This window comes from Lactococcus taiwanensis, assembly GCF_014905395.1.
GTDB lineage: Bacteria > Bacillota > Bacilli > Lactobacillales > Streptococcaceae > Lactococcus > Lactococcus taiwanensis.
In genome coordinates this window covers 57,672-173,014 of sequence record NZ_BNDT01000001.1, presented here as the reverse complement: position 1 = coordinate 173,014, position 115,343 = coordinate 57,672, and the positions used below count along the sequence as shown (strand labels likewise).

107 protein-coding genes and 1 riboswitch (2 of these 108 cut by a window edge) are annotated in these 115,343 nt (G+C 39.4%); of the genes, 16 read left to right on the top strand and 91 right to left on the bottom strand.

All coding sequences use genetic code 11. The annotated features are described in order from the left end of the window. The 7 genes from acpS to JKP71_RS00755 form a co-directional block, all read right to left on the bottom strand. Positions 1-106, bottom strand: the 5' portion of a protein-coding gene (acpS, locus tag JKP71_RS00785) for a holo-ACP synthase (protein WP_075524973.1). It extends 254 nt beyond the left edge of the window; 106 of the gene's 360 nt are visible here — the first part of the coding sequence; its start codon is at positions 104-106; its stop codon lies off the left edge, out of view. A gap of 98 nt (positions 107-204) precedes the next feature. Further along, positions 205-1,623 (bottom strand): dipeptidase PepV, encoded by a 1,419-nt coding sequence (pepV, locus tag JKP71_RS00780; protein ID WP_200406670.1) that lies wholly within the window; start codon positions 1,621-1,623, stop codon positions 205-207. Positions 1,624-1,703: 80 nt separating this feature from the next. Further along, entirely contained in the window at positions 1,704-2,804 is a 1,101-nt protein-coding gene (gene mutY, locus JKP71_RS00775; RefSeq protein ID WP_200406669.1) for an A/G-specific adenine glycosylase, read from the bottom strand. Positions 2,805-2,928: 124 nt separating this feature from the next. Beyond that, positions 2,929-4,932 (bottom strand): excinuclease ABC subunit UvrC, encoded by a 2,004-nt coding sequence (gene uvrC / locus JKP71_RS00770; RefSeq protein WP_200406668.1) that lies wholly within the window; start codon positions 4,930-4,932, stop codon positions 2,929-2,931. A gap of 111 nt (positions 4,933-5,043) precedes the next feature. Beyond that, entirely contained in the window at positions 5,044-7,176 is a 2,133-nt protein-coding gene (locus JKP71_RS00765) for a lectin-like domain-containing protein (protein WP_200406667.1), read from the bottom strand. 64 nt (positions 7,177-7,240) lie between these two features. Further along, positions 7,241-8,272 carry a WxLIP family cell surface protein gene (locus JKP71_RS00760; RefSeq protein ID WP_200406666.1) on the bottom strand — a complete coding sequence of 344 codons (1,032 nt, stop codon included), beginning with the start codon at positions 8,270-8,272 and terminating at the stop codon, positions 7,241-7,243. Positions 8,273-8,346: 74 nt separating this feature from the next. Next, on the bottom strand, positions 8,347-8,955 hold the full coding sequence (locus JKP71_RS00755) for a WxL domain-containing protein (RefSeq protein WP_200406665.1): 609 nt from the start codon (positions 8,953-8,955) through the stop codon (positions 8,347-8,349). A 279-nt stretch (positions 8,956-9,234) separates the two neighbouring features. On the opposite strand from JKP71_RS00755, the gene JKP71_RS00750 reads away from it, so the two are divergent. Further along, the gene (locus tag JKP71_RS00750; protein WP_200406664.1) at positions 9,235-10,350 is read left to right on the top strand and encodes a helix-turn-helix transcriptional regulator; all 1,116 of its coding nucleotides are present in this window, start codon (positions 9,235-9,237) and stop codon (positions 10,348-10,350) included. 302 nt (positions 10,351-10,652) lie between these two features. Here JKP71_RS00750 and JKP71_RS00745 read toward each other — a convergent pair whose 3' ends face one another. After that, on the bottom strand, positions 10,653-11,339 hold the full coding sequence (locus JKP71_RS00745; RefSeq protein WP_075524981.1) for a GGDEF domain-containing protein: 687 nt from the start codon (positions 11,337-11,339) through the stop codon (positions 10,653-10,655). Between the two features lie 495 nt (positions 11,340-11,834). Further along, the gene (locus JKP71_RS00740; protein ID WP_200406663.1) at positions 11,835-12,527 is read right to left on the bottom strand and encodes an EAL domain-containing protein; all 693 of its coding nucleotides are present in this window, start codon (positions 12,525-12,527) and stop codon (positions 11,835-11,837) included. A 680-nt stretch (positions 12,528-13,207) separates the two neighbouring features. Between JKP71_RS00740 and JKP71_RS00735 the strand changes: the two genes are divergently transcribed. The 3 genes from JKP71_RS00735 (at position 13,208) to JKP71_RS00725 (ending at position 15,089) form a co-directional block, all read left to right on the top strand. Continuing rightward, positions 13,208-13,813, top strand: a complete 606-nt coding sequence (locus JKP71_RS00735; protein WP_200406662.1) for a YitT family protein — start codon at positions 13,208-13,210, stop codon at positions 13,811-13,813. Positions 13,814-13,823: 10 nt separating this feature from the next. Beyond that, positions 13,824-14,153, top strand: coding sequence for a hypothetical protein (locus tag JKP71_RS00730; RefSeq protein ID WP_200406661.1), 330 nt, complete (start codon positions 13,824-13,826; stop codon positions 14,151-14,153). 114 nt (positions 14,154-14,267) lie between these two features. Then, complete coding sequence (locus JKP71_RS00725) at positions 14,268-15,089, top strand: Rgg/GadR/MutR family transcriptional regulator (RefSeq protein ID WP_200406660.1); 822 nt, start codon at positions 14,268-14,270, stop codon at positions 15,087-15,089. A gap of 216 nt (positions 15,090-15,305) precedes the next feature. On the opposite strand, the gene JKP71_RS00720 is transcribed toward JKP71_RS00725, so the two are convergent. Continuing rightward, positions 15,306-16,301 (bottom strand): alpha/beta hydrolase, encoded by a 996-nt coding sequence (locus tag JKP71_RS00720; protein WP_200406659.1) that lies wholly within the window; start codon positions 16,299-16,301, stop codon positions 15,306-15,308. A gap of 206 nt (positions 16,302-16,507) precedes the next feature. On the opposite strand from JKP71_RS00720, the gene JKP71_RS00715 reads away from it, so the two are divergent. Next, on the top strand, positions 16,508-16,750 hold the full coding sequence (locus JKP71_RS00715) for a GlsB/YeaQ/YmgE family stress response membrane protein (RefSeq protein ID WP_075524989.1): 243 nt from the start codon (positions 16,508-16,510) through the stop codon (positions 16,748-16,750). A 269-nt stretch (positions 16,751-17,019) separates the two neighbouring features. Here JKP71_RS00715 and JKP71_RS00710 read toward each other — a convergent pair whose 3' ends face one another. Beyond that, complete coding sequence (locus JKP71_RS00710) at positions 17,020-17,631, bottom strand: hypothetical protein (protein WP_200406658.1); 612 nt, start codon at positions 17,629-17,631, stop codon at positions 17,020-17,022. 593 nt (positions 17,632-18,224) lie between these two features. Between JKP71_RS00710 and gloA2 the strand changes: the two genes are divergently transcribed. Next, complete coding sequence (gene gloA2, locus JKP71_RS00705; protein WP_200406657.1) at positions 18,225-18,617, top strand: SMU1112c/YaeR family gloxylase I-like metalloprotein; 393 nt, start codon at positions 18,225-18,227, stop codon at positions 18,615-18,617. A 136-nt stretch (positions 18,618-18,753) separates the two neighbouring features. On the opposite strand, the gene rpsA is transcribed toward gloA2, so the two are convergent. The 3 genes from rpsA to mnmA all read right to left on the bottom strand — a co-directional run bounded on the left by rpsA (position 18,754) and on the right by mnmA (position 21,942). Then, complete coding sequence (gene rpsA / locus JKP71_RS00700; RefSeq protein ID WP_075524992.1) at positions 18,754-19,980, bottom strand: 30S ribosomal protein S1; 1,227 nt, start codon at positions 19,978-19,980, stop codon at positions 18,754-18,756. Positions 19,981-20,128: 148 nt separating this feature from the next. Further along, positions 20,129-20,668: a DUF6287 domain-containing protein gene (locus tag JKP71_RS00695; RefSeq protein ID WP_200406656.1), complete on the bottom strand. Its 540-nt coding sequence runs from the start codon at positions 20,666-20,668 to the stop codon at positions 20,129-20,131. A 125-nt stretch (positions 20,669-20,793) separates the two neighbouring features. Next, a complete protein-coding gene (gene mnmA / locus JKP71_RS00690; protein WP_200406655.1) occupies positions 20,794-21,942 on the bottom strand; it encodes a tRNA 2-thiouridine(34) synthase MnmA in 1,149 nt (382 codons plus the stop codon). A gap of 302 nt (positions 21,943-22,244) precedes the next feature. On the opposite strand from mnmA, the gene JKP71_RS00685 reads away from it, so the two are divergent. Next, a complete protein-coding gene (locus tag JKP71_RS00685; protein WP_200406654.1) occupies positions 22,245-23,030 on the top strand; it encodes a DUF4931 domain-containing protein in 786 nt (261 codons plus the stop codon). Between the two features lie 66 nt (positions 23,031-23,096). Beyond that, entirely contained in the window at positions 23,097-25,736 is a 2,640-nt protein-coding gene (locus JKP71_RS00680) for a YfhO family protein (protein WP_200406653.1), read from the top strand. Positions 25,737-25,802: 66 nt separating this feature from the next. Here JKP71_RS00680 and JKP71_RS00675 read toward each other — a convergent pair whose 3' ends face one another. From JKP71_RS00675 to sdaAB, 5 genes are all read right to left on the bottom strand, one after another. Further along, complete coding sequence (locus JKP71_RS00675; RefSeq protein WP_200406652.1) at positions 25,803-27,947, bottom strand: heavy metal translocating P-type ATPase; 2,145 nt, start codon at positions 27,945-27,947, stop codon at positions 25,803-25,805. Between the two features lie 195 nt (positions 27,948-28,142). Continuing rightward, positions 28,143-28,343 (bottom strand): heavy-metal-associated domain-containing protein, encoded by a 201-nt coding sequence (locus tag JKP71_RS00670; protein ID WP_075524998.1) that lies wholly within the window; start codon positions 28,341-28,343, stop codon positions 28,143-28,145. Positions 28,344-28,359: 16 nt separating this feature from the next. Next, positions 28,360-28,815, bottom strand: a complete 456-nt coding sequence (locus tag JKP71_RS00665) for a CopY/TcrY family copper transport repressor (RefSeq protein WP_075524999.1) — start codon at positions 28,813-28,815, stop codon at positions 28,360-28,362. Between the two features lie 83 nt (positions 28,816-28,898). Beyond that, positions 28,899-29,765 (bottom strand): L-serine ammonia-lyase, iron-sulfur-dependent, subunit alpha, encoded by an 867-nt coding sequence (gene sdaAA, locus JKP71_RS00660; protein ID WP_075525000.1) that lies wholly within the window; start codon positions 29,763-29,765, stop codon positions 28,899-28,901. A 27-nt stretch (positions 29,766-29,792) separates the two neighbouring features. Further along, positions 29,793-30,464, bottom strand: coding sequence for an L-serine ammonia-lyase, iron-sulfur-dependent subunit beta (gene sdaAB / locus JKP71_RS00655; RefSeq protein ID WP_200406651.1), 672 nt, complete (start codon positions 30,462-30,464; stop codon positions 29,793-29,795). Positions 30,465-30,721: 257 nt separating this feature from the next. Between sdaAB and JKP71_RS00650 the strand changes: the two genes are divergently transcribed. Beyond that, complete coding sequence (locus tag JKP71_RS00650) at positions 30,722-31,276, top strand: biotin transporter BioY (RefSeq protein WP_200406650.1); 555 nt, start codon at positions 30,722-30,724, stop codon at positions 31,274-31,276. Positions 31,277-31,321: 45 nt separating this feature from the next. Here JKP71_RS00650 and JKP71_RS00645 read toward each other — a convergent pair whose 3' ends face one another. Then, positions 31,322-33,247 carry an FAD-dependent oxidoreductase gene (locus JKP71_RS00645; protein WP_200406649.1) on the bottom strand — a complete coding sequence of 642 codons (1,926 nt, stop codon included), beginning with the start codon at positions 33,245-33,247 and terminating at the stop codon, positions 31,322-31,324. Positions 33,248-33,404: 157 nt separating this feature from the next. Continuing rightward, a complete protein-coding gene (locus JKP71_RS00640; protein ID WP_200406648.1) occupies positions 33,405-33,770 on the bottom strand; it encodes a hypothetical protein in 366 nt (121 codons plus the stop codon). Positions 33,771-33,932: 162 nt separating this feature from the next. Here JKP71_RS00640 and JKP71_RS00635 point away from each other — a divergent pair, with 162 nt between their 5' ends. After that, positions 33,933-34,331 (top strand): iron-sulfur cluster biosynthesis family protein, encoded by a 399-nt coding sequence (locus JKP71_RS00635; protein WP_200406647.1) that lies wholly within the window; start codon positions 33,933-33,935, stop codon positions 34,329-34,331. Between the two features lie 62 nt (positions 34,332-34,393). Here the strand turns inward: JKP71_RS00635 and JKP71_RS00630 are convergent, their stop codons facing one another. The 14 genes from JKP71_RS00630 to JKP71_RS00570 form a co-directional block, all read right to left on the bottom strand. Then, positions 34,394-35,197 (bottom strand): alpha/beta fold hydrolase, encoded by an 804-nt coding sequence (locus tag JKP71_RS00630; protein ID WP_200406646.1) that lies wholly within the window; start codon positions 35,195-35,197, stop codon positions 34,394-34,396. Between the two features lie 153 nt (positions 35,198-35,350). Further along, positions 35,351-36,460, bottom strand: coding sequence for a hypothetical protein (locus JKP71_RS00625; RefSeq protein ID WP_200406645.1), 1,110 nt, complete (start codon positions 36,458-36,460; stop codon positions 35,351-35,353). A gap of 220 nt (positions 36,461-36,680) precedes the next feature. Beyond that, positions 36,681-37,055 carry a hypothetical protein gene (locus tag JKP71_RS00620; RefSeq protein WP_200406644.1) on the bottom strand — a complete coding sequence of 125 codons (375 nt, stop codon included), beginning with the start codon at positions 37,053-37,055 and terminating at the stop codon, positions 36,681-36,683. 12 nt (positions 37,056-37,067) lie between these two features. Beyond that, the gene (locus JKP71_RS00615; RefSeq protein ID WP_200406643.1) at positions 37,068-37,691 is read right to left on the bottom strand and encodes a hypothetical protein; all 624 of its coding nucleotides are present in this window, start codon (positions 37,689-37,691) and stop codon (positions 37,068-37,070) included. Next, a complete protein-coding gene (locus JKP71_RS00610) occupies positions 37,691-38,269 on the bottom strand; it encodes a hypothetical protein (RefSeq protein ID WP_200406642.1) in 579 nt (192 codons plus the stop codon). Before JKP71_RS00610 ends, JKP71_RS00615 begins: the two co-directional genes overlap by 1 nt. Before the next feature lie 147 nt (positions 38,270-38,416). Continuing rightward, complete coding sequence (locus JKP71_RS09640) at positions 38,417-38,521, bottom strand: hypothetical protein (protein ID WP_444542732.1); 105 nt, start codon at positions 38,519-38,521, stop codon at positions 38,417-38,419. A gap of 90 nt (positions 38,522-38,611) precedes the next feature. Continuing rightward, a complete protein-coding gene (locus JKP71_RS00605) occupies positions 38,612-39,010 on the bottom strand; it encodes a hypothetical protein (RefSeq protein ID WP_200406641.1) in 399 nt (132 codons plus the stop codon). A 14-nt stretch (positions 39,011-39,024) separates the two neighbouring features. Next, complete coding sequence (locus JKP71_RS00600) at positions 39,025-39,492, bottom strand: hypothetical protein (protein WP_200406640.1); 468 nt, start codon at positions 39,490-39,492, stop codon at positions 39,025-39,027. After that, positions 39,479-42,934, bottom strand: a complete 3,456-nt coding sequence (locus JKP71_RS00595; RefSeq protein WP_200406639.1) for a MucBP domain-containing protein — start codon at positions 42,932-42,934, stop codon at positions 39,479-39,481. Before JKP71_RS00595 ends, JKP71_RS00600 begins: the two co-directional genes overlap by 14 nt. Positions 42,935-43,108: 174 nt before the next feature. Continuing rightward, positions 43,109-45,598, bottom strand: coding sequence for a leucine--tRNA ligase (gene leuS, locus JKP71_RS00590; RefSeq protein WP_200406638.1), 2,490 nt, complete (start codon positions 45,596-45,598; stop codon positions 43,109-43,111). A gap of 83 nt (positions 45,599-45,681) precedes the next feature. Beyond that, positions 45,682-46,353, bottom strand: a complete 672-nt coding sequence (locus tag JKP71_RS00585; RefSeq protein WP_200406637.1) for a helix-turn-helix domain-containing protein — start codon at positions 46,351-46,353, stop codon at positions 45,682-45,684. A 96-nt stretch (positions 46,354-46,449) separates the two neighbouring features. Continuing rightward, complete coding sequence (locus tag JKP71_RS00580) at positions 46,450-47,424, bottom strand: ribose-phosphate diphosphokinase (protein WP_075525008.1); 975 nt, start codon at positions 47,422-47,424, stop codon at positions 46,450-46,452. 142 nt (positions 47,425-47,566) lie between these two features. Beyond that, positions 47,567-48,925 (bottom strand): signal recognition particle-docking protein FtsY, encoded by a 1,359-nt coding sequence (gene ftsY / locus JKP71_RS00575; protein ID WP_200406636.1) that lies wholly within the window; start codon positions 48,923-48,925, stop codon positions 47,567-47,569. Positions 48,926-49,029: 104 nt separating this feature from the next. Continuing rightward, on the bottom strand, positions 49,030-49,839 hold the full coding sequence (locus tag JKP71_RS00570) for a Cof-type HAD-IIB family hydrolase (protein ID WP_200406635.1): 810 nt from the start codon (positions 49,837-49,839) through the stop codon (positions 49,030-49,032). Positions 49,840-50,340: 501 nt separating this feature from the next. Between JKP71_RS00570 and JKP71_RS00565 the strand changes: the two genes are divergently transcribed. Further along, positions 50,341-51,645 (top strand): amino acid permease, encoded by a 1,305-nt coding sequence (locus tag JKP71_RS00565; RefSeq protein ID WP_200406882.1) that lies wholly within the window; start codon positions 50,341-50,343, stop codon positions 51,643-51,645. A gap of 45 nt (positions 51,646-51,690) precedes the next feature. On the opposite strand, the gene JKP71_RS00560 is transcribed toward JKP71_RS00565, so the two are convergent. From JKP71_RS00560 to metG, 11 genes are all read right to left on the bottom strand, one after another. Continuing rightward, entirely contained in the window at positions 51,691-52,443 is a 753-nt protein-coding gene (locus JKP71_RS00560; RefSeq protein ID WP_075525012.1) for a YibE/F family protein, read from the bottom strand. Further along, positions 52,440-53,552: a YibE/F family protein gene (locus tag JKP71_RS00555; RefSeq protein WP_200406634.1), complete on the bottom strand. Its 1,113-nt coding sequence runs from the start codon at positions 53,550-53,552 to the stop codon at positions 52,440-52,442. The genes JKP71_RS00560 and JKP71_RS00555 overlap by 4 nt, the downstream gene beginning before the upstream one ends. Positions 53,553-53,601: 49 nt before the next feature. Continuing rightward, a complete protein-coding gene (locus tag JKP71_RS00550) occupies positions 53,602-54,015 on the bottom strand; it encodes an EbsA family protein (protein ID WP_075525014.1) in 414 nt (137 codons plus the stop codon). 124 nt (positions 54,016-54,139) lie between these two features. Next, the gene (locus tag JKP71_RS00545) at positions 54,140-56,284 is read right to left on the bottom strand and encodes an LTA synthase family protein (protein WP_231097849.1); all 2,145 of its coding nucleotides are present in this window, start codon (positions 56,282-56,284) and stop codon (positions 54,140-54,142) included. 268 nt (positions 56,285-56,552) lie between these two features. Then, complete coding sequence (gene smc, locus JKP71_RS00540) at positions 56,553-60,089, bottom strand: chromosome segregation protein SMC (protein WP_200406633.1); 3,537 nt, start codon at positions 60,087-60,089, stop codon at positions 56,553-56,555. Next, on the bottom strand, positions 60,079-60,774 hold the full coding sequence (gene rnc, locus JKP71_RS00535) for a ribonuclease III (RefSeq protein ID WP_075525017.1): 696 nt from the start codon (positions 60,772-60,774) through the stop codon (positions 60,079-60,081). The genes smc and rnc overlap by 11 nt, the downstream gene beginning before the upstream one ends. A 113-nt stretch (positions 60,775-60,887) precedes the next feature. After that, positions 60,888-61,532, bottom strand: a complete 645-nt coding sequence (locus tag JKP71_RS00530; protein WP_200406632.1) for an NAD(P)-dependent oxidoreductase — start codon at positions 61,530-61,532, stop codon at positions 60,888-60,890. A gap of 105 nt (positions 61,533-61,637) precedes the next feature. Beyond that, positions 61,638-62,147 (bottom strand): QueT transporter family protein, encoded by a 510-nt coding sequence (locus JKP71_RS00525; RefSeq protein WP_075525019.1) that lies wholly within the window; start codon positions 62,145-62,147, stop codon positions 61,638-61,640. Beyond that, positions 62,145-62,249: riboswitch (PreQ1 riboswitch) on the bottom strand. (Overlaps the previous gene by 3 nt.) 143 nt (positions 62,250-62,392) lie before the next feature. Beyond that, positions 62,393-63,124: a 3-oxoacyl-ACP reductase gene (locus JKP71_RS00520; protein ID WP_200406631.1), complete on the bottom strand. Its 732-nt coding sequence runs from the start codon at positions 63,122-63,124 to the stop codon at positions 62,393-62,395. Between the two features lie 16 nt (positions 63,125-63,140). Beyond that, positions 63,141-63,380, bottom strand: coding sequence for a DUF2829 domain-containing protein (locus JKP71_RS00515; RefSeq protein ID WP_011835550.1), 240 nt, complete (start codon positions 63,378-63,380; stop codon positions 63,141-63,143). Positions 63,381-63,536: 156 nt separating this feature from the next. Continuing rightward, positions 63,537-65,537 carry a methionine--tRNA ligase gene (gene metG / locus JKP71_RS00510; RefSeq protein ID WP_200406630.1) on the bottom strand — a complete coding sequence of 667 codons (2,001 nt, stop codon included), beginning with the start codon at positions 65,535-65,537 and terminating at the stop codon, positions 63,537-63,539. Positions 65,538-65,713: 176 nt separating this feature from the next. Here metG and JKP71_RS00505 point away from each other — a divergent pair, with 176 nt between their 5' ends. Next, positions 65,714-66,571 carry an exodeoxyribonuclease III gene (locus JKP71_RS00505; RefSeq protein WP_200406629.1) on the top strand — a complete coding sequence of 286 codons (858 nt, stop codon included), beginning with the start codon at positions 65,714-65,716 and terminating at the stop codon, positions 66,569-66,571. A gap of 20 nt (positions 66,572-66,591) precedes the next feature. Here JKP71_RS00505 and JKP71_RS00500 read toward each other — a convergent pair whose 3' ends face one another. The 8 genes from JKP71_RS00500 to accC all read right to left on the bottom strand — a co-directional run bounded on the left by JKP71_RS00500 (position 66,592) and on the right by accC (position 73,079). Further along, positions 66,592-66,948 carry an arsenate reductase family protein gene (locus JKP71_RS00500; RefSeq protein WP_200406628.1) on the bottom strand — a complete coding sequence of 119 codons (357 nt, stop codon included), beginning with the start codon at positions 66,946-66,948 and terminating at the stop codon, positions 66,592-66,594. Positions 66,949-67,058: 110 nt separating this feature from the next. Further along, the gene (locus tag JKP71_RS00495) at positions 67,059-67,301 is read right to left on the bottom strand and encodes a CsbD family protein (protein WP_075525024.1); all 243 of its coding nucleotides are present in this window, start codon (positions 67,299-67,301) and stop codon (positions 67,059-67,061) included. 63 nt (positions 67,302-67,364) lie between these two features. Then, positions 67,365-67,613, bottom strand: coding sequence for a GlsB/YeaQ/YmgE family stress response membrane protein (locus JKP71_RS00490; protein ID WP_075525025.1), 249 nt, complete (start codon positions 67,611-67,613; stop codon positions 67,365-67,367). A gap of 134 nt (positions 67,614-67,747) precedes the next feature. After that, positions 67,748-68,665, bottom strand: a complete 918-nt coding sequence (gene cysK, locus JKP71_RS00485; protein WP_200406627.1) for a cysteine synthase A — start codon at positions 68,663-68,665, stop codon at positions 67,748-67,750. A gap of 39 nt (positions 68,666-68,704) precedes the next feature. After that, positions 68,705-69,853 (bottom strand): cystathionine gamma-synthase, encoded by a 1,149-nt coding sequence (locus JKP71_RS00480; RefSeq protein WP_075525027.1) that lies wholly within the window; start codon positions 69,851-69,853, stop codon positions 68,705-68,707. 135 nt (positions 69,854-69,988) lie between these two features. Further along, a complete protein-coding gene (gene accA / locus JKP71_RS00475) occupies positions 69,989-70,777 on the bottom strand; it encodes an acetyl-CoA carboxylase carboxyl transferase subunit alpha (protein WP_075525028.1) in 789 nt (262 codons plus the stop codon). Continuing rightward, complete coding sequence (accD, locus tag JKP71_RS00470; protein ID WP_075525029.1) at positions 70,770-71,642, bottom strand: acetyl-CoA carboxylase, carboxyltransferase subunit beta; 873 nt, start codon at positions 71,640-71,642, stop codon at positions 70,770-70,772. Before accD ends, accA begins: the two co-directional genes overlap by 8 nt. A 69-nt stretch (positions 71,643-71,711) precedes the next feature. Then, positions 71,712-73,079 carry an acetyl-CoA carboxylase biotin carboxylase subunit gene (gene accC, locus JKP71_RS00465; RefSeq protein ID WP_200406626.1) on the bottom strand — a complete coding sequence of 456 codons (1,368 nt, stop codon included), beginning with the start codon at positions 73,077-73,079 and terminating at the stop codon, positions 71,712-71,714. Positions 73,080-73,088: 9 nt separating this feature from the next. On the opposite strand from accC, the gene JKP71_RS09610 reads away from it, so the two are divergent. Further along, the gene (locus JKP71_RS09610; protein WP_267905512.1) at positions 73,089-73,223 is read left to right on the top strand and encodes a hypothetical protein; all 135 of its coding nucleotides are present in this window, start codon (positions 73,089-73,091) and stop codon (positions 73,221-73,223) included. Between the two features lie 131 nt (positions 73,224-73,354). On the opposite strand, the gene fabZ is transcribed toward JKP71_RS09610, so the two are convergent. The 15 genes from fabZ to rimP all read right to left on the bottom strand — a co-directional run bounded on the left by fabZ (position 73,355) and on the right by rimP (position 87,191). Beyond that, positions 73,355-73,789: a 3-hydroxyacyl-ACP dehydratase FabZ gene (gene fabZ / locus JKP71_RS00460; protein WP_075525031.1), complete on the bottom strand. Its 435-nt coding sequence runs from the start codon at positions 73,787-73,789 to the stop codon at positions 73,355-73,357. Between the two features lie 87 nt (positions 73,790-73,876). Next, a complete protein-coding gene (accB, locus tag JKP71_RS00455) occupies positions 73,877-74,359 on the bottom strand; it encodes an acetyl-CoA carboxylase biotin carboxyl carrier protein (protein WP_200406625.1) in 483 nt (160 codons plus the stop codon). Positions 74,360-74,364: 5 nt separating this feature from the next. After that, a complete protein-coding gene (gene fabF, locus JKP71_RS00450; RefSeq protein WP_075525033.1) occupies positions 74,365-75,588 on the bottom strand; it encodes a beta-ketoacyl-ACP synthase II in 1,224 nt (407 codons plus the stop codon). A gap of 153 nt (positions 75,589-75,741) precedes the next feature. After that, the gene (gene fabG / locus JKP71_RS00445; RefSeq protein ID WP_075525034.1) at positions 75,742-76,473 is read right to left on the bottom strand and encodes a 3-oxoacyl-[acyl-carrier-protein] reductase; all 732 of its coding nucleotides are present in this window, start codon (positions 76,471-76,473) and stop codon (positions 75,742-75,744) included. 148 nt (positions 76,474-76,621) lie between these two features. Beyond that, complete coding sequence (fabD, locus tag JKP71_RS00440) at positions 76,622-77,542, bottom strand: ACP S-malonyltransferase (RefSeq protein WP_200406624.1); 921 nt, start codon at positions 77,540-77,542, stop codon at positions 76,622-76,624. Between the two features lie 280 nt (positions 77,543-77,822). Beyond that, on the bottom strand, positions 77,823-78,044 hold the full coding sequence (locus JKP71_RS00435) for an acyl carrier protein (protein ID WP_075525036.1): 222 nt from the start codon (positions 78,042-78,044) through the stop codon (positions 77,823-77,825). Positions 78,045-78,205: 161 nt separating this feature from the next. After that, complete coding sequence (locus tag JKP71_RS00430) at positions 78,206-79,183, bottom strand: beta-ketoacyl-ACP synthase III (RefSeq protein ID WP_075525037.1); 978 nt, start codon at positions 79,181-79,183, stop codon at positions 78,206-78,208. Beyond that, positions 79,183-79,623, bottom strand: coding sequence for a MarR family winged helix-turn-helix transcriptional regulator (locus JKP71_RS00425; protein WP_200406623.1), 441 nt, complete (start codon positions 79,621-79,623; stop codon positions 79,183-79,185). The genes JKP71_RS00430 and JKP71_RS00425 overlap by 1 nt, the downstream gene beginning before the upstream one ends. 430 nt (positions 79,624-80,053) lie before the next feature. Continuing rightward, positions 80,054-81,001 (bottom strand): mannose-6-phosphate isomerase, class I, encoded by a 948-nt coding sequence (gene manA / locus JKP71_RS00420; protein WP_200406622.1) that lies wholly within the window; start codon positions 80,999-81,001, stop codon positions 80,054-80,056. A gap of 283 nt (positions 81,002-81,284) precedes the next feature. Next, positions 81,285-81,644 (bottom strand): 30S ribosome-binding factor RbfA, encoded by a 360-nt coding sequence (rbfA, locus tag JKP71_RS00415; protein ID WP_075525040.1) that lies wholly within the window; start codon positions 81,642-81,644, stop codon positions 81,285-81,287. Between the two features lie 152 nt (positions 81,645-81,796). Beyond that, entirely contained in the window at positions 81,797-84,592 is a 2,796-nt protein-coding gene (gene infB, locus JKP71_RS00410) for a translation initiation factor IF-2 (protein WP_200406621.1), read from the bottom strand. A gap of 20 nt (positions 84,593-84,612) precedes the next feature. Further along, positions 84,613-84,918: a YlxQ-related RNA-binding protein gene (locus tag JKP71_RS00405; RefSeq protein WP_075525042.1), complete on the bottom strand. Its 306-nt coding sequence runs from the start codon at positions 84,916-84,918 to the stop codon at positions 84,613-84,615. Between the two features lie 121 nt (positions 84,919-85,039). Continuing rightward, the gene (gene rnpM / locus JKP71_RS00400) at positions 85,040-85,366 is read right to left on the bottom strand and encodes an RNase P modulator RnpM (protein WP_200406620.1); all 327 of its coding nucleotides are present in this window, start codon (positions 85,364-85,366) and stop codon (positions 85,040-85,042) included. A gap of 77 nt (positions 85,367-85,443) precedes the next feature. Next, positions 85,444-86,619, bottom strand: coding sequence for a transcription termination factor NusA (nusA, locus tag JKP71_RS00395; protein ID WP_075525044.1), 1,176 nt, complete (start codon positions 86,617-86,619; stop codon positions 85,444-85,446). 98 nt (positions 86,620-86,717) lie between these two features. Continuing rightward, positions 86,718-87,191: a ribosome maturation factor RimP gene (gene rimP, locus JKP71_RS00390; RefSeq protein ID WP_075525045.1), complete on the bottom strand. Its 474-nt coding sequence runs from the start codon at positions 87,189-87,191 to the stop codon at positions 86,718-86,720. A 309-nt stretch (positions 87,192-87,500) separates the two neighbouring features. On the opposite strand from rimP, the gene JKP71_RS00385 reads away from it, so the two are divergent. Together JKP71_RS00385 and JKP71_RS00380 are read left to right on the top strand one after the other, a co-directional pair. After that, complete coding sequence (locus JKP71_RS00385) at positions 87,501-87,896, top strand: CidA/LrgA family protein (RefSeq protein WP_075525046.1); 396 nt, start codon at positions 87,501-87,503, stop codon at positions 87,894-87,896. Between the two features lie 54 nt (positions 87,897-87,950). Further along, positions 87,951-88,649, top strand: a complete 699-nt coding sequence (locus JKP71_RS00380; RefSeq protein ID WP_075525047.1) for an LrgB family protein — start codon at positions 87,951-87,953, stop codon at positions 88,647-88,649. A gap of 64 nt (positions 88,650-88,713) precedes the next feature. Here the strand turns inward: JKP71_RS00380 and JKP71_RS00375 are convergent, their stop codons facing one another. The 22 genes from JKP71_RS00375 to JKP71_RS00270 all read right to left on the bottom strand — a co-directional run bounded on the left by JKP71_RS00375 (position 88,714) and on the right by JKP71_RS00270 (position 114,065). Then, complete coding sequence (locus tag JKP71_RS00375) at positions 88,714-91,542, bottom strand: lectin-like domain-containing protein (RefSeq protein WP_200406619.1); 2,829 nt, start codon at positions 91,540-91,542, stop codon at positions 88,714-88,716. Between the two features lies 1 nt (position 91,543). Then, entirely contained in the window at positions 91,544-92,236 is a 693-nt protein-coding gene (locus tag JKP71_RS00370; protein ID WP_200406618.1) for a pilin N-terminal domain-containing protein, read from the bottom strand. After that, complete coding sequence (locus JKP71_RS00365) at positions 92,233-93,087, bottom strand: class C sortase (RefSeq protein ID WP_234446095.1); 855 nt, start codon at positions 93,085-93,087, stop codon at positions 92,233-92,235. Before JKP71_RS00365 ends, JKP71_RS00370 begins: the two co-directional genes overlap by 4 nt. Positions 93,088-93,136: 49 nt before the next feature. Then, positions 93,137-94,723 (bottom strand): SpaH/EbpB family LPXTG-anchored major pilin, encoded by a 1,587-nt coding sequence (locus JKP71_RS00360; RefSeq protein ID WP_200406616.1) that lies wholly within the window; start codon positions 94,721-94,723, stop codon positions 93,137-93,139. A gap of 229 nt (positions 94,724-94,952) precedes the next feature. Then, complete coding sequence (locus tag JKP71_RS00355) at positions 94,953-98,381, bottom strand: beta strand repeat-containing protein (protein WP_200406615.1); 3,429 nt, start codon at positions 98,379-98,381, stop codon at positions 94,953-94,955. A 73-nt stretch (positions 98,382-98,454) separates the two neighbouring features. Then, positions 98,455-99,153, bottom strand: coding sequence for a WxL domain-containing protein (locus JKP71_RS00350; RefSeq protein ID WP_200406614.1), 699 nt, complete (start codon positions 99,151-99,153; stop codon positions 98,455-98,457). Positions 99,154-99,183: 30 nt separating this feature from the next. Beyond that, a complete protein-coding gene (locus tag JKP71_RS00345) occupies positions 99,184-99,480 on the bottom strand; it encodes an EF2685/EF0750 family sortase-dependent surface protein (protein WP_200406613.1) in 297 nt (98 codons plus the stop codon). Between the two features lie 135 nt (positions 99,481-99,615). Then, positions 99,616-100,731: a WxLIP family cell surface protein gene (locus JKP71_RS00340; protein WP_200406612.1), complete on the bottom strand. Its 1,116-nt coding sequence runs from the start codon at positions 100,729-100,731 to the stop codon at positions 99,616-99,618. 222 nt (positions 100,732-100,953) lie between these two features. Beyond that, on the bottom strand, positions 100,954-101,802 hold the full coding sequence (locus JKP71_RS00335; RefSeq protein WP_200406611.1) for an Rgg/GadR/MutR family transcriptional regulator: 849 nt from the start codon (positions 101,800-101,802) through the stop codon (positions 100,954-100,956). Positions 101,803-101,913: 111 nt separating this feature from the next. After that, positions 101,914-103,224 (bottom strand): ribosome biogenesis GTPase Der, encoded by a 1,311-nt coding sequence (gene der, locus JKP71_RS00330; protein WP_075525053.1) that lies wholly within the window; start codon positions 103,222-103,224, stop codon positions 101,914-101,916. A 93-nt stretch (positions 103,225-103,317) separates the two neighbouring features. After that, entirely contained in the window at positions 103,318-103,944 is a 627-nt protein-coding gene (locus JKP71_RS00325; protein ID WP_373298577.1) for a pentapeptide repeat-containing protein, read from the bottom strand. After that, positions 103,941-104,663 (bottom strand): NADPH-dependent oxidoreductase, encoded by a 723-nt coding sequence (locus JKP71_RS00320; RefSeq protein ID WP_200406609.1) that lies wholly within the window; start codon positions 104,661-104,663, stop codon positions 103,941-103,943. The genes JKP71_RS00325 and JKP71_RS00320 overlap by 4 nt, the downstream gene beginning before the upstream one ends. Then, on the bottom strand, positions 104,656-105,537 hold the full coding sequence (dnaI, locus tag JKP71_RS00315; RefSeq protein WP_075525055.1) for a primosomal protein DnaI: 882 nt from the start codon (positions 105,535-105,537) through the stop codon (positions 104,656-104,658). The genes JKP71_RS00320 and dnaI overlap by 8 nt, the downstream gene beginning before the upstream one ends. 91 nt (positions 105,538-105,628) lie before the next feature. Then, the gene (locus tag JKP71_RS00310) at positions 105,629-106,822 is read right to left on the bottom strand and encodes a DnaD domain protein (RefSeq protein WP_200406608.1); all 1,194 of its coding nucleotides are present in this window, start codon (positions 106,820-106,822) and stop codon (positions 105,629-105,631) included. 58 nt (positions 106,823-106,880) lie between these two features. Beyond that, entirely contained in the window at positions 106,881-107,327 is a 447-nt protein-coding gene (gene nrdR / locus JKP71_RS00305; RefSeq protein ID WP_075525057.1) for a transcriptional regulator NrdR, read from the bottom strand. Positions 107,328-107,401: 74 nt separating this feature from the next. Beyond that, positions 107,402-108,058 (bottom strand): tRNA (guanosine(46)-N7)-methyltransferase TrmB, encoded by a 657-nt coding sequence (trmB, locus tag JKP71_RS00300; RefSeq protein ID WP_200406607.1) that lies wholly within the window; start codon positions 108,056-108,058, stop codon positions 107,402-107,404. Between the two features lie 185 nt (positions 108,059-108,243). Further along, entirely contained in the window at positions 108,244-109,017 is a 774-nt protein-coding gene (locus JKP71_RS00295) for a phosphotransferase family protein (RefSeq protein ID WP_200406606.1), read from the bottom strand. Positions 109,018-109,064: 47 nt separating this feature from the next. Continuing rightward, complete coding sequence (locus tag JKP71_RS00290) at positions 109,065-109,322, bottom strand: Veg family protein (protein WP_075525060.1); 258 nt, start codon at positions 109,320-109,322, stop codon at positions 109,065-109,067. Positions 109,323-109,528: 206 nt separating this feature from the next. Next, positions 109,529-110,896 (bottom strand): replicative DNA helicase, encoded by a 1,368-nt coding sequence (dnaB, locus tag JKP71_RS00285; RefSeq protein WP_075525061.1) that lies wholly within the window; start codon positions 110,894-110,896, stop codon positions 109,529-109,531. A gap of 1 nt (position 110,897) precedes the next feature. Then, complete coding sequence (gene rplI, locus JKP71_RS00280) at positions 110,898-111,347, bottom strand: 50S ribosomal protein L9 (protein WP_075525062.1); 450 nt, start codon at positions 111,345-111,347, stop codon at positions 110,898-110,900. Continuing rightward, positions 111,344-113,308, bottom strand: coding sequence for a DHH family phosphoesterase (locus JKP71_RS00275; protein ID WP_075525063.1), 1,965 nt, complete (start codon positions 113,306-113,308; stop codon positions 111,344-111,346). The genes rplI and JKP71_RS00275 overlap by 4 nt, the downstream gene beginning before the upstream one ends. 109 nt (positions 113,309-113,417) lie before the next feature. Continuing rightward, on the bottom strand, positions 113,418-114,065 hold the full coding sequence (locus tag JKP71_RS00270; RefSeq protein WP_200406605.1) for an HAD family hydrolase: 648 nt from the start codon (positions 114,063-114,065) through the stop codon (positions 113,418-113,420). A gap of 165 nt (positions 114,066-114,230) precedes the next feature. On the opposite strand from JKP71_RS00270, the gene JKP71_RS00265 reads away from it, so the two are divergent. Continuing rightward, a protein-coding gene (locus JKP71_RS00265) for an aspartate kinase (protein ID WP_200406604.1) crosses the window boundary here: on the top strand, positions 114,231-115,343 show its 5' portion. It continues 240 nt past the right edge of the window; 1,113 of the gene's 1,353 nt are visible here — the first part of the coding sequence; it begins with the start codon at positions 114,231-114,233; its stop codon lies beyond the right edge, outside the window.

Below are 115,343 nucleotides of genomic sequence, written 5' to 3'. Positions count from 1 at the left end.
CTAATTCCTCAGGTGTCAGGACTTGTTCAACAAAGCGTTCAGAACGTGTTAAAGCCTTTTGAATTCTGGCAAGTTCTACGTTGTCCACGCCCGTACCAAATACCATTTTTCTCTCCTATCTCCCAAAGGAATAGAACCTGATAGCTAAGCCATCAGGTCATTCCGTCACTAAAAATTTTATCTAAACTTGTCTATCTGTATCGCTTATTTTGTGAGTTCGTAAATTGCTTCAGCATAAATAACGGCTGCCTTAAAGATGTTTTCGACAGGTTTCATTTCGTTAGCTTGGTGCATTGAGTCTGGTTCGCCCTCAAACATTGCGCCATAAGCCACACCACGTTCCAAAAGACGACCAAATGTTCCGCCACCGATGATTGTTTCGTAGCCTTTAAGACCAGTGTGTTTTTCATAAACATCAATCAATGTTGACACAAGGGGATCTGACATTGGAACATAATGTGGAACATGAAGATGTTTTGAAAGTTCAACTTCAACAACACCATCAAGTTTAGCCAAGATTTCTTGCATACGTTCTGGACTATTTCCTTGTGGGAAACGGAAGTTAAGCGCGATTTTACCTTCAGAATTCTCATCAAATGACCAAACACCAGCGTTCATTGAAGTATTACCCATTAATTCATCAACATAAGCTGTTCCCAATTTTTCACCTTCATGGTCTTCAAGAAGTTTTTCAGCTCCAACTTTAATGAAAGCAGCAGCACCATCAGCAAAATTAAATTGGTTCAAGAATAAAGTAAGGTAAGTTGCTCCATTTACACCTTTTTCTGGCATCGCACCGTGTGCTGATTTACCATAAAGTGTAATTGTTGCTTTTCCTTCTGCTTCTTCGAGGTCAAAACGGAGATTTTTATCTGCATGTTCTGCTACGAATTTTTCCAACGCTGCTTGTAAATCTTTAGCACCAGAAATCACTGCAGTAGCAGATTCTGGGACCATATTTTCAGCAAGACCAGCTTTGAATGAATGAAGCACTACTTCACCAGCATTTTTCCCTGCGAAATGGAGGTATTCAGTAATATTTCCTTTTTCACCATTGATAATAGGGAATTCAGCATCAGGTGAGAAACCAAAATCTGGTTTTGGTAATTCACAATGCTCGAAGTAGTAGTCCATGTCTGCCCAACCCGTTTCTTCGTTAGTTCCCACGATGAAACGAATTTTTTTGCTCAATTTAACGTCAAGCTCTTTCAAAATTTTCAAACCATAATAGCAAGCCATTGTAGGGCCTTTATCATCTGAAGCGCCACGGGCATAAAGATTTCCATCACGGATTTCAGGTTCAAATGGATCAGAATCCCAACCAGAACCTGCAGGTACAACATCCAAGTGTCCAATAATACCAAGGACTTCAGCATCATCAGCTGCACCATTTTCGTATTCAAAATGACCAACATAGTTGTCATAATTTTTTGTTGAATAGCCGTCGCGTTCAGCGATTTTTAAAAAAGCATCCAAAGCTTTTCTTGGGCCAGGCCCGAAAGGATTTTCAGCGTCAGCGTGAGCTTTATCCTCTGCAGAATTGATGCGTAAAAGACTGTAAAGGTCCTCCATGAGCGCATCTTTACGTTTGTCAACTTCAGCTGCAAAATCAATTGTTGTCATTTAAATTCTCCTTGAAATAATATACTTACAATTATATCAAATTTTCAGTCTTTCTTGGTGTTTTCACATGATTAATAAAATTATTTTTCTTTGGTCAACATTTCGAACATTTTAACTTGAGGGCCAGCAAGTGGTATTGCTGACAGATCGGTCAGCCACATTTTTTCTTCTGATAGATGATTTTCGGTAAGTTGGAAATGTTCTTCTGGCTGAGCTTTGACCAGCACAATATGCCATTTTTGATGTGAAAAAATATGTGTGAAATTTCCGACATAAGTCAGCTTGGAAATACTTTCTGGCAACTCAGGCAGGAGGGCGTTGTTGCTGACAGCTCCGTCAGTAACTATTTTCTCAAAATCTTCTCCTGACAACTTGGTCAGCGGAAAAGTCCACATATTGGCCAGAAGTCCAGACTCAGGCCGTTTTTCTAGATAATATTCTCCCGCAGCATTTTGAAGTGCAAAGGCTGTAAAATAGAGATCCTTTTGCTTTATTTTCTTCGTTTTGATGGGAAAATTCAGTTGGGCCCCTTTAGCTCGACTTTGACAAAACTCGGCGAGGGGACAAGCAGCACACAGTGCAATTTTGGGCTTACAGACAGTAGAGCCCAAATCCATAAGCGCTTGGTTGAAATCCCCTGGACGTTCAGATGAAATCAGCTTTCGTAAAACTTCATCGAATGCTTTGCGCGATTTTGCTTGGGAAATATCGTCAGTCATTTCAAAAACACGGCTCGTCACGCGCATAAGGTTTCCATCAATTGCGGGTTCAGGTTGACCATAAGCAATGGAAGCAATGGCTGCAGCTGTGTAAGGGCCAATCCCCCTTAATGACTGAATATCTGACAAATGCTCAGGAAAAATTCCGTCAAAATTGGTCACAATTTCTTGCGCTGCCAGTTTCAGATTGCGGGCTCGTGAGTAATAACCTAAACCTTCCCAAAGTTTCAACAATTCTGCATCATCAGCAGTTGCTAAGTCCATCAGCGTCGGATATTTTGCCATAAAACGCTCAAAATAAGGAATCACGGTCTCCACTTGAGTTTGTTGAGACATAATCTCCGATATCCAAATTTGATATGGCTCTGTTGTTTTACGCCACGGGAGTGGCTTCTTATGCTGATCATACCAGTCTAAAAGTGAATTTTGAAAGGCTGTCACTTGTTTTTTGCTTAGCTTCATCTTTCTATTATAATAAAAAAGTAGAAAAAACATCAGAACTTTTTACTGACAGCTTGGTCAGTAGTAGCTCTGATGTTTTATCCCTTATTTGTCTTAGAAAATAAGTTGACTTGCTACTTAATCGTTACTTTTTTATTTCGGGGACTTGATCTTTTAAGGATTCCCAATTATCGTCAGTAGCTTTAGGTTTTTCCAACGTAGCTTTGACCCGTTCAGCGACCTCATAAGGAACACCCGCATCAGCAACCTCCTGAACGGTAGCTTCCTCAATCGCTTTAAGATTTTTAAAAGTTGTCAACAATTTTTGCTTACGTTTTGGTCCTAAACCAACGATTCCATCCAGTTTACTGGAAAAGGTATTTTTCCCACGAAGTTGGCGATGGAAAGTAATAGCAAAACGGTGGACCTCATCTTGAATGCGAGTGAGTAAGAAAAATTCTTGCGACTGCCTCGATAAGGGGACTACCTCTAAAGGATCGCCAAAAAGCAATTCACTTGTTTGGTGTTTATCATTTTTTTGCATCCCTGCGACTGGAATTTTTGACAGCCCTAACTCACGTAAAACCTGTTTGGCTATGTTGACTTGACCTGCTCCTCCATCCATAGCTATTAAATCTGGCAAAGCTGTCCCTTCTCTTAACGCACGACTGTACCTACGCGTCATAACTTCCCTCATTGAAGCATAGTCGTCGGCGCCCACGACCGTTTTTATTTTGTATTTTCGATAATCCTTCTTGGAAGGTTTTCCATCGATAAAAACAACCATTGCTGATACAGGAGATGTTCCCATAATGTTGGAATTATCGAAGGATTCAATCCGCACTGGTTTTGGAATTCCTAAAATTTTACCCAGATTTTCTACAGCCTTTGTCGTTTTCAACATGTCTCGCTCAGCCACATCAAACTTGAGTTGCAGTTGGGTTTGAGCATTTTTCATCGCCATATTTACCAGCTGCTTTTTCTCCCCCCGACTGGGTTGGATGATTTTAGTTTTTGCGAGTAAACTGGACAAACGTTTTTCTGAAGATAATTCTTTATCTAATTTGACAATCGATTGTTCTACATCCTGTTGGTCGGAAAATTTTACAGTTTTCGCCGTAAATACTTTAGCATCCACGGCACGCGCTTGTGCTTTTGTCAAACTATTTTCTGCTTGGCTCGCAGCCACCACAGCTTCTACAGAGGCCTTGTCCACATTTTGAGGGATAAAAATTTCTCTTGGCATCATGTGATTATTTTCTTGATAAAATTGTCCGATGTACGTTAAAAAGTCTTCTTCAGCTTCATTGTAATAAGGAAACATATTGACATCACGCTGAATCAGTTTTCCTTGGCGTACAAAGAAAACTTGCACACACATCCAACCTTTATCCACATAATAACCAAAGACATCTCGGTCTTGCAAATCTTGATTCATGACTCTCTGCTTAGTTCGTAAAGTCCCAATCGCTTTAATAATATCACGATACTCAGCTGCCTGCTCAAACTCCATTTTATTAGAAGCTACCAGCATTTTAGACTCTAATTCTTTAATAATTTTCTGATCAGAACCCGTTAAAAATTCCTTCACTTCTTGAGTCATCTCTTTAAAAACTTGAGGGTCCACATGATTAACTACTGGACAAAGACACTGGTGAATATGAAAATAAAAACACACCTTTTTTTCATGTAGACCACACTTACGAAAAGGAAAAATCCGATCTAAAAGTCGCTTTACTTCATTAGCCGCCCTCACATCAGGATAAGGACCAAAATAAGTTGCCCCGTCTTTTTGTACCTTACGAACAACCAACAACCGTGGGTACTTTTCATTCGTGATTTTCAAGAATGGATAGTACTTATCATCCTTGAGCATGATATTATACTTAGGCTTATAACGTTGAATCAGGTTGATTTCTAAAACTAAAGACTCAATGTTGGAATCGACAACAATCCATTCCAAATCCTCAATTTCTGAAACCAATAGTTCAGTTTTTGTATTGTGTGAGCCGTGAAAATAAGAACGGACTCGATTTTTAAGATTCTTAGCCTTTCCGACATATATAACTGTGCCATTTTTATCTTTATGTAAATAGCACCCCGGACTATCGGGGAGCAACTCTAACTTCGCTTTAATCGTTTGATTCATATGCCTAGTATAGCATACTATGCCAACAAGGTTCAATAGGATTCCAATCAGCACGATGTTAATCTATAGATCAAACCTCTTTGTCAAGCTTCCTCGCGAATTAGATATATCCTAATACGAAATTGAATTTTCGAGTGTCCACCTAAGTGGTGCTTGAAAAGTTCCAGAAATTAGAGTGTCGGTAACTTTAACTCGTAAGTAAATGTCTGCCGTTTGTAAATCAGCACTCAAATTTGGTATGCCACTGCTATTTTGCTTGGCAATAACCTGACTTTCGCTACTAATCGTCAAACCAGGAATCATCGTCCCTGGAGTCATAAACAAAATTTCTGTCCCTTGTTTTTTTATACCTAGATTTCCTGTACCAACTTCTAAAAAATCTCCTAATACCGCTTCAAGTTGCCATGTTCCTTCACTAGTATTAGTTACTGATATCTTTTGATTATTACTAGCCCCCTCAGTTGTTAGTTCAGATGTATCAAATGAATGCCCATCATACTTGAAATAAATATAACCTGATTCATCCTTCAAACGATAAATCTCATTTAAGGTCAAAGTTTCAAATCCTAAATTTGGGACCTCGTCTAAAGTTGCAATGCCTTTAAAATCCACGCAGACGTAGTAAATATCCGAATTGTTACCTTCTTGATCAACTGCATAAAATACAATCGTATAATTGGCTATAGGCAAATCACTCGTATCATATTCATAAATAAAATTATCAAATGTATGTTCTAAATCTACTCGCTCTTGTGTAGTAAGAACCTCATCTAAAGAAGGATTTATTTGGTAATCTCTAGCTTCTCCTCGTGTCAACAATCCCGAAGTGTAGAGTGCAACTGAAGTAGAATTTTCATCATTTATCTGAATATCTAGATATATATTACGCCTTTGACGATATTCCACTGAATTTATTTCTGAGATCTCTAATGAATTGTATAGACCCTGATTAGAAATTGTAGGGGGCCAACTCTCCACTATTAAATAATAATTGTTAAAATAAGAAGTATTTCCAGCAACTGCCTCGTTAGAATACACATTTCCTCGCCAAACTGCAGCAACTGGAACATTTTTAGACACATTCTGATTTAAACTTATCTCCTCATATTTTGCGGAAAAAGTGATGTTATATGTATTTCCCGCTTCTATAGCTGGAAGAGATATAAGCAGTGAATTTTCTTCTCTATTATACTTTTGCTCCTCTCCCGAAATAAGAACCTGATTATCGACCACTGATAATTCTTTTGGAAGTTCAATACTAACCTCACTCCCTTTTTCCAACTCTGTAATGGAAGAGCTTCCCTTATATTCTATTGTGGTTGAATAATCAATTGTTTGATCTGTTGATACAATTTGAGGGGTAATTGTTTGAGTATGGCTGTCGGTTAGGGTATTGCTTTCTACACTTGTTTTGATTGATAAGTCTAAATCAATTAAGCCTTTTACGTCGATAAATGAGATGGCCTTTTCCTGTGCATATCCACCATTAGAAGCAGTAAAACCAAAATAAACCGGTGCATTATTAAAGATTTCTGGATCAGACATAAAATTTTCATCAAATTTAAGTGTAGTGTCCACCCCAAAATCCGCAACTATATATCTTAATTGTTGGGTGATGGCAGTGTACTGTACAGTAAACTCATGCCATTGCCCATCTGATAGATCATTAACATAGGCTACATCATTATGATTGAGCACTTTGTCTGCCCGCAGTAAACCTCCTGCACTATAATAAGAGGCTGACTTTCCTGAATAGGCCCAAGCAATGTGATGACTATCTGAAAGATCTTTATCCATCTGCTTATCTCCACCTGCCCAACTATTATTATAAAAGGTATCAAATTCAATTGCGAAACCATTCTGAATGGCCCCCTTTTCAAGAGGATTTGTTTCTTCAGTATCCGCCCATACGCCTAAAGTCGGCCCTGTTTGATCCGCTAATGCACTAAGCCCTTGGCTTTGCATAACAAATGCTATCCCATCACTGTCATTTGCAGTATTCTCAATATAAATTGCCATCGTCAATGAAAAATCAGTTTGAAAATTTATGGGCTGTTTAAACCAGACGGCACCACTTGATGATGTTTGGCTGTTATTTATTTGAACATAATTGTAACCCTCCTCTCCTTTTACTTCTCCTGCTTGTCCCACTGTACTAATCATATTATCTGATAAAGGCAAGGTAGAAAAGGTGGGTTGAACAACGCTTGCAAAAATTTTAGTGGGGAGGCCTAGAGTAAACAATATGAAAAAGCAACTAAAAATTAGACGAGCTATAGCATTGCAATATAACGGTCTTAACTTCACTTTACTCCTCCTTTTCATTCTTAGTTTTCTTTCTGAAACATATTAATATCAATATTATCACTAGCAATAATAGGATTATAAACAATAGTATATAGAAATGATTTCTATTGTTTTGATATTTTTTAGAATATATTGTACGTCTATTAATACTATCTACTTCCAGCTTTGTCAAGGTAAATTGTTTTTCAAAAATCCATTCCCCACGCTGAGAAATTATTTTTAAGAATAATGTATAATCTCCACTCTCTACAGTTTTTTCATCGAAATTTATAGGAAGATTAATTCTTGAATTGGGAGCCATCTGATAACCGAAAAGTTTGATGCTTCCGACTTTCTCACTTTTTTTATTCTCTATATAGCCTTGAATATTGATCCCACCAAAAGCTATGGGTTGATTATTTTGAATTTCAACTGAAGTAGCAGCTTCTCCATTAAAAACGATTGGCTTAACACTCTTTAAGTGCAAAACTGGATTAATTGCTGTTAGATTTTGCCTTAATCTTACTCCAATTACCATTTGATATTTATTTTCTAATACTAGAGAAGTTTGTTTTTTCTTAACTTTGTCACTCACTTCACCTAATATTTGTTCGATTTGAAAAGCTCCCATAATCTCTCCCGGAAAACTTTTGTTACTTATATCTATTTCAAAAGTTACAGAAATCGTTTCACCTGAAGGGATTTGAACCGTTTGATTCTTTTCTTTAACCAAATTAGTAAATGAAATACCATTGTTCTCTTCACTTATCTTATCTTCATTATAGGTGATTAAACCATTGTTATTTGTAAAACTATTCAACGGCTTAAGGTTAACATTAATGGCCTTATTTGTAGTATTTTTTACATTCATTTGTAATTTCTGATTTGTATCTGAACGAACTAGCAAATCAAAGTAAGTCACATCAGATAGTTGATTGGCTGGTTGTATCGGAGTCACAATAAAATCTGTGGTGTCAGCGAAGATATGTTTTGTAAAGAAGCCCATACTTAAAAATATCCCCACAACTAAAAGTAATTTTTTGACATTTTTCAAATCTGAATCTCCTATGTTGCTGTAATAATATTAGTGATATAAAAACAGTTGCACTATAAGTGCAGCTGTTCAAATTATTGTTGGGGAGAATATGCATCATAAAGCGACCATGTTAGATCAGCTTGATAGCGACCTGATATGATATCCTGTTGCTTAATAGTTAAATTAGTTGTTGTACCATCAAAGGTAAATTCATTGGTTCTCAGTCCTTTACCTGAATTAGCAGATAAAAGCTCTACCTCACCATTACCCGGAATAATAGAAAGTCCCACGGGAGCATTTCCTGTGAAGTCTTCTGGTACTTCTGGAATAATATTTAATTCCGACTGTGCTAAAATGATTTCTGTATTAGAAGAATTTTTAAGTTCTCCCAAATCTAGTCTCAAAGACCATCCATCGGAGTTGGCCCCTCTATAATCGGAGATTTGTGTATTAAGCTCTATATTGTCAGTTGCGCTTGTATTAGTTACATTACCATTAATAACTGGGAGTACAACATCCCCATTAGCAATCGCCTCGACGCTTGATGTACCAAAATTAAAATTAGCGACCTTATCCAAAGTTAACGTTCCGGGAGAAATTTGCACCTCCACTCCGCTCGTTATCTCTGCACTTGGATTAGCCTCGGCAGCATATACGTCTATCTCAGTTGTTATTGAAAGCAACACTGGAGCTATCCCCATATATTTTATTAGATTTTTCAAGAATTTACCCCTTCTCTCATTTAAATTTTAGTCATAGCAACTTACCAGTGAATCAGCGAGGCAAACCACTCAACCCATTAGTAAGATATATAATATAATATAGCCAATTTTCAGAAATATATATACTACAAAACAATGGTTTATAATATAAAATAGGGTTCCTAAAACAAAATTATGCTTTCCTCTGGGGATATTGATTTTTTATTCACATTTTATATGCTAGAATATTTTATAAATAAAACTTCAGAGGAGAAAATTATGGAGAACAAGATATTACACTACTGCATAAAAAATCTTTATGAAATATTAAATATCCCTATAGCCTTAATTTCTGAAGAGTTTGAGATTTTCTTTCCAGTTCCTCTCTCTAATCAGATAAGAAGCATTTACGATAAAAATAAAGACATTGATAATATACTATTAATAGATGGTTCTGATAAATTGTGGGCTATTTTACCAATTAATTTACTTTCACAGCCAAAAATCATAATAATAGTTGGTCCCTATAATATTTCAATAAAGAATATCAGTAGGGAGAATAAAAGTTATCTTCGTTCAGTTATTCATTTAATTTATACCATTGTTGCACAAAAACTTCCTGATGTGCACCAACAATGGTTAAACTTTGATAACGAGGATATGTTAAAAATAGAGCATGCTTTTAAAAACAATTTGAACGCAAGACGTATTGAAGATAGCCATCTTGACTCGATTGAAATAGAAAAAAGATATATCGAAGCGATTAGAAGAAATGAAAAAGAGAAAGTAGAATGGCTATTTAACAAAGTCAAAGAGGCATATTTTGTAGAACTATCATCGAATAAAATAGAGAGCTTAAAATATAAATTTGTCTCATTAATTGCCCTTGTAACCCGTGTCAGTATAAATTGTGGTGTATCAGAAATAGAGGCTTATAGCCTGTCAGATGCGCTTATACAAAACATGGAAAACGTCCAAAAAATGGTCGAATGTATTAAACTTATTAAAGAAGGGTCTTTCGCATTTATGAATCTCATTCATAACGCACCTTATTCTAAGAAAACTCCTTTAGTTAAAGAGATGATTAACTTTATAAACATACATCTTTATGAGAAAATTACGCTGTCAGAGCTTGCTTTCTACCTAGGAAAACATCCATCTTATATTTCTTCTGAATTTAAAAAAGAAATGGGAGAAACTATACAGCAATTTATAAAAAGAAAAAAAATAATCGAATCAAAACATCTCTTATTATTCACTGATAAAAGCTATAAAGATATAGCGTTAACATTAAGTTTTTCAAATCAAAGCCATTTTATCAAACTATTCAAATCGCACGAAAATATCACTCCTTTAGAGTTTCGCAAGAAATATTTATCAACTAAAATATTTTAAAATAACTTAAGTCAAACGTAATTTAATTTCTAATTAATTTAGAAAATATAATAAAAACCTTATATCTTTTGAGTATAAGGTTTTTATTATATTTCCACATAGAGAGACTTATTTTTATCCAAAGCTTATTACCCTTATTTAAGGAGGAATCTTAAATCGTATGAGTAACAGTTATAACCTGAACTGTATTTCCCTTTTATCTAGATTTTTGAGTCTTCTTCGCCCTTTGAAAGCTTTATTTATATTCTATTAAGACCCCTTTGAAATTTATCACACCACTTTCCCCCTCCATTCCAATAGAATTAATAACAAATTTTGTTTTTTCCATTAACTTTAGCACAATACAGTTTCTCATCTACTTTTGTCAAAATATCGCGGAATTTTATTTTCTCAGATATTTCATAAACTCCAATAGATATTGATACTTTAAACTCAATCTCTTTGTATTTGAAGTTATAATCTACCACCTCAAGTCTAATCTGCTCCAATAGTTCATTAATATTTTTATTAGTTTTTTTTCTAAACAAAATATAGAACTCGTCGCCACCATATCTGAATAGCTGTGCCTGGATATTATCTTCAGATAAGATGTTTTCTATTATTCTACATATTTTATTTAAAACATCATCTCCTATGCTATGACCATAGTTATCATTTATACTTTTAAATGAGTCAATATCGAATAAAGCTAAGGAAAAAGGAATAAACTCCTTACCATCCAAAATCAGCTCCAAATCCTCATAAAATTTCCGAATATTAGAGACCCCTGTTAGCATGTCAATATAACTATGTTTTTTCAATTTAGAAAATTCTTCTGTTACGATTTCAAGGAGCTTGATGACTATTTTACTTAAAACAAGCAAGAATATAGATTTCATAAACACCGCGACTAGGTATATATAGCTAAAAGAAAATTCTGAAAGGCATATTATTTCTACGATTACCGTAACACCAATACTTAAAGAAAAATATAGGTAATATTTTTCCATAATTATAGCCCTCTTCCTAATAATAATGCAAGTCAGATACCAAAATAGCAGCAGACTCAAAATAATTAGGAAACTTGAACGAAAGTTTAGCCCCCATATATGTATATATACAAAGTAATAGATTAACAATAATAATAATACCGAATATTCTTTGTACCTATAGTACTCACTTATCATATAGTAAATAAAAAGTGACGTGAAGTAAAGTGCTCCATCATTTAGGAGATAAGTGTGGGTAGTTGGTGATAAGATATCTAATTTAACGAACAGTATTTTTAAAGTTAACCCACAAGTTGTAAAAAGGATAGTAAAAATAAACCACTCAAGCTTTGTGTCCTTATTTAAGTGGGAACGCTGCCTTTGGATAGTATTTTTCACTAAAAAGTCAAAACCTAAAATTGATGGAATAAGAAGTATTTTGATAAAGAAATTATCTCCTAATATTGAATTAATTAAGCTCATTTTATATATGTCTTTTCCTTCTTTTATAGTGATTCAAAATGGATGAGGTTTACTATAATAAAAAGTTTGCTGATACCATTCTCTAGGAAATAAAGCAAATAGTTTTTCATTTTCTACTGCTTCAATAACGATTTCCTTTCCTAAAAAAGAGAAGCTTTCAACTATCGAAGACAAAAATACTGCTAATTCTTTGTTATCTAAAAACTTCTTAAATTTTAATACCGAAATTTTAACTCTTGTTATAACTTCACGTAACGTGAACAAAAATTCATATGAATTTATACCTGTTAAAAAGTCATCTAATGCAAATTCATAACCTAAATCTTTTAATCTGATTAATTTATCAATAAATTTTTTGTCACTTAGCGCTAATTCAGCACCTTTATAAAAATTTTCTGTTATTTCGATTTTTAAGCGGTCTTTAAATTCAAAATTTTCAAGAAATTCTATCGTATGCGAGTAATTGAGTTCTTGATAATCAAAATTTACTGTGTAAGTATTTGTATCCTTCGTTAATTTTTCTCGAAGTAAGTTTCCGATATGCTTCATATACAATTTGTGATATATTTCATAAGACAATATCTTAGTAAATAATGTTTGTGGAAAATAGTAATTATCACCCTTTTTATACCTCAGCAAGAGCTCATACTCCTCATACCCTTGATTTTCTTTATAAATTCTTTGTCTAAAATAACATAATTTTCCAATTTCTTGTGATACTTCCATTCTTATTTACTCCTATCATGCGGAATTCTTTGCTATTACCTAAATACCACAATTTTACTTTCTAACCTTTGATTACTCATAAGATTTTTCAAGAAGCCTTCTCTTTATGTAAGCTTCTTGCATGTAGACAGTCCTTGAAACCAGTTTATTTCATAAACATAATTTCAAAAATAATAATACAAAGTCCGATGATTGATACACCAGACATTATCCAAATCAGTGTATCTATGACTACCTCTAGCCTATCAACTATTCCTTTTAACATAATTTTCCTTTCTAGAATTATTTTTTTAATTTTTCCACTATTCTTTTTAAAATTTATTTACCTTAATGCTATAAATATTAAATATATTGGTTCAAAACTAATAACATTAATTCGTATCTTTTTTAGTATTACGAGCAAATTGAAATAGCCCTATAAAGATATCATAAATTTTGGAGGGGAGAATAATAGTCTTGTATTTGAGATTAAATTCATTTTTAATTATAAAAAGAGAATTTTTAAATATAGGAGCCAATAAGTAGATAATAATAATAAAAATTCCCTTTTTGAGAGGGATATTTTTTTGACAATTATTAAATATATAATTTAACTTACGTACATAAATGATAGGCACAATCCTACCTATATATACACTAAGAAAGGAGGAAACTAGTAAACTTACTTCTAGTTTTAAAATATGAAAAAAATTATTAAAGAATATCTGATTATAATTCTTGGTGCTGCATCTATTGCATTTTCAATAAATTGTCTCGCCATTCCTAACAATTTGGGAGAGGGAGGAGTCCCAGGTTTATCGGCTATGGGTGTCTACCTATTCAATATCCCGGCAAGTATAAGTAATCTCGTATTAAATACTATAATAATTACCGTCGGGTATCGTTATTTCAGCAAATCACTTATTTTAAAAACTTGTCTAGTCGTCATAATAAGCACCCTTTTTTTAAACTTTATGGCTCCCATACACCTTACCGTCACTTATCCTATCTTAGCATCTATCTTAGCTGGTAGCTTTATGGGAGGAGGAATCGCACTTGTTTATCTAGGTAATGCAACTTCTGCTAGTGGAAGTATGATTGCAAAGATATTGGAAATGAAGTTTAAATTAAAAAAAAGTTATGGGCTACTAATTTCAGATCTTTCGGTAATTATTCCTTCAAGTATTTTTTTAGGAGTTGATCGTACCCTTCTCACAATAATATCAGTATATGTCTCTTCTAAAGTTTTGTATTTTATTATCGAAAGTGACTCACTGGTAGATCTAAGAACTATACTAGAACAGTAAGGAGAGACATATGCTTACGATAAATGTATATATGACTAAGTACGAACTCGAAATGAAAAGGGAACTCGCTCAGACTGTAGCGCAGACTTTTCAACAATTTACAACTTATAAAGTCGTATGTTTCATTCATGAAATCGACAAAGAATGTATCTCTGATGACAGCGGAGAAAGGAATTTTGTAAATATTCAGATTTTTACAGATCCAGGGGAATTTAATATGAGACGATTATTTCCAGCATTGGAAGCTCTACAAAAATTGATAGAATCCCTCACCCCACTACCCTCTGCAAGTTCTCCTAGGGTCTCGATTAGTGTCGTGGAAAATCATTCATTATTATGAACTTAGTAGTAACTCTCTACCCTTTTATAAAATTAGGAAGAGAAATGTATATTGACAAATTTAAGAAATAATATTATTTTATAATTCATAGTTTAAATATTAGGAGGTCCGTAAGTGGCTTATAAAAAATATGGTGATATATTCAGAACTCTAAGGAAGCAAAGAAAATTTCCTATATATCATTTTGAAAAATTAGGAATTTCAAAAGCAACTTTAGCAAAATTTGAGCGTGGAGAATCTATGATGGGTTTTGATCGCGTCGTGATAGCTTTACACGAATTGGGAACTTCTTTAGAAGAATATGAACAGTTTCTAAATAATTTCTTGATAAATGATAAAGAGTCTATTATTGCAGATATAGAACATGCAGAAATAATTGGAGATAAAGAAGAATTAATAAATCTTTCCGATAAAGCTGAACAACTGAACTTTCATCTTCTTGCGCTTTCTGCTAAGTCACTTTATAAATCCCTAAACCATGAAGAGGCTGAACAAATCATAGAATATCTTTTTTCTATAAATATTTGGGGTCTTACTGAACTTAATATTTTTTATTTCACACTAAAAAATTTTAGTGCTCGAGAGTTACAAATTATAATAAATTCTTTTCTTATAGAAAAACACCCACTTTTTGCGTCAGAAAAATATCGAAATTGCTTTCTTAAAGTGGCTTACAGAGCAAGCATACTTTTTAGCTCGCGCGGTTATTTGGATTCAGCAAAGTATATTATCGACTGCATAGACAATTACCATTTAGAGCATACACTTTTCAATCAAAATCTTAGAAATCTGACATTGGGTTATTGGAATTATTGTTTTAAAGATACTAAAAAAGGTTATCAACAAATTCAAGTAGCCCTAGATATCTTTAGTAATCTAGAAAAGCATGAAATAGCAAATTACTATCAGCACATGCTAAATTTGGATATTAGTTAACATTCGTAGGTTTAAATATAAAAAGAGCTACCAGGCTCTTTTTATATTTAAAATTATTTACTTATAGATTAAGTAAAAATCCTCAAACTTATTGAAAAAATCATTGAGAATAGATGTACCATTATTAAGTAAGTTTTATTACTATCTCCCCATGTAAAGCTAATTTGGTAGACATTTTATACTGTCAGAGATTCGGAAAGTATGACAGTGTACTTTCTATTTGTATTGATTTATGAAGTTTAGTGTTTGGACGTAGCAATCCTTTGCTTCTGATTTAGAGTAATCAAATTGGTATTCATGAGTAATTTCTTTCTTAGTTTTATTAAAGAACAAACTTTGGACAGGTACTGAAAGTTGTTTTAACTTATCTTTAAATGTTAATCCCTGCTCTTGGAAGGAATAGGCATTCCCATCCGTAATATAAGTCGGAGGAAATTCACTTGTAAGATGCTTAACTAAACTCGCTTGTTTTAGCTGAGAGCTTGTTTTCCAGTTCTTAATCCCTAATTCAGACCAAGCGACTGTTCTCACAAAAAACTTCATAAAATTACTTGAGGTCTTCGTATTCTTTAATTGTTCTAAGTTTATCGGCCCACAATAGGATATCGTTGCTTTAATTCCCTCTCTTTTAATCAGTTGAGGAACTTTTAAACTGTCTCTATATTGTTCATTAGTTTGAGTCAAAGCAAACTGCAACGCAATCTGAGCACCTGCGCTATCTCCTCCTAAGATAATATTATTGAGCTTTAGCTTAGAAAGTTTTTCATTTTTTAGAGTCTTTACCAATTCGCTAACTTGGCGTAACTGATTAGGATATTTTGATTCAGGAGCTTTTTCATAATTCATAGACACTACTGCTATCTTTGCATCAGAAGCTAGTCTTGTCGCAAATTCTTTCACCCCTTCTTTATCTCCACCTACATAACCACCCCCATGCACCCAAATCAATACTGGTAACCGTTGGTTGTTATTCTTAGGAAGATATAGATCATAGGTATTATCTTTAAAATCCGAATCATAATGCTGGTTATAAGTAACTTCAACATTAGCTTTCGCTCTATTAAAAGATACTTTATCAGTAATTTTTACTTCAGAATTAAACAAATGTCTGATGAGTATTGCTCCAGGCTTAGGTGAAATATAAAAAGCAAACACAATTAGAATTAATATCCCAAATAACCCTAAAACACTTCTAAATAAGATCTTTTTCATTTTTTTATTATACCATATCGTTATATCATTCTAAATAACTTTCAAGTTATCCATTAGAAATGAAAATGTTACATCATGATTAGAAAAAAACGTTATAAAATAAGAATTGTTCTTATTTTCGAGACAGTTTTTTTGAATAGTCGTATTTAATATGCTAAAGTATTACTATAACATGTATGCAAAAGCATACTAGAAAGAGGTATTTTATGATTTGGTCGTTAATAGTAGGAGCTATTATTGGTGTGATTGCAGGAGCACTCACTAACAAGGGAGGCTCAATGGGTTGGATTGCTAATATTTTAGCTGGTCTTGTTGGTTCTTTTGTAGGACAATCTCTCCTCGGAACATGGGGTCCTTCACTTGCTGGTATGGCACTCATTCCTTCAATCATTGGGGCAGTGATCGTCGTGTTAATCGTATCTTTCGTTTTAGCTAAAGTAAAGCATTAAGAGAAAAAATTCAAAAGCGATACTTTATAATTTTTTGTAATAACATCATGTAATAATAGATTTATAAATTTATAAATGAAAATTTCGGTAAAACGAAAACAAAATTCCATTAAAGACCTCCAACGGAGGTCTTTTTTCAGCTCTTTGACTTATTATTGATACAGACATTTAATCGGACACAATAGGACTTGATACAGCGAGTCCTTTCTCTTTACTTTGCGGTACACACATGATGCCATAAAGTATGATTGTCATCAATAGTTATCTACTTATTCTCCTGACAGAACTTTTTTCAAACTTTCATTGATAATTGTACTATCTTCAGGATGGGTGCCCAAGAGGAAAGTAGCTTCGGAAGTCGCTGCAGCTTCTGGTGTTTGGACAGCTTGTTTTAAATGTGGATCTGTGATTGAATTAATATAATTCAATTCATCCTGCCAAACTTTTTTAATTTCTGGATAGTAATCTTGATTTTGCGCTTGGTTTATTGGTTCATTACTAATTGTAGTCGTGGTGCTTTGAATAACTTGCGAGGAACTTTGAGCTGGTTCACTACTGATGACTGAGGAAGAGAGAAGTTCACTTGGCGGTGAAACTACTTCCTGGTTAGTTGTACTTTCTACCACTTGAGACGTGCTTACTTGGCTTGGTTTATTAACGACTGTAGAAGTAACTTTTTCGCTTGATGCTGTGCTAGCTTGTGATTTGCTAATTGCACTCTTACTTATCTGGGACACTTTACTTTTAGTGGAACTCTTTTTGTTTTGCATGCTCCTATTAGAGGCTTCACTATTCTTTTCCTTCTCATTTCCATTAGTGTAGCCTGTAAAAATTAAAAGAGCTAGCACTGATAATACGCCTACGGTAAGTTTCTTCTTCATTTTCTCTCCCTAGAATACAAATACTGATATCCTGTATTATTAACTTTTAGACTAAAGTATCAAAATAATGTTTAAAAAGCAATAAATTAACAAAAATTAATTACTTTACTAGAAATGAGCTTTCACTGGCTGGCCCAATCGAGCCAACCACTTTGGATAGTACGTAAACGGTAGCACAAGCTTCCTTTATCATAGAGGAAGTCGTGTAAAGTATAAGGCAATTATGCTCTGAATCATTGAAGTTTGTGTCTTCTCCAAGCTATCCTCACTCCAATAACTCCTAATCGATATCCAAAGTTTCGAGGAAGCGAAGAAGTTTGAGGAGGATAATCTTCAGCAGCTTTATCTTCGCTTAGCCGAGCAAGGGTGCATATTTTCCTCTAAAATCGCTCAACATGCATAGAACACACTATATATCGTTCTCGACGTGAGCATATTCCTCCACTTTATTACTAACTTTTGCTGTTAGTTAACTCAGATTGACCTGTAAAATTATTAAAGATTCCTTAGTGTTATCTACCCAAAACTAAGAGTCACTATTTCTAAAATCAATATGTTAAAATACTGTTGGGAGCTTATAAAAAGGAGAACGAATGAACAAACATCACTTTAATATGATTCATCACATCGCCATTATTGGTAGTGAATATAAACGGAGTCTCAAATTTTATTCAGAAATTTTAAATTTCAAAATTATTCGTGAAACGAAACGAGGTGAGAAAAATGATATAAAAATAGATTTGATGATGAACGATCAGACTGAAATTGAATTATTTATAAAACCTGATGCACCCGAGCGTGTATCTTTTCCAGAAGCCAAAGGTCTGAGACATCTTGCTTTTAAAACACAAGCTATCGAAGAAGATGTACGATACCTTAAAGAGAATGATGTACGAGTTGAAGAGATTAGATATGATGAAATCACTCATAAAAAAATGGTTTTTTTCTTTGATCCAGATGGTCTACCTCTTGAACTTCATGAATAAAAAACGCCCGATTTCTTAATAATTCGGGCGTTTTTTGCTTATCATACAATCGGTGAGAGATCGTGCTAGTCAAAATTGGTTTTAGTGAACTAAAAAAGACCTATAAGGTCTTTTCGAGGATATTTTTGAATTTTTCTTACAAATCGTTAATATCGAAGTCTTCTCCAAGGAAATCAGCCAATGAGAAGCCTTCTTGTGTTTCAGGCAAATCGTATGAAGGTTTAGCAGCTTTGCGTGGTGCACGTGGTTTGCGATCACGTTTTTCACCGTCGTTGTCGTTGTTACGAGCTGGACGAGCTGGTGCTTCTTCAAGCGCTTTGATAGAAAGAGAAATACGTTCTTCTTCTGGTTTTACGTCAAGAACTTTTACATTCACAACTTGACCAACTTTAAGAACATCTTTTGGATTTTCAACGCGTTCCCAAGAGATTTGTGAAACGTGAACAAGTCCTTCAACACCTGGATAAAGTTCAACAAAGGCTCCAAAGTCAGTCAAACGTTTAACTGTACCTTCAACAGTTGAACCAACTGGTGCTTTTTCTTCAACTTGTTCCCATGGTCCAGGTTGTGTTGCTTTAAGTGAGAGTGAAAGACGTCCAGCTTCTGGATCGAGTTTCAAGATTTTAACGTTAATCACATCACCAGGTTTAACAGCATCTGATGGACGTTTGATACGGCTGTGTGAAAGTTCAGATACGTGAACCAAACCATCAATCCCACCAAGGTCAACGAAAGCACCGAAGTTAGTAACGCGTGAAACAGTACCTTCAACGATATCACCTTCTTGAAGTTGTGCGAAAGCTTCTTTACGAAGTTCAAGAGCTTCAGCTTCAACAACTGCACGACGGCTAAGGATGAAGCGGTTTTCAGATGCATTAACTTCAATGATTTTAGCTTCAATTTCTTCGCCGACAAATTTCTTAGTATCTTTTACGAAGTAAGTGTCGATCATAGAGGCAGGGATAAATCCACGTACACCGTTGTAGTCTACTGAAAGTCCGCCTTTAACGTCTTTAGTAACTTTAACTGTTACGATTTCGCCTTCTTTGCCTTCCAATTGAGTCCAAGCTTTACGAGCTTCAAGACGTTTCAATGAAAGGAGGTATACGTTTGCACCTTCAGCTTCTTTACCGACAATTTGTTTAATTACGAGTAAGTCAAGAACATCACCAGGTTTAACGAATGTATTGATATCAGCATCTTTATCGTTAGTGATTTCGCGAAGTGTAAGGACACCTTCGACACCAGTTCCTACGATGGCAACAGTTGCTTGCCCGTTTTCAACTGTAAGGATCTCGCCCTTAACGACGTCGCGTACTTTAACGTCTTCAACGCTGTTTAATAGTGTTTCAAATTCGTTCATTTGTAAAAAAAATTCCTCCAACAATTTGGCTGATACACAGCCTTACAAAACATTATACCATAAAAAATCGCTTAGGGAAAGCTTTTTCTTTGTTAAATAATAAAAAATTTATGAGTCTTTTTAATGAACTCAAAATACAGTTGATTTTTCATTTTTTTCGATAGCAAACGTTTTCTTTTAAACCTTCTTCACTTAAGATTGTTTGTGATAATAAAAGACGATCTGCCCCCCGATTTGTCGGATCATGGGTTCCCGAATAATCAACGGTTCCATCTTTTAAGCGTACGGGAATCACGACACCTTCTGGATAAAAGCTAAGTTTCGCTGTATTTTGATAGCCTTTTTCTGAGCGGCACTTTAGGGTAGGAGCTGCCCCCGTTTGACCCTCTGCCAAGCTAAGAACATACCGGACATTATTAAAAATCAGTACCCCTTGATTGACTGCTAGGCGTGTGCTATTGTGCTTATCCCTGCTGATCCAGTTTCCTTCTAACGAAGAATAATCTCCGTTTCTTATTTGGGCGTATTCTACTTGAGTAAATTCTTTTTCGCTATACTTTATGAGAAGTTTATTATCTTCCTGTGAGACATGAGCGATATTTTTGCTGCTAGCCATAATCCCTAGTAAACTGGGGATTATTAATAGAATAACAGAGAATATTAATAACTTTTTTAAATTAAATATCATAGCGCACCCCTAAAATGATAATTTTATTATAAAATTATTATAACATTCTTTTTATATCCTACAAAAAGATACTCTTTTTTACGATTTGAGCATGAAAAAACTCGTCACTAGTGACGAGTTTTTTCTTATTGGTATTGCATTACCTTTTCATTTTTATAAGCGACATCAATCAGTGCTCCACCGAGGCATTCTTCTCCATCATAGAAGACTACTGCTTGTCCAGGAGTAATCGCTCTGACAGGTTCATCAAAGTCAACAGTGACTTTATCACCATTTACATGGATCGTAACACCTGTATCTTCTTGACGATAACGGAATTTTGCTGTGCAGTGAAGGTCGAAAGTTTCTGGCATTTCTCTGGTAAAGCTCAAATCGCTTGCGTCCAGACTTGTTGAATAAAGGTGTTCATGGTGGAAACCTTGTCCAACATAAAGGGTGTTTGTGCTCAAGTCTTTTCCGACAACAAACCATGGATCACTTGTTAATTGTCCATGTTGTCCACCAATGCCAAGCCCACCACGTTGACCGATTGTATAATACATTAAACCAGCATGAGTACCCATTTCAATTCCATCAAGTGTCATCATCTTACCAGGTTGTGCGGGTAAGTATTCACTTAAGAATTTTTTAAAGTTTTTTTCTCCAATAAAACAAATTCCTGTTGAATCTTTTTTCTTAGCCGTTGCAAGTCCAGCTGCTTCTGCAATTCGACGGACTTCCGGTTTTTCAAGATGACCAAGTGGGAACATGGTTTTCTTCAATTGTTCTTGTGTCAATTGACTTAAGAAATAAGTTTGGTCTTTATTATTATCTGCGCCACGCAACATGTGTACGGTTCCATCTTCGTCGGTACGAACTTGCGCATAGTGTCCAGTTGCAACATAATCTGCTCCAAGCTCCATGGCATAATCCAAGAAAGCTTTGAATTTGATTTCCTTGTTACACATGACATCAGGATTTGGGGTACGTCCAGCGCGGTATTCTGCAAGGAAATATTCAAAGACACGATCCCAGTATTCTTTTTCGAAGTTAACAGAATAGTAAGGAACACCGATTTGGTCTGCCACTGCTGCGACGTCTTTATAATCTTCCGTAGCCGTACAGACTCCGTTTTCATCAGTGTCATCCCAATTTTTCATGAATACACCGATAACATCATAGCCCTGTTCTTTGAGTAACAAGGCAGTGACAGAGCTGTCGACCCCTCCTGACATTCCCACAACGACACGCGTTTGTGCTGGGAGCTTGCCCTTTAAAGTTTGACTGTTATCCATTAATTTTCACCATCTCTTTCTATTTTGATTTTGAAAAAAAGAAATGACTGACAGAGTGGTCAGTAAATGTACTTTAAAAAAAGACAACTGACCTCTGCGTCAGTCCACTTTCTTTTTCCCAAGTTAGACAAAATATCAGTTGAAGGCTGATTTTTGTAGGTTACTTCAGTTGAAGGCTGAATTTAATAGGTAACTTATTTATTATAGTCAATTTTGGTCAAAATGTAAATAGCTCTTTCTTCCTATTTTGGAGGATATTTTTGTAAACGTCGTCACTCAGAACGCGTGCTATAATAGTTTTTATGATAAAACATACTGAAAATCCTTTGGTCTTTAATACTGCTATCGGGCAAAAAAAGCGAGCAGAAACGGTCGTCCCTGTACAAAACACTTGTCCATTTTGTGATGTGGAGCATTTAACTGGTATTTTACGTACTGACGGAAAGAAAATATGGCTAAAAAACAAATTTCCGACACTGGAAGAAGCTACAATGACAGTGATTATAGAATCTGATGAGCATTTAGGAGATGTTTCAACCTATCGCTTAAAGGAGAATCGTGAAGTATTCCGCTTTGCCTTTGATTGCTGGGATGAAATGATTCAATCAGGAAATTATCGCTCCGTGCTCATGTTCAAAAACTTTGGTCCCCGCTCTGGTGGTACTTTGCGCCACCCTCACTTACAAGTGGTCGGATTAAAAAATACTGACGGTTACGGACAGATCTCTCCTGAAAATTTTGAAGGGGTCGAGATCCATAAAAATGGAGTCACAGTCACGCTCTCTACCCGCCCTATTATGGGATTTGTGGAATTCAATGCGATTATTACTGACCTTGACAATGTTGAAAATCTAGCTGATATGGTTCATGAAATCACAGCTTACCTGATGAGCAGCTATATGGAGGGGCGTTGTGATTCTTACAACCTCTTTTTCCACCATTTTGATGGTCAATACATTTGCAAAATTGTACCGCGTTTCATCACTTCTCCCTACTTTATTGGTTATAAAATCCCACAAGTTTCTCATCCACAAACCTTGGCAGAAATTGCTCAAGAAATTAAATTAAGATTAGATAAAAATTACTGACAGCCTGGTCAGTATTTTTTTGAACGCATCAGCCTGATATAAGGTTGATTTTGGTATAATAGAATTATGAAATTTATCAAGAAAAATAAATGGAGTCTCTTAGCAAGCTTCTTGCTTCCCTTGGTTTTAATGGCGATCATTCTGGCGATTACCGGTATTTATTGGGGAAGCTCTCGTTCGGTTTTGGCGGGAGATGCTTATCACCAATATGTCGCGATCCATTCTCTTTATCGTAATATTTTACATTCAGGAGGTTCGCAGGGTTTCCTCTACACCTTTACCAGCGGCTTAGGCTTAAACCTTTACGCTTTTTCGGCTTATTATATGGGCAGTTTTCTCATGCCCTTTACTTTTTTCTTTAATGTCCATAATATGCCTGATGCGCTCTATTTATTGACTTTAATCAAGTTTGGTCTGATCGGTTTATCAGCTTTTATAAGTTTCAAAAACATGTATAAAAAGCTTCCACAAGTTGTTGTGCTTGCCTTGAGCGTAGCTTTTAGTTTGATGAGTTTTTTAACTTCTCAGCTTGAAATTATCATGTGGTTAGATGTTTTCATCCTTCTTCCACTTATCATCTGGGGACTGCATCGCTTGATGAATGAACAAAAACGTTGGCTTTATTTCATCAGTTTACTTATTGTTTTTATCCAAAATTATTATTTTGGTTTTATGATTGCACTGTTCCTCGTCTTCTACTTTTTAGCCCGTATGACCTTTGATAAATGGTCATGGCACAAAGTTCTAGATTTTGTAGTTACTTCACTCTTAGCAGGGCTCTCAAGTCTCATCATGCTATTACCCATGTATTTAGATTTGCGAGCAAATAACTCCGACGCGCTGACTAGTCTTTCTGGGTTGTTTACCGAAAATGCTCACCTTTTTGACCTTTTTGCCAAAAATTTCGTAGGGGCCTATGACACCACCCAGTTTGATGCCATTCCTATGATTTATGTGGGAATGGTTCCTCTGGGCTTAGCTTTCTTGTTCTTTTTTGCAAAAAGCATCAAGAGACGTACTAAATTTGCTTTTCTTGGCTTATTGGTTCTTTTTATCGCTTCTTTCTATTTGCAAGCTTTAGATTTATTTTGGCAAGGCATGCATTCCCCAAATATGTTCCTTCATCGCTACGCCTTTCTTTTTAGCCTTCTTATTATTTTAATGGCTCTAGAAAGCTGCAAACGCTGGAAAGAATTTCGAACTTGGCATCTCCTTGTAGTAAGCGCAGTTTTTGCTCTTTTCTATCTCGCCACATTCTATTTCGGACATTATCACTACCTTACCGCTGTTCAAATTATTTTAACCTTTTTATTTGGTTTAGCTTACTTCATATTAGGTTTAAATCTAATTCACCGCTGGGTTTCCATTCGTGCTTTAATTCCTGTCCTTTTCGTCTTTATGGTTAGTGAAGCTGGTGTAAATGGTCTCTATCAAGTTCAGGGTGTCCAGAAAGAATGGAATTTTGCGAGCCGAGATTATTACAATCGTCAAGTTGATACGCTCGCTCCTATTGCAGAAAAAATTAACGCATTAACAGGAACAACTTTTGCTCGAACTGATAATACTAACCCCGATACAGCTAATGATGGGATGAAATATAATTTTAACACCATCTCTCAGTTTTCTTCTGTACGTAATAGCAACTCCAGCTCAATCATGCGCCAATTAGGCTTTCATACCGACAGTACCTATCTTAATCTGCGTTATCCTGGCAATACTTTACTGATGGACGCGCTCTTTGGTGTAAAATATAATATTAACCAGAGCCAACCGGAAAAGTATGGCTTCAAGTCCGTCAGTAAAACCTCCCCTTTAAATGCCTTGAACGAAAATCAAGAAGCCCTAAGTCTGGGCATCTTCGTCCCCGGAGAATTTGTCAATGCAAAATTTGAAGATCGTGATGAGACTTCTGCCATCCTCAACAATCAAACAGCCTTTGTTGACGCACTCTCCAAAACGAAGACTACACTTTTTCAACCTTTTTATACAACAAGTGAAGCTACCTCAGATAAAATCACTGGTACAGGGGACTCCGTTACCCTAACTCGTCCAGAATCTTCTACGGATAACGAAGTTTCTGTCACTTACGGCATTACCGCTCCCGCTCATAGTCAAATCTATCTATCGGTGCCAAATATTAGTTATATTAATAGTAATGCTGAAAATACACTTGTCACAATCAGCAACGTCGAAAATAATAAAATCACGCGCACCTTATCAAGCTACTATATCGGAACCAACGATACGGGTCGCTTTATAAATCTCGGAACTTTTAGTAAAGCTACTGATTTAAAAGTAACCCTTGCCTTTCCTGAGAATTCACAGGTAAGCTTTGATACTACTTCTTTTTGGAGTTTAGATACTCAGGCTTACAGCCAAGTAATGTCCACCCTCAAAGCGCGTAGCCCTAAAACACAACTCACCAAAAACGGTGCTACGCTTCAGACCAATACGTCCGAAAAAGGAGAAGTCTTCTTGAGCATACCTTATGACAAGGGCTGGTCAGCAAAAATCGATGGAAAAACCGTCAAAGTGTCCAAAGCACAAGAAGGCTTTATGAAGGTTCAGGTGCCTGCTGGCAAGCATACTTTGCGACTCTCCTTCTTCCCAAATGGTCTAAAAACCGGAATCCTTTGTTTTGTCTTAGGTATCGTTTTGTTCATTACTTACGATGTTCTTCGACGTAAGTCATCTTTAAAAAAGTAGCTAAAAAGGACTGACTGGTTTGTCAGTCAAAGCTAATAAAAAAAGCATTGATAAATCAATGCTTTTTTATTTTACTTTACTTTTCGTCAGTAGTAATGAGTTGAGAATCACTGAAACAGAAGATAAGCTCATCGCTGCAGCCGCCAACATCGGATTGAGTAAACCAAGAGCAGCAAGTGGAATACCTATGAGATTATAAATAAAAGCCCAGAAGTAATTTTGCTTGATTTTACGCATTGTTTTTCGAGAAACTTCAAAGAAGGTAGTAATTTTGTGCAACTGTCCGCCTACAACAGTAACATCTCCTGCCTCCATCGCAATATCTGAACCAGTAGCCATCGCTAATCCTATTGTTGCTCCAGCTAATGCAATAGCATCATTGATGCCATCACCTACCATCATCGCCCGCGGAGTTTTTTGAACAATCGTCGCTTTTTCTTCAGGACTCAGATCCGTATAAATTTCATCAAGTTGAACCAGTTCTTGGATTTTACGTGCAGAGTTTCTGTTGTCCCCAGTTAACATGATGGCCTTCAAGCCTTGTCCTTGCAACGTCTTTATCGTCTGTGCGCTCTCAGCTTTTACCTTCGAATTAAAGGTAGCCACTGCTAAGAGTTGATGTGATTCGGCCAGATAAATCACAGTATCTTCTGTCTCAGGTACTGTCAGATTCAGTTCCTTCATCAACTTATCATTTCCTGCAAAATAACTTTTTCCATTGATTTTTCCTGTGATACCACGCCCAGCAAGTTCTGACAACTCAGTAAGTTCGAAGAGTTCTCCTTTGTAAGCAAGCGATTTTGCTAATGGATGATTTGAATGTGCTTCAAGACTAGCCAAGAGTTTTAGCAGAGCGGCTTGGGGCGCTGTGGCTTTACTGACGGCGCTGTCAGTAGGCTGAGCAACTATTTTCAAGTCGGTCAGTTCAAATTCACCCGTTGTAATCGTCCCCGTTTTATCTAAAAAGATCGTATCAATCGTTCCAGCAAGCTCTAATGCATTCGCGTTTTTAATGAGCAAACCGTTTTTGGCTCCTAAGCCTGTTCCAGAAATAATTGCCGTGGGAGTCGCTAAGCCCAGCGCACAAGGACATGCAATCACCAATACGGCTACTGCATGCATTAAAGCCGTCAATAAGAGACCCGTGTACCACCAAGTTATCCCAAAGGTAAGCAGGGCAATCACCAGAACGATTGGGACAAAAATTCCCGAAATCTGATCCGCCAATTTTTGAATATTTGGCTTTGAACCTTGAGCTTCGCTCATCATTTCTACCATACGTGAAATTGTAGATCCCTCCAAATCATGAACAACGACAGCCTTCACTTCCCCGTCCAAGTTGATGGTCCCCTCAAAAATAACCGCATCGTCGGCTTTCACTACTGGAAGTGCCTCTCCTGTCAGAATGCTTTCGTCAAAAGAAGCTTTTCCTGACAAAATCATAGCATCTAAAGGAACTTTTTCTCCAGGTAAAATACGGATGACATCTCCCATCTGAATTTCTTCAATGGCTTGATCCCCATCAGGCGTATGAACAACAGAAGCTCGTGAAGACATTAAGCCTGTAATGGCTTGTGTAGTTTTTTCTTTTGCATTATGCTCTAACACTTTACCCATTAACACCAAGGTGATAATAACCATCGACGATTCGAAGTTCAGGGCATTAGCTTCTCCCATCATAACGGACAAGATTAAACTTGAAAAATAAGCAACTGTCGTTCCCAAAGCGACTAAAACATCCATATTGGCGGATTTATTTCGCAACGCATGAAAAGCTCCCCTATAAAAACGCCAACCAATAACAAACTGTACGGGGGTTGCCAAGATTAATTGGAGGATGGGTTGATGTAAAAACATTACCCACGATGCGTGTAGCCCAAGGACAGAAGCAAACATAGCTACTACTAAAGGCAAAGTTAAGATAAGCGAAGCCCAAAATGACCAACGGAGGAATTGGGAATGACGATGAGCTTGTCTCGCAATTCTTTCTTGGTGTGCTTTATCATTAACAATTGCTCCATAGCCTGCTTGCTCCACTAAGGCGATGATTTCTTCATCTGACATTTGATCATCAACGACTACTTTTGCCTTTTCAGTCGCAAGATTAACCGTTGCTTCACTAATTTTATCTGTACTATGTAAGGCCTTAGCTACTGTATTAACACAGTTAGCACAGGTCATTCCTGTAATCACAAAAGTCTGACTTCTCATTATGTTACCCCTTTTATTTCTTTATTATAGTTTACACTTGTAAACTCAAAAAGTCAAGTCATTTCTTTAACAAAAAAACCACCTTCATTTGGGGAATGAAGGTGGCTGTTATTATTTAAGTAAAACATCATTTGGGGTTTGTTTTACTTCTATTATTCTAGCAAATTTAAGCGTGGGTGACAAATTAAGTGACTCCTAAATTGCTTTGTAGCCTGCTTGTGCAACCGCTTCGCGCATTTCATCCATTGTGGCAGGTTCAGAAAATTTAACCGCTGCTTCATTTTTCTTTAATGAAACTTTTGCTTTTTCTACCCCTTCTACTTTTTGAAGCGCATCTGTGACATGCATGACACAGTGATCACAAGTCATGCCTTCTATTTTTAATGTTGCTTTCATTTATATTCCTCTTTCCTTAGACAGCTATCTGCTCATGCTCGTGTTTACAAGCACAACTTCCGGTCACCTCAAGACAGTTACAATGCTTTTCTGACACCGTCTCTTTTTGAGATAAGGCTTGGGTTAATTTCTCTATATCTTGCGCCGTTAAGACTGATTTGTCAATCATGTCTTGCAAAATATTGACATGCTTTGTAGCACATACTTTTTCAAGAAGATTATCAGCCATCAAGTTAATAGCCGTACATTCTTCCATTAGAGGTCGATAAATAAATTTTCGTCCTTCTTTTTCTGTACTCAACATTTCTTTTTTCACCAGACGCCCTAACAGTGTTTTTACAGTCGCAAGAGACCACTCCAAATCTTGGGGAATCTGTTGATAGATCTCATCAACGCGTGCCTCTTCCAAAGACCAAATCACACGCATAACAATCAATTCTGCATTGGAAACATTAAATTCTGATTCGTTCATCTCTGTCTCCTTTCTCTAATTATTCTTATAGCTTAAGTTTACACGCGTAAACGAAAATTGTCAAGTATTCTAACTAAGAATCTCTATGCTCCAAAGACTTCTTCCATGATACGTCGTCCAGTTGCTGTTTGTGCCAATCCTCCCTCTGCTGTTTCACGAAAGGCAGCCGGAAGGGAGCGGCCTACATTATACATTGTATTAACCACTTCGTCCACAGGAATAACCGGTTTCACTCCTGCCAACGCCATATCAGCTGAAATCATTGCTTGTGAAGCACCCATAGCATTTCGATGCACACATGGAATTTCAACTAAACCAGCGACAGGATCACAAATTAAACCTAACATATTTTGTAAAACTAAAGCAATCGCATAACCCGCTTGCTCAGCAGAACCTCCTGCTGCTAAAACCAAAGCAGCTGAAGCCATAGCTGAAGCTGACCCAACTTCGGCCTGACAGCCTCCTTCAGCACCAGATATTGTCGCATTATTGGCAATCGCAAGACCAAAAGCACCAGCGACAAACAAAAACTCTACCTGTTGCTCGTGACTTAATTGCAATTTTTTAATAGCAGACGTCAATACGCCTGGAAGACACCCAGCTGAACCAGCTGTTGGTGTAGCACAGATTAACCCCATCTGAGCATTTACTTCATTTACAGCTACTGCATCACGAGCCGCTCCTAAAATTAAATCTCCGGATAAGGCTTTGCCTGATTTAATATAATCGTCCATGAGTTTGGCATCGCCACCTGTTAGTCCTGTCAAGGATTTCTTTCCCTCTAATCCTTTTTCAACAGAATCTAGCATTGTCATTAAGTTTCGTTCCATCAGAGCCCAGATCTGATCTCTTTGGCGCCCTGTTTGTTCCATTTCGATTGCAATCATAAGCTCTGCGACTGAGGAATAATTTTTCGAATCCTCAATTAATTCTTGTATATTTTTAAACATTTTCGTTCCCGTTTCACTCATTATGGTCTAATTAAAGAAATTCACCGCATGTAAGCGTGGGATTGATTTCATCTCTTCAATCACTTCCTCTACATTTGGTGTGTCCACTTCTAAAATCATTATCGCCTTTTCACCTTTTGCTTCGCGCGTTACATTCATTTGCGCAATATTTATGGCATGCTCTGATAATAGACTGGACACTTTTGCTATCATCCCTGGAACATCCTCGTGAATCACTACAAATGTAGGAACACCCGCAGAAATTGCAATATCAAAACCATTTAATTCAGTGACTTGGATCATTCCCCCACCAATTGATATCCCTGTGATAGTCATGGTTCGATTTCCTTTTTTTGCAATCAAACGTGCCGTGTTGGGATGTTCTGCTTTCTCTTCAGGGTGTGGCACATAACTGATCTCCATACCTTGATCATAAGCAAGCTGAGGGGCCATTGGGAGACGTTCATCATCAGTATCCATCCCAAGTACTCCAGCTACCAAGGCTACATCTGTGCCATGTCCTCGATAAGTCTTTGCAAAAGATTCATACAAATGAATCTCAAGTTTTTCGGGAAGTTCACCGAAAATAGAACGTACGATCTTACCAATCCGTGCTGCTCCCGCTGTATGCGAACTAGACGGTCCAATCATCACTGGACCAATAATATCAAAAACACTTTTATATCTTAAGTTTTCCATTTGTATCCCTTCTACGGCGTGGAATTGAGCTAAAATTTTCTCTATTTTTTAATTGAATACAAGCTCTTCTATTCTATCATAAAAAATTGGGGAGTGACAAGTGAGTAAAAACTAGAGGTGAGCTAAACCCGATTAAATCAAACGTAAACATTAAATAAAGAGATGTCAAAAGTATTAGACAAAAAAATTGTAAAAGGCTTTCATATCTGCTATACTCATTTTTGTAACAAATTAATGACTTTATTTAGGAGAATTTCATGAGCACCTCACAACATCGAAAGATGCTTATCGCAGCTGCAATCGGTGCAGCATTAATCGCAATTTTAGCCCAAATTACTATCCCATTTCCTATCGTTCCTAATACAGCACAACCACTGGGAATTGGGCTTATTGCTGTCATACTTGGAAAACGTTACGGTACCCTTTCTGTATTTCTCTACTGCCTTCTTGGTGCAATTGGTATCCCTGTATTTGCAGGGATGTCTGGCGGCTTTGGAATCATACTTGGTCCTACGGGTGGCTATATCGTTGGCTTTACTTTAGCCGCCTATGTGGTAGGCTTCTTTACAAGTCGTTTTCCAAATAGTTATACTGCCGCTGTCATTGGTGCGATTCTTGGAGTTACTGTAATCATCCTCTTATTCGGTTTAATCTGGCTCAAATTTCAATCTCAGATGAGTTGGAGCGCTGCTTTCAGTGCTGGGGTACTTCCTTTCATTTTCACAAATCCTATCCAAGCTGTGGCTGCCGCATTACTTGGACAAAGAATTAAAGGCGCTATGAGTAAAGCGGGAGTTTTGAGAGAAATTTAGGAATAAAAAAATACGTTACCTTTGAAGGTAACATATTTTTTTATTTTAACGCCCTTTATAAATTGAACGTGATTTACCGTACCAGAGTTGAGTTAACACTTTTTGTACCCAAGGTTGAACCCATTTATCTAAACCAAATGCGCGTCCAGAACCATTCATCAAGGCAATCGCTACTGGAATAAACCAGATGTTAACCCAGAAGAACATACCAGAGAGGGAGAACATCACTGTTAAGGCAGCTGTTACAGCTGAGGCAATCCATGTGAAGAAACCGAAAATAATTGCAAGTGCAAGTAGTACTTCAAAAATAGACATGAACTTTTGCATGAATAAGGCTACATCACGGTTTGGAATCATAAATTTCATAATTGGTTGGAACCAACCTACCACATGATCAAAAACAGGCATTGGGCTGTGTTCTGAAGAATAAGTCAAGCCCCATTTAACAGCTTCAGTCGTACTATCGCCAGATCCGCTTGCAGCTGCTGCGGATGCGCCTGCTGCTGCATCTGAAGTTTGCAACCATTCAAATGGGAATTTCAGATCATTTGTGAACCAAGATCCTTGACCAAACCACGTTCCAGGATTAAACCATTTCCCATCACCAACGATTTTAGCCATTGCTTCTACTAACCAAGCAAAACCATAGAAAAGACGGAGTGGCAATGCCCAAAGAACATTTCCTTGACGTGAAGTATGACCTCGCATGAAGTTGCGATTGTCTTTTGTACGGAAAACTTCATCCAAAGCGTAGCGCCAGAAATAATGTGCTGAACGGATTTGCAAAGTGTAGATGAAGTAAACAATATTCTTCATCAACATTGCCCAAAAGCCAGTTAAGCGCATGCTTCCGATTTTTGCTACACCCCAAGTTGATCCAATTGAAACCATGGTTCCTTGGTACTTGCTCACGTGTTTGTGTTTGTTTCCACCATTGATATCCGCAAGAATATTTTCTGCTGCTGTATGTGCAGTTTGTTCTGCTGATTCTACGATTTGTGGAGTAGGGCGACCTGTATCAGGTTCGATATATCCAGAAACGTCACCAGCAACATAGATACCTTGTCCTTCAAAGCCAACAGCTTCCATGTACTCATTTGCTTGGAGGCGATGACCACGTTCTGTTTCCTTAAGGTTGGTTTGTGCTGCTGTATTCCCTTGAACCCCTGTCGTCCAAATCAAAGTATGAGTGGCAATTTCTTTTGCAACTTTTTCTTCATCACGTCCGCCGACGTTAACTTTGATATGGTCTTCAGCGACTTCAACAATACCATGGTTTGTCAACACATTAACATTTTTCTTTTCAAGGTAAGCGTGAGCTTTATCAGCTTGCTTACGATCCAAGGTATTAAGAATAGTTGGCATCATTTCAACAACGTTGATCGTGATTTCTTCTTCTGGAATCTTCCAGTCTGTTGAAACTTTTCTACGCCAGTCAATCAACTCACCAGCCATTTCAATACCAGTAAAGCCTGAACCAGCTACTGAGATTGTCAAGAGGGCACGACGTTTTTCATCATTAACTTCTGTGGAAGCGTACTGTACAACCGTTTCCAATTGACGCTTGATTTTCATAGCGTCTTCAAGTGACCAGAGTGTAAAGCCATGTTCTTTTACTCCAGGAACACCAAAATCGTTTGGTTCGCCACCGAGTGCAACTACCACGTAGTCATAATCATAGCTCCCGTGTTTTGTAATTACTTTTTTATTTTCTTTATCAAGACTTACAACGGCGTCAGTTACAAGATTAACGTTTTTACGCTTACCTAAAAGTTTTTGGAAGTCGTATTGAACTGTTGTAAAGGGTACACGACCAGCTGCAACTTCATGAAGTTGTGTCATGGTAGTGTGATAGCTATGTTTGTCAATCAAAGTGATGTCAACGTTGGCTTTCAATTTCTTTGAAAGCTCGCGTGTTGCATGGACCCCAGCAACGCCACCACCGACGACTACGATTTTTTTCTTAGTCATTTTAAAATCAGTCTCCTAATAGTGATATAATAATGTCAGTGTCCATTATATCCTTTTTGAAAGCATTTGTAAACCGTTGCATACGGAAATTTAAGGAGAAGTTAATCTTCATGATTTCTGCTCATTTGATCATTAAAAAAGTCGACCAAGCGACTTTTTAAATTTGGGGACCATTCTCTAAAATTTGTCCTTCTGGAATCCCTAGACATCGGATAAAGGGGATAATGTATTCGGCATCGCCTAACTCCTTATCTGACATCACTGTAATTCGACTTGTTCCTTGGCTGATTTCTACTGTCACTTTATGGCTGTCGTTGATAAAAAAATGAATATGGTCACAAATTCCATGATGAATACTCACTCCAAGGAATTTTCCATTTTCGACCTCACAGGTTTGAGCGCCATGCATGTAACTCTCCACGAGTAATTTCATCACCACCTTTTCCCTATTTATAGGAGTGGTTCCAGATTTTTGAACGTCTTTTTGCGTAAAAGTCGCATATTCGATATGTTTTTGCCTCATAAAAACCTCCTTTAAAATGTTTTTTCTCTAATCGTTAATTCTATTGTACCAACTTTATTTATGAGCACATAATGATATACTATTAAAAATTAATGAAAAAAATCATTCATTAAGCAAAGCGCTCATTCTTTTGATAAAATGAACTTAGGTGGAGGATAGAAAATGGAAATTACTTTTGATGAAACTGTCACCGAGCGTTTATTAGAACTGATGGGTTTTCAAGATAAAAAAGACTTACTGACCAAGCCGTCAGCCGTTGATTTTGTTTTAGACTTTGATCATACTTTAAGTAGTGAACAACTTGAAAGTACTTGTTGCGGGATTACACGCTACCGGATTGTAGCTGTTGAAAAAGGTCAGGTGCCGCCTATTTTTGATGGACAAATTTCTTCATCATTAGGACCCTTTTACTGTAAAAAATGGGGAATGATGTATTTTGATGAAACGATGAATGTCCGCCTTACTGCCAACCATTTGATCGAAATCATGGGTCGTGGAGAGCAAATTGCCCCGCACATTGAAATTGTCGATTATCGAAAACAAGCTGTACTGACATGTTAGAGCGACAATTTATTTACTGACCAGCTGGTCAGTAAGTACCGTAATAAAAAAAGGCTGCTTTTTCAGTCTTTTTTTATTTTTTCTAAAAAGCTAAGAACACACTGATTAAATCGGTCGCTTTCTTCTAAGTGCAGGATATGTCCACATTCATCAAACACTTGCACCTCTGAGAGCGGATGAGGTTGCAAGTTACGCGCAGCTTGAGCATGAGCACTCGGAAAAATTGGGGACTTTCCACCAGCAAAAAAGAGATGAGGAACATGTTCTTGACCAAGTTGAGCGCGCCAATCTTGCAAAATTACATTTTGTAGCAATCCTCGATAACGTTTAAAGTCAAAGGGACGCATCCCTCGTCCTAGCGCTCGCTTCACCTCATCGGAAAGTTTTTGACGTGTGAGCGTGGTTTTTGGAAACGTGTCGATAAAAGTTTCTAACTCAGGAAGTGTACGCCCATAAGCGCCATTAAGCCAGTCTTCTGATTTCATGAAGGTCGGCGCTTGATCTTCGGTAATTACTGCTGTCAGATCATTAGTCGTAAACAACTCCTCATAGGCCATAATCGTGGCCGCCCCCATTGAATGTCCGATTAAGGTAACCTTTTTAAGGGAAAGGTATTCAATCAACTCGTGTAAATCCGTAGCCAGACGTTGCAGACTCATTCCAAAATCAACACGCTGTGAATCCCCGTGCGAGCGATGATCGTAAGTAATCACACGGTACCCCGCTGCAGTAAAAGGAGCAACTTGAGCAAACCATGTCACTTCACTAGAAGAATAACCACCAATCAATACTAATGCTGGCTTTTCTTTTTCTCCATAATCATGATAATTGATTTTTACAGAATCATTGGTAATAAAAAAAGGCATTTTTCTTTCCTTTCAGGCTTTTTTACATATTTTCATTGTATCAAAATAAATCTCGTCACAGGTCAATGCAGATTTTACACAAAATATTTACTGGGGAATGGGTCAGGAAATTGCAAGTAAATAACAAACCCTAACAAAGTTCGTCAGGGTTTCTTAAGTAATTTCTAGTACAGTTGTACGGGTTATCTTTGTTGTACTTATATCCCCCTCCATCCGTGTGGTTTTCGTGAAGTTGACGTGCACGGATTTTCCACTGTTCGTAAGGCTGATGGAATAACGCAAATGAACGTAGTTTGTTCCTTGTTTGTTGAGTGCGTTCAAGGTTGCCACCGCCTTTTGATAGGCAATGTTATCAGCGGTGTAAGTTGATTTTGCCGACGCAAGACTGGTTTGATACTGCGTCAACAATGCCTGATCCTGTTTCGTGTCGAGCTTATGCTGCTGATCGGCCGTCACATAGCTCTGAGCCTGATTGACTAAGGTCTGAGCTTCATTTATTTTCGTCTTTGCGGTATCCAGTGCTGCCTTTGCGTTGCTTACTGCAAGCTGGTCTCTATTTCGAAGGTTTGTCCAGTTTTGACGGGCTTGAGCATTGGCATAGTCCGCGCCTTTTGCATCTGATTGAAGTTGTGCGTTGAAGTTGTAGACTTTATCATTGTACGTATAAAAAACATTGTTCCCTTGAAAGGTTTTTGTCACCCCTTCTGTGCTTGTCAGATAGTCAAACTGCGGGAAATGCACATCATTCGCAACTCCAGAAACACTGCCTTGTGAGGCGTCGTAATGCCAGCTATATTCAGGGGCAATGGCATAAAAGCCTATCCCTTCGTATTTATACCCGGCTTTTACTAAGCTGTTCTTTTCCGATAAGGAAGCCGTCCAGACATGCGCTTTACCCCTCTTATACAAACGATAGACGGGAAGTTTGCCGGAAGAATAGCCATACACACCTTCCAGATGATAACCCGCTTTAACGAGATTGTTTTTCTCTGTAGTGTTTGCCGTATAGAAATGCTCGCCGCTTTTGCTGTAGAGCCGATAAATCGGCGTTTTACCCGAGCTGACTGAACCCCAGCCAACCCCTTCATATTTCCAGCCTGATTTCGTTAGGCTTTGTTTTTCACTCCCCGAAGTTGTCCAAAAGTGTAGTCCCGACTTAGCGTTATACATGCGATAGCTGTTCATGTCCGCATGAGCGATGCTTGCGCTAAGCAGCGTTATACTGGCAACTCCTAAAAGGAAACCTAGTTTTGATCGTTTCATTGTCTTCCTCTCTTATTTTCTAAAAAGATACCATCTTACAATGACAGCGAGGATAATCACTAAAGAAACCACGATATTTGCTTTATTAAACGTTGTTACTCCTTAGAGACCTTCGCTAAATTTTTTGCATAAACATCATTGTTCACTCGCTCCCCATAGGCATCCCCTGATTTTGCTCAAATTTAAAGTGCAATTCATATTTGTAAGGTTTTATATGTCGTTAACTGTGATTATCTCGTTTCTTTTCTCCCACATTTCTTAGAATAAATGCCATTAAGAAACAAAATGCTTGGCTTAATTCAATTATCCCACTAGAAACATGGTCAAAAGCAAAGGCTTGGACTGCCAGAAATAATCCTAGAATTCCCAAGATGAAAAGAAATACTCTCCATCCTTTTTCGTTTGGAGTATCCAAGCACGAAAAAGCGAAAACCTTAGCTAAAGCAAAAAGTATACCTATAGCCAATCCAAGTACCAGAACTTCTTGATTTATTCCTCCTCCTTCAATTGCTATTATTCCTAAGGGAATATTAATTAATGAAACAGCGAGCGCAAAACCTACACCGAAAGCTGCAAACCTTTTCCCTATTCTCATATGTTCTCCTTTTTACTTTCCTTTTATTCGCTTCTCCCTCAATAGTTTTTGTCTCAAAAATGCCGATTTCAGCCATGGAGAAAGAAGGAGAAATAGAAATACAGCGATAGAAAACAAAGTCAAGTAGGTAAAGCCTGAGGTGGTAATAAATAAATAAGAGAGAATAGCTAATGCCGCTAGTAAAACTATCAAAAAAACGCAGAACACTCGGAGCCCTTTTACAGTTTTTTCTATTACATACCTTTCTTCAACTATCACTTGTTCATAAACCCTCGTTTGGTCTCTCCATTCATCCATTTTTAGATACTTCATAAAACAAAATGTTAAAATAGAAGTAATAATAATTGTAATAATAATTAGCGCTGTTCGCGTGGCAACCGTTGAATATGGCATAATCTGGTGTGTTAAAACCGCTCCTCCACTTGTCAATGCACCTGAAATCATGGGAAGTTGACCTGCTATTTTATCAACTTTTTTCGCTCGCTCTGGTTCAATATACCGTGAAGAGAAGATCGAGTAATTGAAATCATCTATGAAATACTCAAAATATTCATCTCTGATCAAGAAGATTTTTTTACCTTCTTTAACCGTTTTCGCTTTCTTCACTTCATTTCTCGTGTATTTGTTATTTTTCATTATTTTTTACTCTCAATGTAGCTTTTAATAACCTTACTACCACTGTGCCATTTTTTAACCCCTGATATTCCAAGTGCCATAAAGAGTAACATTGCTATATATAAAATTAAAGTATAGTTTGTTGCTGCAAAGACAAAATAAGTAGCCGTTACAATCACCAGAATAATTGAGATTACTAAAACAATTTTTGCTGTAAAAAGTTGATTGACGGTTTCTTCCAAAAGTTTCTCTTTTTCGTCTAAAGAAATTTCTACTAGAGTAAACTCACTCTTGTCTTCTTTCTTTTTCCAATAACTTGCCTCTATCATACCTATAATGTAAAGTAACACCAAAATAAACACGAAACTCGAAATAACAATCAAGTCATTAATAAATTTACTTGTGAATTGATTTTTTAATCCATCAATCAATGGTTGTAGTATTACAACACCGACTCCTGAATAATAGACTAAATTTCTTGAACCTGTGGTTTGCTTGACATTTTTCCGAGGAAGTTTATAAATCTCATAAGTTTCCGAATCTATATAAAAATGAAAATCAGACTTTTTCTCTTTTGGTTGTATTAGTACTTTACTCATTTTTTCTTACTCCTTTTATCATATTCAGACGAGAACCACATTCCAAAACCAAGCCCTACTACAAGTCCTATGGCAGTCCCCAGAACAGGCACCTCAGAACCATAAATCGCTCCTAAACTTGCATCTATAATCAGGCTTGTTACAAAACTAAAAGTTGTTTTGACTGCACTGTTTTAGGCTTTGTTTTTCACTTCCCGACGTTGTCCAGAAGTGTAGTCCCGACTTAGCGTTATACATGCGGTAGCTGTTCATATCCGCATGAGCGATGGTTGCGCTAAACAGCGTTATACTGGCAACTCCTAAAAGGACACCTAGTTTTGATCGTTTCATTGTCTTCCCCTCTTATTCAGTGTTCTTTTTTTGATTGTTATCAGGATTAGCAACAGCATTATCTTTTATGATAAATGTAGCTATATACAGAACTCCAATCACAATCCTTGCGAGAAACACTACGATATTGTTTATACTAGTAAAACTACGTAATAAGGACATAATTCCCACAACAAGGAGAAAAGCTTTCCACCATTTCTCTCCTCGTTTGCCAATCCGAAAATATGCTATCCATTCCAATAGAGGAATTACAGACATAGCAACTAGTCCTATCACAATGATTTCTAAAGGAGAAAATCCTGCGTAAGAATATAAATTATTCTGAATATTCATAGTTCCCACCACAGCAACCAAGATTGTTGTCAAAATATTACCAGCCAATGCTGTATGTTTAGAAGATATTAGCTTCATTTTCACTTTACTTTCTACTTCAAAAACCTCATCCTTACTGCCCAAGCTAAAAATAGCACAGTAAGTCCTATCACTGATATAACCGCCCCCTTTAGACCATTGGTCTTTCGACGATTGTTGATATATTCTCTTTCTACATCTGATATACCTCGTTTCCCCGGTGTTGTTGTTATCATCAATAATTCATGAATAATATAATCTTCAGCTTCTGAAGGATCGAACAATCCGCTTTCCAAGTTTCTCTTTGCTATCTGAAAAATCAGCTCAGCATCAATGGATTTATTATCATCTTCTAAAAGTTTGTCAATAGCTTGGGAAACCTCCTTATACTGTTTGGATTCTTTCTTCGTGTAAGGCTTTTTCACAGGAGCAAGAAATTTGTCATTGTTTATTTCATTCAACCAGTCTTCTCTTTGCCGATTAAGATTGTTAACCGATTTGTTTAAATCATCTATATTGATAGGCTTTTTATTCAGGGTCATTTGGTGTCCCTCCTTCTCCGTCTCTTTCTCTACGCTCCTCTTCTTCTCTTTCTTCAGCTTCCCCAAACTCTCCTATGCCGTCACCAACTCCTCCCCAGTCTGGTCTTACTCTTCCTGTACTTTGATATGGTTGATATGACTCATCCGCTCCTGCAACATCCGCTGCAGCAGTACCAAAACCGTAAGCGATTATACCGGTTAGGGTAGGCAAAACACTTCCCCAATCAAAATGAGACTCACTTTCTACTGCTAAATTGTATTGGTTGGAAATATATCCCCATACTCCACTTGATGATTTTTTGTTTGAGCCTTTTGAAGAATAACTCCCCTCAGCAGTCAATTCTGCTTCTTTAACATTGTAGGCAGAGCGAGAAACAGAAATTGATCCGTATGGACTTCTATAAAAACCATTTGATGAGATGTGATTGTTTAGAGACGCGGAGGATCTTCCTTCTTTCGAATAGTATACTACCTGCGCGGGTGGATTAAATCTGTAATAAACATTTACTACTTGGTTGTATTTTTGCCAAAAAACAGAGTAATAAGAACCACCAATCAAATCATAATAACCTAATTCGTTTGGTACACTGTAGTGATTAACTGTCCCTGCCCAGTGACTGATGCCCCCGCTTGTCCCAAGATAAATACCATTGGTGCCATAATAGTTAAAGGTCACATTGCTCACAATATGAGTATAAGGAATTGTTACACTATTATTGACTGTACTAAAATACCAGCGCATTGTAGTTTGACCTGGATAAGGGATAAGCCATGGGTCATTCAGATTTGGAATGTGATAGGTTCGCCATTGGTTTAAATATCCCATCAATTTTAACCGCACACAAGGCTGACCATCAAGTGTCAAAGTCACATTTACATAAGCAGGAATATGATTATATTTTACAATGATGGTTTGTTTTGGATGTCGGTATTCGCCTGAGACCAGAACTAGTGTACAATTTAGCCACCAATAATAGGGGCTTACTGAACGGTAGTGCAGACCTTCATAGCTTTTCAAGGTGTAGATTTTGATCGTATTACCCCAGTTGTCTTTATCAATAATTGTCACGGAAGCTTGCCGCCTTGTGTAGTGGACAGTTATATCGGTCTTGGGCTGACTGTATTTACCCGTAATATTTTTTTGGCTGGCATAAGTTAAACTATCATACCATGGAACACTGGGTTGGAAGTGATACGCACTACCATAGGTACCCATGATGGTTTTCGACGTATAGACTTTTTGCCCGGCGTCATTGACAAAGTGGAAAGTGATGTGTTCCTTAATCGGTTGATACTTGAAAACCAAGTGCTGATAAAGCCGATTGAAAGTGACGGGATACCTGCTCAGTTGCCCCGAAGCAATCTGATAGCCTTTAATGGGCTGAGCTTTAACCACTCGTGAGCTTCCGAAATAACCTGTCAAGGTTTGGGAACCGGCCAACACGTGCCCGTTGGCGTCCTCAAAATCCACCTTAACTGTGTCAACATTAGGATCATAATACAGCGTTCTTGATTGATGAGGGAGTAATTGCTGAAAGGCAACTTCTACACCAGTATTTCGATAATCGTAATTTGTGATATTAGGGATATGGATTACTTGCCAATCGCCGAGGTTACTGGTGTATTGTTCACTAGGGAGTAGGGTTTTGCCAGTTTGAGCGTTGACGTATTTTAGCGTCAAGGTGCCTGCGGTTTTGACATAAGGGACGGTCACAACTTGCGCCTGATTCGTATAATTTCCTACTACTGTTGGATTAGGTGGGCTTTGATAGAGCGGGAGCTTTGGCAGACGATACGTATAGGCATCTCCCGCATAACCGTCTAGCCTAATACTTTGAAGCACGCTGGCCTTGCTGGTCGTGCGATCCACCAGATGAAGCGTTACGGTAGCCGCTTGGTCATAATAGAGCGTAATATCCGTATTCGCGGCTTTGTAGTTTCCTGACAAGCTTGTTAAGGGTGACTTTTTATCTAAGCGATAATTGGCAAGGTTTGGCGTTGTTAGTTGATAAGCATCATTTACATAACCTTTCGTCACTTGTGGGGCTTGAATCACCTGACCTGTGAACGCATCAAGGAGATGAAGGGTAACGGTACTTTGCTTATCATAATAAAGGTTGAGATCGGTGTTACTGTTTGAATAGATTCCAGAGAGACTGACTGAAGCCGATTTTAGTTGATTGAGTCGATATCCTGAAAGGCTTGGTGCTGTCAGCTGATAGGTATCGGTTGCATAGCCTGTGTTAACTTGTGGTGCCTGAATCGCTTGCCCTGTGGTACTATCCAAATAATGAACCGTCACCGTGCTTTGTTTGTCATAATAGAGATTGATCGCTGTATTTGTCGTTTGGTAGGTGCTAGAGAGTTTGCTCGAATCCGTTAGGTTCGTATCCAATCGGTAGCCCGAAAGCGCTGGTGCAGTCAAGTTATAGTCACTAAACTGACTTCCCGTAAAGGTCTTTGGCGCCTGAATTTCCTGTTTTGTGGCAGCGTCAATAAAATGAAGGGTTGCACTGGAGTTAGGGTAGGTCAGCCGGATGTCCTTGATGGAGCCGTACATGCCAAAAATAGCAAAGCCTCCATCGCCTACGGTATTATCCGTCCTATTATTGTAGGTAGAGATGAGGGTGTCGCCATAGAATTCGTAAAGCAGCCCACCCAAAGGATAGTCCGCAAAACCATTGACGGGCGTCCCATCAGAGGTAAAAAGGCCATTGCCATCTTGTGAAAGATTGGCTCCTGCTCCAAGAACTGTCCCATTAAGCGCAAATTGTTGAGTATAGTCAACGTCTCCGATTACGGGAAATATCAAGAGGGTAACGGGTTGGTGTGTGTTGCTATCTTGAAATTGGTAAGATACTTTGACCCCATCCAAATTGGAGGTGCCCACGTTGATCGAACCGTCCGAAGCACTTGATAGCGTCACTGTGCTTTTATCAGGCGTCGTGTCCGTCACTTGTTGGACAGTAACTAAAACATCAAGGGATTCTCCTGCCTGTGTTTGCCCCACATGAGTGACTAAAACAGATGGGTACGTGGCGTCAGTTGAGTTGACACTAAATGTGTCAGACGTTGCGCTTTGTGAAACGGGTGTTCCCTGCTTCACAATAAAGCTACTGTTTGAACCCACCTGAATGGCGCCGTTTAACATGACCTTTTGCACAGTTGCCGGAGCTTGGCCGGAATTGACAAAGAGATTCGCGTCAAAACTGCCATTGCTAATATCCGCAATGGAGGAAATCGTGCCTTTGGCGGCGTACTGCAGACCATTGGTTAAAGTGCCTTGGCTGTTAATGACCATTGGCGTGTTAGTGGTTGCGGCTTTAGCAGATATCGTGATGAGACAGCTCAGCACAAGAAGAAAGCATAGCGTAATTAATCGTTTTTTCCCTTTCATAATCACCTGATTTCTAAAAATTGCCAAATTTTTTAAAAATTTCATTAATAAAAAATTTATTAATACGATTATACCACTTTTATTTCGATAAGATTACTAATGTGACTTTATTTCGGAGATATTTTGTTTTGAATTTTTAAGGTTACAAAAAAACATGGCAACGACATGTCCGCTCAAAAAAACCCTCCTGACGTTTCTGTCAGGAGGGTTTATAAAGTTCTATTTTACAACAATATTCACTAGTTTATTAGGAACCGCAATGACTTTAATCACATTTTTTCCTTCAAGAGCCTGTGCAACAGCTTCTTGTCCAAGTTTGCTGAGTTCCTCGCGTGAGAGATCTTTCGCAATCTTGATTTTAGCTTTAAGTTTTCCGTTGATTTGAACAACAATCTCAACTTCTGATTCTACTAACTTACTTTCATCATAAGTTGGCCATGCCACATAAGAAATCCCTGGTTTTTCACCAAGTTTAACCCAAAGCTCTTCAGCGATATGGGGAGCAAATGGCGCCAAAAGTTGTACAAAACCTTTTGCATAGTCACGGGGGAGGGCTTTAGCCTTATTAGCGCTATTTACAAAAATCATAAGCTGAGAAATGGCTGTGTTAAAGTACATATGATCCAAACGCTCCGTTACATTTTTGACGGTTTCGTGGTAAACCTTATCCAGTTCACCTGTCGACCCTTCTGTAATCTCAGAGTTTTCAATCATACGCACGACACGGTCAAGGAACTTACGAGCCCCTTCAAGCCCTTCTTCTGACCATGGAATACTTGCATCAAGTGGACCCATAAACATTTCATAAACACGTAACGTATCAGCTCCATAATGTTCAACAACATCATCAGGATTAACCACGTTTTTAAGAGATTTAGACATTTTAGCTGGAGCTTGTTCAAGGGCTTCACCTGTTTCCATATGGTAAAAGCCACCATCACGTTTTTCAACCTTATCAGTTGCCACTAAGGCCCCACGATGATCACGATAAGAGGTTCCGAGAATCATTCCTTGGTTAAAGAGTTTTTGGAAAGGTTCCTTAGTTGGAACAACGCCTAAATCATAAAGCACTTTATGCCAGAAACGAGCGTAAAGTAAGTGAAGAACAGCATGTTCAGCCCCTCCTACATAGATATCAACTGGCAACCATTCTTTGAGAAGTTCTGGGTCTGCCAAGGCTTCGCTATTATTTGGGTCAATATAGCGAAGGTAGTACCAACTTGAGCCTGCCCATTGTGGCATTGTATTCGTTTCTCGGCGTCCTTTAACCCCGTCTGCGCGTGTGACTTCCAACCAATCGGTCAAGTTAGCCAAAGGAGACTCACCTGTTCCTGAAGGTTTGATATCAGAAGTTACTGGTAAAACAAGTGGGAGTTCATCTTCTGGAACAGCGGTTGATGTGCCATCTTCCCAATGAATAATTGGGATTGGTTCACCCCAGTAACGTTGACGACTAAAGAGCCAGTCACGCAAGCGGTAAGTGATTTTCTTTTTCCCAATTTTCTTTTCTTCTAAAAATGCAATGGCTTTTTCAATCGCTTGCGCTTTGTCAAGTCCATTCAAAAATTCTGAATTAATATGAGGGCCATCTTCTGTATAAACAGCTTCTTCTACATTTCCACCTTCAACAACAGGCAAAATTTCAAGTCCATAGACCTTAGCAAATTCCCAGTCACGTTCGTCGTGAGCTGGAACTGCCATAACGGCGCCATGTCCGTATGAAGCAAGCACATAATCTGCCACCCAAATCGGCATTTTTTTACCATTGACTGGATTAATCGCATAGGCACCCGTAAAGGCTCCCGTCTTTTCTTTTGCAAGGTCCGTACGTGCTAAGTCAGATTTGAGGCTAGCTTGATGTTTATAGTCCGCAACTGCTTGAGCTTGTTCCGGCGTAGTAATCTTATCAACAAGAGGGTGCTCTGGCGCAAGGACAGCGTAAGTTGCACCAAACAGTGTATCTGGACGGGTTGTGAAAACTTCAAAAGCTTCGTCTGTACCTTCTACATTGAAGGTAACATCTGCACCGACGGATTTACCAATCCAGTGACGTTGCATTTCTTTGATTGATTCAGGCCAATCCACTTCTTCAAGGTCTTCAAGTAAACGTTCCGCATAAGCTGTAATTTTAAGCATCCATTGGCGCATTGGTTTACGAACAACAGGATATCCCCCGCGTTCAGAAGTTCCGTCTGGAAGCACTTCTTCATTGGCAATAGCCGTTCCGAGTTCTTCAACCCAGTTAACAGCTACTTCTGCTTCATAAGCTAACCCTTTTTCATAAAGTTTAGTAAAAATCCACTGTGTCCATTTATAAAAATTTGGGTCAGTTGTATTAACTTCACGTTCCCAGTCATAACTAAAACCTAAACTATTGATTTGACGTTTAAAGTTAGCAATATTTTCAGCTGTAAATTCTGCTGGGTCATTTCCTGTATCCATTGCATATTGTTCAGCAGGTAAACCAAAGGCATCCCAGCCCATAGGATGAAGCACATTGAACCCTTGAGCGCGTTTGTAACGGCTCAAAATATCCGTTGCCGTATAACCTTCTGGGTGTCCTACGTGAAGTCCTGCACCGGACGGGTAAGGAAACATGTCGAGGGCATAAAATTTTGGTTTATTTTTGTCAGTTCCTGTACGGAAAGTTTTATTATCCGCCCAGTATTTTTGCCATTTGGCTTCTATTTCTTGATGATTGTATTCCATAAATTAAGATGGGAGGTTTTACTAAATTTAGCTTAAAACACTCCATTCCTTTCATGACTAAGTAAATGTCGTTTAAAGTGAGTTTATAATAAATTAAAAGCAAGCACGAGATCACTTCCTGTAAGTTGCAAACCATACTTTTGCTCATATTTTTTAACTTTATTAATTAAGGTATTACGATGAATATAAAGCGCCTTAGCTGCTTGTGTTTGATTTCCCCCTGTTTTATAGAGGGTTCGCACTAGCGTTTGATCGTCACCGTTTGCTAGAAGTTCCTGGCGAATTTCCTCTAACATTGGAAAATCAAAATGCGTTAAGCTTTCTGATAAGATATATTCACTAAAGCCCTTGTGACTTTGAAAAATTTCACGTTCTATGCTGTAAGTTGCTGAAAGCTTATTTTTATCCACAAAACGCCCAATATAGAGCGAAACTTCTTCTCCTCTATCTTGCGCAAGCGTTTGAAAAATATCAAAAAGTTCCGATTTTGTCGGGCTATCCGTTGAAAAAGCTTCAATCACATATTGCTCCTGAGCATTGCTTTTCACAAAATCTGGCAACAAGAGCTTGAGGGTACTTTCTAACTCTAAAAAATCATTGCTCGAAAACTGGAGCATGCGATAACGCCCATTGGGGAGCTTGTCGGTACTGACCACATCGTCAGTAAATAGTAACGCTGTCAGTAACTTTTCACGAGCTGTCAGTTGATTTGGATCAACATTTTCATAAAGTTTTTTTATTTTTTCTAGTTCCATTTTTCAAAAAAGCGACCTACGGCCGCTTGAAACTGCTATTATCCTCTCTCGACTTAGCTCTGTATAAGCCAAGTAAGTGAGGAAAAACATCAGCTTTTAGATTTGTTCTGAAGGAAGATGCAATTCATAAAGTGGTGACAAGGGACGACTTTCATGAATGCGGATAATTGCGTCAGCAAGCAAGTGTGCAATTGATAACTTAACAATTTTTTCACTTTGACGTTCTTCTGGCATTTCGATGGTGTCCAAAACAACAAGTTTAGTAATTGCTGAATTATTAATGCGCTCGATTGCTGGTCCTGAAAGTACGGCGTGCGTACATGACGCATAGACTTCTGTTGCACCCAATTCTTTCAGAGCATTCGCAGCGAGGGTGATGGTACCGGCAGTGTCAATCATATCATCAATTAAGATACATTTTTTACCTTTTACATCCCCGATAATGTTCATGATTTCTGCGACATTTGCACGTGGACGGCGTTTGTCAATAATAGCAAGTGGTGCTTTCAAGAAATTAGCCAACTTACGTGCACGTCCAACTCCACCATGGTCAGGTGAAACGACTACGATATCATCACCAGCATAGACCAGTTGACGGCGGAAATATTCCGCAATCAATGGTGAACCCATCAAGTGGTCAACAGGAATATTGAAGAATCCTTGAATTTGGGGAGCGTGAAGGTCAAATGTAATCAGACGGTCTGCACCAGCAATTTGAAGCATGTTTGCTACAAGTTTAGAGGTGATTGGTTCACGCGCACGCGCTTTACGGTCTTGACGAGCATAACCATAATAAGGCAAGACGATGTTAATTGATGCAGCTGAGGCACGACGTAAGGCATCCATCATGATCAAAAGTTCCATCAGGTTATCATTGACAGGGTCACTTGTTGACTGAAGGATGAATACATGGTCACCACGGACTGATTCATCAATATGTACGATAGTTTCGCCATCTGAGTGAGCACCAACGCTTACTTTTCCGAGCTCAATTCCGATTTCTTTAGCAACTTTTTGTGCTAATTCATGGTTGGAAGAGAGCGAAAACAACTTCAAATTTGAATACGACATGAAGAGCCTTTCTTTAATTCCTACAGAACACAGAGGTTCAATTTTATGTATTCTTATTTTACCTTAAATTTTCAATTTTTTCAAACCGTGATGGAAAATAAAATAAAAAGGAGCTATTTTATTTCTCCCTTTTATTTATTGATTATAACAATTCTTTGAAAAGGCCTCTGACAAAGAATTCTTCATCAAAATCCTGTAAATCATTAAGTTTTTCGCCCAAACCGATTAATTTGACCGGAATTTTAAGACTTTGCACGATGGATAAAACAATCCCACCTTTTGCTGAACCATCAAGTTTGGTCAGAGCGATTCCTGAAATCGGTGTGACGGCAGAAAATTCTTTGGCTTGTTGAATGGCATTTTGGCCTGTTGTTGCATCAAGTGCCAAAATCGTTTCATGCGGAGCATCTGGAATTTCTCGTTTAATCACTTTACCAATTTTTTCCAGCTCTTTCATCAGATTATCTTTATTTTGCAAACGACCCGCAGTGTCCACAAGTAAAATATCATAATTGTCAGCTTTAGCTTTTGCGAGAGCGTCAAAAACAACTGCTGCTGGATCTGAACCCGCTGGTTTTGTGACTACTTCAACTGCGGAACGATTGCCCCATTCAACTAATTGATCAATAGCACCTGCCCGGAAAGTGTCGGCAGCGGCAAGTAAAACGCGTTTTCCTTCATTTTTGTACCGCGCAGCAAGTTTACCAATCGTCGTTGTTTTCCCAACACCATTTACCCCAACAAAAAGTAAAACCGTTAAACCTTCTGGTTGAATATCCAGACGTGAAGGGAGTTTTTCCCCGTCAAACTTATCAACAATTTTTTCAATAATCAGTTGACGTAAATCATCCGTGGATTTAGCATTAACTAATTTGGCTTCTTTACGTAATTCCTCAGTAATTTCCATCGCCAAATCCACACCCACATCGGACATGATTAAGGTTTCTTCAAGTTCTTCAAAGAATTCCTCATCCACGGTACGGAAATTTGCAAAAAGTTCATTGAACCCATCCGCAAAAGTCTTACGGGTCAGGGAAAGCGATTGTTCATATTTTTTTTCAGTTTCTTCGCGAGATTGAGTAAAGATATCAGCTAAGGCATCAATATCAATCACGATATCTTCCTCTTCTGCAACAGGCTCAGCAATAGGACTGACCGGCATATCAGAAGTAGGTTTGATCTGTGGCTCTGTTACAACAGGCTCAGCTGATACTTCCTCGTTTTCGGAAGTTTCTTCTGATGGATTGACTAATGTAGGTTCAGCGGTCGGACGAGGTAGCACTTGTTCACTGTCCTTGGGTTGGGCTGACGATAGCCCCTCTTTAGGAACGACAGATTCCTCTTTTTGTTCTACTTTTTGGTCAGCGTGCTTTTTCTCTTCAATAACTGTACTGACAGGCTCATCAGTGATTTGTTCTTGCTGATCTGCTGCAAGTTGTTCTTCATTTACTACTTGTTCTTCTTGTTTTTTCTTACCAAATAATCGGTCAAAAAGTCCCACTTTTTTCTCCTTTTAAATGAACCGAGTTCATTCTATTTTACACTTTATTTTCTGATAGAGGTCACTACTTTTAAAACTTCAAGCTTTACGTCCATCAGTCATCTTTAAAGGACGTACGTTTCAAGCACTTTGGCTACTGCGTGTTGATCATTGGTCCAGTCGGAAATAATTTTGGCCTCTTCTTTTACAGCAGGTACCGCATTCGCCATTGCCACACCATAGCCTGCCCATGCGATCATCGAAAGGTCATTGGCCTCGTCCCCCATTGCCATCACATTTTCTGGTTTCAAATCTAACTGATGGATGAGTTGAGTGAGACCATAGGCTTTATTAATCCCTTTTGGCATAAATTCTAGTAATTTTGCTTGTGTTTTAAAAACTTCAAATTCTTCGAAATAACGCTCAGGAATCTCAGCGAGTCGTTGATCCAATAATTCTTTTTCTGTACAGGAAACAATTTTATTGTAAACAACATTCTGAGGGACATCAGCAAAGTCCATCTTCATAAAAGTGAGCAATTTATTTAAAGTTTCATACTGTGAAGCTACCGCACTTTTAGTCACAAATACTTTTTCCTCACTCAGAATATCACAAGGTAAATCAAGTGCGGTGGTTAAGCGTTTAATTGCTGAAATCTGCTCATAGGAAAAACTTTTCTTCGAAACAATTTGTCCTGTATTACGTTGGACCAATCCTCCATTAAAAGTGATACTAAAATCTTTAAAATCCAGCATTTCAAGCCGTTTCAAATAAGGTTGGATGGCTACTAAAGGGCGCCCTGTTGTCAAAACAACGTGAACATCTTTTTTTCGAGCCGCTTCAATCGCTGAGACATTTTCTGCTGAAATTTCTTTCGAGGAGTTTAATAAGGTACCATCTAAATCAAGCGCTACCAATTTAATTTCATTCTTCATTGTTTTATTATACCATACCGTGTCACTATGGCTCAATAATGGTTATTAATTTCACAGCGAAAAGAAGAACTGGTAAAGAAATTTGCTTTATTTTTGGGTAAAACAAGTAATCACTTTCTCCTTGAAACTTCTAAAACTCCTGAATGTGTACTTTAATCTCCTTTCTAATATTTCTTGAAATTTCATAAAAAGATTTGACAAAGCAAAGTTTTTTAATTAAACTAGTAATAATTAAAATACAGAGGTCCTAAACATGACTCCAATTAATGCCACTTTTAACTTGTTGTTGAAGGAGGGCTCACGCTAGCAACATCTTGCTATCAGTGTGAGTCCTCTTTGGCGTTTGGTCATGATGAGGACAAAAAGACGTCCTCAGGGCGTCTTTTTTTGATGTCAATTAAGAAGGAGGGAAGCTAAATCAAAAAATAAGAGTAAAATTACTAAGTGTTTGTTAAATGAAAGGAAAAAAATTTGGAAATTACACACACATTAAAAAAGAGAATGACGTCACGTCATATTGCCATGATTGCTCTAGGAGGAGCTATTGGGGCTGGTTTATTTAAAGGGAGTGCTTCAGCAATTGAATCTGCAGGGCCTGCCGTCTTAGTTGCTTACTTTTTAGGTGGCTTGGTCTTATTTTTCGTCATGAAAAGCCTGGAGCAGTTGATTTTGTCTTCTGAAAATCCACATGGCTTGTCTGGTCTAGTTCAGCCTTATCTCGGCGCACGCGCAGCTGATTTTACTGACTGGGTTTATTGGTCTTTATGGATGATTAATATTATCGCCGAAGCTGTTGCGGCAGCGAGTTTTTTACAACTCTGGTTTGCTCAGGTGCCCACTTGGATTTTTGTTTTAATCATCGCTGCTTTGACTTCACTGATTAATCTGTTTTCGGTCACTTTCTTTGCTGAAACAGAATATTGGTTGGCTTTTATCAAAATTAGTGTCATTATTTTGCTTATCTTATTTGGTCTCTTTTTAGTGGCTCAGATGGTCTTTCACGCCAATCTGGTTACTGCACTGTCGGGTCTCACTGCTCATGGTGGCTTTGCTCCCCATGGATTCAAAGGCGTGATGAATTCACTCTTGATTGTAATTTATTCTTATGGGGGCTCTGAATTAATCGCCATCACTGTTAGTGAAACGGAGAATCCTAAAAAGGCTATTCCCAAAGCAATTCGAGGAGTTATCGGACGCATCATTTCTTTTTATATTGTTCCGATGTTCTTATTGTTACTTATCTACAGTTGGCAGACTTTAGCGGCCTCCTCCATGAGTCCTTTCGTGATGGTTTTTAACAAAATGCACCTGCCATTTGCGAGTGATTTGGTGAATTTTATCATTGTTCTAGCACTCTTTTCATCAATAAATTCGGGAATTTATGCCTCTTCTCGCCTCTTATTTTTCCGTTTAAAACAGCGACCTAGTCGTTTATCAGGTCATATTGCTAAACTTAACCGCAAGCAAGTCCCACAACGTGCCGTTTTATTTTGTTCAGGCACGCTCTATATCGGAGTAGTCCTCTCTTATTTCCTTGGGGATCGTCTGTTCAATTATTTAGCAGGTTCTTTATCCTACACAGTATTACTGGTATGGTTTTTAATCAGCTTAGCTGGCTTTCTACTGGCATTGAAAAAACGAGTTTGGTCAGCGAAAAGCATGAGCTTAGGCGCAATGCTTGCACTTGTCTTGATTTTCATTGGGATATTATTGACCAATCCAATAGGGGTTACCCTCTTTACTGGTGCACTCTATCTGATTATTCTCTTTAGCTATCGCCGCTCTAAGCCTGCTGATGAGCTTTAAAAACAAACGGGTCTTTTTCTTTACTGACCACGCTGTCAGTAAAATTTAAAGGGATTTTTCAAAATTCTTTTGAACAAAATAGCCGGCTAACCAAATAGAAAAAAGAATACCTAGCATACCCACTAACATGGCAGCGACCTCAGCCATCAAAAGTTTCGAATTAAAGATATCCGCCCATCGATAATGAAGGCGAACAAACCATAAAATTAAACCTACTGTTGAGCCTAAAACACCAAAAAATAGCGTATTGACAGCTGTTCCCAAAATTTGTTGTGAAATAATTCGCCGCTGATTGATAAATTGAGGCAAAGTCATGGCTTCATCCTGTTCTACCACTTCTGATAAGCTCGCCGTCAGCGCCATGGCCGATTCAGCGACAGCTCCTAACATAGAAATCACAATCACTACAATGGCAACATTTGAAAAGTTTAATCCCACTGCAAGCGAGAGATTTTCAAGTTCATCCACATCTTCTGCAGCAAAACCTTGAAATTGACCCACTAGCTGTACAAGTACCGCCAAGCCTAATAAAACGAGCACTACGATCAAACTCGTTTTAAAAGCAATAAGCGTGACTTCACTTTCATCAGCAGACATAAAGATTGCTATGGCCAAAATAATCGCTGACAGCACTGTCAGTACAAGAATGGCATTAAATCCCCAAGCTATCAGTGTAATCAAGACAAAGATTGCACCAAAATTAAGGGCCAATCCAATCAAATTTCTCAAGCCATCTTGGCGTGCCACTAAAAGCATTAAAGCTATAAGAAGGATTAATAAGACTAAAAGTGAATTCATATAGGGTGCACCTCGCTTTTTCTATGCATACGTACAAGCCCAAAACTGGTCACAATTGCGGTAATAGGGACGGCAAGAACAATACCGATGGCCGAAATAATTGTTTGAAGGAGTCCAAGATTGAGCCCAACCGTTGCGATATATCCCCACGTGTTCCCATTTCTCAAAAGCAACAAAGTCATAGGAAGCGCCTCGGCCATAAAAATCATAAATAGAACATTGGTCAAGGTACCAATGATTTCTTGGCCAATGGACATCCCAGAGCGGATATAATCTTTTTTTGTCATGTTAATCTGATTCAATTCATTTTGTCTAGCAAGACCAAAAAGTCCAGCAACGATGTCTCCCGTCCCATCCATAATGGCACCCAGTACAGAAATCATTGTGCCGACAAAGAAAAATTCTGAAGGGTTTTGCGTCACATATTCTAAGTATTCGAAATGGACTCCGTGGTTGCCTGTCAGCTTTAACACCAGCAAAGTCACAGCAAATGTAATAAAAGTCGTAAGTGCCGTGGTGATAAAAGTATAAACCATTTGTCGAGTTGGGCCAAGCACAAACAAAAGGGATGATGCAGCAAATAAAGCGGATAAAAAAGCAAAAAGGAAAAGGACAGGTGGATTAAAAGAAACATTAAACGCAATCACACTCACAAAATAAATGAGATTCAGCACCAAAGAGGCCAACAAAAATAGGGAAGCGCGCAAACGTTGGAAACTGATTAAAAAACCGATGAATAAAACCAGTAAGGCACTGATTAAAGCATCTCTTTTGAGGGAAACGATTTGGACTTGTCCAGCAATCTTTTGTAAAATCACCTGCTGACCGACGCGAAAAAGTTGGTCAGTTGTTTGTGAACTGGTCGTTGTATTTTGCAGTGTCAGTGTTTTTTTATTGTCGTTAAGTATTTTAACCTGGAGTTCTTGAACAATTTGTCGATCTTTATTTTGAAAATCATCACTCACTTCATGCGAACTAAGTGTTTTAACCGCCGTAATTTTTCCTACAGGTGAATGATAAAGAAAATGATCATGACTGACCAGCACAAAAACACAAAGTGCAATCAAAATGGGCAGGATCATTTTTTTTAAAAGCCATTTTATATTCATAAATTTTCTACTTTCAAAAAAGAAAAGACGGCAATAGTGCCGTCTCTTCTTAGGCTTTTGCCTCGAGTATCTTTTCTTGAGAAGCATCGAGTACTTCTTGTAAACTTGCCAAAGTTTGTTTTGACTTACCAAAAGTCAAAAATTGATAACGTTTCCCCGCATAGCTAAATTCAAAGCCGAACTTTCTGACCCGAATGGCCGAAATATACTTTAGTTCAATACTTTTCATTTTAACCCGAGGGAATGTTGTGAAATGAAGTTGACCTTCCGATATAAAGAAACGGTGCGGCCAAATCAGTACAACAAAGACCAGGTAAGAAAGAATTGCCAAGGTGGTCAAAAACCAATTGCCTTGTTTATCTAGCTCATAAAAAAGTGTACGCTCGAAACTCAAAATGATGATACCCCAGAGCCATACTAATCGATGATTAAGTGAAACTGGGAGAAAATATCCTGTTTTCATTGATTCCTCTCTTCATGTCCGTTAAGGTAAAAGCCATAAAGATAAGTTTTACTCTCTTTTGACGCTGCATTTTACCTGAGAAAGTTACTGACAGCCTGGTCAGTAACTGACGGAATTTTTTTGTTTAATCTTTAACTTTGACTTCATCTTCACCTTTTTTCACTTCGGGAATATCCGTCGTGTAGTCTGGTAAAGTTGATTTTCCTTGATTTTGGCTCAATAAACTATTTGATTTAGCCGACAAATCTTCATTCTCTTTCTTCAGACGTTTTTCAGTATCTTTCACCGTATAGCTGTAATCTTTTGCATCAACTGGTGTAAAGCCTGTAGGGGTATAGAACCTCAAGAGATTTTGATTATTTAACTTATCCGAAGCTGCCAATAGATCGGCTACTTTCTGTTTAGTTTCTTTCACATAAGTTTCTTGCTCTGGCGTTAAGTTTTCAATCTGTAAGCCCGTTTGCGTATCGTAATAGTAACGGCTATTTAATGTCGGTAAAGTAATGGTTGGGGTCACAAATCCCCCATTTCGCAAGGCAACAAAGTCTTGACGACCTGATGCAAACATATCTTGGCCAAATTGAACATATTTTGAAGTATCTATGCCCATCAAATGCTCTAAAGTAGGCATCACATCAACTTGTCCCACATAAGTATCGATGATGTGACCATCTGTACGTCCTGGCACGTCAATCATAAACGGTGTGCGTTGGAGCATCGTGTTGTCGTAGTTATTGAATGTATCCGCATCGTAGCCAACATATGGGGCAAAAGCTTTATTATCACTACCTGAGATACCGTAATGGTCCCCATAAAGGACAATGATTGACTTGTCATAAAGCCCTGATTTTTTCAGATAAGCGTAAAATTGCTCCACAGCTTGATCGAGATAATGAGCCGTTTCAAAGTAACCATCAACCAATTTATTACCCGAATCAACGGTTGCAAAATTTGGATCCTTATCTTCGTCATCCATCGTATAAGTCAAGTGGTTGGTCACCGTTAGATATTTAGCATAGAAAGGCTGTTGCATCTGTTCAAGCATGGGTACTGAATCCCGGAAGAGTAATTTATCTTTAATTCCCCAAGGACTCATATTTGAAGCAGAGTTATCAAAGAAGCTTTGATCAAAGAAGTTTTGATAACCCATTTGTTTGTAGGTGTTTAAACGGTTGTAGAACGCACCAACATTCCCGTGAAAGACAGCTGAACTGTAACCATCGGTTTGATTCAAGATTGCAGGCATGGCTTGGAAAGTTTGAGTGGATCCGTATTTAGCAAAGAGCGAGCCAGCAGGTAAACCAAACGTTGAAGTCTCAAGCAAGTTTTCAGCATCGGATGTTTTCCCTTGACCAACCTGGTTAAAGAAGTTACTAAATGAATAGGTAGAATTGGAATGATAGATCGAGTTCAAAAACGGCGTAACAACATGTTCCTTACCATCTGTCCCTTTGATTTTCAAATCAATCAAAGCTTGTTGGAAAGATTCCAAGTGAATCTCAATGACATTCCGGTTTTTAGCAATCCCATACATTTTCATATTAGGGGCTAGATAACGGTTGGAAGCAATATATTTTTGAATCTCTTCCAGGCTTTCTTTACTAGCATCTTTACGTTGTGTATTTGCTAAATTTGTATAATAACCATCGGTCAAAATCCAAGGCCCCAAGCCTAAGTAGCGAACGACATAGGTTTTATCAGACTGTGCTCGACGCATAATCAATTGATTTTTATTGAAATCTCCAAACCAAAAGTTAAGCCCAAACAATGCTAATCCCATCGAGAAGAAGGTGAATGCGCGCTTTGCCCCAACAGGGCGTTGGTCAAATTTCATTTTCTTTGCGATTAATAAAACGATAATAACCACAAGATCAATCCAGTAAAGCCAATCCATTAAATGGACAGGAACCGATCCAAAATCAAAGCCATGTTGGAACATTCCTGCTCCACCTGTCATCGTATCAATCGTGATAAAATCACTGAATTCTCGGTAATAGAGAACATTCAAATAAAGTAAGAAATTTGCACCAATCCCAAGGACAAGCGTTGCAAGATAAAAGAGGGAAGTCCTTCTGATAAAGAGCAACAGCGCAAAACAAGTTGCTGTAAAGCCAATCGGGTTGATGATCATCAACAAAAATTCAGCTGGACCAACGCCTCGGAGGTTAAATACTCCAAAATAGGCAAGCATTGATTTGGCCCAGACAAAAAAGACAAGAAAACTAAGCAAACCAACACGTGTGTTGAAAGCAGAAAGTAATTTTTTCAATTTTATAACCCCAAAAATAGATTTATTTCGTTTCCCTATTTAGAAAATAAGTTACGAAATTGTAGTAACCTCTGAGAAACAGTGTTCAAACAAAGGCAATAACCACTACAAATTTTCATTTTAAACATAAAAACTTGTGCTTTATTTTACATGGTATTTGCTTAAATTATACGCTTTTTAAGCGTGAGAGGCAATCAAAATGCGAATCACACCCTTGAGCAAGTCCTGTAAAAAATTCAGTTTTTAGTATAACAATTTTAAGTTAAAGCTAGCTTAAAGTTTGAGTTTCGGCTGAATTAAGCTTGATCGAAATCATCTTAGAAACTCCAGCATCTGCCATCGTAACACCATACATCGCACCCGCAGCAGCCATCGTTCCACGACGATGAGTAACCACGATAAACTGATTGCTATTATCAAAATGGTTCATATAATCTCCAAACCGTTTGACATTCGCTTCATCAAGCGCCGCCTCTACTTCATCGAGCACTACAAAAGGCACCGTCCGTACACGCAAAATCGCAAAAATGAGGGCTAAGGCAGTGAGGGCTTTTTCTCCCCCACTCATCAGATTGAGACTAGCCAATTTTTTTCCAGGGGGCTGGACATTGATCTCCACACCAGCTTCCAGTAAGTTGTCACTGGTTAATTCCAGATCGGCTTGGCCTCCTGCAAACATTTGTGCAAAAGTGGTTTTAAAACTTTCACGAATTGCTTCAAAACTTGCCTTAAAGCGGATTTTCACTTCATCATTCATCTCGTCAATCGTGGAGAGCAACAAGGTTTTGGCTTCCAATAAATCTTCTTTTTGGCTGGACAAAAAGTTGAAGCGTTCACTGACCTCTTCATATTGAGCAATGGCATCCAAATTAATCGGACCAAGCGCCCGGATTTGACGCTCTAATTGTTTGAGCTCCTGTTCAGCTTGACTCAGATTATCGAGAACCTCTACTTGAGCTTTTGCCTCTGCAAAACTCATCTGATGCTCGCTCGTCAAGCTTTCTTGCAGATGCATTATTTGTGCTTCAAGCTGTTCAACTTGCATTTCTAAACGCGTTTTTTGATTATTGAAGGTTTGATTTTGCTGGATAAAATCCTGATGATGTTGTTCCAAGTCTTCCATCTGTGCCGCGATATCTTCCCGTTCAAATTTAAGACTGACCAGACGCACATTCAACGCACCGAGTCGAGCTTCCACTTCCTTTAGTTGTTCAGCAAAATGGTTTCGTTCCGTTTCGTCAAAGTTGACAGGGTTGAGCAAATGAGACAGTTGTTTTTGTTCTTCTGCTAGAGCTGACAGCTCTGTCAGTAAACGTTCTTCATCAGTTTTGTTATAGCGTAGCGCACTGCTGACCTCTGATTGTCGGAGCTTGGCAGCTGTTTGAGCTTGGGTTTTAGCACTATGTAACGCTTTGTGAGCCTGGCTATTTGATTTCACTGCCTCAAGCTCTTGTTCAATCGCCACTTTTCGTTCGCCAATTATCGCCAACTGCTTCGCAGTCTTTTGATTTTGTTGGTTAAGTTCGGCAAGTTGACCTGAGGCTTCTTTTTGTACTGACAGACCGGTCAGCTGCTCTAAAGTGGCTTTTTGGTCTTCTAATTGGGTCAGTTGAAGCTGCAGGGACTGCTCAGCAAAGCGCTTTTCTTCACCCTCAGCTTTGAGCTGTTCCAACTCTTCAAGGATTTGTGCTCGTGCTTTTTGAGCGACTTGCACCGCTTTTTCGGCTGCCTTGAGCTGGGCTTCAGAAGTAGAAAGTTGGGCTTGAAGTTGTTCTAACTCAACGGTTGTAAAGGTAGTTGTATTGCGTTTACCAGCCCCTCCTGCATAAGAACCACCTGGGTTGATTTGAGTACCGTCTACCGTCACAATCCGCACGCTATAGTTCATCATGCGAGCAATCGCCGTAGCATTTTCGCTATTATCCACGATGAGCGTCGTGCCTAAAAGTGACTGCATGGCTTTTTTCAAACGGGGATCAAACTGGACCAAATCAATCGCCAAGTTAATAAAACCAGGCATTTTTTTAATACGTTCAAGTCCATTGAACGTGCGGGCTTTTATGGTTGTAAGGGGCAAGAAAGTTGCTCGGCCTAAGCGACGTTCACGCAAAAAAGCAATGGCTCGCTTGGCGGCATTTTCATCCTCAGTAATGATATTTTGACTTCCTCCACCAAGAGCAATATCAATTGCCGTGGTATACTGACTATCAAAAGATAGCAAATCGGCAACAACACCAATCACACCACCCAGCTGGTCTGCATTTTGCATCACCGCCCTAACGCCAGCAAAGAGATTGCTGTGGCTATCACGAATGTTTTGTAAGGAGCTCAACCGAGCTTTTTGCTGATTAAGTGTTTGCAAGTGATCATAAAGAGCGTTTTGTGCCTCACGTTCACGTGCGGCTTCTTCTTTTTCAGCAGTACTTTTTTTCTCAAAAGTCGCTAAACGTTCAGCAATCTCATCTTGAAGTTGAGCCAGATTGGCTTTAACTTGTGCTACCTGTTGGCTTACCTTTTCAAATTTTATCAGATTTTCACGAGCTGATTCATTCTGTTCAGACTGTTGGCGAGTCAATTGTTCGATCTCTGCCTTGTTACGCACCATCTCATTCGAGAGTTCCGCTTCTTGGCTGACCAAACGAACAAATTCATCTCGTAAGCGTTCCATAAGGGTTTCTGGATTTTCTGACAGATTGGCTAATTCGGCTGACAGTGCTGTCAGTTGCTGATCAAGTTGCGTTTTTTCGGCTGTTAACTGAGCGGTCTTCGTTTTCAATTCAGCTAATCTTTGGTGGGTAGCTTCTTTTCGTTCGTTTAAAACTTGTAAACGCTGCTTTCGCTCCGCCGCAGTTTTCTGTGAAGAATCTTTTTGCACATCAAAAAGTTCAATTTTTCTTGTCAAATCTGCTTTTAAATTGGAAAAGTTTAGCTGATCAGCTTGTAAGTTTTCTTGCTCAGTTTCTACAGCACGTCTTTGCTTACGCAAGTCGCTCAACTGGTCCTCATAAGTTTTTTGCCGTGCTGACAGACCGGTCAGCTGTTGCGTAACCTCTTCAAGTTCAGCTTTAATCGTTTCATACTGTGCTTTACCAGCTGTAAGTTGTCCCACTAGAACAGCGAGTGCCAGTTTCTGACGTGAAGCATCCAAGGTCTTAAAACGCAAAGCGACATCTCGTTGAGCCTGCAATGGAACTAACTGTCCATTTAACTCAAAGATAATGTCCTCAAGCCGATCCAGATTATCCTGTGTGGCCTGAAGCTTGGATTGCGTTTCATTGCGCCGGTTTTTATATTTCAAAACGCCCGCTGCTTCCTCAAAAATCGCGCGACGTTCCTCAGGTTTTGAATTGAAGACAGACTCGATACGTCCTTGGGAAATGATTGATAAAGAATCACGACCAAGTCCTGTATCGGTAAAAAGATCATGAATATCACGCAGACGGCATTTATGCCCATTCATCAGAAATTCTGAATCCCCATTGCGATAAAGGCGACGTGTAATGACAACTTCTTCTTGTTCATCCTGTCCTTGCAAGTAATGATCGCTGTTATCAAAGTGAGCAGTAACTTCTGCATAATTAAGCGCACGCCGTTTTTCTGTACCAGAAAAAATCACATCTGGCATTTTTCCGCCACGAAGTGATTTTGCCGATTGTTCACCCAACACCCAGCGTAGGGCTTCAACGATATTAGATTTCCCAGATCCATTTGGACCAACTACTGCGGTTATTCCTTGGTCAAAGGCAATCGTCGTGCGGTCGGCAAATGACTTGAATCCGACAATTTCCATTTTTTTAAGATACATGGTTCTGCCCTTTTATCGCATCTTCAGCTGCTTTTTGTTCAGCTACTTTCTTTGATTTCCCAATCCCACGTCCTAGCTCTTTACCATTATTGTAAACGGCAGCAACAAAAGAACGATCGTGGGCTGGACCTTCTTCTTCCAGGATTTTATAAGTGATGGTTGTTTCACCACCCATTTGCAATATCTCTTGAAGTTCCGTCTTGTAGTCCACCACTTTAACATAATCATCAGCTTTAACATGTGGGACCACTACCCGGTAGATAAAGCGTCGTACTTCGTCCATCCCTTGATCAATAAAAAGTGCCCCTAAAAAAGCCTCAAAAAGGTTTTCTAAAGTCGTTTCTCGATTGCGTCCTCCCATTTTTTCTTCACCATGGCCGAGTCTTAAAAACTCACCAAAGCCACAACGACGTGAAAAGTTTGCTAAAGACTCTGTTCGGACAATACTGGAGCGCATCTTGGAGAGTTCACCTTCTAACTTTTCAGGGTAAGTCCGATAGAGATAATCAGAAATGACCAATGACAAAGCGACGTCTCCCAAAAACTCCAAACGTTCGTTGTTTGCAACCTTTGGGAGCCGTTCTTCATTAGTATATGAGGAGTGAGTAAATGCAGTCTTTAAAAGTTCCTCATCTGAGAAAACCAGACCATAATCATTTTTTAGTTTTTCTTGGAGCTTGAGCATAAAAGCCTCCCTTTTATGAAAATACATTTTTTTAGTTTTATCCCTTATTATACCAAAAAATAACAATTTTTGGGGCGTCAGTTTGACGTATACTGCTGAAAAAAAGAGGCTTTTCAGCTTCTCTTCTCGTTTTCATAAATACCGATATGTTCATTTTGATAACGCCCCTCTTCAATCATTGCAACCAGTGCAGACGCATAATCCGCATAAGAAATTCGACTTTCACCAGCAGCATTATGTCCCAAAATATCATTCGTTAAAGTATAGTTACCCGTTTCTTTACCTTCTGGATCAAAAAATTCTGCGGGCGAAAAGAAAGTTACATTAGCTGCGGAATTTTTAAAGATGAGACTCGCAATAGCCATTTGATTGACTGTCGGATAATAAGGGAGCGTTTTGGGCAGCGTATCCACTAAGCGTGTCATCCGTTCATCATCTAGGTACATTGACCCTGCACCTCCCACGACAATTAGTCGCGTTTGGCTTTGAGCCAACAAATCCGTTAAATGAAAAGCGACTTTCGAATAATCTTTTTCCTGCCCTTGGGGTGCCCGATAAGCTAAGACAATCGCATCAAAGCCTTCCAAATCTGAAAGTTGCAAATCAAAAAGATCTTTTTCAACGACCTTTGAAACCTCAGTTTTTAAACGACTGGCTTGTCGCACATAAGCAGTGACTTCAAAACCTTTTGCCATCGCTTTTTGGGACACTAAAGTGCCCACTTTGCCACTTGCTCCGATGACTGCAATTTTTTTCATCTTTTCCACTCCATTCTTTTATTTATTTTTAATTATAACAAAAGCATAGTCTAAAACTTTTGGATAAGTTCAAAAAAAGTGGCACAAGCCACTTTTATTTTTTTATTAACGGGCGAGATTTATTCGTCGACCAAGATGGTCCATCACGAAAGCACCCACAAGTAAACTCGCAAATTCACCCAACCCCATTGTCAGCCAGGTGATCCAAAATGGCGCCCCTGCTACTACTTTTAACTCCAGCGCAATCGTAAACATGCTCAGAGAAAAGAAAACGGCAAAGTACAAAAAAGCTTGATTTAATTTACCATTAAAGAAATAACGATTTTTAAAACGATCAAATAAAAGAACACCAAGTGTCAAAAAGACAAGGGTTGAAAGTCCACCCACGATTACATCGACCCAGGTAAAGCTTAAAAAATTGGAAATCATGCAACCTATGGTTACCGCAATAATATATTTTTTATTAAAAAAAGCGGTAAAATTGAGCATTTCAGAAATCCGAAATTGGACAGGACCGTAACTCATTGCATTCAATCCTGGGGTAACAGTTAAAATAACGTAGAGGGCAGCCACAATTGCAATCGTGACCAAATCATAAGTTTTTGAGTTTTTCAAAAAATTCTCCTTTAGCGGCCAAACCGCATATAATATGCTTGAGCAAAGGGAAGAAGGCTCAAGGGTTGACTCACAATTGAGCAACGGTTTTATTTTAGCAAAATTTACAATAAATGAAAAGCACTGAAACATTTCCCTTTGAGCGAATGGGAGAAATCTTTCGTGCTTATCACTTGGTAAATCTTAATATTGAGAACAAACAGCTTATCCAGCCCTTTTTTATTACTGACCAGCTGGTCAGCAACTTATTTGATGGTCCAGCCACCATCAATCGGAACAATTGCTCCCGACATATAAGAGGCTTGGGGGCTTGCTAAAAAGAGGGTCAAATCAGCCACTTCGCGAGGGCTAGCCCATCGTTTAGCTGGTGTCTCATCGGCTACCCATTGGGCCATCTGACCATTATTTTCAGTAAAATCAGCCGCATTCATCGGTGTATTGATGGCACCTGGAGCGATGGCTGCTACTTGAATTCCGTGTTGTGCTTCATCCAAAGCTAACTGTTTTGTCAACCCAACAATGGCATGTTTACTGGCCGTATAAGCGACGCCACCACCACCAGCAACCAAGCCCGCAACTGAAGCCATATTGATAATGACTCCTGATTTTTGAGCTTTCATTTTTGGCAAGAATGCTGAAATCATCAAATACATTGAATTGAGATTCGTTGATAAAATACTTTGCCAAAGTGAGAAATCAGTTTCTTCCAAAGTTTTATAAGCATCCAAAACGCCCGCTGTATTGAGTAAAACATCAATACTTCCCACTTCGTCAGCCAATTTTTCAACTGATTTTTCATCGGAAACATCAAGAATTTTTACTGACAGATTTTTTGAATTACTGACAGATTCGTCAGTAAATTCTTGTAAGTCCACAGCGACAACCTCTGCGCCTTCGGCTAAAAATACTTTTGTTTGAGCCAAGCCAATACCACTGGCAGCACCTGTAATGAGCACTTTTTTCCCAGAAAATTTCATTTTGTAGCCTATCACTCTATTCAACCAAGGCCCAATCATCAGCCAAAACGTCGCAAGGCGTTGGGGCCCACATTGAAAAACCTTCACCCTCTCCCGAGACATTAATCAAGAAATAAGGGGTAACTTCCAGCTTCTCACCAGATTCTAAAACAATCGAATCATAGAGTTTAACATAATTTTCGGCACCAGACCAACCTTGTGTTCTAACTACTTTTTTCCCAGCTTTAAGTAAAGCTAATGCTTCTTCAAAAGTCATTTTTTCCTCCATATTGTTTAAAAAGGGGCTTTCGCCCCTCTTGATATTACTGATAGAATTGTCAGCAGAGCTAACAATTCCTTTATCTACATCTAAAATGCTCATTATTCAATCGCATTTTACTGACAGAGCTGTAAGTAAAATATTAAATGCCGATTACCCAATCAACGAACCAGCAGGAACATCATCATCAACGGTCAAGACACGCAATTTTCCATCAAATTCGGCTGACAAAATCATTCCTTGTGAAACGTATTTTTTCATCATTTTACGTGGTTTCAAGTTGGCTACGATTTGTAATTTTTTACCTACTAATTCTTGTTCATTGGGATAGAATTGTGCAATGCCTGACAAGATTTGACGGGGTTCAGAATCACCAGCATCCAACTTAAATCTCAACAATTTATCAGAACCTTCAACAGGTTCTACTTCAAGCACTTCGGCAACTTTTAGTTCAATCTTTTCAAAATCATCAAACTTAATTTGTGGTAAAGTTAAATTCAATTCAACTTCTTCAGGCACCCACTCATCTGCCACCTCAGCGGATTCCGCTGAGCCGCCAGCCATTTGTAATTTAATATAAGCAACCTCTTCTTCCACATCAAGACGCGGGAAAATAGGTTGACCTTTTGCTACTACAAGATGAGTAAATGAATAGCCAAAAGCAAGATTTTCAAGTGAAAATGATACTTCATCCATTCCCAATTGCTCAAAGATTTTACCTGAAGTTGCACGCATAAAGGGTTGTAAAAGGCTACCAGCAATTCGTAAATTTTCTGCCAAATGATACAAAACATTATTCAATTTTGCTTTGTCATCTTCTGATTTAGCAAGGACCCAAGGTGCTGTTTCATCAATATATTTATTTGTTCTTGAAATCAATGTCCATACATCAGCCAAAGCCACGTTGAATTCAAATTTATCCATTGCTTTATGGAAATTACTAATTGTTTCTTCAACCACTTCTTCCAAACTTGCATCAAATTCAGTCGAAACTCCTGTGTTTTCAATCTTACCATCATTGTATTTGTTAATCATTGAAACGGTACGATTCAGCAAATTCCCCAAATCATTGGCCAAATCAAAATTAATCCGTCCCACAAAGTCTTCTGGAGTGAAAATGCCATCTTGTCCAAAAGAAATCGCACGCATCAAATAATAACGAACCGCATCAAGGCCATAGCGTTCAATCAACATCTCAGGATAAACAACATTTCCTTTTGATTTAGACATTTTTCCGTCTTTCATCAAGAGCCATCCATGAGCGAAAACTTGTTTTGGTGGTTCAATTCCTAGAGCTTTACAGAAAATTGGCCAATAAATCGTGTGGAAACGAACAATTTCTTTTCCGACCATATTGACACCAGGCCAGAATTTTTTATAAAGTGAGTCGTCATCACCATAAAATCCTAGAGCTGTCACGTAGTTAAAGAGCGCATCCAACCAAACATAAACCACATGTTTTGGATTTGATTTTACAGGAATTCCCCAAGTGAAAGTTGTCCGAGAAACGGCCAAATCTTCCAATCCTGGTTTAATGAAATTATTAATCATTTCATTTTTACGAATGGCCGGCTCAATAAAGGTAGGGTTAGCTTCATAAAACTCAAGGAGCCAATCTGCATATTTGCCCATACGGAAGAAATAAGATTCTTCTTCAACCCATTCTACTTCATGACCAGAGGGTGCAATCCCACCAGTCACGTTGCCCGCTTCATCTTTAAAAACTTCTTCCAATTGTGTTTCAGTGAAAAATTCTTCATCAGAAACAGAATACCAACCCGCATATTTACCTAAGTAAATGTCATCTTGTTCCAGTAATTTTTCAAAGATTTTTTGAACGGCTTCTTCATGATAAGTGTCTGTCGTACGGATAAATTTATCATAAGAAATGTCCAATTTTTTCCATAATTCTTGAACATCAGCTGCCATTGGGTCCAAGTATTCTTTAGGGGTCATTCCCAATTCTTCGGCTTTTCGTTGAATTTTCATGCCGTGTTCATCAAGCCCTGTTAAATAAAAAGTATCAAAGCCCATCAACCGTTTGTAACGCGCAAGCACGTCGCAAGCGATGGTTGTATAGCTTGAGCCCAAATGAAGTTTCCCAGAAGGATAATAGATTGGTGTTGTAATGTAAAAAGTTTTATTTTCAGTCATTTTAAGTCCTCTCCGAGCGAATGAAACTCGTTATTTTGAGAATTTTCTCCTCTTCATTATATCAAAAAAGCTCCGATATCGCTTTGACCGGCTAAGTTTGTTATAATAATTGTTAAGTAAATGGATAGACTACCCTAACAAATCTCCTCGGTAGCCTTCCTAAAGAAGGAAAAGTTATGAAATACAAATTTATCTCATGGAATATTGATTCACTCAATGCTGCTTTGACAGGTACTTCTGAACGTGCAGCACTTTCACTCGCTGTCGTAAAACAACTTGCCGCAGCACAGCCAGATGTCTTAGCCATTCAAGAAACGAAGCTTCCCGCTACAGGACCTAAAAAGCCACATTTAGAAGCCCTAGAAGAAATTTTTAAAGGGTATAAATTAGTCTGGCGTTCTTCTGTTGAACCAGCCCGCAAAGGCTACTCGGGTACACTTGTCCTCTACAAAGAAACGCTACCTGAGCCGACCATCACTTTTCCAGAAATCGGCGCTCCTGAACCAATGGATGCCGAAGGACGCATCATCACCTTAGAATTCCCCGCATTTTTTGTTACAACTGTTTATACACCGAATGCCCAAGAAGGCTTGACAAGACTTGATTTACGTGGAATCTGGGATGATAAGTATCGGGAATACCTCGCAAGTCTTGATGTACAGAAACCTGTCTTTGCTTGCGGTGATTTCAATGCCGCTTACACCGAAATTGACCTTGCCAATCCCCGTGGTAACCACAATTCCGCTGGATTTACTGACCAAGAACGTGAAAAATTTGGACAACTCCTAGAAGCAGGTTTCACGGATACTTTCCGTTACATCCACGGTAATGTTGAACACTTCTTTGCTGAAGGACGTAGTATCTACACTTGGTTTGCACAACGTGCGAAAACCTCAAAACTCAATAACTCTGGTTGGAGAATTGATTACTGGCTCGTTTCTAATCGTATTGCAGAAGGTGTCCGAAGCTCTGAACCCCTCGATTCGGGCGAACGCCTCGACCATGTGCCTATCCTCCTAGAAGTTGAACTTTAAAAAATGAGTGTCTCAGACACTCATTTTTTAATTGCTTCATAGTCACTTTCTTTATAACCTATTTGGACAATTTTCCCATCTTTAATGAGTAAAGGACGCTTTATCAACATTCCATTAGAGGCCAGCAGTTCTGCCTTATCTGTTGTCGCCATTGTGGGTAACTGATCTTTAAGCTGGAGGTCACGATAAACAAGTCCACTACTATTAAAAAATTTTTTTATTGGAAACTTGTCTTGTATGAACCAGTCCATCAACTGAGTACTTGTCGGCGGAGTAAGTTTAAGATCAATCGCTTCGTAAGCAATCCCCATCTCATCAAGCTTGCGTTTGGCTTTCTGACAAGTGGAACATTTTGGGTACCAGTAAAACGTATACATTTTTTCTCCTTAACGCTTTTTTTTATATTATACCATAAGAAAAACGCCAAGGAGTAAACCAGAAAACCCGAGCCAATGCTCAGGTTTTATTGATAAAAAATATGTAGGGACTATTCATGATCCTTTTTATGTTTTGCTGAGTCAACACCATCGTTAAACTTGTCAGCAACATCTTCAGCCACGTCAGAGGCTTTGTCTTTAAGATGACCAAGTCCTTCTTTAGCTTTACCAAGTAAACCTTCAGCTTTACCTTTAGCCTCAAGCTTTTCGTCACCTGTTACTTTACCAGTAGTTTCTTTGATTTTACCAGAAGTTTTATCTTTAGTAGCGTCAAGTTTGTCATTCAAAGTCATAGTAAGACCTCCTAATTTTTTATTAACTTAATTCTCATTTTGTTTCTTAAACTTTACGAGTTTTTAATTTTTTGCTCGTCCAAAGATTGCAGAAACAACTAATACTAGAATTACCGCACCAATAATGGATGGTAAAATTGCCATACCAGCTAATTGTGGACCCCAATGTCCGAGGAGTCCTTCACCGATCGCAGAACCAATTAAACCCGCCAAAATATTACTGATAATTCCCATTTTTGCACCGCGGCTTGTGATTGCTCCAGCAATAAGACCAATGACACCTCCGACGATTAATGACCAAATAAAATGCATTCTTTTTCCTCCTTTATTATTTAGTTTTAACCTACTTCTTATTTTAACACCTGACATATAAAAAGTACAGAAAACTGCTCACAACTTCTTAAAAATTGTAATATATAAAACACTGACCCTAAAGAGTCAGTGTTTTAAGAATAAAGTTCTGTTGAAAGGTAACGTTCCCCACTATCAGGGCAAAGCGCCAATACTTTTTTACCAGGACCTAATTTTTTTGCAATTTGGTAGGCTGCCCAAACTGCAGCTCCTCCAGAAATTCCAATCAATATGCCTTCTTCTTTAGCAATTACTCTGGCCATTTCGAGGGCCTGATCGCTCATGACATCAACAACATAATCATAGGCCTGAGTATCAAGGTTAGGAGATAAAAAAGGAATACCGATTCCCTGTATCCGGTGGGAACCACTTGTTCCACCAGATAATATAGGCGATTCGCCAGGTTCTACCACATAGGTTTCTACCGAAAGGTCTTTTTGTTTAAGGTAGTGAGATACTCCAGAGATAGTTCCACCTGTTCCCGCACCTGCCACAAAAGCGTTTAAGCCTTCTTCTTTGAAAGCTCGCCATATCTCAGGGCCTGTCGTTAATTCGTGGGCTGCACTATTTGCAACATTTTCAAACTGCATCGGCATATACCAACCTTTTTCTCTGACATATGTGGCCGCAAGATCTATAGCCGCCTGGATGCCTTGGGATGCTGGTGTCAAAACGAGTTGAGCACCATATGCCTTGATTAACTGCTGACGTTCTTTTGAATAATTATCAGGCATAATAATCACCACTTTGTATCCTAGTGCTGCGCCCACCATTGCAAGTCCAATTCCCGTATTTCCAGATGTTGGCTCAACGATAGTGCCCCCTGGTTTAAGTAAGCCTTGCCTTTCGGCAGCTTTGACCATACTTAAGGCAATACGATCTTTTACAGATCCACCAGGATTAAACCGTTCAAGCTTTAGATAAATTTTTGCACTCTCTTTAGGCGTATGGCTCAATTGAACAATAGGGCTTTCACCGATTAAATGTGTAATGTTTTCTATGATTTTAGTCATCTCTGCTCTGCTACCTCACCTAAGATAAGCCTGTCTGCCCTAAGCATTTACAGCTTCAAGCGCTTGCTGCAAATCCTCAAGCAAGTCTGCAATATCTTCTACACCTACGGATAGGCGGATTAATCCATCTTTGATCCCGATTGTTTCACGAATTTCTTTTGGAATTGAAGCATGTGTCATAATGGCTGGTACTTCAACTAGACTCTCGACTCCTCCGAGCGATTCTGCCAAAGTGAAATATTTGAGTTTTTCAACAAAGCGTTTAACACCTGCTTCATTTACTAATTCAAAAGAGACCATCCCTCCGAAATCACGCATTTGCTTTTGAGCAATCGCATGCCCCAAATGTTGGTCAAGTCCCGGATAATAGACTTTTGCAACTGCTAAATTTTCCTCTAAATAACTTGCAATTTTAAAGGCATTTGCACTGTGCGCATCCATCCGTAAAGCCAGTGTCTTAATTCCCCGCTGAACTAACCAGCTATCTTGTGGACCAAGGACCGCACCAATTGAGTTTTGTAAAAACCCAATCTGTTGCGCAAGCTCCTGCGAGTGAGTTGTCACAAGTCCAGCAACTACATCAGAATGTCCACCCAAGTATTTTGTCGCCGAATGCAAAACTACATCTGCGCCTAAAAGAAGAGGTTGTTGGAGGTAAGGCGTTGCAAAGGTATTATCAACTAGCGTTAAGGCATGATGTGCTTTAGCAATTTTTGAAATTGTTGCGATATCCAAGATTTTAAGTAATGGATTGGAAGGTGTCTCAAAGTAAACTGCTTTTGTTTGAGGAGTAAATGCGTTTGAAAATGCTTCAAGGTCGCTTAAATCAATCAAATCATACGTAAGCCCTACTTTCGTCATGACTTTATCCATTAAACGAAATGTCCCACCATAGACATCATCAGCAAGAATGATATGATCTCCAGCAGAAAACATCGAGAGGACTGCATGTATCCCAGCTAGTCCAGAGCCAAAAGCAAACCCTTGAATGCCCCCTTCCAGATCTGCAATCAAACGCTCAAGCGCATGACGTGTAGGGTTTCCAGAACGCGAATACTCATAGGCTTTAGGCTGGCCCAGGGCATCTTGCTGATAGGTGGAAGTTTGGTAAATAGGAACAGAAACAGCTCCTGTTGTAGAGTCCGTAGCAATCCCCCCATGAATCACTTTTGTTTTTAAATTGGTCATTTCTTCTTCCTTTTCTTTTTATGTGCTCTTTATAAAATAACATGAAATTCACGTGCTTGCCATAAGATTTTTTTATCACAGGATTCATTATTTTTATCGGTTAAAAAATAAAAAATGAGCAAAATATGCTCATTTTTAATATTTTCTAAAACGTTGATAACGTTGCTCAGTCAGTGCTTCAACTGACATTACTGACAGCTCTGTCAGAGCTTTTGATAATTGATTTTTGATGTTTTCAATCAGATTGTCTTCTGCAATGATGCCTTCGACCAGTCCCATTTCAAAGAGATGAGGGGCTGTGATTTTCATCAGCTCAGCTGCTTCATCACGCCGGGAGCCATCTTTCCACAAAATAGTTGCAAATCCTTCCGGTGAAAGGACAGAATAAACAGCGTTTTCCAAAATATAAACTTTATTGGCAACAGCTAAGGCCAATGCTCCACCTGACCCACCTTCACCAGTAATAAACGTAATGATAGGCACTCGGAGATCGGACATTTCCAATAAGTTACGCGCGATAGCTTCTCCTTGTCCACGTTCTTCGGCTTCAATCCCTGGATAAGCGCCTGCCGTATTTACAAAAGTAACAACTGGTCGACCAAATTTTTCAGCTTGTTTCATCAAACGTAGTGCTTTTCGGTAGCCATTGGGAGAAGGCTGACCAAAATTAGTCGCTAAATTTTCTGCTAGGTTGTGTCCTTTTTGAATCCCAATAACCGTAACGGGTTGGCCAGCAAAACGTGCGATACCACCCACAATTGCTTCATCATCTGTTAATTGGCGGTCACCATGCAGTTCAAAAAAGTCAGTAAAAACTTGCGCAATGATATCTCGGGCTGAAATCCGATCAGCTGCACGCGCTTTATTGATAATCTCCGCAATGTTTTCCTGCGTTTCTTTTTTCGTCTTCTTAATTTCAGGCATTGTTTCCCTCCAAATCCGAATGAAGTGCTAAAAGTAAACTCAGCTTTTTGCGCAAATCTGTCCGTTTGACGATTGCATCAACAAAACCATGTTGTAACAAGAACTCGGCTTTTTGGAAATCATCTGGTAACGTTTGGCGAACCGTTTGCTCGATAACCCGTCTTCCAGCAAAGCCAATCAAAGATTGAGGTTCAGCAAGAATAATATCCCCTAAACTTGCAAAGGACGCTGTCACTCCGCCAGTTGTCGGATCAGTTAGCACCGTAATATAAAGCAGACCTGCGTTGGAATGACGCTTTACTGCCGCCGATGTTTTGGCCATCTGCATTAAAGACATGATTCCTTCTTGCATTCTAGCTCCACCTGAGGCTGTAAAGACGATGACAGGAAGTTTTTGAGCTGTCGCATACTCAAAAAGTCGTGTTAGTTTTTCTCCAACCACAGTCCCCATTGATGCCATAATGAAGGTTGAGTCCATAATAGCAAGAGCTGTCTTTTGACCTTTAATACTCGCTACCCCTGTCATGATTGCTTCGTCAAGGCCAGTTCTAGCTTTTGTTGCTGCTAATTTTTCAGGATAACCTGGAAAATCTAGCGGATTGTCACATTCAATCCCTACAAACATTTCCTCAAAGGAATCTTGGTCGGCTATAAGCGCAAGACGTTCTTTAGCTGTAATTCGGAAATTGTAGTCGCAATTAGGACAGACTTTGTTCTTTCCTAAGTCTTTTTGGTAAATCGTGTGTTTACAAGCAGGACATTTAGCAAAAAGTTCATCTGGAACTTCGGGCTGATCGGCCTGTTTTTCGATAATTGATCGATTTGGATTAATTTTAATGTATTTTTTCTTTTGGAAAAGAGCCATTTTTGCATCCTTTTCTCATTTTTTTATTGGAGCTTCATTTTTAAAATTAAAGCAGCGAAAATTTTCGCATTAGATTTCTTTTTGGTATTCTGGTAAAAAAACATTTCCTAAGAAACTTGTATCATAGTCACCAGCTACCACGTGAGGATCAGAGATGAGCTCAAGCTGGAAATCCACATTGGTGATAACACCTTCTACGTCAAATTCCATCAAAGCCCGTTGCATTTTCATCAGTGCTTCAAAACGGTTTTCACCATGAACAATGACTTTAGCAATCATACTATCATAATAGGGCGGAATGCTGTAACCACTGTACATAGCGCTATCAACCCGCAAACCAACTCCACCACTTGGCAAGAAAAGATTAGTAATCTTTCCGGGACTTGGTGCAAAATTAAATTTAGGATTTTCCGCATTAATTCGACATTCAATCGCATGTCCACTAAAAGTCACATCTTCTTGCTTGACAGACAAGGCATTGCCATTGGCTACACGAATTTGTTCTTTGACAATATCAACACCTGATACAAACTCTGTGACCGGATGTTCAACTTGCACACGTGTGTTCATTTCCATGAAATAAAAATTACCAGAAGACTCATCAAGTAAGAACTCAATGGTTCCCGCGTTTTCATATCCCACGTGGGCTGCTGCTTTTACTGCAGCTGATGTAATTGCTTCGCGCAAAGTGTGTCCAATTGCAACTGACGGAGATTCTTCAAGCACTTTTTGGTTATTTCTTTGCAAGGAACAATCACGTTCACCAAGATGAATCACATTGCCATGGCTATCTCCTAAGATTTGAACCTCAATATGACGCGCTGGGAAAATCATTCGTTCGATAAACATGGCTCCATTACCAAAAGCTGCTTGGGCTTCTGCTTGGGCTGCTTCAAAAGCTGGGACAAGTTCCTCAACATTATTAACCTTACGAATTCCTTTACCACCACCACCAGCTGATGCTTTAAGCATGATGGGGTAGCCAATTTCTTCAGCAATTTTTACTGCTTCATCAGTGGTATGAACTTCGCCCTCAGAACCTGGTGTTACAGGAACACCAGCTTTAATCATTTCTGCACGCGCATTGATTTTATCACCCATCATATCCATCACTTTTGCTGACGGACCGATAAATTTAATATTCATTTCCTCACAAAGACGAGCAAATTTTGAATTCTCAGAAAGGAATCCAAAACCTGGGTGAATCGCTTGTGCGCCAGTTGCCACAGCAGCTGACAGAATATTGTTCATATTAAGATAAGACTCAGTACTTCTAGCTGGTCCTACACAAATGGCTTCATCTGCCAAGTGGACATGTAAGGCATCACGGTCAGCAGTTGAGTAAATCGCTACCGTGCCTACCCCCAATTCACGTGCTGCGCGAATGATTCGCACCGCAATTTCGCCACGATTGGCAATTAAAATTTTATTAAACATAGTTAAGATGTGAGTCCAGCACTTGATTATTTGGGTTCAAGTTTCGAAGCTCCACTCCTTTCTCCTTTGCGGAAAATTGTCCTTAGCGCTTGGCTCAGCGCTTTTTTACTGACAGAGCTGTCAGTAAAAGAGATGAGCGTGTAAATTTCTACTGAAAATACACGCGGGATAAAATAAAATAAGTCCGAAAGATGACCGTGATCTTAATAAGTCACGGCTTTCTTTTTACTGACAGAATGGTCAGTTTTTTTAGTATTAACTTAACAGTACGCGGTTTAAGCACCCAAGGCAAAGGTCAATGTTCCTTTTGCTGCAAGTTTGCCATCTACGGTTGCCTCTGCTTCAACAACGGCAATAGGACCACGGCGTTTGATGAACTTCGCGTGTAAGACTAATTGGTCACCGGGTGTGACTTGTTTTTTATATTTGACATTATCCATGCCGGCATAAAAGACCAATTTACCTTTGTTCTCAGGTTTTGATAACTCCAAAACACCAGCCGCTTGTGCCAAGGCTTCCATGATTAAAACACCTGGCATCACTGGATATTGTGGAAAATGCCCTTGGAAAAATTCTTCATTAATCGTTACATTTTTGATGGCAGTAATCTCGTCATCAGCGATATCAATGACGCGATCCACCAATAGAAATGGATAACGATGAGGCAAAGCCTCCATGATTTCAGTTACATTAATATTTACTTCAGTCATTTGCTCTCACTCTTTTCTTAAAGCACACTGACGGACTGGTCAGTGGTTTTTTCACCTTCTCATTTACTGACCATGTGGTCAGTAAACTTATTTGATTCTAATCAGCTCTTGACCGAATTCAACCACTTCTTCAGGTGAAACCATGATTTCAGTTACGACACCATCCGTAGGTGCTGGAATTTCATTCATGACTTTCATTGCTTCAATAATCAATAAGGTTTGACCTTTTTTCACAGCGTCGCCAACTTTGACAAATTCTGCTTTATCAGGCGTTGGTTTAAGGTAAGCCACCCCAACTAATGGCGAAGTCACAGCCTCACCTTCAGCAGCTGCTGGGCGCGTTTCTCCTGCTGCTGTTTCAGAAACCGTTTCAGTTTTTGGAGCAACGGCAGGAGCGGCTACAGGAGTAGCTGGAACATTTACAGCAGGTTGAGCAACCCCAAGGCTTTCAGAATGATGTCCTTCATTTTTTGAAAATGAGAGCGTTCCTTCAGCATTTTTCCAAGAGAATTCACGTAAAGATGAACCATCAAATTGGTTCATCAAATCTTTTACTTCTGAGATGTTCATTTTGCTTATTCTCCCGTCCATTTCTTAAATGCCAATACTGCGTTGTGGCCACCAAAACCAAAGTCTTGTGACAATGCAAGGTTAATTTCAGCAGGTTGACCTTCTCCAAGAACAACGTTAATTGTCATGCCTTCGTCCAATTCTTTGGTTCCTGCATTCACTGGTGCATATTGATTCAAAATTGCTTGCACGGTTGCAACAGCTTCAATCGCACCTGTTGCACCAAGGGCATGGCCGTGCAATGCTTTCGTAGATGAAACATAAGCTTTATCGCCCACTACATTATGGATTGCTTTAGCTTCTGTTTCTTCATTAGCATGTGTAGAAGTACCATGTGCATTAATGTAATCCACTTCAGAAGCATCAACACCCGCTTCTTGCAAGGCCAATTTCATCGCATTTTCAGCACCGATTCCTGATGGTGTTGTCATGTGATAAGCATCATTCGTATTCCCATAACCAACAATCTCAGCCAGGATATTAGCCCCACGTGCTTTCGCATGCTCAAGGCTTTCCATGATTAAGACCCCTGCACCTTCACCCATAACAAATCCTGAGCGTTCCTTATCGAAAGGACGACACGCAATAGTAGGATCTGATTCTTTGGTCAAAGCAGTCAAGTTAGCAAAACCAGCAATCCCTAATTCACAAATAGCCGCCTCGGCACCACCAGCAATCATGGCATCAGCGTAACCATGTTTAATTTCACGGAAAGCTGAACCAATAGAGTTTGCCCCAGCCGCACAAGCCGTAACTTCAGCACGTGAAACTCCACGAGCTCCTGTGCGCAATGCGACATTCCCTGTTGCCATATTGGCAATAGCCAAAGGAACATATAAAGGTGTCACCTTACGTGGTCCCTTAAGCAAGGCTTGTGAATTTTTTTGTGATTGTTCCAAACCACCAATCCCAGAAGCCATGATACAGCCTAAGCGGTCATAATCGGTGTTTTCTTCAGTGATCCCAGACATCGCCATAGCATCCAATGCAGCGTAAACCGCATAAAGTGAAAAAGTATCCATACGACGGGCATCTTTTTTCTGGAAATATTTGTCAAAAGGAAAGTCCTTCACTTCAGCCGCCACAGAAATCCCAGTTGCTTCTGCGTCAAAGTGAGTGATTGGTCCGATTCCTGTCTTTCCTGCCTTAAGGTTGTCCCAGAATTCTTCAGGGCTGTTCCCAATGGCACTGACCACGCCATAACCTGTAATTACAACTCGATTTGTCATATTGATTAGTTGAGAGCTTATAGCCTTTAAGCATACAGAGTCGCAAGTAACACTCCCTTAATTAAAAGCGCTCTTCACTGCCCCTGTATGAAAACTATCAGCTCATTCCTTTCTTTGTTTATAAATAAATAGATTCGTTAGTCATAAAAGACCTTACATAGCCATTCCACCATCAATGGAAAGCACCTGACCGGTCATATATTCTTGCTCAGCCAAAAATTGGACAACTGTAGCCACTTCTTCAGGATTTCCAAAACGCTTCATTGGAATTTGTCCTTTCATCATGTCCTTAACTTTGTCAGAAAGTACTTCTGTCATGTCCGACTCGATAAAGCCTGGCGCAACTGCATTCACGCGTACATTGCGTGCAGCGACTTCACGGGCAATTGATTTAGTCAAACCAATCAAACCAGCTTTGGAGGCTGCATAATTTGCTTGTCCAGCATTACCTACTAAACCAACTACAGAAGAAATGTTGATGATCGCTCCTTGACGAGCACGTGTCATAGGCTTCAAGACTGCTTGCGTCATATTAAAAGCGCCTGTCAAGTTAATCTTGAGAACCGCATCGAAATCTTCTTCGCTCATTTTTAAAGATAAGCCATCACGTGTGATTCCTGCATTATTGACTAAGATATCAACTGAGCCCAAAGCTTCAACAGCTTCTGCAACCATTCGTTTCGCATCTTCTGATTTAGAAATATCACCAGAAATTCCAACTGCTTTTACTCCAAAGGCAGTAAATTCTGCAAGTAAGTCTTCTGAGATTTCAGAGCGTCCATTGATGATCAAATTACTACCAGCTTTCGCAAATTGCAAGGCAATCGCTTTACCAATTCCGCGCGTTGATCCTGTGACAAAGATGTTTTTATTTTTGATTTCCATGTTTTCTCCATGTGTTTATAAATCGAAATGTTCTCAGAAAATATTTTTCTAAGAAATGATCTTTAATAGCTTATTTAGCTTTTGCTGTGCTGACTTGGATAAGCAAACCAAGAAGGCGTTTTAAAAAACAGACCTTTTAAAATTAATTTTATTGCTTAAGCATTGCTTCAAAAGAAGCCAAATCTTCAACATTCATGTAATCAGCCGTCTTGTCAATTTTTCGGATGAAACCAGACAAAACTTTACCTGGTCCTACTTCGATAAAGCGAGTCGCACCAAGTTCTTGCATGGTAGCGACGGATTCATAAAAGCGGACAGGCTCCATCACTTGCCGAGTCAATAAGGGCTTGATTTGCTCATTTTCCATGACTTGCGCTGTGGTGTTTGAAATCAAGGGAAGTTTAAAATTGTCAAATTTTACATTTTCCAATTCTTGAGCTAATTTAGCAGAGGCAGATTTTAAAAGTGCTGTATGGAAGGGACCTGATACCTTTAATTCGATCATTTTGCGTACACCAGCTTCTTTAAGAAGTGCTACTGCTTGATCAACGGCAGCAACCTCGCCACCAATCACAATTTGACCTGGGGTGTTATAGTTTGCCGGACTAACAACTCCAAGCCCGCTCGCCTTTTGACAAATCTCTTCAATAACTTTAGCATCAGTATTCATGACAGCAACCATCTTACCTGAACCAGTCGGTGCTGCTTCAGTCATATACTGGCCACGTTTAGCTACAAGTTTAACTGCTTCTTCAAAGGAGAGGGCACCAGCAGCCACTAAAGCTGAATATTCTCCAAGACTAAGCCCTGCTACTAAATCAGGCGTGATGCCTTGTTCAGCTAACAGTCGCATAATAGCCACTGAAGTCGTCAAAATTGCAGGCTGTGTATAGATTGTTTCATTAAGTTTTTCTTCATCATTGTCAATCAAAGCACGAAGATCATAACCTAACGCAGCTTGCGCGCTGTCAAAAGTTGCTTTAACAATATCATATCGATCATATAAATCACGAGCCATACCGAGTTTTTGTGCGCCCTGGCCCGAGAAGAGAAATGCTGTTTTAGTCATCTATTATTGCACATTTTTTCTTCTTTAAAAATGTGTTTATCCTTTATTTTTTTCTCTCGTGGAGTTAATTATTAGTATTATAAAATGTTTTTTATGATAAAAAAAATGACATTTTGTAATATGAAAATCAAGAGAGTAGGCCTAGTATCACTCACTAGGCTCCCTTGTCCTGATAATCTCTTTATCTACTTAAAGTCAAGTTTTCAAAGAGTGAGGTAACGAAAAGGAGGGTGAAAAGCGCAAGAGAAAATCTTTCTTTGCCTAATCACCCCCATCCGAATTATTTGTTGTCTTCTACGTATTTAACGAGGTCAGCAACTGTTTTCATATCTGCTTCTGTATCAACTTCAACGTCGAATTCGTCTTCGATGTCGTTGATGATTTGGAAAAGGTCAAGTGAATCAGCATCGAGCTCTTCAAATGAAGTTTCGAGTGTTACTTCTTCTTTATCTTTACCGAGTTCGTCTACGATGATGTCTTGTACTTTTTCAAATACTGCCATGATTTTTTCTCCTTTAATGAGTGAAAATATTTATATTATAGCCGCTTTTGCGGATTATAACCTTTAGTTAGAAAGTGAATGCCTTGTAGCATCCATGTAGTGCTTCAGAAGGATAGGCTGATTTTGTTGGTGAAGCTTAACTCAACCATTGCCTATTCCTTTTAGAGATTAATGAGTGTTGTCCCCCAAGTGAGTCCACCACCAAATCCTGTCAAGACGACTTTAGTTTGACCGTCCAAACTAAATATACCATTTTTTACGGATTCTGACAACAATATAGGAATACTTGCTGCAGAAGTATTGCCATATTCTTGCATATTTTGGAGGAACTTAACCCTTGGAACATCTAGTTTTTTAGCCATTTTATCTAGGATTCTAGAGTTCGCTTGATGCAATAAATAAAAATCTACTGCGTCTCGTGAAATCTGAGCGGATTCAATGGTTGCTTCAATATTTTTAGTAACATCACGTACCGCAAAATCAAAAACAGCGCGACCATTCATACTTAGTGCAGGCTGCTCATAACTTTTCGAAGCAAAAGGCGTCTCGAGATCTGTAATGCCAGAGCGAAGACTATCCCCACGGTTACCGTCAGTTTGCAGCTTCTCAGCAATAATTAAGGGTTGCTCACCGGTATTTTCTAGAAGCACACCTGCCGCCCCATCTCCAAAAAGAACAGCTGTCGAACGATCTGACCAATCAATAACCTTTGAAAAGACCTCCGCCCCAATTACTAAGCCCCGTTGGTAGCTTCCTGAACTAATGAGCTTGTCTGCTGTGGATAAAGCAAAAACAAAACCCGAACATGCAGCTGTGAGATCGTATGCAAAGGCATTTGTCGCACCAATTGCTGCCTGCACTCGTGCAGCTGTTGAAGGCATGAGCGAGTCGGGGGTAATCGTTGCTACAATGATAAAATCAATTTTTTCAGCTGCAAGATCAGCTTGAGTAAGAAGTTGTTTGGCTACTTCACTCGCTAAGTCTGAAGTGTTTTCTCCTGTTGAGATGTGGCGATTTTTAATACCCGTACGGCTATAAATCCACTCATCATTGGTATCCATAATTTTTGATAAATCATCATTGGTTACCACTTTTTCTGGCACATAATGTGCCACTTGGGTTATTTTCGCAAAAGTCATTATTTCATATTCTCCAAAGAATTGTGCAAAGCGGCAAGTTCGCCCGCCAACTTATTTTCCGTTGTTCCATACACGCTATCAAACAAATTGTCAGTGATAGTGTGGAAAAACTCACGGTGTGTCGCACAGAGCCCATCTCCTTTTTCTGTGAGCGCAATATGCGTCACTCGGCGATCAGCAGTGGAACGTTTACGCTCAATGTAGCCTTTATCTTCAAGGCGATTGAGGGTAATGGTAATGGTCGATAAGGCCAATTTTTGGTTTTTTGCAATATCAGTCGCTCTTGCTGTACCTAAAGTATGCACCAAAGTCAAAATTTGCAGCTCTTTGACGGTGACGTCAGAATAAGCTGAGTCTTTTAAAAATTGCTCTTCTAATATCATAAAGTCATGAAACAGTTGGATCAACCACTCGTTTACTTTATCGAAATCCGTTTTCATCTGTCATCCTTTTTATTGAGGGTGTGGCTTGTCCTGCTCGTCCACCTTGCTGTATTGTCGGGAGCAAGCGAGGCGTGTCCTTTGAAAGTGAGTTCGGCTTATCCAGAATCTGGGAAAGCAAGTAGGTGAGGCTAAGCTCACAATCCAGTTTTCAGCAATTTCCTTTGACAGCTAGACAGGGGACAAGCTTTTTGCTGACGCAATTACCTCTCCCCTGCATTTGGTGGGTTTCCATTACAGTTTCCAGTAAGATGAACTCAATTTTATTTTTATATTGCAAACCATTTACTGTATCAAATTATATTATTTTTCAGAAACTTTTGCAAGTGAAAAAAATGTGTAACCGTTATTTTACAGCTGTCTAATCTGGCTCTTTTCTTATATTTGTAAAAAAAAAGTTACTGACCAGCTGGTCAGTAACTTATAAAATTTATTCAGGATTACTTGCGATTAATTCAAGCTGTCCCGTTAATTTCCAAGCTTCTACAGAACTTGGCAAAATAAAGTGATCTCCTTTTTTCAGAGGATAATCTGCTCCCGCAATGCTCAGAACACCTTCTCCCTCTAAGACAGAAACTAAAGTGTAATCTGCAACTTTGGTAAATTCATGCGCGCCATGAATTTGCCATTTATAAACATCAAAGAAAGCTGATTTCACAAGCGTTGTAATTTCTGCATCAGCAAATTTTTCAGTTTTAACTTGATTTTCAGGAACTTTGTCGCCTGGAATATTCAATACATCAATTGATTGTTGAATATGTAATTCACGCAGATTTCCTTGGTCATCTTTACGGTCGAAATCATAAACACGGTAAGTTGTATCAGAGGATTGTTGTGTTTCAAGAATAACAATGCCAGCACCAATTGCGTGCATTGTTCCTGACGGAACATGGAAGAAATCTCCTGTTTTCACTTTTACCTTACGTAACAAATGATCCCAATCACCAGATTTAATCATTTCTGCTAATTCTTCACGTGATTTAGCATTATGTCCATAGATAATTTCAGCGCCTGGTTCAGCTGAAATAATGTACCAACATTCAGTTTTTCCAAGTTCACCTTCATGTTTTTGACCATATTCATCATCTGGATGAACTTGCACAGAAAGCCAGTCATTGGCATCTAAAATTTTAGTTAATAAGGGAAAAACTTCTTTTTGACTATCACCAAACAATTCGCGGTGACTTGCGTATAATTGGTCAAGTTTTTGACCTTTAAATTCGCCATTAGCAATTGTTGACACACCATGTGGATGAGCAGAAATAGCCCAATATTCACCAACTTTGTCTGATGGCAAATCGTAGCCAAATTCTTTCAAATGGTCGCCGCCCCAGATTTTTTCTTGCAAAACTGAGTTCAAAAACAATGGTTCTTTCATAATTTCCTCCTTAGTTACACCTGTTCTGCACAAGCCTTGATGATCAACTGAAAATCTTAATTGCTCATTTCTTATTCTAAAATTTTTTTAGACAGATAAAGGAGCCACTCTTTTCAGTTTTCCGATCGCTCCTTGCAGGACTTAAAATCAGCAAATAGTTATTCGCTTTCATTTCACAATGTCCATTATATCACAAAATTTAACTGGAGTAATTCTCTCAACTTTTTTGACATCAAAAAATTACTGACAGAGCTGTCAGTAATTTTTATATCAGTACTTTCATTTAATACTCAGCTTTATCATTGAGTCCTCGTAAAAGTTCATCAATTTTTGAGCCGTATTCAACAGATTCATCTTTAGCAAAAGTTAAATCTGGAATTTTGAAAATCGTCATACGTTTTGCCAACTCACTCTTGAAAAGACCAGTTGCTTTTTTCAAAGCTGTGGCTGCTTTTTCATTATCAGAAGCCAAATTAGACAAGAGGCTATAATAAACAGTCGCTTGACTCAAATCACCAGTCAATTGAACATCCGTGATATTTACATCTTGAACCCGTGGATCACGTACTTTATTTCGTAAAATATCATTGATTTCGCGTTGAATTTCTACGGCAACACGGTCGCTACGAAAAGAATTTCCCATTTTCTCCTCCTATTTTTTCGTTTAAAAATGCAGATAAATGATTTTTAAATCACTTTTCCACACCCACATTTAAAATGAGTTCGGAAGGCCAGAAGTTTATGATGAAAAATGGCATTTTTCACAACTTCTTAGCAGCTCTTCCTCACCTCTTATTATTTACGTTCGATTTCAACCATTTTGTAAACTTCAAATGTATCGTCAATAGCAATATCATTGAAGTTTTCAACCATCAAACCACCTTCTTGAGCGTTTCCAACTTCTTTAACATCATCTTTGAAATGTTTAAGACTGGCAATTGCACCATCATGAATCACAACACCGTCACGAATGACACGGACAGAAGCATCACGGGCAACTTTACCACGCGTAACCATAAATCCAGCGATTGTTCCAACTTTAGAAACTTCGAAGGTTTCACGAACGACTGCCTCACCAATGATTTCTTCTTTGAATTCAGGATCGAGCATTCCGCGCATTGCTGTTTCAACTTCTTCAATCACTTTATAAATGATGCTGTGCAAGCGAATATCGACTTCTTCTTGAGCCGCTTGTTCACGTGCAAGGCCAGTTGGTCGAACATTGAAACCAATGATAATCGCATTGGATGCTGCTGCAAGTGAAATATCAGACTCTGAAATTGCCCCGACAGCTGAATGGACGATATCCACTTTAACCCCTTCAACTTCAATTTTTTGAAGAGAAGCGGCAAGCGCTTCGGCTGAACCTTGTACATCTGCTTTAATGATAATATTAACAGATTTAGTTTGTCCTTCTTTGAGGGTGTCAAAGAGATTATCCAAGTTCACACGACGTGTATTTTGACGTTTGATCAATTGGGCACGTTGCGCACGTTCTTCACCTGCGGCACGCGCTGATTTTTCATCTTCAAAGACCGCAAAATGATCCCCAGCTTGTGGCACGTCAGAAAGACCAGTTAATTCGATTGGTGTTGATGGGCCAGCTTCTTTAATCCGACGTCCAAGGTCATTTGTCATAGTCCGGACGCGTCCATAAGTGTTTCCGACAACGATAGGATCTTGAACGTGAAGTGTTCCTTGTTGTACCAAGAGGGTTGCAATCGCCCCTTTACCTTGGTCAAGACGTGCTTCAACAACAGTACCGATGGCACGAACAGTTGGGTCAGCTTTGAGCTCTTGGACCTCAGCCACAAGAAGCACTGTATCTAACAATTCATCAAGGTTTTGGTTAAATTTAGCCGAAATTTCAACGAATTCTGAACCATTTTCTGGATCCCAAGCGACAGGGAACACACCATGTTCAGTCAATTCTTGAGTAACACGTTGGGGGTTAGCACCTGGTTTATCAATTTTGTTGATGGCAACGATGATAGGTACCCCAGCAGCTTTAGAGTGGTTAATGGCTTCGATTGTTTGTGGCATTACACCATCGTCAGCAGCAACTACAAGGATGGTAATATCTGTGACAGAAGCACCGCGAGCACGCATAGATGTAAAGGCTTCGTGACCTGGTGTGTCCAAGAAGGTGATCTTTTTACCATTTGAGGTGATTTGGTAAGCCCCGATATGTTGTGTAATACCACCGGCTTCACCCTCAGTCACGCGAGATTCACGGAAACGGTCAAGCAAGGTCGTTTTACCGTGGTCAACGTGTCCCATGATGGTTACAACCGCTGGACGTTCTACCATTTCATCTTCGTTGAGGTAACCTTCTTCGACAAAGAGTCGTTCAATGTCAGACTTGTCTTCTTCAACCTTTTTGACTGGTGTTACCCCATAATCCATCAGGATTAATTCGATGGTATCTTCATCAAGTGATTGGTTTTGGTTAACCATTGTGCCCATCATGAAGAGTTTTTTGATAATTTCAGCTGGTTCACGTTTGATTGATTTTGCAATATCTTGCACGTTCATTCCTACTTCATACTCAAGGCTTTCTGGTAATTCATGGAATTTACGTTGAGTTGCAGGAACTTGTGAAGACTGGTTGTTTTGATAGCGACCACGTCCACCTTTTTGGTTCCAGTTTGAATTACGTGCATTACGTACTTGATTACGATTATCATTGACGCGAAGTGGTCCACCCTTACGGTTACCATCTTTAGTGTTATCCCGGTTGTTATCAGATTTTTTACGATCACGATCACGGCGGTTATTTTTTCCTGAAGCAGGTGTAAAGCTATCCGTTGATGGTGCGCTTGTTGCACCAAATTTATCACGTTTTGGTCCTTGACCTTGTGATTGTCCCGCTGGGCGATTTTTATCAAATCGATTACCGCCTTGACCGCCTTGGTTAGGACGACGATTATCATTGCGATTATTACGATCATTCCGATTTTTGTCGAATTTTTTCTTTTCAGGTCGTGCAGCTGCTTGTTCTTTTTTGATGTCTTCGGCACGTTTAACGACTTTAATCTGAATTCTTGGTTTTTGATTCAATGGTTTTTTCTTTTCGTCTGTAATGACAGGCTCCTTTTTCTCAGTAACTGTTTCTGTCTTCACTTCAGCTTTTGGAGCTACTGATTTCACTTCGGTTTGAGATTTTTCAACTTTTACCTCAGCTTTTGGTGCAAGGGTTGCTTTTTCAGTAACACGCTCAGCTTTGTCAGCGGCGACCACATGCTCTTTTGCTTTAGACGCTTTTTCGGCTTCTTCTTTAGCTTTGATGCGAGCTAAGATAGCTGGATCTTCCACGATAGCTTTACCTGCGAAGGTCCGTGGGCTATCGCTTGATTTTTTATCCGCTTTTGCAGTTCCTTTTTTTGCTTTATCAGCACTGACAGCTTTGTCAGTAGTAGGTGCTGCACCACCCGCTTTAGCGCGAGCAACGATTTGTTCAGCCTGTTCTGTTGTTACTGAGCTAGAGTGGGCTTTTACTTCAAACCCTAAGGCTTGTGCTGTTGCCACAAGTTCAGCATTTGATAATCCAGTTTCTTTAGCAATTTGGTTAATTCTTTTTTTCTCAGACAATCTTTGTCCTCCTTATATCATCAGTTCTTCATGAGGCTCTCCATTTTCTTTGCAAATCCATCGTCCACAAGAGCAATAACCTTACGGTTTTGTCCTATGGCATGCGATAATTCTATTTCTGTAAAGAGTTGTGAGACGGGAATCTCATAATAAGTTGATTTATCAGTAATTCTTTTATTCAAATTTGAAGCAGCATCTGATGCAAGTATGACAAGACGTGCTTTGCCATTTTGAATGGCTTTGATGACCAGTTCTTCGCCAGAAATCACTTTACCGGCTCGTTTTGCAAGTCCTATCAAATTTGAAAGTTGTTGTTTTTTATCCATTTTTATTCCAGTTTGCAAGTTCTCCCCGTTTTACTGCTCTATTTTACCGCTTTGTCAATAAGGGACAAAGAATTTTTCAGCAAAATTTTGCAGTAAAGTCGTTCTTCTTGCTCCCTATTCTTTAGTCGTAATCAGGTGCTAAGTCAGCGGAATAAGTTGCCGATTCCAATTCACGACGGGCCACCTGATGTTCAACATAGGTGATCAATTCGTCATAAAATGCTTCGGAAACCTTCGTTTGGAATGCACGGTCAAAGACACGACGTTTCTTGGCTTCTTGCGCTTCTTGATTAAGTAAAGCAATATAAGCGCCACGTCCATGCGCCTTTCCCGTTGGATCAATCGAAACTTCACCTTCCTTGTTAAAGGCGATGCGCAACAAATCTCGTTTGGGAAATTGTTCATTTGAGACTAAAGATTTTCTCATTGGAATCTTTTTTTGTTTCATTGAAACTCCTCAAAATTTTTCTATTAACATTTAGGTTACTGACAGAGCTGTCAGTAGTTTACAACCTTGTCAAAGATTTATTCTTCGTTTTCCAAAGCCTCAGTCGCTTCATTTGAAGTGACTTCTGGAGCTACTTCTGCACTTTCATCAAGTTCAACCCCTTCAGTAGCTTGGGTTTCATCCAAAGATTCGCCATCTTCTCCTACAAACTCATAGTCATCGATGTTAAACTCGTCAGCAGCTTTGATATCAATCTTGCTGTTGGTCACATGCGCGGCAAGACGAACATTTTGGCCACGTTTCCCAATAGCAAGCGATAATTGATCACGGGCAACAACAGCCAAGCTAGAACCATCTTCTGTGATGAGCACTTGTTCGATACGTGCAGGTTTCAAAGCATTTGCAATGAGAATTGCTTTATCATCAGACCATTCGATAATGTCCATCTTTTCGCCAGCCAATTCACGGATAATCCCTTGAATACGTGAACCTTTTGAGCCGACCATTGTTCCGATTGCGTCAACATTTTCATCATGGCTTTGAACAATGACTTTCGCACGATCACCAGCATCGCGGGCAATAGACTTGATTTCAACCGTACCATCAAATACTTCTGGAATTTCTTTTTCGAACATCCGTTTGAGCATATCTGGAGCTGTACGTGAGATAAAGACCCGGGTCCCTTTTGGTGTCAAAACAACATCTGTCACATAAACTTTCACACGGTCACCGACGTGATAAGTTTCTTGAGGGATTTGATCTTTCTTTGTCAATAAAGCATCCACACGACCAAGGTTAATGTAAACGGCACGTGCATCTACTTTTTCCACAGTTCCTTGGATGATTTCATCTTTATAACGGCTATATTCGTTATAAATAATCGTCCGTTCTTCTTCACGCATCTTTTGCATGATGACTTGTTTAGCAGCACCAGCAGCCGTACGAGCGAAATCTTTTGGCTTTTCTTCAAACATGATTTTATCGCCAATTTCATAATGTGGATTCAATTCCAACGCATCTTCAAGGGATATTTCCAGACGGCTATCAAAGACTTCATCAACAACTTCACGTGTAGAGTAAACATTGAAATTGCCCTTCTTTTCATCAAAGATGACCTTAACATTTTGAGCTTGCCCATATTGACGTTTGTAAGCGGCCGTAATCGCCTGCTCAATCGCTTCAATCACAATCTCAGATTTGATTCCTTTTTGCTCTTCCAACATTGCAAAGGCGTTCAGCATTTCTTTGCTCATTTTTTCTCTCTTTCTTTCTTAAGAAAATTTAATTTTATTTCAATAAAAGGTGAATGGCATTACTGACAGCTCTGTCAGTAACTTTTTCAAGCTAAATTCTAAAATTTAACCATCGTTTGGGCTTTGGCAACAGCAGATAACGGAATTTCTACCTTTTTATGCCGAGTTTTATCCAAAACATCCAAAACCAAGGTTGTGCCATCAAAGCTAATCAAATCCCCAGCATACTCTTTAGCGTTGTCAATCTTTTGATAAAGTTTCACAAAGACATACTCTCCCACAGCGCCTTGATAATGTTCTGCTTTCCGTAAAGGACGTTCTGCCCCAGGACTTGCTACTTCCAACATATAGCCTTCTGTTGGAAAAGGATCTGGACTGATCGTATCCAATAGCGGGGAAATCAATTCACTCAACTCTGCTGTTTCATCAATTTCAATCCCCCCTTCTTTGTCTACCAAGATTGAAAGCATCATATCGCCCCCAAATTTTTCCCACTCTACCGCAAAAAGCTTAAAAGGTTCAGGAATATGGGGCGCAATGAAATCTTCAACGATTTCTACGACATCATTCATTTACGATCTCCTTTCTTAAAAGATAAAAGCTCAAGCAAGCTCTACCTTCAAAAACACACAAGAGAAGGAGCGTTCTTTTGAACGCTCCTTTCTAATAGTTTATTTATATTCATTATACCACGATTTGGAAAAAAGTCAAGAAAACTTTTAAGCTTTTTTCTCCCTTGCTTTAGGCAAATTTTTTTAGCATTCAATGGATTTTGAAAACAAAAGATTCTATCAGCTCAGCCTTGAAAAACGCTGAATCAAGGAGTACAATAAAAACTGTTATGAAAATCAGTTCTTATTAATTTCAGGGAGTTAACTACTATGAAAATTTACATGCAATTATTAATCATTTTCGGTTTTAGTTTTATCGGAAATGTGATCTCCACCCTTTTTCATCTCCCAATTCCAGGATCAATCATTGGCATGATTTTACTTTTTCTTGCCCTTCAGTTTAAACTCCTCGAATTTCGACATGTGGACGAGGCCGGAAGTTTCCTCATCAACAACATGACCATCCTATTTCTTCCTGCAGGTGTGGGAATTATGGCCAAATGGAACCTCATTAGTCACTTTTGGGCTCAAATTTTATTGATTGTTATTGGTGCACTTATTATCAATATCCTCATTCTTGGAAAACTAGTGGAATGGATCAAGGTTAAATTTGAAGGAGATTATGTCGCTCTCAATCCCGAAGCTTCTTCTAGCGATCCTGACTAAATAGCTTGAACTTAACACTTTACTTTTAATTACCCCCTTTTACACGGAGAAAAAATGAACACCATTACTTCTGACCCCCTGTTTGGGTTTGTCCTTACTGTCCTTGTCTTTATGATTGGCGTACGTATCAACGAAAATATTCAAAAACCTTGGACCAATCCTCTTCTCTTTGCGACCGTCGTCATTATTTTAATCCTCAGTCTCGCGCATATTCCCTACAAAAATTACTATGTAGGAGGTTCTATCATCAATGACCTCATCGGCCCAAGTACCGTGGCCTTGGGTATTCCCCTTTATAAAACCTTCCACCTGATGAAGCATCATGCCCGCTCAATTATTATCTCCATTGCGGCGGCAGCGCTCATCAATACTATTTTCACTGCCCTTTGTGCCAAGTTTTTTGGCCTCTCAAAATTAGCGAGTCTCTCAATTTTTCCTAAGTCAGTCACCACTGCAATGGCAATGGGAATCTCAGATAAAATGCACGGTGTAGAACAAATCACCGTCGTCGTTGTTGTGGCTACGGGGATTCTTACGAGTGTCCTTGGAGGGCCTCTTCTCAAATTATTCCACATCAAAGACCCCGTTGCACAGGGGATTGCCCTAGGTGGCACAGGTCACGCTGTTGGCACAGGAACAGCTATTGAGCTCGGCAAAACCCAAGGTGCTATGGCAGCGCTCAGTATCGGTGTGACAGGGATTATGTATGTTATCTTTGCGCCACTGATTGCCCATCTCATTTTAGGCTACTAGCAACATTCATGTTTATAATCAATCATAAAAAAATACCAAGAACAGTTTTGGTATTTTTTTCTTGTCATCTTTTCTTTTTCAGATGGCGCAACGTAAGGCTCATCAATAGACTAAACAAAGCAATGCCTATCACATAGAACAAGCCAAGACCACCAGCATGTGGCATTTGAATATTTGCTCCATGATAAGCAAAATAAACATTAACCACCACATCATCACAATTTTTATCAATCGCTTGTGAGGTTACTTCTGTTTTATCCTCCGTAAGATAAGGCGCTGTTGCATTTACACCATCAGCACCAATCACCTCATAAGTCAATGAACTAGGATGACTTTGTGCCTCAAAAGAAGCCACACCCGAAGTCCATAACGCCCAATCAGTATTAACTGAACCATCCGTATGATAAGGATGGTTGTCTACTGCTGGCTGCCCTACTCCCTTATAATAATAAACTTTTGAACTTCCAGTCGCATCTTTCACCGTTTCAAAAGTGATCACTTTGTTTTGTATAACAGCATCGCCCAAAGGTTTCTTACTGGTCTGATCTAGATAGTTTATAGTTTCTGTGATTGTTTTTTCTTGACGGTTTGAAAAGCTAAACACTCCATTATAAACAAGGGTGTAAGTCACATTTTCTGGACTATCTTTTCCATGAAATTGATAAGGCTGAATAGGTTGATCAAAATCAACATTTCCCGGTGCATCAGAACTTGTCCAGTTATAACCTGCAATATAAGGTGCTTGAAAGCTTGGACTCGGTAAGCCTTCTTGCATGGTCCAGCCTGCTCCTGTTGGAACACCTCCCACCAAATCTGGAATAGTTTGCGAATTATATGTTGTCGAATAATAATAACTCACTTGACCAGTTTGATTATTAGAAACCTTTAAAAAAGCAACCTGCCAAACCCAAGGAGTAGTTTTCAAAGTCGCACCCGCTGTATCTGTACTATGTAAAGGCAAACCATCTGAGCCAGCATACCAGGGTAAAGCATTTCCAAGTGCATCAACAAAATTCACCTTTTCTGTGGATAGACTCAGACTTGTCGTATAAGTCACTTTTGTCATATGCACGATAAAATTCTGCACAACGTTATCTTGATTAAATACACCATTTGTTGTATTCGCCGCTGTAAACCCATCAAACTCATCATAGACACTATCTGTCCAATAACCTTTCGCCTTGAGGCTACTAATCACACTGGAAGTTGTGTAGCTCGCTTGTGAAGAGAAATCTCCAGTGATAGTATCTTGCTGAATGATACTTTTAGGATCTTTTCCTGTAGCATCAATCGAATCATCCACATAAGTCACGGTTGCTTTTTCCTGCTTGACTTTATAAACGTAATAGATATTTAAATTATTTTGAGAATATAATCCTGTGGCAGCATCACTGACGATTTTAGCGCTATTATTTGTCGCATTAGCAAGTCCTACATAATCATAACCCGTAGGAACGGGGGATAGGGGGCTTGTGAGATATGTGTCTGATCCAACTACACCTGTTGTTGTCACCTTAGGTGCAATCGGATTACCATTAGTATCGATATAGTTTGTAGTTACCGTATTTTGTACCGCATTAAAATTCACAAAACTATCCTGTGGAATTTGAACTTGCTGTAAATTTATAGCTCCACCAGTACTTCCAGTCATAAAAAACGAAAGAGAACTTGGGTAACTTTTCTTTCCAGAACTATCCGTGGTCGATACTCCAGCCAAATCTTCCAACGTCGTAATAGGGATTGACCAATCATAAGGTGCTTTAGTCGTTGTGGTACTCGTCCCTTTTTCTATTCGATAAACCGTTACTGTTTTTTTATTAACTGTGGCCGTGCCAGGGGTGTAAGTCCCTGTGGTAGTTGTATTTCCTAAGGTATAAGTAAAACTTTTGGTCGCTGTGCTTTGTTTAAAGTTAGTAACACCACTAGTAGGAGAAATAGCAGTGATTCCGCTCACACTGGGATCTGTTGATGAATAAGAAATTGCTGTTGTTGTACTAGCTGTTGTGGCACCCCCATACTGAACCTCTAATGTCCCCTCATTTGCAGGAACACTCCCTGTACCCGGATTATAAATCAGCGTCAGAGGACGAAAAGTCCCATCTGCCAAATCAGAAATCAATTGTTGGGGACTATCTGTTCGATTATAAGATGTTTTAGGGGCAATAATGCCATTATTCCCAGACATCGTACTGTTCGGTGCATCATACATTGGATTGGCATTGGCATAAGACCAGCCTCCTATGGCACTACTCCCTGTGTTTAAGCTTGCAGGGTCTCCTCCATAGAGTTTGTTATCATTACTAGCACTTACCCCATCTCCCAAAGTATAAGAGGGATCAGCTGTTGTACTCGTTACACCTGTCGCTGGAAGCGTGGTTGGGATGGTATAGGTATTTTTCCAAGGATCCACTGTCCAACCAAAGGCACCGCGCAAACCACCAATCCCTGAGTCTGCTCCACCTGCACCAGTTTGCCCCGCATTACCGGGATAAAACCCAAAGGATACACCATCAGCACCGCCTAAGTTTCCCATGTTAAGTTTTAAACTCAGTTTTATTGGTTGGGTCATATCCATCTGGAGAGCGGTCAAAGCAACAATACCACTTTGATTGACGTTATCAGTTGTTAAGGTAGCTGTACCGATACCAGTCGTTGCATTGTAGTCATAAGCCCCCGTTTTTGCCGTACCATTAGTCGTCACGGCATTACTCCATGTCCCATGATTGGCATTCCACGAAAAATAATTTTGGAAATTACTTGCATTTACCGTAACATTGTTGATGGTAGAGGCGAAAACGTTTATCCTTGCACTACAAGCCGAAATAAGCATTAAAGTAAAAAGAGAGAGTATCAACAAAAACCCTTCAGATCGTTGTGACCTTCTTTTTTTCATCTTAATTTCTCCCTCCTCTTTTTTCCTTCAAAACTATTATTGCAAATCCAAAACAGATGCACCCCATGAACACGTTACTTAACTTTGAAGTGGTATCACCAGTCTCTGGTAAAGTATGATTCGTTCTTGTTTTTACCGCTACTGCTTTTTGAGATGAGACTGGATCCACACTTGACTTTGGGTAAAGATAGACCTTGTCCAAATATCCCTTTTTGGATAAATTTTCCACAGGAAGACGGATTAATACAGGTACTGCTGGTCGTCTTAAGTTTTCTCTTGGATTTGCAACTTCCGAAATAATATAAACACCATCTCTTAGCATACACGTTGCTATCCCATCACTATTAGTAACAAGAGTCAGCTCTTTCCCTACTTTTTTGTAGGTTGACTCACCCTTCAAACTGATAGCCGCCCCGACGTGAGCTGGGACAATTTGCTGAAACTGGTAGATAATATTCGGCACAGGAGATAACGCTTCTTCATCAGACGATAAGCTGATATTGTTAAGCTTTAAACCAGCCGCTTTTAAAGTGGAGACTGATGTTCGATTTAAAGCATATTTAGTAATTATCACCTCTTGCTGATGACTTTCTCCCAGTTGAGCGTTGGCCTCTACCTGAATAGCAGACACCGTACTACTCATAATAAAACCAATAAGAAAAAATCGAACGATAATCTTTCCTACTTTATTCAATTTTCCCCCTTTTTTCTTCTCTTTATTATTTTGATAATGAGATACACACCTCCTAGGCCAGCAAAAACAGCGGAGCCTAGTAATACCCAAAAGTCATAACCATACGGATTGCGTTGAATTTCTTCTTGGACATCTTTCTCTTTTAAGGAAACCCGCTGACCAGTGACCAATAACCGCTGACTGTTGATACCTGTGGGGTAACAAGTCACCAAGGTGGCTAAATCTTTCCCCTTTTGAACGCTTAGTGTGGAGACATCATTAGGTTCCACAATCTTGATTGTTTTAATTTTATATTTCAACTTTAGGTTGAGACAATCAATGTAAAAAACATCGCCAAGTTTTAACTTATCCAAATTGGTAAACAGTGTGTTATTTACACGACCAGAGTGGGCAGTCAGTACCGTATGGGTATTGACACCACCAATCGGAAGGCTGGTATTTTCAAGATGCCCCACCCCAAGAGCTAATGTGCTTTCGGCGTCCCCGTGGTAGATTGGAACGTTGCTCACCTTGATCTGTGGGATAGAAATATCTCCCATTAATCCGGATTGATCAAGCTTTAATAACGTCTCATAAGACAACTTAATGCCCCGATAGGGCAGATGCTGACTCATATCATAAATATATTCGTTATAAGCTCGAGCATTCGTGAGCATTTCATTCATCTTTTCTCTATCTAATTTTGCGGCTACTTGATGATATTTAGTGATAATCGCTGTAGTCTTATGTGCAACGAGTGTGTTTGCAAGGAGAGGATAAAAAAGAGCACCAATTGCAACCAAGGCAAAAAATAAGCTCAAAACATCACGAAAGGAACGCTTTCCTTTCTTTGTCGACGACTCCTTTTTCATCTTCAAAGTCCAGTCCCTCGTTCCTTTTTATCTCTCATTTGATACATTTTTAAGCTTTTTTTGAACCTTTGCGCCGACGAATCACGATAGAGGAAGTACCAGCTACTGCAGCAATCACCAAGATGCCTACCAGACCTTGCCCACCCGTAAATGGTAATTTTATATTCGAACCATCCAAGTTGTTAGATACCTCAACCTTTGTAGTAGTGGGATCAATTGAAGCCGTCACGTCAACCACTGCGGTTGGTCGATTGTAGCCTTTTGGAGCCTGTGTTTCAATCGCATAATAATGCGTATTAGCACTCGAAGTTGCCCCAGATACACTGTTGCTATCAGTCAAGGCCAGACCATCGAACTCAATCTCCCCATCAGCTCCCGTTGTCAGACTATAATCACTACCAGTAGTGGGATTCTGTACGTAACTTGCAGTTGAAGTTGCTGTAACCTCACCAGAATCAGCCAGCGCTTGTGCAACAGAAGCTGATTCTGCCTTGATCAACTTGAAAGTAGCACCAGCAAGAGGCGTTTTAGAAACAGAGTCAATCTTTTTAATTTTCAATGCCCCTAGATAGACTTCTGGTACATCGGTAGTTTTATTAGAATCACCAGGGAGTTGACTAGGTGCATCAGCTACAGTTTTGTTACTTAAATCCACGCCATAAGCATTTTTGATACTTGTGGAATAACTATTCCCGATTTGCCCATATTTATAATCATTGGCTACACTCGTCGTGAGATTGATAACGAAAGGATCTGAGGCACTCGTCTTTGCAGCCTTAACTTTTTGGATTCCTGTTTTTGTGAGTTGTAAATCAATTTTTCCATCAGTAGTAGACAAACTATAGTCCGCTCCTTCAGACAGATTGATTGGGGCGTTACCTACCATGAAATGAATGGCTTTATAGATCAAGTTACTATTGAGTGTATCAGACACTTCAAAGGAACCGACAACTCCATCATCTGTCACGAGGGAGTCAGAAAAAGCTGAGCTTAAGTTCCAGGTAACATCGCTCCCTGCAAAAACAGTCGCTTGTTTAGCTGTCCCTGTCTGGTCATCTAAAACATTATCGCCAACTTCAACCGTTTTATTGACCGCATTGTCTTGCGAGAGGTCTGTTTTAGGATAAACATTGATATCATATAGCCAACCATCTACTGCTTGAGTTGCAGTAGAATTGAGAGGCACCTGAACAATAGCATCTTGCATAGAAGCTACGCCATTGACCGTTGAAACCTGATGAAGAAGGTAATAGCCATCTGTGGTGATAGGTAACTCAACTGTCCCATCGCTCCCTGTTTTCCCTGTGACCACAGTACTTCCTACAGTATAGGTTGAAGAATCACTGACAGCCATATCAGCTGCTGAACCTGTTGGGGTGATTAGGGTTGCAGTATAAGTCACATTTTGTAAGGGCGTACCTGTCACTGTCTGCTCAGTACCATCGTTGACCGTACCTGTCTGGTTAGTGCTAGGATTGCCTTGTAAGGCATGGATTGTCACAGCTCGAGGTATCGAGCTATCTGGTAAAGTAGTGGCAGCATGGCCTGTTATCCCTGTTGCAAGACTTGTACCAAATACTGCGACTGTCAGTAAGGAGAGCGTCTTGAAGGAAAGTGATAGATTGGAATGGGTCATTGGAGTCCTCTTTTACTAAATACAGATTAAAATCAGATTACTTACACATGTATTCTTTAAACTATATTTACATTTCTTCTTTATTATTACGTTATTATTATAAATGTTTCTTAGGTTTTATACCAGATATTTTACTTTTTATTTGGACAAAATAAGGAATCTGTCTAAATACTCTATTCAAAAAAAGTCAGATGGAAAACCATCTGACTTTAAAAGCTTTCAGCTTCCCCTAGGGAGCACTCTGTAAAATCCAAGTGACTTCACCTTGATATTTGGCGCCCGGCACTTGGAGTGCTGTTGGTGCGCTCAGTTTGAAGGCGGTGCTGTTTGCTGGTAGAACGGTTGTGATCTTACCTGTTGTTGACGCATTGTCAGAACCTACGGTAACTGGATTATTAAGCGTCATTGGCGTTCCATTGAACGTTAACAAGCTATCAGAAAAGCTGAGACCTAAGACACTGGTGCTTGTGATGTCTTTTGTCTGTGCAACACTCATCGTCCATGAAAGACTTCCATTGGTCGGAATCGCACGCGCATCGTTGACTACAACCCCTTGAGGGTTATTGTTGCTATCCTTCATGCTGCCTGTCAGATTTTGGGTGGTCCCACTGATGAGATGGCTTCCAAAATCAATCAAGCTTGGACAAGAGAAGGAAACCACGCCTTGGTAATCGTACTGTGCAGTGTACTTGTTTGAAGTACCCAGGAGATTCCCACCAGCAAGGGCTACGACATTAGCAAGTGCAGTAGTCGTTGCATTTTGATCATAGTTTCCATTTGGATCAGTATAGTGTGCAAGATACCAGTTATTATAAGCACTTCCAGAGACTTTGGCTTTTAAGGCATTTTCGGTCGCTGTCACCACACTACTTGGGATCGGAGCCCCTGTCATTCCTGTGTAGGTATTCCCTGAGGCATCTTGGAAGGGCAGGGTAAAGCCAGCTGGTACAGTCACGCCAGAACCTGCTGACGTAAAGTTGACTTGCAAAGTTGGACTTTGAGTCAAGGCATTTAAGACAATCGACCAGTTTTGCACTGCTGCACTTGAAACCGTTGGGTAAACAGCACGCGCTGCCAGATACAAATCATTTGGTGCGCTTGATACAGTAGCGGTCTTGGTCACGGCATTACCTGAGGTATCTTTCCCTGTCAAAGTAAGGGTGGTGCCAGAATAGCTAAAGCTAGTATAGGTATTGCCATCAGGTGTTGCTACGGATTGGACGCCATAACCTGCGGGTAGCCAGTTGGCTGCCAGCGTCGTCAAAGCTGCTCCTGTCCCCGCTGTCACGGTGCTATTTGCAGGAAGACTTCCTTGGAGCTTTCCAGGGTTTGCCGTCGTTGCACCTGCATCTGTCGCCCCCGGTGTTCCTTTAGCCCAACTGTAATTAAAGTTGACTTGATTTTGATTGGCGGATACTGTGACCGCAAAGGTCATTGGCTTAGCTGTGGTTCCGACATATTTTGAATTGGCCGCTAAAGCAGTCGCAAGTGTACTGTATGTCCCTACAGTTGCACCGTTTGCGGACACAACAACGCTGGTGGTATAACCGGTCGGTGCAGTGTAAGTCGGTGCGCCAGTGATGGTTGTGGTATATGCCCCTGACACTGAGCTGTTACTTGGCAAAGTTGGGGCATTTGCTGGAGCTGTACCGCCAGACCAAGCAAAAGTAAAGTTAGCGGTGATTTTATCCGCTTCATAATACATCAAGAACACGTTTGGAGTTCCTGAGCCAAATCCTGCCAGTTCATTAGCGGGCTGATTGGTCAATGAGACGGGAATCATGCCCCCATTTTCAGCATTGGCGTCTTTGATGGCTGCTGCCATTGCGGCAGAGATATCGGAGTAACCCGTGTAATAGCCTGCAGTACTTGTGCTTGGGGCAATGTTGGCTGTTGGACTTGTCCAACCTAGAGCGCTATTTGTCCAGAAAACACGATTTTGTGCCGCTTTTGAGTCATAATACTTGACCCCGGCATAGTGATAGCCTGCTGTCATCACTGGAATCGAGGTTGGCGAAGTGATGGCGGTGCCTGTTACCCCAGTTTGAGGTGCTGGCGTTGCTGGATAAGTTGTCGGATTTACTGCGGTACTTTGGGTATTAAATGCATGTCCGTAAGTAAACCAAGCCGACTGTGCCGTTGGCACGTAGTACACGTTTATTTGGTTAGGATTATTTGCTCCGTTTGATGTGTCATAGTTGGTCACGGTGAGGTACTGCGTTGAAGCTGTCCCCGAAGTGTCGTTATTTGGGTCACTGCTGCTGTCTCCTGTCAGGACACCACTGCTGTTGAATGTTCCGCCATAGGTCACTTTATTACCATTGGCTGCACTCCACGTTTGATTAAATCCTGCTGGGATGGTTGGGGCAGAGAAAGTATAGAGCCCAGGTACACCACCTTGGGAGGCTGTTGCTCCGCCAGGTTGAGTGACTTGGATATGGTCTCCGACATTGGCTGTGATAGATGAGCTGGTATAGCTGGCTACTTTTTGTTTCGTGACAGAGTTAATGTAGTTGACTTGGACAGGAGCTGTCCCACGGTTTCCTGTGATTTTACTTGTATTGTTTGAGAAAGAGATATTTCCGTAGTTATTTCCTGTCCCACCGAAAGCTCCGATAGACATGGAGCGTGGTAGAGTCAATTTTTGGGTCACTGTTGCAGAGCCCGCACCTGTATTGACAGAGCCGTCAGAGTTCAATGCTTGTGCATAGTAGGTCAGTGTTCCTGAGATTTTAGCAGCTGTTGTGCCTGGACTATCGGGCGTCCACGTCATCGTGACTTGTTCATCTTCTGTTTGTTTGGTGTAAGGAACAATCCCATTCAAGCCAGCACCGAGATAGGAGCTCCCTTGCCACTTACTGATAGGATAGGTAGAACCATTATTATAAGTTCCAGTCGCATCGGGAATAAGGTTTCCAGCCGCTTGGTCAAGCAGTGTCCGACTATCATTGGTTACGATTGATTTGCTAGCGTAGTCATAAGTTGTCCGTATGACAGAGGCATAGATAGGGCCGGGAGATTGACCAAACCATTGGTCTATCCCATCAATATCTTGCGTTGCATCATCTAACAAACCAGATGAGGCGTTGTAATACAAATCCCGTCCTGCAAAGACTGAGCCTTGAAGTCCCCCAATCCCAAGACCAGCACCTGTTGGAAAATTCACAGGTCGCGTATTTTTTGAAGGGGTGCTTGAGTTGGTATTAACCTGTGCTGTATTTGCTGGGGTTAAGAGAAAACCAACTGCATCGCCAGCCATAGTATAGTCCTGACCCACGATAGGATTAATGATTTGAGTCCGAAAGACACCAGAGATTGATGTCGTATTCGACATATCCATCGCTGCTTTAAAAATCGCATAGCCTGCTTGGTTTTTAGCGTTTTGAGTTAAGTTAAACCAGTTACCAGCAACTTGTGTTGTCCCTAAACTATTCCAACTCGCCGTGTTATTTATGGCGGCGGATAAAGTCGTATCCGACCAGTTATGAGCCCCGGTATCAAAAGAACCTCCAGAAGTCAGGGCTTGTCCCCCTAATGTCGCAGCTTTTACATTTTGTGCAGGGAATATTCCTAGAGTTGGCAACAAGGTACTTACTAAAAGTAAGGCGCTGCTGCCTATTGTTAGGGACTTTTTAAGTAAGTGTTTTACATTTGCCATCTTGCTTCCTCTCTAAAAGTTAGGGGCCTTCTTAAATAGAAGAACCCCCTAACTCATTCTTTTCTGCTGTTTTTTAAGGAGCTACTGTTAAGTTCCAAGTGATGGTTCCTTTATGGTTGCCCGCTGCTTGGTCGGAAACAGGTACAGACAAGGTTGCTTTTGAAAACTTATCTGCATAGTAACCAGAGACTGCACCGGTAGAGGATACAAGGGTTTGTGGTTGAGTCGTGAGCGTGTGGCTGCTTGCTACATCGCCCAATGAGCTTGTATCGGTTGCACCGTTACCACTGATGTTTGAGAACGAAGCTGAACCCAAAGTGATCGTTGAGCTGTTCAAACCAGAAAGTCCTGATGCTTGAGCAGAGATGGTATAGTTGGTTTGTGTCCCATCTAAGTCATGCCAAGTCACCAGTGGAGAAGCTTGTGAGTTACTCGAACCATCTGTTGCTGTACCTGCAGTGAAATCCGTTGTGCTCCCATCTACTTGGTGAACTCCAAAGTCCAAATCACTCGCATAATCAAGTGCCAAAGCACCGGGTTGAGGCGTGATGGTTGTTGGTGGTTCAGTAGGGATGGTGATTGGTGGGAGCGGTGTTGTTGGAGTTGGTGCGGTAAAGGTTACCCCAGTGTTTGAAGTCCATTGTGTTGTGCTGGATGTGGCACCGGGTGTGGTTACTGCACCTGTTGCAGTGTCAGCAAATGCTGGAGCGGCAGTAGCAACAAGTGTCAAAGCAGTCAAAGCTGCAGCGGAGTATGTAAATCCTTTTTTCATTGATCTTCCTTCCTTTTTTTAAGAAAATATTTAGCTTGCTCTTTTTTTGATGAGGTAGAGCAGTGTCGCTAATAGAATTAGAGCTGTTCCAGCAGGGATGGTGTTGTTTTGCGTTGCTCCAGTTTTGGGGAGCATCCCTGTGGGGGTGATGACTTCATAGGGAGAATTCCCTGGTGGAAGTCCTGGAGCGGGAGGTTTAGGCAAATTAGGGTTCGCGATAAACGTCACCGTTGCTTTAGTCATCACCTTATCTGTTGTATTGGCATCTGCTCGTGGCGGATGTCCTACTACAAATAAGAGCAAGACCACAACAATGATTTTTTTCACTCATGCTTCTCCTTTCTTTGAAGCCGCATTGCTACGCTTCGGGATAAAGATTAAACCAAGTCTAATCTTCATCCCGAAGCATAGCAAGCGACTCTCCTTGTTCCCTAAATCTTCTTTTGCCTTTCCCTGCTTGCTCTATTCTTTTTCTTGAGGGACGTCGTCTTTTTTACGACGCTTGAAGAGAAGAAAGATAATAATCAACAGCAGAAGAATGATGATTATGAAGCCGACGATGAGTAACCAGTCGACTTTTGACTTTTGCGTTACGGTCGCATCCTTGGCATTTAAAGTATTTGCTTTTGCTTGCGTAATCGTAAAGTCTTTATCAAAAATCCATCTGTAATCGTATTTCGTGACTTGATCATTGACCATGGTCTCATACTGACCCTTAGCATCCTTAGCGCCATAGACGGTCATTTTCAAGTGGTATTTTCCAGGTTTGAGCGGTTGAGAGCTTTGTCCGTTCAAGACACCTTGAAGTGAAACGGGGATGGCAAGACTAAAGTTAGAGTTGGGTGCCATCTCCATCGCGGCATTGTTATAAGTATATTTGATTGATGCATCATCAGATTTCGTCACGACAGCACTGATGTTCATTTGCATGAGGTAAGCAGGCGCTGCGTTAGTGAGTTTTGCGGCAATGACATTTCGTCCATTGACTTGATCTGGTGCAACTTTTACTAAGGAAAGGGTCGGTGCAATCTTTTTTTCACTGTTTTGGAGAACGAGACCAATGACATAACGGTATCTGTTGGTAATAGAGATGCCGCTTTTTTGACTGGCATTGGTCGTATCGTTGACGTCTTCAAAGTTGAAGCCTCCGGCAATCACTCCTTGAAAGGAGGTAGCTGGACTGGTGACTGTTGCCGTCACTTTTGCAGTACTTTTGGCGGGGATGGTCACAGTCTTTGGGAGCTTGACATAATCTTTAAGGTTAAGCTTTAGCGAGGGGTCAGGTTTGACCAAATCTGGCGTGTAACCGACGGAGCCTGACTGGCTGGTAAAAGCTGTCCCAAAGGTGGTCTTGATTTTAATGGTTTGGCTGGCGTTGTTATATAGCGTGAAGTCCAGTTTTTGGGTCTGGTTGGGCTTTAAAAGAAGGTTAAAATAACCGACATTAGTTCCTATTTGGTTTTGTCCAATGGTTGGGGTGACTGAAAAGTTTGCGCTGTCAGCATGTGCAACCTTTGTTATGGGGAGCAGAAAAGAAATGACAGACAAACTTGTGATGATTATTTTTTTCGTCTTCAAAATGTCCTCCTTCTTCCTCTCTTTTTTGTACTTTTATTATATCAGTTACAATTATGTTTCGCTAGTGTTTTAAAAATGTGTTTTATGTCAAAGAAGAAATTTTTCTCATTTTGTAACATGGTAAAGTTTGCCTTAAAAGTTGAGTCTTTTTTAGAGGTGCTCTCTTATGCGCTTTCTTTTTTATCGTAATATTTAGAATTCAAAAAAAAAAAAAAAAATCGTTCATTTTTCTGAACGATTTTTTTGAGCCATTTTTCTTGTGTATTCACGCTTTAGGGTGGCATGAACTTCAGTCGCCCCAATCTTTAAAAGGCAACGCAAGAGTTCAAGCATTTCTTTTTTTCCTTTTTGGGGATCAACAAAGGTGTGGGTATAATAGGATTTTGCGAAACTCCGTTTGACTCGATCTAAGATGTCACCTGGCATGAAAAGTTGTTCAGACTTTTCAAGGAGCATTTGTGCTGTTAAAGATTGACCTCGGTCGCAATAAGCGAGAACCATTTTGTAGAGAAAGCGTTGGAGTAAGACTCGGTAGTATAGTGTTTTGGCATAAGCTGTAGGATTTGAGAAGAGCGTCGTAATCAGATACTCAATGAATTCTGGACTGAGCCGATGACCAATGTTGGCTAGTAAAGAAAGTTCATAGAGTCCCCAGTACTGAATGCCTTTGAGGTAACGTTCCAAATGTGATATTTCTTCTTTGCACAGTTGAGCGTAGAGTCCTTTTGCTGCGTAGGCGATGAGTTGGTACTCTTCTTCTTGTGAGACATAGTTCTCATAGATGTTTTGCAATACTTTTGTATTATTGGCATAATAAGCATGCTCAATATCAGTAAAAAGGCTGATATAATCATCTTGCTGCCCGTCATTAATAATAAGACTATAATCGTATAAGGAAGTGTTCATTTTTTGCAGCGCAAAATCTAAGCGGTCAAAGCCAATCATGCTTTTACCATTTTCAAAGTTGGAGAGAGCAGCTTTAGAAATGCCTAAGTCTTTAAAATCTGAGAGGGAGAGGGCATGTTGAATGCGGAGATTATGAAAGGTTTTTCCATATCTAGCGTAAACCATAACATCACACTTTCTATCATTTGAATTTAGTCCTATTATATTTCAGTTCGTAATGAATTGCAACTCTCATGATATCCTTTTGTATAAAAAAAGACACCCGAAGGTGCTTTCTTATTTACGCTTACGTGCGATTAAATGAATTGGTGTCCCTTCAAAGACGAAGGCCTTACGAATTTGATTTTCCAAAAATCGAAGGTAAGAGAAGTGCATCAGCTCTTCTTCGTTAACGAAGACAACAAAAGTTGGCGGTTTAATCGCTACTTGAGTCGCATAGAAAATCTTCAATCGTTTTCCTTTATCAGTCGGTGTAGGGTTGATCGCTACGGCATCCATAATGACGTCATTCAAAACAGAACTTGAAATGCGCAGGTTTTGAGCATGATGGATTTCTTTAATCATATCTGGTAATTTGTTAAGTCGTTGACCAGTTTTTGCTGAGACGTAGACGATCGGTGCATAATCTAAGAATTTGAACTTGGTACGAATTTCAAGCTCAAAGTTTTTCATGGTATCGTTATCTTTCTCTAAAGTATCCCATTTGTTGACAACAATAAGAATCCCTTTACCGGCTTCATGGGCAAATCCAGCAATCCGCATATCATATTCACGGATACCTTCTTCAGCATTAATGACCATTAAGACAATATCAGAGCGGTCAATCGCACGCATGGCACGCATGACTGAGTACTTTTCAGTATTCTCGTAAATCTTCCCTGATTTACGCATTCCTGCTGTGTCAATCATGACAAATTCTTGTCCTTCACTGTCGGTAAAGTGCGTATCAATCGCATCACGGGTTGTTCCAGCTATAGGACTGGCAATAACACGATCTTCACCAAGAATAGCATTGATAAGGGAGGATTTTCCGACATTTGGTCGACCAATCAGACTGAATTTGATGACATCTTCATTTTCTTCTTCCACTTCTTGTGGCAGGCTTTGGACAATAGCATCCAATACATCCCCTGTCCCAATCCCGTGAACTGCGGAAACGGGGTAAGGATCGCCCAAACCTAACGAATAAAATTCGAAAATTTCCATGCGACGCTCAGGATTATCCACCTTATTGACAACAAGGATGACGGGTTTATCTGTCCGGTAAAGAATGTTTGCTACGGCTTCATCCGCATCTGTAATACCTGTTTCGCCATCAACAACAGCGATGATGACATCGGCTTCGTTCATAGCGATTTCAGCTTGAGCTCTGATTTCAGTCATGAAGGGTTCATCAGAGAGTTCAATCCCTCCTGTGTCAATGATGTTAAATTTACGGGTTAACCATTCACCAGTGGCATAGATCCGGTCACGGGTTACTCCGGGAATATCTTCAACAATTGAGATACGCTCTCCGGCGATACGGTTGAAAATCGTTGATTTGCCGACATTTGGACGGCCAACGATGGCTACAGTTGGTAAACTCATTTTTTATTTCTCTCTTTCAATGCTCCCTTCAGTAGCAAAGACAGAAGGGAAATGGAAGTCCTCGCTTGATTACGGGCTTCTTTTTAGGATCATTTAAACAATCTCGATGCCAAACAAACTGGTAAAAAAGGGAGCTTGGCTCAGATTAATTTTGATATTTTTAGCTAAGTGTGGCGTAAGTTCTAAGGTTTCAAAGTGATTGGATGAAAAATCTATTCCCGACAAGTCGGTTTCCCAAAAATTAGCTGCATTTAGTTGATTATGCAGCATGTCGACTCTTTTGAACGTACAGGCAGTGAAGAAGGTTTCGGTGGCTTCGTTCTCTAGAAAACGTACATTTTTTAAAGTACTTCCTGAAAAATTAGCATAACGCAACAGATTCTCAGTAAACTGAACCTCTTGAAAATGCGCCCCTGTAAAGTCTGTACCCAACAATTTGGAGGACTGAAAATGACAGCGGTAGAAGCCGACTTTTGCCAGAGAAAGATTGGACAGGTCACATTTTTCAAAAAGGCAATCTGTAAACTCACTGACCGCTCCGTCAGTAAATTCAAAGGTTGTATTTTTGAAATAACAAGCTGAGAAGAGAGTCCGTGTCGATAGCTTTAAATTTTCCCCGCTAAATTGAGCTTGATAAATCTCACCATCCGCAAAGTCTTGCGGACTGACGGGTTGATAAGTGAGGGGAAGTTTGGGCGCGTTGATTTTCATGGGTTTCACAATAATTTTTTTGCCTTTAGATTTTCAGTAGATGAAGGAATTTCGGGTTTGCCCCACTGTTCCACTACACGTTCTGACCATTTGTTAAGCCGACGCGTACCCGCGTATTCTTCTTGTACTTGGTCAAATTGTTTTATCGTTTGATCATCCTGCTCTATGTACCGCTCAGGAAAAGCGATGCTTTCTAATGGAAAACGTGGTTTCACTTTATTTAACCGTGCAGCCTTGCCTATCGCAATTCCAAAAATTGGATAAGTGTAGTCAGGTAAGTCAAGTACTTCTGAAATTTGTGCCGATTGGTCACGAATCAAGCCAACCATCACCCCATTATAGCCCAGAGATTCCGCTGCCAAAAGAACATTTTGCCCCGCAGTTGCTGCGTCAACAGAAGAGATGAGCAAACTTTCGATCCCTGCGGGTTGAAAGGTTGCTCCGTGGAGTTGCACTGCTTTTTCTGCGCGATTGAGGTCGCCAACAAAAACCAGATAGGCTGCACAATTTTTAATTGCTTTTTGGGGCTGGTACTGATAAATCGCGTCTTTTTGTGCTTGGGACTGCACCACTATAATCGAATACGATTGAAAATTTTTCCAAGTGGAGGCCATTTGACCAGCTTTTAGGATGGTTTGTAACTCTTCTTTACTGATGGCTTCGTCAGTAAAGTTTCTGACTGATGTATGGTTCATCATTAAATCAATGGTTTCATTTATTTCAGTCATGGCGTCTATTTTCTCCTTCTAGTCGCATTTCTTGAGCTAAATATTTTATCCGTTCCATAACTCGCTTGGCAGGCCAAACCTCTTCAGCCTTTCTTGTTTCGGCCAAGTGCTGCTCCAGTTCATCCATTTTCAAATTGGAGGTGAAAAAGGTAGGAAGATTTTCTTGCATCCGATGTTGTAAGATGACTTGTAGTATACTATCCCGAACCCAGGCATTATTTTGCTCTGCCCCAATATCATCCAAAACCAAGACAGGACTGACTTTAATTTCATTAACCCAAACCTTCGCATTGTCAAAATCTAGGTCTGAGATGAACGTTGGATAATGAAGTAAAGTAGTCGAAATACCTTTTTTTGCAAGTTCGTTGGCCATCGCCGCTAACATAAAGGATTTACCTACACCAAAATCACCGTAGAGGTAAAGACCTTTTCGTTCAGGATAGTTGGTAATAAAATCCACCAAAGTCTGATAAGGCTCAATGCGTTGAACATCGTCCAAGGCGATATCAGCTAAGGTCACTTGTTTAAGTTCTTTTGGAAGGCCAATTACATTTACACGTCGCAACAAATTTTGAGCCGCTTGTTGTTGAGCAAGCTCAGCTGTGGTTTGATAAGAAACATCGGCATAGCCGTGATTCATGATAAGCACAGGCTCGTAGCCATCTGCAGCTCGTTTTTCTCCCAACTCAAACTTTTCTTTTTCCCGAACGTACTCATAAAATTTTGAATAAGAGCGTTGGATCTCATCTGAACTCATGTGGTGCTCAGCAATGAAGGCTTGCACATCAGAATTCTTCAGGACTTCTGCTACTAATTTTTCAAAGTTTTCACGAATATCGTGGCGCTTACCCAAAATATCACCGATAGATTCCATCGTCATGTGCTCCTTTTTTTACTGTTTATTGCTCCGAGTGATCAGGCATCATAGCCTGAGAAAATCCTTACCCTTCAGCTGTTTTGCTGACTTACTCTGTCTCACCTTTTAATTTTTTGAGTGATTCTAGTCGGATTTTTTCAAGTTTTGCCAATTGTTCTTGGCTTGTTTTGTTTTCATAGTTGGGATTAGACCATTTGGGAGCTTCTTTTTTAAGTTTTGCTGGGCGTTTGGCCGCCTGAGCTGCTGCTGCTTGCGCAGCTTTTGCTTTTGCCCCTTCATTGCGTTCCATAATACGCTCCACCGCTTTTTCTGCAGTAAAGACTTTGTGGCGCATCCAGTCATTAGCTAATGTATTCACAAAACTTGACGATAAGGTGGCATTTTTTTGTTGCACCAATACATAATGAATCAGGATATTTTGCACCTCAGGCACAAGATTTTGCCGTGAAAGATGAGCAAGAATCTTCCGTTCATCATTACTTACAAATCCACCAGCCTGAGCTTTAATTTGTTTAAGGAAAGCTTCTGGCTCATGAGCTTTACTGGTCACAATCAAGTCAGCAAAAGCTTTTGGAAATTCTGAAAGGGGACGTTGAGGCTCATGTGCTGCCGAGAGGCGATGTGTTAGCTGACTAACATTTAAAGACTTATCAGCATTGGCGGTCTGCTCTGCTAATTTGAACAACTCATACCAATTGAGTTCAAATTTTTCGGCGAGAGCATAAAGGGCTAGCACTTCTTTATTTTCATCATTAAAATGCAAACCTTGGCGCGTCATTAAACTCTGAAAAGCACCCATATCAAAGTTATTATTGGCATGAGCACCTTGTCCTTGAGGTTCATCAGGTTGGTTGAATGAAACTTTGTAGATTTCATGAAATTTCTTAGAAACCTCTTTCCCTTTGGGCTCCATTGTTTTGGAAAGGCCAGAAACGCGATTTTCACCAATTTTAGAAATCAAAAGTTGACGATAAAACTCATCGGCTAAAAACTCTTCAAAATTAAGAGGGCTTTCTACCTTAAAGTAAAGCCGCGTGTGGTCATCGTAGACATGAACCAAGCTAAGTCCCGTTAATTTATTTAAGGCCTCAACAAAAGGGTTCAAACCAATATTAAGATATTCTAGAAAATGCGAAATACGTCCTGTGGAGAAACTCAACATCAATTGATAAAGGGCAAAGGCATCAGTACCAATAATGGGTAAATAGAGCAGTCGAAAAGTCTCCGCATCAAAGCTTGTCTTGCCACGATTGACCATCGTAAATGAATCTCCTGCTCTCATTTCTACCTCATTTTTTCATTTTTTAAAATTTTAGGCTACTTATAGCCTGGTCAGTAACTTATTTGTTGGTAATATTTTTTAAAAGTTCTTCTAATTCACTGACGTCTTTGAAAGAACGGTAAACACTTGCAAAACGGATATAGGTGATGTCATCAAGTTTTGCTAATTCCTCCATTACAAATTCACCAATGGTGTCAGATTGAACTTCATTACTGTCAAGTTGGCGGATTTTGCGTTCTACATTAGCGACGACCTGTTCAATATCTTCACTCGAAACAGGACGCTTATAAGCTGAACGAACCAAGCCACGCACGATTTTATCACGGTTAAAAGGTTCACGCTTATCATCTTTTTTAATGACTAAAAGGGGCATTTCTTCAATTCGCTCAAAAGTCGTAAAGCGAAAACCGCAAGATTCACAGACCCGGCGACGACGGATTGCTTCTTCAGCCTGTCTAGAATCCACTACTTTTGAATCCTCAGAAGAACACTTCGGACATCTCATATCTATTCTCCTTTAATCTCTTTAACTCAACTATGAGTTTTAAACTAACCATATTTTACTGATCAAGCTGTCATTTAATCATTTTTCTTTTTAAATTTTGCTTCTAGACGATAAATTACTTGTCCTTTTTGTGAAAATTTCTTTTCATATTCAGTCATTACATTCAGCGGAGCAAATTCTTCATCTTGATGCAAATCTAACCAGACTTTTTTGAGTTCCATGCCATAGTTTGCGAGAGAAACTAGAGAATATTCAAAGAGTCCTCGGTTATCTGTTTTAAAATGAATCTCCCCTTCAGAACGTAAAATCTTTTCATAAGTTTCTAAGAAAGACTTGTAAGTCAAACGACGTTTTTCATGTCGCGCTTTAGGCCAAGGATCAGAAAAGTTCAAGTAGACTTGATCAATCTCTCCTTCTTCAAAATACTCACTTAAAGCGGCACCATCGACTAACATCATCTGAACATTTGGTAAACCAGCTTCAATCGCTTTATCCAGTGCATAGGATAAAACAGACAACTGCATGTCTATTGCTATGTAGTTAATCTCTGGATGCAAAGCTGCCATTCCTGTGATGAAGGCTCCTTTGCCACATCCCACCTCAATATGAATCGGGTGATGATTTCCAAAACGTTCAGACCAACGTCCTTTAAAGTCGGCTGGATTCTCAACAACAATATGTGCGTTTTCGGCAAGCATTTCGCCTGCCCCTTTTCGATTTCTGACGCGCATTTTTACCTCTATTTAATTTATTTTTACTGACGAAGCTGTCAGTAGCTTATTGCACTTCGAGTTGGCTGACCAATCAGTCAGTTCATTCTGCAAACTTATGGGAATGGCTTTTAGAAAAATTTTATCATTTTTAAGTTTCTTCTATAAGCCAAAAAATAGGAAGGTCCACTCCCTAGCCTATTTTTCTAAAATAATTCACAAAAATTCCGGAGCCCTAAAATTTCCTGATTGACCTCTTTCATCTTTCCTCGCGAGAGGTATTCAGAGATTTGGCGCAGAAAAGATAATTTCCCATACCAAGCTACTTTGTCCATAATATCTGAACGAGGACGTACACCTGATGTCATTAACCACAAACTCCAGTTCGTAGGTTTGATATAGTGTGAAAGGACATGAGCCATATCCACCATGGAATCTGATAAAAAGACGGTGTCCCAGTCTACCAGGTAGATTTTACCTGAAGTATCATCGACTAACCAGTTTTTATGATTGACGTCTCCGTGAACCACAACAACTTCATCCTCATGTAATTCAGGGATTTCGCCCCTCATTTCTTCGATGATTTGCGTCAAAAAGTGATTGGTCTGCAAAGCTTCCGTACTTTTTACGCACTCTTCCAAAAGTTGTTTTGGAAAAATAACTTGGCTTCCTAATTTTTTATAGGACTCCACTAATTTTTTTGAATCATGAAGATGGGCCAAGATGTGATTAATCTGCCGATCATCCATATCTTCTGGATTAAGGGTATGCCCATCAATCCAAGGTTGGGCAGACAAGGTATCTCCTTCAGCAGTACGCTTAGTCCATAGAACTTTTGGCGTAATTCCTTCCAGATAAATGCTCGGCAAAAAAGGACTGCCGTTTTTTTTAATAAAAACGCGTTCTTGATCGCTCTTTCCTGAAAAAGCATTCCCTGAACCACCCTTAACAGGGGTCATATCCCAGTTTGCCGTCATCAACCTTGTCTCCTCCTTCCTTTATTGTGAATCATTAATCTGCTTTAAGTTTATGCGTTTGGATAGTGTATTAAAATCGTTTGTGTCAAAATATCTGCATATTGATATGATTCTGTTGTTTTTGGACCACGTGCAGGAATGTTTTCAATTACAAAATGAGTCGCATAAGCTTCAATCAAATTTACTTTATGACGGTTCTCACGTTTACGACCAAATTGGGAAGTAATTTCGATTGTTTCTCCCAAGTGTGCTTTTACTTTGTCACGAATATCAACGATTTTCCCAACTTCTTGACTTTGGTTATCCATTTTTTCCTCCAAATAAGACGTAAAAGTCGGATTTCTCCGAACAATTACATTATAACATTGATTTTTATCTTCGAGCTTATCCTTGTTCACGTTCAGTTTGAGGATGAGCTACCCCTCGGGTAGCGCTCCATTCAGTCAAACTTTAGCTTAACCAAGGACAGAATTAGACAATTACTTGTATTATACCACGAATGACTAGAAAAAATCTACTCACCATATCGACTGTCAATGCTTGCAAATTTATTATGCTCTTTGATAAAGAGCAATTCTACTGTTCCTCGGCTACCCGAACGGTTTTTTTCAATGATGACTTCCACTTTATTATCTTGTAAAATTTCTTCATCATCCTCTTCATCCCCGGTTCCACGATCGTAATAATCATCTCGGTATAAAAAGGCTACAATATCCGCATCTTGTTCAATCGAGCCTGACTCCCGAATATCGGAGAGGACTGGACGTTTATCTTGCCGTTGCTCAACCCCCCGCGAGAGCTGAGAAAGCGCAATAACTGGAACTTTTAATTCTTTAGCTAAAATCTTTAGCTGTCTTGAAATTTCGGAGACTTCTTGTTGACGATTTTCACGTCCAGTACCTGAGATCAACTGCAAATAATCAATCACAATCAGTCCCAGATTTTGAGTTTCCTGTGCTAATTTTCTAGAACGGGCTCGGATTTCTGAGATTTTAATACCAGGTGTATCATCAATATAAATGCTAGCGCGCGACAAAGTACCTGTCGCCATGAAATAATCATTCCACTCTTGATCGTTCAGCTGACCAGTACGTAAGCTATGAGAATCAATGGATCCCTCTGCAGCAATCATCCGACTTACTAAACTTTCAGCCCCCATCTCTAAAGAAAAAATAGCCACTGTTTTATCTTGTTTTGTCCCAATATTTTGTGCAATATTTAGAGCAAAAGCGGTTTTACCGACGGCAGGACGAGCTGCAAGAATAATCAATTCTTCTTCATGTAATCCTGTAGTCATATTATCTAAGGCAGGGTAGCCTGTCGCCACTCCAGTAATGTTTGATTTTTGTTGAGCTCTTTGCTCTAAATCATCCATATGAACCGCTAGGACTTCGGATATTTTTTTAAAGCCATTGGTATTACGGCCTTGTTGAACATCAATTAAACTTTTTTCTGCTTGTGCGAGAATATCATCAGCTGGCGAATCCTGTTCATAAGCTTTTTCAACAGATTCAGTCAAGCGATGAATCAACTGACGAAGTAATGATTTTTCTGCAACAATTTTTGCATAATAAGCAGCGTTAGCAGCGGTTGGTGTAGCTGTTGCTAATTCAGCAATATAGGCAATTCCACCAATTGCTTCTAAATCACCCTGATTTTCCAATTGGGAGCGGATGGTTAAGACATCAATCGCTTCACGTGCATCCGATAATTTTTCCATTGCACGAAAAATTATCTTATGGGCATTCTTATAAAAATCATCAGGCGTAATAAATTCCTTGATTTCAACAAGTCTATCGCTATCCAAAAAAACAGCCCCAAGAACAGCCTGTTCAGCTGCTAAGTCTTGAGGCGGCGCTTTTATTAGATCAATTTCGGGCATTTTAGGCCTCGCTTATTTTCACTTTGATAACTGCTGTCACGTCATGGTGCAGTTTAACAGGTACTTCTTTTGTCCCCAAAGCTTGGATTTTATTGATCAATTGAATTTTACGTTTATCCACAGGAACATTGTATTGAGCTTTGAGAGCTTTTGCGATATCTGATTTATCCACAGCGCCAAAAGTACGTCCTGTTTCTCCCGTTTTCATCTTAATTTCAACAACAACATCTTCTTTTTCTAAAGCATTCTTAAGCATTTTAGCTTCTGCTAAATCTTCTTCTGCTTGACGCTTTTGCGCTTTCTTTTGTGCTTCTACGGCTGCTAGAGACGCACTTGTCGCAGCTTTGGCTTGTTTTTGTTTAATCAAGAAATTAGCAAAACCAGTCGGAACCTCTTTTACTTCTCCCTTTTTTCCACGCCCTTTAACATCTTCTAAAAATACAACTTTCATTTTTCATTCTCTCTTTCTTCAAGCAGTTGAATCAAATCAGCTTCAACTTCATTCATATTTTTTTCATAAATTTGGGTTGCGGCATTGTTAAAATGTCCGCCACCACCCATCTGTTCCATAATGGATTGCACATTAAACCCATTTCGAGAACGTGCTGAGATGGCGATGTAACCATTATTATGCTGTGTGATAGCAAATGACGCAGAAATCCCCGCCATGTCAAGCAGAGTATCTGCTGCTTTAGCAGTTGCGATATTATCATACTTATGTTCGCTTAGGCCAAGCCCTACAGCAATGCCTGGCATTATCAATTTCGAATTTAATACAATTTCATTAGCTTTTTTATATTTCTCAAAATCGGTAGCCATGATCATCTTAATCAAATCATTATCTGCTCCTCGAGAACGTAAATAAGCTGCCGCCTCAAAAGTCCTTGCCGTTGTTGCTTTCGTGAAGTTTTTGGTATCCATCTCAATTCCGGCAAGTACAATACTCGCTTCAATCGTTGACATTTTCCGTTGATTATTATCATGAAACTGCAAGAGCTCAATGGTTAACTCACTTGCTGAGCTTGCCGAAGACTCAATATATGACAGTAATGCGTGCTCTGGGAAATCGTCATCTCTTCTGTGGTGGTCAATGACCACTAATTTTTCAAAGGATTTATAAAAATCAAGATTCAAGGTTTGACTCGTTTTGGAATGGTCAACCATAATAAGTAATGAATCTTTTTTCTTCAATTTCTGAGCAGTTTCTAGTCGAACAATATGAGTAAATCCATCTGACGACTCATTCATTTTTTCAATCGCACGCTGAACATCTGGTAAAAGTTGCTCTGGATCATAAACGACAAAAGCTTCTTTTCCAGACATGTTTGCAAAAGCCTTCATAGCTACTGCAGCTCCTAAAGCATCCATATCCGTAAAGCGGTGACCAACAATAAAAACGTCTTCTGCTTCAGCAATGATGGTCCGCAGGGCGGTGGAAATTGCTCGCGCACGCGTCCTACTTTTTTGAGTACGACTTTCCGAATTTCCGCCAAAGTAAGTCGGACGGGCTTGAGGAGTGTTCTCACGGAGTACTACTTGGTCCCCGCCTCTTACCTGAGCCAACTCTAAGTTATTTAATGCCACTTGACCAATAGTCGGAAAATCATTCCAGCCATAAGCTACACCTACAGACAGGGTTAACGGAATATCTTTTTGAGCTGAATTTTCACGGAATTGTTTAAGCACTTCAAACTTATCGTTAATCATTTTTTCTAAGATACGATAGTCACAGAAAAAATAATGGCGACTACTGTTAATTCGACGTAAATAAACGCCATACTTATCCGCAAATTCTTCAAGAAAAGATGAAATGAAACTGTTAATAGCTGTACGCCCACTGTCAGTAATCAAATCGGTTGCATCATCATAATTATCAACAGAAATCGCACCAATGACGGCACGGCTGTCATTAAATTCAGATTTGAAAGCTACTTCTTTTGTCGCATCAATGAGATAGATAAGATTTTTATCTACATCTAATTCTGCAACATATTTTTGTTTGCCAATTTCAATATATTGATCTTCACTTGCATTTTTTAAAATTCTTTTGATATCTTCACGATCGAGTACTTGATCATTTCCCTTAAATATCATATCAACAAAGGGGTTAAACCATTCAGGCTCAAGCGTTTGATTGTTAAATCTTATCACCCCAATGGGCATGTTATCCAAAGTAGCATTGAGTGAATTCTCGGCCTCATCGTTAATTTTTCTTATAAAATCTTGACGGCGCAATTGATAATTACGAGTTTGTGACAACAAAATAAGTGTTATCGCCACATTCAAGATAAAGAGATAAATCAAGATGGACCAGCGTGTCGCCGAACATATAACGACTACCCCTTCAATAACTTGTACGATAATCATGATGATAATAATAACAAGCGGTGAAAACCGTCGGACAAAATTCATAAATATCACTCCTATACGCCTTCTATTTTATCATAGGGCAGCAAAAACTTAAAGGATCGCTGATTTTCCTAATTCTAGTTCAAAGGCTTAGTTATTTTCCCATCTGTGGTCAATAAGTTGTCAATAAGTTTTTAGCACTGGTCAGTGAGTCCACAAATTGGTCAGCTTTTTCTTGATTCATACCGAAACGGTAATCTTTGATTGCCCACACTGTAGCCCCTGCTGCCTTACCTGCACTTATTCCTTTTTCTGAATCTTCAATGACGAGACTGTCAGTTGCCTTTACTTGTAATTTTTGCATTGCAGACAGGTAAATTTCAGGATTAGGCTTCGTTTCCTTTAAATCATTGCCTGATAAAACAACTTCAAAGTAGGGTTGCAGGCGATGAATACTTAAGACTTGTTGGATATCATTCATGGACGAACTAGAGGCCAAAGCAATCTTAGTCTGTTGTTCTTTTAAGTAGTCCAATATTTCTGTCACATCTGGATAAAGTAAATCAGCATAAGGCATCGGATGTGTCGCTTTATAATATTCATACTCTTTTTGAAGTTGTACCGCCTCACGAGGATTAAATTTTTCTCCTAAAATTCTCGGCCATATCTCACGCATATTTCCGCCAATAAAATCACTTGGAGTCAAATGGGCAATGGAAATATCGTGGCTCCCAAAGAATTCTTCTCGACGTTGTAAATAGTAGCGTTCAGTATCAACTAAAACACCATCCATATCAAATATTACTGCTTTAAATTTCATAGAACCATTATAACATAATGCGAGTTCTAAGGTTTAATTTATTTGTAAGGGACTACATTTCTAGTGCTTTCCATAATTAGTCATAATGGGTTTATTATTGAAAATTATCTGAAAATTAGCTATAATAAGTCAAATTATAGACTCTCATGAAGGAAGGTAATTAAAGTGAAAGTTGCTAAATTTGGGGGTTCTTCACTCGCCTCCGCTGCTCAAATTCGTCGTGTTTTAGAAATCGTACGCGCTGACAAGCGCCGAAAATTTATCATTGTTTCTGCTCCTGGAAAACGTACAAGTGCGGACACCAAAGTTACTGATGCCCTTATTGCTTACTATAAATCTTGTAAAGCTCATGATGAACAGAGTATTGAAAGCTCTCAACAATGGATTATCCAACGCTTTAAGACAATTTACGACGAGCTTGGGCTTACCAGCGACATTCTGTCAACCATTACCCAAAATATCATCGGGCTTGCCACGCTTTCACAATCTAATCCTTTCACTTATGATACTTTTCTTGCCGCTGGTGAAAATAATAACGCTCTTCTCATCGCTGATTATTTCTCTTCTGAAGGGATTCACAGTCGTTATATCCATCCTTCTGATGCTGGGATTTTTGTCTCTTCTGATCCGGGAAATGCTCGCCTCTTACCTGAAGCCAACGAACATATTAAATATCTTAATGAGCTTGATGAGGTCTTAATCATTCCGGGTTTCTTTGGCGTCACAAACGAAAACGAAGTCTGCACTTTCTCGCGTGGAGGCTCTGATATTACTGGTTCCATCATTGCCGCTGGAGTTAAAGCCGAACTTTATGAAAATTTTACAGATGTAGATGGTATATTTGCTGCTCACCCTGGCATAGTCAAAGCTCCCGTTCATGTCAAAGAATTAACTTATCGCGAAATGCGTGAACTTGCCTATTCTGGTTTTTCAGTTTTACACGATGAAGCCTTACTCCCTGTTTTCCGTGCACATGTCCCACTGGTAATAAAGAATACTAATAATCCGACACACCCTGGTACAAAGATCGTTATTTCAAGAGAAACCAAAGGTGCCCCGGTCGTTGGAATTGCTTCTTCAAGTGGCTTTTCATCGCTATACATTAGCAAATATTTGATGAACCGTGAGATAGGTTTTGGTCGCAAAGTCCTCTCGGTGTTGGAAAAACTGGCTATTCGGTTTGAACATATGCCAACGGGAATTGATGATATGTCTATTATCATACGAAGCCGTTATCTCACCCCACCTGTTTCTAAAGCCTTAATCGCTAACTTGACA

Bases quoted from the DNA above. Each gene is read 5' to 3' on its own strand.
- pepV (WP_200406670.1), bottom strand. From the start codon at position 1,623: ATGACAACAATTGATTTTGCAGCTGAAGTTGACAAACGTAAAGATGCG.
- mutY (WP_200406669.1), bottom strand. From the start codon at position 2,804: ATGAAGCTAAGCAAAAAACAAGTGACAGCCTTTCAAAATTCACTTTTA.
- uvrC (WP_200406668.1), bottom strand. From the start codon at position 4,932: ATGAATCAAACGATTAAAGCGAAGTTAGAGTTGCTCCCCGATAGTCCG.
- JKP71_RS00755 (WP_200406665.1), bottom strand. From the start codon at position 8,955: ATGGGGATAGCTCCAGTGTTGCTTTCAATAACAACTGAGATAGACGTA.
- JKP71_RS00750 (WP_200406664.1), top strand. From the start codon at position 9,235: ATGGAGAACAAGATATTACACTACTGCATAAAAAATCTTTATGAAATA.
- JKP71_RS00745 (WP_075524981.1), bottom strand. From the start codon at position 11,339: ATGGAAAAATATTACCTATATTTTTCTTTAAGTATTGGTGTTACGGTA.
- JKP71_RS00740 (WP_200406663.1), bottom strand. From the start codon at position 12,527: ATGGAAGTATCACAAGAAATTGGAAAATTATGTTATTTTAGACAAAGA.
- JKP71_RS00735 (WP_200406662.1), top strand. From the start codon at position 13,208: ATGAAAAAAATTATTAAAGAATATCTGATTATAATTCTTGGTGCTGCA.
- JKP71_RS00730 (WP_200406661.1), top strand. From the start codon at position 13,824: ATGCTTACGATAAATGTATATATGACTAAGTACGAACTCGAAATGAAA.
- JKP71_RS00720 (WP_200406659.1), bottom strand. From the start codon at position 16,301: ATGAAAAAGATCTTATTTAGAAGTGTTTTAGGGTTATTTGGGATATTA.
- JKP71_RS00715 (WP_075524989.1), top strand. From the start codon at position 16,508: ATGATTTGGTCGTTAATAGTAGGAGCTATTATTGGTGTGATTGCAGGA.
- JKP71_RS00710 (WP_200406658.1), bottom strand. From the start codon at position 17,631: ATGAAGAAGAAACTTACCGTAGGCGTATTATCAGTGCTAGCTCTTTTA.
- gloA2 (WP_200406657.1), top strand. From the start codon at position 18,225: ATGAACAAACATCACTTTAATATGATTCATCACATCGCCATTATTGGT.
- rpsA (WP_075524992.1), bottom strand. From the start codon at position 19,980: ATGAACGAATTTGAAACACTATTAAACAGCGTTGAAGACGTTAAAGTA.
- JKP71_RS00695 (WP_200406656.1), bottom strand. From the start codon at position 20,668: ATGATATTTAATTTAAAAAAGTTATTAATATTCTCTGTTATTCTATTA.
- mnmA (WP_200406655.1), bottom strand. From the start codon at position 21,942: ATGGATAACAGTCAAACTTTAAAGGGCAAGCTCCCAGCACAAACGCGT.
- JKP71_RS00685 (WP_200406654.1), top strand. From the start codon at position 22,245: ATGATAAAACATACTGAAAATCCTTTGGTCTTTAATACTGCTATCGGG.
- JKP71_RS00680 (WP_200406653.1), top strand. From the start codon at position 23,097: ATGAAATTTATCAAGAAAAATAAATGGAGTCTCTTAGCAAGCTTCTTG.
- JKP71_RS00675 (WP_200406652.1), bottom strand. From the start codon at position 27,947: ATGAGAAGTCAGACTTTTGTGATTACAGGAATGACCTGTGCTAACTGT.
- JKP71_RS00670 (WP_075524998.1), bottom strand. From the start codon at position 28,343: ATGAAAGCAACATTAAAAATAGAAGGCATGACTTGTGATCACTGTGTC.
- JKP71_RS00665 (WP_075524999.1), bottom strand. From the start codon at position 28,815: ATGAACGAATCAGAATTTAATGTTTCCAATGCAGAATTGATTGTTATG.
- sdaAA (WP_075525000.1), bottom strand. From the start codon at position 29,765: ATGTTTAAAAATATACAAGAATTAATTGAGGATTCGAAAAATTATTCC.
- sdaAB (WP_200406651.1), bottom strand. From the start codon at position 30,464: ATGGAAAACTTAAGATATAAAAGTGTTTTTGATATTATTGGTCCAGTG.
- JKP71_RS00650 (WP_200406650.1), top strand. From the start codon at position 30,722: ATGAGCACCTCACAACATCGAAAGATGCTTATCGCAGCTGCAATCGGT.
- JKP71_RS00645 (WP_200406649.1), bottom strand. From the start codon at position 33,247: ATGACTAAGAAAAAAATCGTAGTCGTCGGTGGTGGCGTTGCTGGGGTC.
- JKP71_RS00640 (WP_200406648.1), bottom strand. From the start codon at position 33,770: ATGAGGCAAAAACATATCGAATATGCGACTTTTACGCAAAAAGACGTT.
- JKP71_RS00635 (WP_200406647.1), top strand. From the start codon at position 33,933: ATGGAAATTACTTTTGATGAAACTGTCACCGAGCGTTTATTAGAACTG.
- JKP71_RS00630 (WP_200406646.1), bottom strand. From the start codon at position 35,197: ATGCCTTTTTTTATTACCAATGATTCTGTAAAAATCAATTATCATGAT.
- JKP71_RS00625 (WP_200406645.1), bottom strand. From the start codon at position 36,460: ATGAAACGATCAAAACTAGGTTTCCTTTTAGGAGTTGCCAGTATAACG.
- JKP71_RS00620 (WP_200406644.1), bottom strand. From the start codon at position 37,055: ATGAGAATAGGGAAAAGGTTTGCAGCTTTCGGTGTAGGTTTTGCGCTC.
- JKP71_RS00615 (WP_200406643.1), bottom strand. From the start codon at position 37,691: ATGAAAAATAACAAATACACGAGAAATGAAGTGAAGAAAGCGAAAACG.
- JKP71_RS00610 (WP_200406642.1), bottom strand. From the start codon at position 38,269: ATGAGTAAAGTACTAATACAACCAAAAGAGAAAAAGTCTGATTTTCAT.
- JKP71_RS09640 (WP_444542732.1), bottom strand. From the start codon at position 38,521: ATGAACAGCTACCGCATGTATAACGCTAAGTCGGGACTACACTTCTGG.
- JKP71_RS00605 (WP_200406641.1), bottom strand. From the start codon at position 39,010: ATGAAGCTAATATCTTCTAAACATACAGCATTGGCTGGTAATATTTTG.
- JKP71_RS00600 (WP_200406640.1), bottom strand. From the start codon at position 39,492: ATGACCCTGAATAAAAAGCCTATCAATATAGATGATTTAAACAAATCG.
- JKP71_RS00595 (WP_200406639.1), bottom strand. From the start codon at position 42,934: ATGAAATTTTTAAAAAATTTGGCAATTTTTAGAAATCAGGTGATTATG.
- leuS (WP_200406638.1), bottom strand. From the start codon at position 45,598: ATGGAATACAATCATCAAGAAATAGAAGCCAAATGGCAAAAATACTGG.
- JKP71_RS00585 (WP_200406637.1), bottom strand. From the start codon at position 46,353: ATGGAACTAGAAAAAATAAAAAAACTTTATGAAAATGTTGATCCAAAT.
- JKP71_RS00580 (WP_075525008.1), bottom strand. From the start codon at position 47,424: ATGTCGTATTCAAATTTGAAGTTGTTTTCGCTCTCTTCCAACCATGAA.
- JKP71_RS00570 (WP_200406635.1), bottom strand. From the start codon at position 49,839: ATGAAGAATGAAATTAAATTGGTAGCGCTTGATTTAGATGGTACCTTA.
- JKP71_RS00565 (WP_200406882.1), top strand. From the start codon at position 50,341: ATGACGTCACGTCATATTGCCATGATTGCTCTAGGAGGAGCTATTGGG.
- JKP71_RS00560 (WP_075525012.1), bottom strand. From the start codon at position 52,443: ATGAATTCACTTTTAGTCTTATTAATCCTTCTTATAGCTTTAATGCTT.
- JKP71_RS00555 (WP_200406634.1), bottom strand. From the start codon at position 53,552: ATGAATATAAAATGGCTTTTAAAAAAAATGATCCTGCCCATTTTGATT.
- JKP71_RS00550 (WP_075525014.1), bottom strand. From the start codon at position 54,015: ATGAAAACAGGATATTTTCTCCCAGTTTCACTTAATCATCGATTAGTA.
- smc (WP_200406633.1), bottom strand. From the start codon at position 60,089: ATGTATCTTAAAAAAATGGAAATTGTCGGATTCAAGTCATTTGCCGAC.
- rnc (WP_075525017.1), bottom strand. From the start codon at position 60,774: ATGCTCAAGCTCCAAGAAAAACTAAAAAATGATTATGGTCTGGTTTTC.
- JKP71_RS00530 (WP_200406632.1), bottom strand. From the start codon at position 61,532: ATGAAAAAAATTGCAGTCATCGGAGCAAGTGGCAAAGTGGGCACTTTA.
- JKP71_RS00520 (WP_200406631.1), bottom strand. From the start codon at position 63,124: ATGAAATTTTCTGGGAAAAAAGTGCTCATTACAGGTGCTGCCAGTGGT.
- JKP71_RS00515 (WP_011835550.1), bottom strand. From the start codon at position 63,380: ATGACTTTTGAAGAAGCATTAGCTTTACTTAAAGCTGGGAAAAAAGTA.
- metG (WP_200406630.1), bottom strand. From the start codon at position 65,537: ATGACTGAAAATAAAACTTTTTACATTACAACACCAATCTATTATCCT.
- JKP71_RS00505 (WP_200406629.1), top strand. From the start codon at position 65,714: ATGAAATACAAATTTATCTCATGGAATATTGATTCACTCAATGCTGCT.
- JKP71_RS00500 (WP_200406628.1), bottom strand. From the start codon at position 66,948: ATGTATACGTTTTACTGGTACCCAAAATGTTCCACTTGTCAGAAAGCC.
- JKP71_RS00495 (WP_075525024.1), bottom strand. From the start codon at position 67,301: ATGACTTTGAATGACAAACTTGACGCTACTAAAGATAAAACTTCTGGT.
- JKP71_RS00490 (WP_075525025.1), bottom strand. From the start codon at position 67,613: ATGCATTTTATTTGGTCATTAATCGTCGGAGGTGTCATTGGTCTTATT.
- cysK (WP_200406627.1), bottom strand. From the start codon at position 68,665: ATGACTAAAATCATAGAAAACATTACACATTTAATCGGTGAAAGCCCT.
- JKP71_RS00480 (WP_075525027.1), bottom strand. From the start codon at position 69,853: ATGACCAATTTAAAAACAAAAGTGATTCATGGGGGGATTGCTACGGAC.
- accA (WP_075525028.1), bottom strand. From the start codon at position 70,777: ATGCCTGAAATTAAGAAGACGAAAAAAGAAACGCAGGAAAACATTGCG.
- accD (WP_075525029.1), bottom strand. From the start codon at position 71,642: ATGGCTCTTTTCCAAAAGAAAAAATACATTAAAATTAATCCAAATCGA.
- accC (WP_200406626.1), bottom strand. From the start codon at position 73,079: ATGTTTAATAAAATTTTAATTGCCAATCGTGGCGAAATTGCGGTGCGA.
- fabZ (WP_075525031.1), bottom strand. From the start codon at position 73,789: ATGACTGAAGTAAATATTAATGTAACTGAAATCATGGAGGCTTTGCCT.
- accB (WP_200406625.1), bottom strand. From the start codon at position 74,359: ATGAACATCTCAGAAGTAAAAGATTTGATGAACCAATTTGATGGTTCA.
- fabF (WP_075525033.1), bottom strand. From the start codon at position 75,588: ATGACAAATCGAGTTGTAATTACAGGTTATGGCGTGGTCAGTGCCATT.
- fabG (WP_075525034.1), bottom strand. From the start codon at position 76,473: ATGGAAATCAAAAATAAAAACATCTTTGTCACAGGATCAACGCGCGGA.
- fabD (WP_200406624.1), bottom strand. From the start codon at position 77,542: ATGACTAAAACAGCATTTCTCTTCTCGGGCCAGGGCGCACAAAAACTC.
- JKP71_RS00435 (WP_075525036.1), bottom strand. From the start codon at position 78,044: ATGGCAGTATTTGAAAAAGTACAAGACATCATCGTAGACGAACTCGGT.
- JKP71_RS00430 (WP_075525037.1), bottom strand. From the start codon at position 79,183: ATGACTTTTGCGAAAATAACCCAAGTGGCACATTATGTGCCAGAAAAA.
- JKP71_RS00425 (WP_200406623.1), bottom strand. From the start codon at position 79,623: ATGAAAACGGATTTCGATAAAGTAAACGAGTGGTTGATCCAACTGTTT.
- manA (WP_200406622.1), bottom strand. From the start codon at position 81,001: ATGAAAGAACCATTGTTTTTGAACTCAGTTTTGCAAGAAAAAATCTGG.
- rbfA (WP_075525040.1), bottom strand. From the start codon at position 81,644: ATGGGAAATTCTTTTCGTAGCGACCGTGTTGCCGTAGAAATTCAACGC.
- JKP71_RS00405 (WP_075525042.1), bottom strand. From the start codon at position 84,918: ATGGATAAAAAACAACAACTTTCAAATTTGATAGGACTTGCAAAACGA.
- rnpM (WP_200406620.1), bottom strand. From the start codon at position 85,366: ATGAAACAAAAAAAGATTCCAATGAGAAAATCTTTAGTCTCAAATGAA.
- nusA (WP_075525044.1), bottom strand. From the start codon at position 86,619: ATGAGCAAAGAAATGCTGAACGCCTTTGCAATGTTGGAAGAGCAAAAA.
- rimP (WP_075525045.1), bottom strand. From the start codon at position 87,191: ATGAATGATGTCGTAGAAATCGTTGAAGATTTCATTGCGCCCCATATT.
- JKP71_RS00385 (WP_075525046.1), top strand. From the start codon at position 87,501: ATGAAAATTTACATGCAATTATTAATCATTTTCGGTTTTAGTTTTATC.
- JKP71_RS00380 (WP_075525047.1), top strand. From the start codon at position 87,951: ATGAACACCATTACTTCTGACCCCCTGTTTGGGTTTGTCCTTACTGTC.
- JKP71_RS00375 (WP_200406619.1), bottom strand. From the start codon at position 91,542: ATGAAAAAAAGAAGGTCACAACGATCTGAAGGGTTTTTGTTGATACTC.
- JKP71_RS00365 (WP_234446095.1), bottom strand. From the start codon at position 93,087: ATGAAAAAGGAGTCGTCGACAAAGAAAGGAAAGCGTTCCTTTCGTGAT.
- JKP71_RS00360 (WP_200406616.1), bottom strand. From the start codon at position 94,723: ATGACCCATTCCAATCTATCACTTTCCTTCAAGACGCTCTCCTTACTG.
- JKP71_RS00355 (WP_200406615.1), bottom strand. From the start codon at position 98,381: ATGGCAAATGTAAAACACTTACTTAAAAAGTCCCTAACAATAGGCAGC.
- JKP71_RS00350 (WP_200406614.1), bottom strand. From the start codon at position 99,153: ATGAAAAAAGGATTTACATACTCCGCTGCAGCTTTGACTGCTTTGACA.
- JKP71_RS00335 (WP_200406611.1), bottom strand. From the start codon at position 101,802: ATGGTTTACGCTAGATATGGAAAAACCTTTCATAATCTCCGCATTCAA.
- der (WP_075525053.1), bottom strand. From the start codon at position 103,224: ATGAGTTTACCAACTGTAGCCATCGTTGGCCGTCCAAATGTCGGCAAA.
- JKP71_RS00320 (WP_200406609.1), bottom strand. From the start codon at position 104,663: ATGACTGAAATAAATGAAACCATTGATTTAATGATGAACCATACATCA.
- dnaI (WP_075525055.1), bottom strand. From the start codon at position 105,537: ATGGAATCTATCGGTGATATTTTGGGTAAGCGCCACGATATTCGTGAA.
- JKP71_RS00310 (WP_200406608.1), bottom strand. From the start codon at position 106,822: ATGAGAGCAGGAGATTCATTTACGATGGTCAATCGTGGCAAGACAAGC.
- nrdR (WP_075525057.1), bottom strand. From the start codon at position 107,327: ATGAGATGTCCGAAGTGTTCTTCTGAGGATTCAAAAGTAGTGGATTCT.
- trmB (WP_200406607.1), bottom strand. From the start codon at position 108,058: ATGCGCGTCAGAAATCGAAAAGGGGCAGGCGAAATGCTTGCCGAAAAC.
- JKP71_RS00290 (WP_075525060.1), bottom strand. From the start codon at position 109,322: ATGGATAACCAAAGTCAAGAAGTTGGGAAAATCGTTGATATTCGTGAC.
- dnaB (WP_075525061.1), bottom strand. From the start codon at position 110,896: ATGCCCGAAATTGATCTAATAAAAGCGCCGCCTCAAGACTTAGCAGCT.
- rplI (WP_075525062.1), bottom strand. From the start codon at position 111,347: ATGAAAGTTGTATTTTTAGAAGATGTTAAAGGGCGTGGAAAAAAGGGA.
- JKP71_RS00275 (WP_075525063.1), bottom strand. From the start codon at position 113,308: ATGAATTTTGTCCGACGGTTTTCACCGCTTGTTATTATTATCATCATG.
- JKP71_RS00270 (WP_200406605.1), bottom strand. From the start codon at position 114,065: ATGAAATTTAAAGCAGTAATATTTGATATGGATGGTGTTTTAGTTGAT.